General features: G+C 42.5%; 119 protein-coding genes, 2 tRNA genes and 1 pseudogene (2 of these 122 only partly in view). 92 read left to right on the top strand and 30 right to left on the bottom strand.

Annotated features, from left to right (window positions below; translation table 11 throughout):
- Positions 1–247, bottom strand: the start of a protein-coding gene (locus O2Q26_RS09490) for an alpha/beta fold hydrolase (protein WP_289215678.1). 563 nt of this gene lie to the left of the window's left edge; only the first 247 of its 810 coding nucleotides appear in the window; its start codon is at positions 245–247; the stop codon falls past the left edge of the window.
- Between the two features lie 90 nt (positions 248–337).
- Between O2Q26_RS09490 and O2Q26_RS09485 the strand changes: the two genes are divergently transcribed.
- Positions 338–835, top strand: coding sequence for a metallophosphoesterase family protein (locus tag O2Q26_RS09485; protein ID WP_289215677.1), 498 nt, complete (start codon positions 338–340; stop codon positions 833–835).
- Here the strand turns inward: O2Q26_RS09485 and nei are convergent.
- Positions 817–1644 carry an endonuclease VIII gene (nei, locus tag O2Q26_RS09480; protein WP_289215676.1) on the bottom strand — a complete coding sequence of 276 codons (828 nt, stop codon included), beginning with the start codon at positions 1642–1644 and terminating at the stop codon, positions 817–819. The two genes, O2Q26_RS09485 and nei, sit on opposite strands and share 19 nt — an antisense overlap.
- Positions 1645–2680: 1036 nt before the next feature.
- The gene (locus O2Q26_RS09475; RefSeq protein WP_289215675.1) at positions 2681–3550 is read right to left on the bottom strand and encodes an SDR family oxidoreductase; all 870 of its coding nucleotides are present in this window, start codon (positions 3548–3550) and stop codon (positions 2681–2683) included.
- A gap of 316 nt (positions 3551–3866) precedes the next feature.
- Here O2Q26_RS09475 and gvpQ point away from each other — a divergent pair, with 316 nt between their 5' ends.
- From gvpQ to O2Q26_RS09390, 17 genes are all read left to right on the top strand, one after another.
- Positions 3867–4463: a gas vesicle protein GvpQ gene (gene gvpQ / locus O2Q26_RS09470; RefSeq protein WP_289215674.1), complete on the top strand. Its 597-nt coding sequence runs from the start codon at positions 3867–3869 to the stop codon at positions 4461–4463.
- A gap of 21 nt (positions 4464–4484) precedes the next feature.
- The gene (gene gvpA, locus O2Q26_RS09465; protein ID WP_289215673.1) at positions 4485–4781 is read left to right on the top strand and encodes a gas vesicle structural protein GvpA; all 297 of its coding nucleotides are present in this window, start codon (positions 4485–4487) and stop codon (positions 4779–4781) included.
- Between the two features lie 70 nt (positions 4782–4851).
- Entirely contained in the window at positions 4852–5115 is a 264-nt protein-coding gene (gvpO, locus tag O2Q26_RS09460) for a gas vesicle protein GvpO (RefSeq protein ID WP_253936201.1), read from the top strand.
- Positions 5116–5132: 17 nt separating this feature from the next.
- Positions 5133–6044 carry a gas vesicle protein GvpN gene (gene gvpN / locus O2Q26_RS09455; protein WP_289215672.1) on the top strand — a complete coding sequence of 304 codons (912 nt, stop codon included), beginning with the start codon at positions 5133–5135 and terminating at the stop codon, positions 6042–6044.
- Positions 6029–6820, top strand: coding sequence for a GvpL/GvpF family gas vesicle protein (locus tag O2Q26_RS09450; protein WP_390216164.1), 792 nt, complete (start codon positions 6029–6031; stop codon positions 6818–6820). Before gvpN ends, O2Q26_RS09450 begins: the two co-directional genes overlap by 16 nt.
- Entirely contained in the window at positions 6817–7068 is a 252-nt protein-coding gene (locus O2Q26_RS09445; RefSeq protein WP_289215670.1) for a gas vesicle protein GvpG, read from the top strand. Before O2Q26_RS09450 ends, O2Q26_RS09445 begins: the two co-directional genes overlap by 4 nt.
- Positions 7069–7086: 18 nt before the next feature.
- Complete coding sequence (locus tag O2Q26_RS09440) at positions 7087–7890, top strand: GvpL/GvpF family gas vesicle protein (RefSeq protein WP_289215669.1); 804 nt, start codon at positions 7087–7089, stop codon at positions 7888–7890.
- A 15-nt stretch (positions 7891–7905) separates the two neighbouring features.
- Positions 7906–8163, top strand: coding sequence for a gas vesicle protein (locus O2Q26_RS09435; protein WP_253936196.1), 258 nt, complete (start codon positions 7906–7908; stop codon positions 8161–8163).
- Entirely contained in the window at positions 8144–8443 is a 300-nt protein-coding gene (locus O2Q26_RS09430; RefSeq protein WP_253936195.1) for a gas vesicle protein K, read from the top strand. The genes O2Q26_RS09435 and O2Q26_RS09430 overlap by 20 nt, the downstream gene beginning before the upstream one ends.
- Positions 8444–8461: 18 nt before the next feature.
- A complete protein-coding gene (locus tag O2Q26_RS09425) occupies positions 8462–8785 on the top strand; it encodes a gas vesicle protein (protein WP_253936194.1) in 324 nt (107 codons plus the stop codon).
- 20 nt (positions 8786–8805) lie between these two features.
- On the top strand, positions 8806–10026 hold the full coding sequence (locus tag O2Q26_RS09420; RefSeq protein WP_289215668.1) for a hypothetical protein: 1221 nt from the start codon (positions 8806–8808) through the stop codon (positions 10024–10026).
- A 60-nt stretch (positions 10027–10086) separates the two neighbouring features.
- Positions 10087–10455: a gas vesicle accessory protein GvpU gene (gene gvpU, locus O2Q26_RS09415; protein WP_289215667.1), complete on the top strand. Its 369-nt coding sequence runs from the start codon at positions 10087–10089 to the stop codon at positions 10453–10455.
- Between the two features lie 120 nt (positions 10456–10575).
- Positions 10576–11484 carry a DMT family transporter gene (locus O2Q26_RS09410; RefSeq protein WP_289215666.1) on the top strand — a complete coding sequence of 303 codons (909 nt, stop codon included), beginning with the start codon at positions 10576–10578 and terminating at the stop codon, positions 11482–11484.
- A gap of 71 nt (positions 11485–11555) precedes the next feature.
- Positions 11556–12002, top strand: coding sequence for a DUF948 domain-containing protein (locus tag O2Q26_RS09405; RefSeq protein ID WP_289215665.1), 447 nt, complete (start codon positions 11556–11558; stop codon positions 12000–12002).
- 29 nt (positions 12003–12031) lie between these two features.
- On the top strand, positions 12032–12481 hold the full coding sequence (locus O2Q26_RS09400) for a DUF948 domain-containing protein (protein ID WP_253936189.1): 450 nt from the start codon (positions 12032–12034) through the stop codon (positions 12479–12481).
- The gene (locus tag O2Q26_RS09395; RefSeq protein WP_289215664.1) at positions 12478–12750 is read left to right on the top strand and encodes a hypothetical protein; all 273 of its coding nucleotides are present in this window, start codon (positions 12478–12480) and stop codon (positions 12748–12750) included. The genes O2Q26_RS09400 and O2Q26_RS09395 overlap by 4 nt, the downstream gene beginning before the upstream one ends.
- A 43-nt stretch (positions 12751–12793) precedes the next feature.
- Complete coding sequence (locus tag O2Q26_RS09390; protein ID WP_289215663.1) at positions 12794–13333, top strand: YtxH domain-containing protein; 540 nt, start codon at positions 12794–12796, stop codon at positions 13331–13333.
- 45 nt (positions 13334–13378) lie between these two features.
- On the opposite strand, the gene splB is transcribed toward O2Q26_RS09390, so the two are convergent.
- Both splB and O2Q26_RS09380 read right to left on the bottom strand, forming a co-directional pair.
- On the bottom strand, positions 13379–14407 hold the full coding sequence (gene splB / locus O2Q26_RS09385) for a spore photoproduct lyase (RefSeq protein ID WP_253936186.1): 1029 nt from the start codon (positions 14405–14407) through the stop codon (positions 13379–13381).
- The gene (locus O2Q26_RS09380) at positions 14401–14661 is read right to left on the bottom strand and encodes a transcriptional regulator SplA domain-containing protein (protein WP_289215662.1); all 261 of its coding nucleotides are present in this window, start codon (positions 14659–14661) and stop codon (positions 14401–14403) included. Before O2Q26_RS09380 ends, splB begins: the two co-directional genes overlap by 7 nt.
- 144 nt (positions 14662–14805) lie before the next feature.
- Here O2Q26_RS09380 and O2Q26_RS09375 point away from each other — a divergent pair, with 144 nt between their 5' ends.
- From O2Q26_RS09375 to O2Q26_RS09325, 11 genes are all read left to right on the top strand, one after another.
- Positions 14806–15834 carry an ArsR/SmtB family transcription factor gene (locus tag O2Q26_RS09375; protein WP_289215661.1) on the top strand — a complete coding sequence of 343 codons (1029 nt, stop codon included), beginning with the start codon at positions 14806–14808 and terminating at the stop codon, positions 15832–15834.
- Positions 15831–17069, top strand: a complete 1239-nt coding sequence (locus O2Q26_RS09370; protein ID WP_289215660.1) for an MFS transporter — start codon at positions 15831–15833, stop codon at positions 17067–17069. Before O2Q26_RS09375 ends, O2Q26_RS09370 begins: the two co-directional genes overlap by 4 nt.
- Positions 17070–17163: 94 nt before the next feature.
- Positions 17164–17601 carry a GNAT family N-acetyltransferase gene (locus O2Q26_RS09365; RefSeq protein WP_289215659.1) on the top strand — a complete coding sequence of 146 codons (438 nt, stop codon included), beginning with the start codon at positions 17164–17166 and terminating at the stop codon, positions 17599–17601.
- Between the two features lie 32 nt (positions 17602–17633).
- Positions 17634–17819: a hypothetical protein gene (locus tag O2Q26_RS09360; RefSeq protein ID WP_289215658.1), complete on the top strand. Its 186-nt coding sequence runs from the start codon at positions 17634–17636 to the stop codon at positions 17817–17819.
- 14 nt (positions 17820–17833) lie between these two features.
- Positions 17834–18184, top strand: coding sequence for a VOC family protein (locus O2Q26_RS09355; RefSeq protein WP_289215657.1), 351 nt, complete (start codon positions 17834–17836; stop codon positions 18182–18184).
- A complete protein-coding gene (locus O2Q26_RS09350; RefSeq protein WP_289215656.1) occupies positions 18184–18660 on the top strand; it encodes a GyrI-like domain-containing protein in 477 nt (158 codons plus the stop codon). The genes O2Q26_RS09355 and O2Q26_RS09350 overlap by 1 nt, the downstream gene beginning before the upstream one ends.
- Before the next feature lie 56 nt (positions 18661–18716).
- Positions 18717–18977 (top strand): hypothetical protein, encoded by a 261-nt coding sequence (locus tag O2Q26_RS09345; RefSeq protein ID WP_289215655.1) that lies wholly within the window; start codon positions 18717–18719, stop codon positions 18975–18977.
- A gap of 487 nt (positions 18978–19464) precedes the next feature.
- Positions 19465–20340: a nucleoid occlusion protein gene (noc, locus tag O2Q26_RS09340; RefSeq protein WP_289215654.1), complete on the top strand. Its 876-nt coding sequence runs from the start codon at positions 19465–19467 to the stop codon at positions 20338–20340.
- A gap of 81 nt (positions 20341–20421) precedes the next feature.
- Entirely contained in the window at positions 20422–21195 is a 774-nt protein-coding gene (locus O2Q26_RS09335; protein ID WP_253936176.1) for a ParA family protein, read from the top strand.
- Positions 21176–22018, top strand: a complete 843-nt coding sequence (locus tag O2Q26_RS09330) for a ParB/RepB/Spo0J family partition protein (RefSeq protein ID WP_289215653.1) — start codon at positions 21176–21178, stop codon at positions 22016–22018. Before O2Q26_RS09335 ends, O2Q26_RS09330 begins: the two co-directional genes overlap by 20 nt.
- 68 nt (positions 22019–22086) lie before the next feature.
- Entirely contained in the window at positions 22087–22791 is a 705-nt protein-coding gene (locus tag O2Q26_RS09325; protein ID WP_289215652.1) for a DUF554 domain-containing protein, read from the top strand.
- A 34-nt stretch (positions 22792–22825) separates the two neighbouring features.
- On the opposite strand, the gene yyaC is transcribed toward O2Q26_RS09325, so the two are convergent.
- Positions 22826–23443 carry a spore protease YyaC gene (gene yyaC / locus O2Q26_RS09320; RefSeq protein ID WP_289215651.1) on the bottom strand — a complete coding sequence of 206 codons (618 nt, stop codon included), beginning with the start codon at positions 23441–23443 and terminating at the stop codon, positions 22826–22828.
- 111 nt (positions 23444–23554) lie between these two features.
- On the opposite strand from yyaC, the gene O2Q26_RS09315 reads away from it, so the two are divergent.
- The 7 genes from O2Q26_RS09315 to rpsR all read left to right on the top strand — a co-directional run bounded on the left by O2Q26_RS09315 (position 23555) and on the right by rpsR (position 28153).
- Positions 23555–24550, top strand: a complete 996-nt coding sequence (locus O2Q26_RS09315; protein ID WP_289215727.1) for a YkvI family membrane protein — start codon at positions 23555–23557, stop codon at positions 24548–24550.
- 50 nt (positions 24551–24600) lie between these two features.
- Positions 24601–25491 (top strand): mechanosensitive ion channel family protein, encoded by an 891-nt coding sequence (locus tag O2Q26_RS09310; RefSeq protein WP_390216156.1) that lies wholly within the window; start codon positions 24601–24603, stop codon positions 25489–25491.
- Positions 25492–25504: 13 nt separating this feature from the next.
- Entirely contained in the window at positions 25505–25702 is a 198-nt protein-coding gene (locus O2Q26_RS09305) for a DUF951 domain-containing protein (RefSeq protein WP_390216155.1), read from the top strand.
- Positions 25703–25880: 178 nt separating this feature from the next.
- Positions 25881–26978, top strand: coding sequence for a redox-regulated ATPase YchF (gene ychF / locus O2Q26_RS09300; RefSeq protein ID WP_289215650.1), 1098 nt, complete (start codon positions 25881–25883; stop codon positions 26976–26978).
- Positions 26979–27114: 136 nt separating this feature from the next.
- Complete coding sequence (gene rpsF, locus O2Q26_RS09295; RefSeq protein WP_289215649.1) at positions 27115–27405, top strand: 30S ribosomal protein S6; 291 nt, start codon at positions 27115–27117, stop codon at positions 27403–27405.
- 12 nt (positions 27406–27417) lie between these two features.
- Positions 27418–27903 carry a single-stranded DNA-binding protein gene (gene ssb, locus O2Q26_RS09290; protein WP_253936169.1) on the top strand — a complete coding sequence of 162 codons (486 nt, stop codon included), beginning with the start codon at positions 27418–27420 and terminating at the stop codon, positions 27901–27903.
- Between the two features lie 22 nt (positions 27904–27925).
- On the top strand, positions 27926–28153 hold the full coding sequence (gene rpsR, locus O2Q26_RS09285) for a 30S ribosomal protein S18 (protein ID WP_244755351.1): 228 nt from the start codon (positions 27926–27928) through the stop codon (positions 28151–28153).
- A gap of 48 nt (positions 28154–28201) precedes the next feature.
- Here the strand turns inward: rpsR and O2Q26_RS09280 are convergent, their stop codons facing one another.
- Complete coding sequence (locus tag O2Q26_RS09280) at positions 28202–28639, bottom strand: Rrf2 family transcriptional regulator (RefSeq protein WP_253936168.1); 438 nt, start codon at positions 28637–28639, stop codon at positions 28202–28204.
- A gap of 899 nt (positions 28640–29538) precedes the next feature.
- On the opposite strand from O2Q26_RS09280, the gene hmpA reads away from it, so the two are divergent.
- A complete protein-coding gene (gene hmpA, locus O2Q26_RS09275; protein ID WP_289215648.1) occupies positions 29539–30765 on the top strand; it encodes an NO-inducible flavohemoprotein in 1227 nt (408 codons plus the stop codon).
- A gap of 41 nt (positions 30766–30806) precedes the next feature.
- Here hmpA and O2Q26_RS09270 read toward each other — a convergent pair whose 3' ends face one another.
- Complete coding sequence (locus O2Q26_RS09270) at positions 30807–32456, bottom strand: peptide ABC transporter substrate-binding protein (protein ID WP_390216194.1); 1650 nt, start codon at positions 32454–32456, stop codon at positions 30807–30809.
- A 263-nt stretch (positions 32457–32719) separates the two neighbouring features.
- Here O2Q26_RS09270 and O2Q26_RS09265 point away from each other — a divergent pair, with 263 nt between their 5' ends.
- The 3 genes from O2Q26_RS09265 (at position 32720) to O2Q26_RS09255 (ending at position 37951) form a co-directional block, all read left to right on the top strand.
- Complete coding sequence (locus tag O2Q26_RS09265; RefSeq protein ID WP_289215646.1) at positions 32720–33883, top strand: pyridoxal-phosphate-dependent aminotransferase family protein; 1164 nt, start codon at positions 32720–32722, stop codon at positions 33881–33883.
- Positions 33884–35467 (top strand): phosphoglycerate dehydrogenase, encoded by a 1584-nt coding sequence (gene serA, locus O2Q26_RS09260; protein ID WP_289215645.1) that lies wholly within the window; start codon positions 33884–33886, stop codon positions 35465–35467.
- Positions 35468–36433: 966 nt separating this feature from the next.
- On the top strand, positions 36434–37951 hold the full coding sequence (locus O2Q26_RS09255) for an AbgT family transporter (RefSeq protein ID WP_289215644.1): 1518 nt from the start codon (positions 36434–36436) through the stop codon (positions 37949–37951).
- Positions 37952–38028: 77 nt separating this feature from the next.
- Here O2Q26_RS09255 and O2Q26_RS09250 read toward each other — a convergent pair whose 3' ends face one another.
- Positions 38029–38844, bottom strand: coding sequence for a histidinol-phosphatase (locus O2Q26_RS09250; RefSeq protein WP_289215643.1), 816 nt, complete (start codon positions 38842–38844; stop codon positions 38029–38031).
- A 154-nt stretch (positions 38845–38998) separates the two neighbouring features.
- Between O2Q26_RS09250 and O2Q26_RS09245 the strand changes: the two genes are divergently transcribed.
- Genes O2Q26_RS09245 through dnaB (O2Q26_RS09230) form a run of 4 tightly spaced genes read left to right on the top strand, consistent with a single transcriptional unit; the run spans position 38999 to position 43789 of the window.
- A complete protein-coding gene (locus tag O2Q26_RS09245) occupies positions 38999–39946 on the top strand; it encodes a YybS family protein (RefSeq protein WP_289215642.1) in 948 nt (315 codons plus the stop codon).
- 34 nt (positions 39947–39980) lie between these two features.
- Positions 39981–41954, top strand: a complete 1974-nt coding sequence (locus O2Q26_RS09240) for a DHH family phosphoesterase (RefSeq protein ID WP_289215641.1) — start codon at positions 39981–39983, stop codon at positions 41952–41954.
- Entirely contained in the window at positions 41951–42397 is a 447-nt protein-coding gene (gene rplI, locus O2Q26_RS09235; protein ID WP_253936160.1) for a 50S ribosomal protein L9, read from the top strand. The genes O2Q26_RS09240 and rplI overlap by 4 nt, the downstream gene beginning before the upstream one ends.
- A gap of 30 nt (positions 42398–42427) precedes the next feature.
- Positions 42428–43789, top strand: a complete 1362-nt coding sequence (gene dnaB / locus O2Q26_RS09230; RefSeq protein ID WP_289215640.1) for a replicative DNA helicase — start codon at positions 42428–42430, stop codon at positions 43787–43789.
- 840 nt (positions 43790–44629) lie between these two features.
- Here dnaB (O2Q26_RS09230) and O2Q26_RS09225 read toward each other — a convergent pair.
- Together O2Q26_RS09225 and O2Q26_RS09220 are read right to left on the bottom strand one after the other, a co-directional pair.
- Positions 44630–45484 carry a Cof-type HAD-IIB family hydrolase gene (locus O2Q26_RS09225; RefSeq protein WP_289215639.1) on the bottom strand — a complete coding sequence of 285 codons (855 nt, stop codon included), beginning with the start codon at positions 45482–45484 and terminating at the stop codon, positions 44630–44632.
- Between the two features lie 3 nt (positions 45485–45487).
- The gene (locus tag O2Q26_RS09220) at positions 45488–46252 is read right to left on the bottom strand and encodes a DeoR/GlpR family DNA-binding transcription regulator (protein ID WP_289215638.1); all 765 of its coding nucleotides are present in this window, start codon (positions 46250–46252) and stop codon (positions 45488–45490) included.
- Between the two features lie 257 nt (positions 46253–46509).
- Between O2Q26_RS09220 and O2Q26_RS09215 the strand changes: the two genes are divergently transcribed.
- From O2Q26_RS09215 to O2Q26_RS09160, 12 genes are all read left to right on the top strand, one after another.
- Positions 46510–47799, top strand: coding sequence for an adenylosuccinate synthase (locus O2Q26_RS09215; protein ID WP_289215637.1), 1290 nt, complete (start codon positions 46510–46512; stop codon positions 47797–47799).
- Positions 47800–47890: 91 nt separating this feature from the next.
- Positions 47891–48439: an LOG family protein gene (locus O2Q26_RS09210; RefSeq protein ID WP_289215636.1), complete on the top strand. Its 549-nt coding sequence runs from the start codon at positions 47891–47893 to the stop codon at positions 48437–48439.
- A 76-nt stretch (positions 48440–48515) separates the two neighbouring features.
- Positions 48516–48592 (top strand) — tRNA-Asp (locus O2Q26_RS09205).
- A gap of 223 nt (positions 48593–48815) precedes the next feature.
- Positions 48816–48888: transfer RNA gene (locus O2Q26_RS09200), tRNA-Phe, on the top strand.
- 289 nt (positions 48889–49177) lie between these two features.
- The gene (locus O2Q26_RS09195; RefSeq protein ID WP_289215635.1) at positions 49178–50572 is read left to right on the top strand and encodes a peptidoglycan DD-metalloendopeptidase family protein; all 1395 of its coding nucleotides are present in this window, start codon (positions 49178–49180) and stop codon (positions 50570–50572) included.
- A 113-nt stretch (positions 50573–50685) separates the two neighbouring features.
- Positions 50686–51390 carry a response regulator YycF gene (yycF, locus tag O2Q26_RS09190; RefSeq protein WP_289215634.1) on the top strand — a complete coding sequence of 235 codons (705 nt, stop codon included), beginning with the start codon at positions 50686–50688 and terminating at the stop codon, positions 51388–51390.
- Positions 51391–51399: 9 nt separating this feature from the next.
- Entirely contained in the window at positions 51400–53241 is a 1842-nt protein-coding gene (gene walK, locus O2Q26_RS09185) for a cell wall metabolism sensor histidine kinase WalK (protein ID WP_289215633.1), read from the top strand.
- Positions 53238–54578 (top strand): YycH family regulatory protein, encoded by a 1341-nt coding sequence (locus tag O2Q26_RS09180; RefSeq protein ID WP_289215632.1) that lies wholly within the window; start codon positions 53238–53240, stop codon positions 54576–54578. The genes walK and O2Q26_RS09180 overlap by 4 nt, the downstream gene beginning before the upstream one ends.
- On the top strand, positions 54559–55476 hold the full coding sequence (locus O2Q26_RS09175; protein WP_289215631.1) for a two-component system regulatory protein YycI: 918 nt from the start codon (positions 54559–54561) through the stop codon (positions 55474–55476). The genes O2Q26_RS09180 and O2Q26_RS09175 overlap by 20 nt, the downstream gene beginning before the upstream one ends.
- Positions 55477–55497: 21 nt before the next feature.
- Positions 55498–56292 (top strand): MBL fold metallo-hydrolase, encoded by a 795-nt coding sequence (locus O2Q26_RS09170; protein ID WP_289215630.1) that lies wholly within the window; start codon positions 55498–55500, stop codon positions 56290–56292.
- Positions 56293–56362: 70 nt separating this feature from the next.
- On the top strand, positions 56363–57574 hold the full coding sequence (locus O2Q26_RS09165; RefSeq protein WP_289215724.1) for a S1C family serine protease: 1212 nt from the start codon (positions 56363–56365) through the stop codon (positions 57572–57574).
- A gap of 442 nt (positions 57575–58016) precedes the next feature.
- Complete coding sequence (locus tag O2Q26_RS09160) at positions 58017–59048, top strand: threonine aldolase family protein (protein ID WP_289215629.1); 1032 nt, start codon at positions 58017–58019, stop codon at positions 59046–59048.
- A 65-nt stretch (positions 59049–59113) separates the two neighbouring features.
- Here O2Q26_RS09160 and O2Q26_RS09155 read toward each other — a convergent pair whose 3' ends face one another.
- Entirely contained in the window at positions 59114–60442 is a 1329-nt protein-coding gene (locus O2Q26_RS09155; RefSeq protein WP_289215723.1) for an FAD-dependent oxidoreductase, read from the bottom strand.
- A gap of 219 nt (positions 60443–60661) precedes the next feature.
- On the opposite strand from O2Q26_RS09155, the gene O2Q26_RS09150 reads away from it, so the two are divergent.
- Together O2Q26_RS09150 and asnB are read left to right on the top strand one after the other, a co-directional pair.
- Entirely contained in the window at positions 60662–61105 is a 444-nt protein-coding gene (locus O2Q26_RS09150) for a hypothetical protein (RefSeq protein WP_289215628.1), read from the top strand.
- 352 nt (positions 61106–61457) lie between these two features.
- Positions 61458–63371 (top strand): asparagine synthase (glutamine-hydrolyzing), encoded by a 1914-nt coding sequence (gene asnB / locus O2Q26_RS09145; protein ID WP_289215627.1) that lies wholly within the window; start codon positions 61458–61460, stop codon positions 63369–63371.
- 42 nt (positions 63372–63413) lie between these two features.
- On the opposite strand, the gene O2Q26_RS09140 is transcribed toward asnB, so the two are convergent.
- The 3 genes from O2Q26_RS09140 to O2Q26_RS09130 all read right to left on the bottom strand — a co-directional run bounded on the left by O2Q26_RS09140 (position 63414) and on the right by O2Q26_RS09130 (position 66143).
- Entirely contained in the window at positions 63414–63806 is a 393-nt protein-coding gene (locus O2Q26_RS09140) for an SRPBCC family protein (RefSeq protein WP_289215626.1), read from the bottom strand.
- 177 nt (positions 63807–63983) lie between these two features.
- Positions 63984–64394, bottom strand: coding sequence for a hypothetical protein (locus O2Q26_RS09135; protein WP_289215625.1), 411 nt, complete (start codon positions 64392–64394; stop codon positions 63984–63986).
- 675 nt (positions 64395–65069) lie between these two features.
- Positions 65070–66143, bottom strand: a complete 1074-nt coding sequence (locus O2Q26_RS09130) for a hypothetical protein (protein ID WP_289215624.1) — start codon at positions 66141–66143, stop codon at positions 65070–65072.
- Positions 66144–66336: 193 nt separating this feature from the next.
- Between O2Q26_RS09130 and rlmH the strand changes: the two genes are divergently transcribed.
- On the top strand, positions 66337–66816 hold the full coding sequence (gene rlmH / locus O2Q26_RS09125; protein ID WP_289215623.1) for a 23S rRNA (pseudouridine(1915)-N(3))-methyltransferase RlmH: 480 nt from the start codon (positions 66337–66339) through the stop codon (positions 66814–66816).
- A gap of 108 nt (positions 66817–66924) precedes the next feature.
- Here the strand turns inward: rlmH and O2Q26_RS09120 are convergent, their stop codons facing one another.
- Both O2Q26_RS09120 and O2Q26_RS09115 read right to left on the bottom strand, forming a co-directional pair.
- A complete protein-coding gene (locus O2Q26_RS09120; protein WP_289215622.1) occupies positions 66925–67290 on the bottom strand; it encodes a DUF1413 domain-containing protein in 366 nt (121 codons plus the stop codon).
- A gap of 642 nt (positions 67291–67932) precedes the next feature.
- Complete coding sequence (locus tag O2Q26_RS09115; protein ID WP_289215621.1) at positions 67933–68340, bottom strand: helix-turn-helix domain-containing protein; 408 nt, start codon at positions 68338–68340, stop codon at positions 67933–67935.
- 334 nt (positions 68341–68674) lie between these two features.
- On the opposite strand from O2Q26_RS09115, the gene O2Q26_RS09110 reads away from it, so the two are divergent.
- A complete protein-coding gene (locus O2Q26_RS09110) occupies positions 68675–71902 on the top strand; it encodes an Alw26I/Eco31I/Esp3I family type II restriction adenine-specific DNA-methyltransferase (protein WP_289215620.1) in 3228 nt (1075 codons plus the stop codon).
- 20 nt (positions 71903–71922) lie between these two features.
- Here the strand turns inward: O2Q26_RS09110 and O2Q26_RS09105 are convergent, their stop codons facing one another.
- Entirely contained in the window at positions 71923–73500 is a 1578-nt protein-coding gene (locus O2Q26_RS09105; RefSeq protein ID WP_289215619.1) for an Alw26I/Eco31I/Esp3I family type II restriction endonuclease, read from the bottom strand.
- Between the two features lie 235 nt (positions 73501–73735).
- Entirely contained in the window at positions 73736–74011 is a 276-nt protein-coding gene (locus O2Q26_RS09100; RefSeq protein WP_289215618.1) for a protein kinase family protein, read from the bottom strand.
- Between the two features lie 71 nt (positions 74012–74082).
- On the opposite strand from O2Q26_RS09100, the pseudogene O2Q26_RS19060 reads away from it, so the two are divergent.
- The 3 genes and pseudogenes from O2Q26_RS19060 to O2Q26_RS09090 form a co-directional block, all read left to right on the top strand.
- Positions 74083–74184 (top strand): annotated as a pseudogene (locus O2Q26_RS19060) (helix-turn-helix domain-containing protein); the annotation flags it as partial.
- Positions 74185–74514: 330 nt separating this feature from the next.
- A complete protein-coding gene (locus O2Q26_RS09095; RefSeq protein ID WP_289215617.1) occupies positions 74515–74838 on the top strand; it encodes a hypothetical protein in 324 nt (107 codons plus the stop codon).
- 3 nt (positions 74839–74841) lie between these two features.
- On the top strand, positions 74842–75381 hold the full coding sequence (locus tag O2Q26_RS09090) for a DUF3991 domain-containing protein (protein WP_289215616.1): 540 nt from the start codon (positions 74842–74844) through the stop codon (positions 75379–75381).
- Positions 75382–75751: 370 nt separating this feature from the next.
- On the opposite strand, the gene O2Q26_RS09085 is transcribed toward O2Q26_RS09090, so the two are convergent.
- Positions 75752–77518 (bottom strand): ImmA/IrrE family metallo-endopeptidase, encoded by a 1767-nt coding sequence (locus tag O2Q26_RS09085; RefSeq protein ID WP_289215615.1) that lies wholly within the window; start codon positions 77516–77518, stop codon positions 75752–75754.
- Positions 77519–78109: a hypothetical protein gene (locus O2Q26_RS09080; RefSeq protein ID WP_289215614.1), complete on the bottom strand. Its 591-nt coding sequence runs from the start codon at positions 78107–78109 to the stop codon at positions 77519–77521. It abuts the gene before it with no gap.
- A 332-nt stretch (positions 78110–78441) separates the two neighbouring features.
- Here O2Q26_RS09080 and O2Q26_RS09075 point away from each other — a divergent pair, with 332 nt between their 5' ends.
- Positions 78442–78648 (top strand): hypothetical protein, encoded by a 207-nt coding sequence (locus tag O2Q26_RS09075; RefSeq protein ID WP_289215613.1) that lies wholly within the window; start codon positions 78442–78444, stop codon positions 78646–78648.
- A gap of 561 nt (positions 78649–79209) precedes the next feature.
- Here the strand turns inward: O2Q26_RS09075 and O2Q26_RS09070 are convergent.
- The gene (locus tag O2Q26_RS09070; protein WP_289215612.1) at positions 79210–79974 is read right to left on the bottom strand and encodes an IclR family transcriptional regulator; all 765 of its coding nucleotides are present in this window, start codon (positions 79972–79974) and stop codon (positions 79210–79212) included.
- A gap of 285 nt (positions 79975–80259) precedes the next feature.
- On the opposite strand from O2Q26_RS09070, the gene O2Q26_RS09065 reads away from it, so the two are divergent.
- From O2Q26_RS09065 to O2Q26_RS09030, 8 genes are all read left to right on the top strand, one after another.
- Positions 80260–81435 (top strand): Zn-dependent alcohol dehydrogenase, encoded by a 1176-nt coding sequence (locus tag O2Q26_RS09065; protein ID WP_289215611.1) that lies wholly within the window; start codon positions 80260–80262, stop codon positions 81433–81435.
- Positions 81428–83020 carry a BCCT family transporter gene (locus tag O2Q26_RS09060; protein ID WP_289215610.1) on the top strand — a complete coding sequence of 531 codons (1593 nt, stop codon included), beginning with the start codon at positions 81428–81430 and terminating at the stop codon, positions 83018–83020. The genes O2Q26_RS09065 and O2Q26_RS09060 overlap by 8 nt, the downstream gene beginning before the upstream one ends.
- A gap of 43 nt (positions 83021–83063) precedes the next feature.
- Positions 83064–83591, top strand: coding sequence for a formaldehyde-activating enzyme (locus O2Q26_RS09055; RefSeq protein WP_289215609.1), 528 nt, complete (start codon positions 83064–83066; stop codon positions 83589–83591).
- Between the two features lie 22 nt (positions 83592–83613).
- A complete protein-coding gene (locus O2Q26_RS09050; RefSeq protein WP_289215608.1) occupies positions 83614–85065 on the top strand; it encodes an NAD-dependent succinate-semialdehyde dehydrogenase in 1452 nt (483 codons plus the stop codon).
- A 479-nt stretch (positions 85066–85544) separates the two neighbouring features.
- A complete protein-coding gene (locus tag O2Q26_RS09045; RefSeq protein ID WP_289215607.1) occupies positions 85545–88283 on the top strand; it encodes an AAA domain-containing protein in 2739 nt (912 codons plus the stop codon).
- Between the two features lie 357 nt (positions 88284–88640).
- Positions 88641–88763 (top strand): XtrA/YqaO family protein, encoded by a 123-nt coding sequence (locus O2Q26_RS09040; protein ID WP_289215606.1) that lies wholly within the window; start codon positions 88641–88643, stop codon positions 88761–88763.
- A 14-nt stretch (positions 88764–88777) separates the two neighbouring features.
- Positions 88778–89566, top strand: a complete 789-nt coding sequence (locus O2Q26_RS09035) for a hypothetical protein (protein WP_289215605.1) — start codon at positions 88778–88780, stop codon at positions 89564–89566.
- A 179-nt stretch (positions 89567–89745) separates the two neighbouring features.
- Positions 89746–90204, top strand: coding sequence for a helix-turn-helix domain-containing protein (locus O2Q26_RS09030; RefSeq protein WP_289215604.1), 459 nt, complete (start codon positions 89746–89748; stop codon positions 90202–90204).
- 50 nt (positions 90205–90254) lie between these two features.
- Here the strand turns inward: O2Q26_RS09030 and O2Q26_RS09025 are convergent, their stop codons facing one another.
- Positions 90255–91523, bottom strand: a complete 1269-nt coding sequence (locus O2Q26_RS09025) for a hypothetical protein (RefSeq protein ID WP_289215603.1) — start codon at positions 91521–91523, stop codon at positions 90255–90257.
- Between the two features lie 1125 nt (positions 91524–92648).
- Between O2Q26_RS09025 and O2Q26_RS09020 the strand changes: the two genes are divergently transcribed.
- The 15 genes from O2Q26_RS09020 (at position 92649) to O2Q26_RS08950 (ending at position 105002) form a co-directional block, all read left to right on the top strand.
- A complete protein-coding gene (locus O2Q26_RS09020) occupies positions 92649–93701 on the top strand; it encodes a LytTR family transcriptional regulator DNA-binding domain-containing protein (protein ID WP_289215602.1) in 1053 nt (350 codons plus the stop codon).
- A 207-nt stretch (positions 93702–93908) separates the two neighbouring features.
- Complete coding sequence (locus tag O2Q26_RS09015) at positions 93909–94757, top strand: ABC transporter ATP-binding protein (protein ID WP_289215601.1); 849 nt, start codon at positions 93909–93911, stop codon at positions 94755–94757.
- Entirely contained in the window at positions 94757–95455 is a 699-nt protein-coding gene (locus O2Q26_RS09010) for an ABC transporter permease (RefSeq protein ID WP_289215600.1), read from the top strand. The genes O2Q26_RS09015 and O2Q26_RS09010 overlap by 1 nt, the downstream gene beginning before the upstream one ends.
- A gap of 246 nt (positions 95456–95701) precedes the next feature.
- Positions 95702–97204 carry a malate:quinone oxidoreductase gene (locus tag O2Q26_RS09005; protein WP_289215599.1) on the top strand — a complete coding sequence of 501 codons (1503 nt, stop codon included), beginning with the start codon at positions 95702–95704 and terminating at the stop codon, positions 97202–97204.
- 209 nt (positions 97205–97413) lie between these two features.
- The gene (locus O2Q26_RS09000) at positions 97414–97638 is read left to right on the top strand and encodes a helix-turn-helix transcriptional regulator (protein ID WP_289215598.1); all 225 of its coding nucleotides are present in this window, start codon (positions 97414–97416) and stop codon (positions 97636–97638) included.
- A complete protein-coding gene (locus O2Q26_RS08995) occupies positions 97619–98050 on the top strand; it encodes a hypothetical protein (protein ID WP_289215597.1) in 432 nt (143 codons plus the stop codon). Before O2Q26_RS09000 ends, O2Q26_RS08995 begins: the two co-directional genes overlap by 20 nt.
- Before the next feature lie 271 nt (positions 98051–98321).
- Entirely contained in the window at positions 98322–99059 is a 738-nt protein-coding gene (locus tag O2Q26_RS08990) for a DnaD domain-containing protein (protein ID WP_289215596.1), read from the top strand.
- Entirely contained in the window at positions 99056–99385 is a 330-nt protein-coding gene (locus tag O2Q26_RS08985; protein ID WP_289215595.1) for a replicative helicase loader/inhibitor, read from the top strand. Before O2Q26_RS08990 ends, O2Q26_RS08985 begins: the two co-directional genes overlap by 4 nt.
- Positions 99382–100692: a replicative DNA helicase gene (dnaB, locus tag O2Q26_RS08980; RefSeq protein ID WP_289215594.1), complete on the top strand. Its 1311-nt coding sequence runs from the start codon at positions 99382–99384 to the stop codon at positions 100690–100692. Before O2Q26_RS08985 ends, dnaB (O2Q26_RS08980) begins: the two co-directional genes overlap by 4 nt.
- 58 nt (positions 100693–100750) lie before the next feature.
- Positions 100751–100909: a hypothetical protein gene (locus tag O2Q26_RS08975; protein ID WP_289215593.1), complete on the top strand. Its 159-nt coding sequence runs from the start codon at positions 100751–100753 to the stop codon at positions 100907–100909.
- 348 nt (positions 100910–101257) lie between these two features.
- Entirely contained in the window at positions 101258–101476 is a 219-nt protein-coding gene (locus tag O2Q26_RS08970; RefSeq protein WP_390216130.1) for a hypothetical protein, read from the top strand.
- Positions 101477–101654: 178 nt separating this feature from the next.
- Positions 101655–101909: a hypothetical protein gene (locus O2Q26_RS08965; protein WP_289215592.1), complete on the top strand. Its 255-nt coding sequence runs from the start codon at positions 101655–101657 to the stop codon at positions 101907–101909.
- 132 nt (positions 101910–102041) lie between these two features.
- The gene (locus O2Q26_RS08960) at positions 102042–103469 is read left to right on the top strand and encodes an SLC13 family permease (protein WP_289215591.1); all 1428 of its coding nucleotides are present in this window, start codon (positions 102042–102044) and stop codon (positions 103467–103469) included.
- A gap of 141 nt (positions 103470–103610) precedes the next feature.
- Entirely contained in the window at positions 103611–103847 is a 237-nt protein-coding gene (locus O2Q26_RS08955; protein WP_289215590.1) for a hypothetical protein, read from the top strand.
- Positions 103848–103970: 123 nt separating this feature from the next.
- Positions 103971–105002, top strand: coding sequence for a serine hydrolase domain-containing protein (locus O2Q26_RS08950; RefSeq protein ID WP_289215589.1), 1032 nt, complete (start codon positions 103971–103973; stop codon positions 105000–105002).
- A 143-nt stretch (positions 105003–105145) separates the two neighbouring features.
- Here the strand turns inward: O2Q26_RS08950 and O2Q26_RS08945 are convergent, their stop codons facing one another.
- Positions 105146–105781 (bottom strand): FMN-dependent NADH-azoreductase, encoded by a 636-nt coding sequence (locus O2Q26_RS08945; protein ID WP_289215588.1) that lies wholly within the window; start codon positions 105779–105781, stop codon positions 105146–105148.
- A 192-nt stretch (positions 105782–105973) separates the two neighbouring features.
- Here O2Q26_RS08945 and O2Q26_RS08940 point away from each other — a divergent pair, with 192 nt between their 5' ends.
- Entirely contained in the window at positions 105974–106531 is a 558-nt protein-coding gene (locus tag O2Q26_RS08940) for a histidine phosphatase family protein (protein WP_289215587.1), read from the top strand.
- A 41-nt stretch (positions 106532–106572) separates the two neighbouring features.
- Here O2Q26_RS08940 and O2Q26_RS08935 read toward each other — a convergent pair whose 3' ends face one another.
- Positions 106573–107481: a Gfo/Idh/MocA family protein gene (locus O2Q26_RS08935; protein ID WP_289215586.1), complete on the bottom strand. Its 909-nt coding sequence runs from the start codon at positions 107479–107481 to the stop codon at positions 106573–106575.
- Between the two features lie 94 nt (positions 107482–107575).
- Positions 107576–107941 carry a protein YmzB gene (gene ymzB, locus O2Q26_RS08930; RefSeq protein ID WP_289215585.1) on the bottom strand — a complete coding sequence of 122 codons (366 nt, stop codon included), beginning with the start codon at positions 107939–107941 and terminating at the stop codon, positions 107576–107578.
- 159 nt (positions 107942–108100) lie between these two features.
- Between ymzB and O2Q26_RS08925 the strand changes: the two genes are divergently transcribed.
- Positions 108101–108718, top strand: a complete 618-nt coding sequence (locus tag O2Q26_RS08925; RefSeq protein ID WP_289215584.1) for an NUDIX hydrolase — start codon at positions 108101–108103, stop codon at positions 108716–108718.
- A gap of 42 nt (positions 108719–108760) precedes the next feature.
- Here O2Q26_RS08925 and O2Q26_RS08920 read toward each other — a convergent pair whose 3' ends face one another.
- The 4 genes from O2Q26_RS08920 to O2Q26_RS08905 form a co-directional block, all read right to left on the bottom strand.
- Entirely contained in the window at positions 108761–110701 is a 1941-nt protein-coding gene (locus O2Q26_RS08920) for an ABC transporter permease (protein ID WP_289215583.1), read from the bottom strand.
- The gene (locus tag O2Q26_RS08915; RefSeq protein ID WP_289215582.1) at positions 110691–111452 is read right to left on the bottom strand and encodes an ABC transporter ATP-binding protein; all 762 of its coding nucleotides are present in this window, start codon (positions 111450–111452) and stop codon (positions 110691–110693) included. Before O2Q26_RS08915 ends, O2Q26_RS08920 begins: the two co-directional genes overlap by 11 nt.
- Before the next feature lie 100 nt (positions 111453–111552).
- Complete coding sequence (locus tag O2Q26_RS08910; RefSeq protein WP_289215581.1) at positions 111553–112560, bottom strand: sensor histidine kinase; 1008 nt, start codon at positions 112558–112560, stop codon at positions 111553–111555.
- Positions 112557–113246 (bottom strand): response regulator transcription factor, encoded by a 690-nt coding sequence (locus O2Q26_RS08905; RefSeq protein WP_289215580.1) that lies wholly within the window; start codon positions 113244–113246, stop codon positions 112557–112559. Before O2Q26_RS08905 ends, O2Q26_RS08910 begins: the two co-directional genes overlap by 4 nt.
- Before the next feature lie 181 nt (positions 113247–113427).
- Here O2Q26_RS08905 and O2Q26_RS08900 point away from each other — a divergent pair, with 181 nt between their 5' ends.
- The 3 genes from O2Q26_RS08900 to O2Q26_RS08890 form a co-directional block, all read left to right on the top strand.
- Positions 113428–114603, top strand: coding sequence for an iron-containing alcohol dehydrogenase (locus tag O2Q26_RS08900; protein ID WP_289215722.1), 1176 nt, complete (start codon positions 113428–113430; stop codon positions 114601–114603).
- A gap of 13 nt (positions 114604–114616) precedes the next feature.
- Positions 114617–115021 carry an acyl-CoA thioesterase gene (locus tag O2Q26_RS08895; protein WP_289215579.1) on the top strand — a complete coding sequence of 135 codons (405 nt, stop codon included), beginning with the start codon at positions 114617–114619 and terminating at the stop codon, positions 115019–115021.
- Positions 115022–115264: 243 nt separating this feature from the next.
- Positions 115265–115343 carry the 5' portion of a hypothetical protein gene (locus O2Q26_RS08890; protein ID WP_289215578.1) on the top strand. 53 nt of this gene lie beyond the right edge of the window, so only the first 79 of its 132 coding nucleotides appear in the window; its start codon is at positions 115265–115267; the stop codon falls past the right edge of the window.

Below are 115343 nucleotides of genomic sequence, written 5' to 3'. Positions count from 1 at the left end.
CCACGACGATTTTAATGTCATGAGCGAGTGTGTCGTAATCATATCCATAGGAAGGCTTGTCGGATTTTCCGAAACCTCGTAAGTCAATACCTATAAAACGATACCCTTTTTGAGGAAGTTCGTTCATTTGATATTCGAACATTTCGTGATTGAGCGGCCAGCCATGGATGAATACGATCGGCTGTCCTTCTCCTATATCTTGTACAAATAATTCGACATGATGGTCAACTTCAATATAATGGGACATAGATACAATCTCCTTTATTGAATAATATTCCATATTCTTGTTCCCTTTTGATCCCAAAATAAACGTCTTGAATCAAAGGAGGTCATGTAAATGAACATTATCGTGGTGTCGGATACCCATATGCCGAAAAAAGGAAAAAAGCTCCCTTTTCTTCTGCAGGAAGAAATGAAAAAGGCGGACTTAGTCATCCATGCGGGGGATTGGCAGACCCCTGATATATATGAGCATTTCCAGCAATTTGGTGATCTTTACGGAGTGTATGGGAATGTAGATGGGGAAGATATGAAGCGGTTAGTCCCGAGGAGACAATTGCTGAATGTAGAAGGGTATAAAATAGGTGTCGTTCATGGACATGGAGAAAAGAAAACGACAGAAAAACGTGCAGCAGCTGAATTTGAAGAGGAGGATGTGGACTTGATCATCTTTGGACATTCCCACCTCCCTCTTCTAAAATTTTCAAAAAAAACAATGCTGTTCAATCCTGGTTCAGCTACTGATAAACGCAGACTCCCTCATTATTCTTTTGGGAAAATCACGTTGAATAAAGGAATCACAGCTCAGCATATATTTTACGATTCATTAGACTGACAGTTTGGACAGTAATAGCAGCGACGCGATCCTGCTTTGAACTTCACGATTTCCGTTCCACATAATCGGCAGGGCAGTCCTTCCCGGTTGAACACCCAATGTCTGTATTGATATCGCTTGGCTCCTTCAGCTTTTAAGCGTTCAGCTAATGTAAGATCATTCGTAATGCCGTTGTTTTCATAAGATCTCCACATAAGATCGATACAAGCATGTGCGGCTTTGGCGAGTTTTTCCTTTGTACAATCGATCGGACGCAGGTCAGGATGAATGCCAGCGGAAAATAAAATTTCACTGCGCAGATAATTCCCGACCCCTGCGATAAACGTTTGATCGAGCAGCAAGGCTGTCCACTTTCTTCTGCGGAATTTGTCACTTTGGAAGCGGGAAATCAGATCCTCGGCAGTCACAGGTTCACTTAATAAATCAGGTCCCGCTTTTGCGATGAACGAATGGAAAGGGACTTCTTCATCGCGCATCACTTCAATATCGGAAGCACTGTATAATAAGGCCGACTTTTTCTCATTATGAAGAGCTAATCTCAGCTGCCGATTCGTCTTAGGATAGTTATAGGCGTTTCGAATGTACCATTTTCCGTACAGCTGATTGTGAGAATAAATAGTATAGCCGTTCGTAAAATGGATGAGCATCGCTTTCCCTTTAGTTTTAACTTTTTCTATGGATGTGCCCTTTAATATGCTTTCATAGTCTTTTAAATGATCGAAAGCGAAGTAAAGTTCGTTCACAGGTCGTCCTGCTAAGGCTTTTTCGACTTGATCGGCGGCGCGTTTAATCTCTGGACCTTCTGGCATAGTCATCGAACTCCTTCTCTTGTAGTACATTTCTAGTTAACCTGTATATTCCATTACCCCGTTATTGTGGTGGTTTATCATAATCGAGACGATCGGTTTAACTTATTTCCTTCTATATCGTTTCCAGCAATATCGAATGAATAGAGAAGCTGTTTAGTATGTACGGGGACGAAAAATTAACAATCTGCCGGGATCAAAGCAGATTGTTTTTTGATAGAGACTAGTTCTTTTTAATGAATGAACAGGAGATTTGAGTACTAACGCTTGCGAGAAATAATTGTTTTATGATCAAAGTAAGTGAATCAGGGGGTAAATTCAGAAATCTTTATATAGGATTGAAACCTTTTTCTTAGAAGATCGTTTTTACGGAAGCTGTTAATAAATATTCTTAAAAAATGATAATTAGAAAGGGGGAGAAATAATGGAAATATTCTTGTTTAGTATCTTTTCGGCTTTAATCATATACACCACGGTTCGTTCATTGATTAAGGTTTATAATACAGCCTTAAAAAGAGATGAGATATCAAAACGAAAACATAGATTTTTGATTACGATTTCAACTTTGGCTGGCTTTTTCATAGCAACACTATTACCTTTAGGATATCTTTCACTTTTTTGATCCTAACCATTTTAAGAATAGAGACCGTGTTTTTAGTTATGCATTTCTACTTTAGTATAAATCTATGTGATACGTCGTTGTTGATGATTTATAAGAGGATCATTCAATGATACCGCAGGATTGTTACAGACTTAGTTTCGAGCCTGACGGGATTCGTTGCCGAAATGAGAGTAAGGGGGGGTTGGGAAGCTAATCCATTCAAGAGAAGAGTGATAAGAACTCCTGAAATAGGAGCTCCTGCCGCTGTCGAACATAACGGAAACAGTCCGAACATTTAGAATTAGCGCCTTCAAGAAAAGGAAGCTTATATGAACAGAGCCTATAATAAAAAGAAAAGCACTCTCGCTATTAAGCGAGAGCGCCATATTTTTCAGGTATGAACCCTTTAATCAATATATCGGGTTCTTTTTATTCCAACTAGCTGTTCATAATCATTCCGCCATTAATGTGAATGAATTGGCCAGTAATATACGTGGAATCGTCAGAAGCTAACAGAACATAGCTGCCTACGTGCTCCACAGGCTGACCCGGACGGTTCATCGGCGTATCGGAACCGAACTGTTCCACTTTTTCTTCAGAGAAAGTGGACGGAATCAACGGTGTCCAAATCGGACCGGGTGCTACTCCATTGACGCGGATTCCTTTATCGACAAGCTGCTTAGCCATCGATCTTGTGAAAGCGACAACTGCCCCTTTCGTTGCCGTGTAATCCACAAGCTGTTCGTTTCCGGTATACGGGTTAACGGAAGCTGTATTGATGATGGCACTTCCTTTTTTTAAATGAGGAAGAGCGGCTTTCGTTAAGTGGAACATAGAGTAGATATTCGTTTTAAACGTGCTTTCCAACTGCTCCGTTGAGATGTTCATAATGTCATCTGTAGGGTGCTGTTCAGCTGCATTATTGACGAGAATGTCCAGCTTCCCTAGCTCATTGACGGTTTTCTCTACAGCATCACGACAAACTGATTCGTCCCCGACATCGCCAGGAATCAAAATCGCCTTGCGTCCTTCAGCTTCGATTTTCTCTTTCGTATATTCGGCGTCTTCATGCTCATCAAGATAGGATATCGCAACGTCTGCTCCTTCTTTTGCATACCCAATGGCTACGGAACGGCCGATGCCGCTATCGCCGCCTGTAATAAGTGCTACTTTTCCTTTTAATTTGTTTCCACTGCGGTAATCCTCATCCGCCTGTAGCGGAAGCGGATCCATTTTATCTTCAAAACCAGGCTGTCTTTCCTGTTCTTGACCTGGCTGGCCTTGTGTTTGTCGATCCATTCGATTCATCATAATTCCTCCTTAGGTTCGATAAATAATCTATTCCTCTCTAGAAAAAAATTCAAACACTTTCACGTTAAGGAGAATTATTATACTAGAAAAAATATAATAGTAATATTTGTAATAATAATTAAAAGAGTCATGAATAATCCCTTTGTTTATAAGGTGCTTTAGAACTAATGAAAACTCGATTTCTGTAATAATAAGAGAAATTATTACCATTTCAAAAAGAAACCTTTCTAATATAGGTTTTCAAGATCTCTCACATGGGAAGGAAGAATAAAAATAGCTTCTAAAAAAAGGTATTTTTTAAAAGGGTGATGGAATGAGCGAAGAAGAAAAGGAAAACACTCAATCCGAAGGTATGTTAGAGAAAATCGAAGGTGGTGTTAAGAAGTCAGCCAGAGCCGTAAAGAATCAATGGCCCCGAGTTTCTCGTGTAGTGAAGAAAGCAGACGATCCCGTTGAAGCAAAAGAACATGCGGAAGAAGAAGTAAAAGACGAAATGGGCGATCAGATTCGAGAGCAGTTTAAGAAACAACTGCAATCGGAAGCTAATCAATTAACTGAGAACCTGCAAGAAAAGAAAGAAGAAAATGCTGAAAAAGTCCATGCGAAAGCTGAAGAGGCTCAGGAAAAAATGCAGGATGGCATGCTGGAGCTTAGACAAAACCTCGCTTCTTTTAAAGAATCAGGTAAAGAGCTGCAGGAAAAGATAGACGAAAACAAACCCTCAACCATGCGCACAAGCCATAATACGCTTAGAGGCGCACAGGATATAAAGGGTGTGTCGAATATTAAGAGTTACAATCATGTGAAAGGTCCTAAAGATGTCAAAGGGACAGCGGACATCAGAAGTTACAGTGATGTGAAGGGTCCCAAAGACGTCAAAGGGATTGAAAATATTAAAAACTATTTTTAAAAATAGGAGAGGAGAATCATTATGGCTATTCAAAAATCGACAGATAGTTCAAGCTTGGCTGAAGTAATTGACCGTATTCTGGATAAAGGGATTGTAATTGATGCGTTTGTTCGAATTAACGTGGTAGGAATTGAACTTATTACCGTAGAAGCGAGAGTCGTAGTAGCAAGTGTAGACACATGGCTTCGTTACGCGGAAGCAGTAGGACTGCTTCGTGACGAAGTGGAAGAAGAAGGTCTGGGAGGACGTCTGGGAGAGCAGGAATCATCATCTCCATCCAATTCCCAGGAAAACGAACGTGCCCAATTTAACATCTAGTAGTTAAGAGAGGGCTGGAGAAAAAGTCTAGCCCTCTTCAATATGCAGTTAGGAAGGTGCTGAAAAAGTCATGAAGATTATGGATAACGTTACGCAGTTTTTTAAAGAACATATCGCTCCGCCACATAAGATCATTTCAGTGAAAAAGAAGGAAGAGAATGAAGGCTGGAGAGTTCTAGTAGAAGTGATTGAAGAACGGGAATATATGCGCAGGTACGCTCATGATGAAATGGTCGGCTTGTATGAAGTGACCGTTGATAACGATAAAGAAGTAACAGAATTCCACCGTATCAGTCTCAGGTTCAGAAGTGACCTTGAAGAGCAAGCCGAATAAAGTAGGGAGGGCAGAGAATGACGATTTTAAAGGACAGCACCAGTAACCAGACCCAGCAAGACGTATACAACGATCCCTATTTTAAAAGTTTGATCCAGCGGTCCTTACGATATTTAAAGACTGGATATCCTGTGCATTTCACCGGTCCCTCAGGAATAGGAAAAACCACACTTGCCCTCCACATTGCCAAACAGCGACAGCGGCCCGTATTGCTGATCAATGGAAATAAAGAGTTATCGAACGAAGATTTGATCGGGGCATATACAGGTTATAGGAGAAAGAAACTGAACGATAACTTCGTGCGCACCGTTCATAAAATCGAAGAAAATATCTCCGAAGAGTGGGTGCAAGGCCGTTTGTATGAAGCTGTAAAGGAAGGCTATACAGTGGTGTACGATGAGTTTACTCGTTCGCAGCCAGAAACGAATAACCTGTTTCTTTCGATTCTTGAGGAGAAAATCCTTCCTCTGTATGGAACGAAGCGAACAGCCTCTCATATAGATGTTCACCCCAATTTCTCAGTTATTTTCACGAGCAACCCGGCAGAATATGCGGGAGTCTATCAATCGCAGGATGCGTTACTGGATCGTATGGTAACTCTTCCAGTGGAGTATATGGACGAAGAAGCGGAAGTCGCTATCGTAATGAAAAAAACGAAACTAAGAAAATATAAAGCGGAAGCAATTGTTCAATTTGTCAATCGTGTCAGGAATCTATGTGATAACGACATAGCAAGTTTGAGTTTACGCTCATCTCTTATGATTGCTCAGGTTGTAGAAAAGTACGACATCAAGGTCGACGGCAATGACGAAGAATTTCAGGATTTATGTATGGATATCACGTTATTTCCATTACGGTCATGTTCTGATGAGTCCGAGTCGATCGATGATTTACGAGATAAAATTTTAGCGGAATGCAGAGAAGTATAGGGGGAAACAAAGTGGAACAAGAAACAGGAATATACATTTTTTGCAGTATCCAGACACAGGAGAAAAAGGAATTCGGCACTATCCATTTTGAAGGAGAAGATCGTGAAACGTTTACGGTTCATTATCAGGATGCAGCTATGGTCGCTGCAGAAGTCCCGATGAAAATTTATCACCCGAATAAAGAGAACCTCATGCTTCATCAGCAGGTCATTTCAAACGTTATGGATAAAGAGGATACTGTAGTTCCTATCAGCTTCGGAAACGTATTTCATTCAACAGAAGATATTGAGGTTTTACTGAAGAACTTATATCCACAATTATCGAAACTGTTCCCGCAGATCAAGAATAAAATCGAGGTCGGTCTAAAGGTCGTCGGAAAGAAAGAATGGCTGGAGAACCAGATTTCAAAGGATTCCAAAGTTATGCAGAAGAAAAGCGAAGTATCAAAGAAATCTGAGGATGCAGGATATTTCGACCGAATGAAGCTCGGAGAAATGGCCCAGAAGTTTTTCAAGTCCCTACAGCAGGAGATCGAACAAGATATACACGCGCCTTTAGTGAAGTATTCAGATTCGGCTAAAGCGAACGATCCAATCGGTGAAAAAATGCTGCTCAATGGATCTTATCTGATCGATCGCAGTAAGGAAGATCAGTTTGACGAGAAAGTGAACGAAATGCACGAGAAATGGAAAGATAAAGTCGACTTCAAATATACCGGGCCTTGGCCGGCATACAATTTCATTAATATTAAATTGAAAGTGGAGGAGAGCACATGATTCATAAATTATTCACTTTTCCCATCGACATGATTATAAATATTGGCGAGCACGTAAAGGAAGAAGTGGATAAAGAATTTTATGATCTCGAAACGATTCAAAAGAAACTCATTCATTTACAAATGATGTATGAATTGGATGAAGTCTCAGAAGAAGTCTATAAGAAGCAAGAAGAAGAACTGCTGGTCAGATATGAAACAGCTAAGAAGCTGGAAATGGAGCAGTGGGAAGAATTAACCAAGCGGTAAAAATAGGGGAGTCTTACGATGAGTCAATTATTTTATTTATACGGAATGATTCAAACACGAGAAAATCAAACGAATCCTTTCTCCGAGTTAAAAGGTATAGACGGTGAGCATCGTCTGGACCTTATGGAATACGGGGAACTATCAGCAGTATTCTGTCATGTTGATGAAGAAGAATTTGGTGAAGATGTACTGGAAGAGAAAACGAATCAAATGGAGTGGGTGAAAGATAAAGCCTTTCATCACCATGAAATGCTTATGAAAATCCATGAGCAGGCGACGATCATTCCCATGAAGTTTTGCACGATTTATAAAACGGAGCAAAATCTTCGCGCCATGATCGATTCCCACCAGCAGCAGATGGTGGACTTACTCAAACAATTAGACGGAAAAGAAGAATGGAATTTGAAAATATATTGTGACCGCGACAGACTTTCTGAACAAGTGAGCGAGCACAATTTAAATATAAAGAAGAAAAAAGAAGAAATCGCTCAAATGTCAAAAGGGCGGCAATATTTAGAATCCAGGAAAATCGATCAATATATCGATCAGGAAGTCGAAAAGGAACAAGAAGAATTCTCTTCTGAGTTCCATGACAAGCTTGCTGATTTCAGCGTCAACAGCACGGTGAAGAAGAATTGGAACCGTGATGTGACGGGGAAAGATGAAGAAATGTGTTGGAACAGTGCCTACCTTGTCCCTTTAGATAAGGTGGAGAATTTCCTCGAGTTGGTGACAGAGGCAGAAAAAGCTCACGGGCAATCCGGCTGGATATTTGAAGCGACAGGACCTTGGCCGGCTTACCATTTTGCAAATTTATCGTAAAGCGAGGCGTCACCGATGTCCCATAGAGAAACCTATCAAAACAAAGAAATAGGATTGATCGATATTCTCGATACGGTTCTTGATAAAGGGGTCGCCATTAAAGGGGATCTGATTATCTCGATTGCCGGAATCGATTTAGTCTATCTTGATTTGCGTGTGCTCATCTCGGCCGTTGAAACGCTCGTTCAGTCGAATATGGATTCGGACAGCCTGACATCCAAACGTTTCGATCAAGAAAAGGAGGATTTGACCCATGTCACAGAGCAATCTTAAACACCAGCCCCCGCAAAGCGGAAGGATCAACCTTGATCCTGAAGGCGCTGAACAAGGACTAGCCCAGCTCGTTTTGACAGTCATAGAGCTGCTGCGCCAACTGGTAGAACGCCATGCGATCCGCCGGGTAGACGGAGGGACTCTTACAGAAGAAGAAATCGAGAATCTCGGAGTGGCGCTCATGAACCTGGAAGTGAAAATGGACGAGCTTAAGGATATTTTCGACTTGAAAGACGAAGATCTCAATATAGATTTAGGACCTCTTGGGAATCTACTATAAGAAAGGGGAATGACGACCATGACCATTGAACATTCTACGCGTGGAAATAGTATCGTAGACGTTTTGGAAACCGTACTGGATAAAGGTGTTGTCATCGCCGGAGATATCCGAGTAGGAATTGCCGACGTAGAACTATTGACGATAAAAATCCGTTTGATTGTGGCTTCCGTTGATAAGGCGAAAGAAATCGGCATGGACTGGTGGGAAACAGATCCTTACCTGAACTCCAAAGCAGCGGAACAAAATACCGAGCAGTTAGAGAAAGAAAATAAAGAATTGCAAAAGCGTATCGAGCAATTAGAAAAAAATATGAATCCATCTAATAACAATAGATTCGTATAAAATAAAAAGGAGTGTTGACTATGGGAGATGAAAACAAAAGAAGTACACTGAACCGTGCAATAATTGGAGGACTTTTAGGGACGGCTGCAGGGATGATGATTCGTTCCAAAGATTCAGATTCAAGTAACGAAAAGAAAACGACGTTGAATTCAGATTCAGACACCACTCAGGAAACAGAAGGCTCCAGCTTAAAAGAAAGAGGAAAAGCGATTGGCAGTAAAGCGAGTGCTGGTGTGGCAAGTGTAAAAGATAAAACAAGAAGTGCTGCCAGCAAAACGAAGGAAACGACTTCAAATGCTGCTGGCAAGCTGAAAAGAAATAAAAGTCAGGATGAAGAAGAAGAGTACGACTACGAGGAAGAAGAAGAACAAGAACAAAGACCAAAAAGCAAAAGAGCCAGAATAAAGAACGCAGCCGGCAAGCTGAAAAGAAATAAGAATCAAGACGAAGAAGAAGAGTACGACGATGAGGAAGAAGAGCAAGAAGAACAACCGAAAAGCAAAAGAGCCAGAATAAAAAACGCAGCCGGCAAGCTGAGAAGAAATAAGAATCAAGACGAAGAAGAAGAAGAGTACGACGATGAGGAAGAAGAGCAGGAAGAACAACCGAAAAGCAAAAGAACAAAAGTAAAAAACGCAGCCGGCAAGCTGAAAAGAAATAAGAATCAAGACGAAGAAGAAGAAGAATACGACGATGAGGAAGAAGAGCAGGAAGAACAACCGAAAAGCAAAAGAACAAAAGTAAAAAACACAGCTGGCAAGCCTAAGAAAACTAAAAACCAAGTCGAAGAAGATGAGTCCGAAGAAGATGATGAAGCAGCACAGCAGGAAGCGGCGGCAACCGCGGAAGCTGAACCAGCAGTGGCAGAAGAAGATGTAGAATTAAAGGATCCTAAGGAACAAGAAGAAGCTGCTGATGATAGTGAAGAAGAGGAAACAGATGAGCAAGAGGAAGAACAAGAGGAAGAACAAGAACAACCACAGAAAAAAGCAGAGCAGCCAAAAGAAGAAAAGAAATCTTCAAAAGCACCAGCTTCTAAGTCGACAACAAGGAAGAAAAAATCTGCTTCTAAACCTAAAAGAAACAATGCCGATATTATCCCAATGGACAATCAGGGAAGTGGATCGGAGCAAGAAGACAATGAGCCTTCTGCCCGTTCATCTGAGTCTGATCAATCTAAGGAAAAAGGTTCATCTAAAGGTAAAACGACAATTGTTAATGATGATGATACTTCAAAATAATAAGCCGGCACGCTAGAAAAATATAATTTTGCAAGACCTTAAGAATAGGGAGGCTAGACTATGGATGATTTATTAATTTCTTTTATTAAAGCAGCAAATAACCATGATTTTTCATTGGATATCACTTTGAACGTCAATGGAGCACTGGTTACAGGCACGACTATATCAGCAGAAGAGTATTTGGATTCTCTATCCCAAAAGTTTGGAGACGGAAATGAGGTGTCTAAGGCCCTCGGCGAAAACCTTTCAGAAGCCAGCAAGTCGGCTAAAGACGCTTCTAATGGAGATGTATCCTATATTCATTTGAAGAACGCTCAAGTGTACAATGGCGATGAGGACCCTACTCCATCGGAAGGGAAATTCTATTGGCGGGGCAGCCTGGACAAGGTGGATGGCTTCTTCCTAGGAAAGATATCTGCAGAAGGATAAGAGCCAGTTTTAAAGATGCGGGGCAACCCGCTTCTTTTTTTGTGTTCTTTACACTTGAAAAGTGATAGGTTATAAGGAGTTGATTACTTACGACTCTCCTATTAAGAAGGGGGTGGCTCTATGTATCCTTATCTGCTGATGATTTGTGTCGTCTTTATGTATGCGGGGAACATCCTGGTCGGAAAGGCGCTGAATGACCTGCCGCCAATGACAATCACCTTTATCCGCTTAGCTGTGGCATTCATTGTTCTCTTTCCTATCGGCTATCGAAGTGTTTGGAGAAACAAAACGGTGTTCTTAGCTAACAAAATGCCGGTCTTCGTATTGGCCTTATCAGGCATCACTTTATTCAATACATCAATCTACGGGGCTCTGCAGTTTACAACCTCTGCGAACGTCGCCATCCTTGAGTCTGCCATCCCCGCTGTCACAGTAATCTTAAGCGTACTTATCTTAAAGGAAAAAGTCATGAAGGTGCAATGGATCGGAGTCGTCCTGTCACTTTTTGGAGCGGTATGGGTGATCATAGAAGGTAAACTTCTTCAGCTCGCTGCCTTAGAATGGAACATTGGTGATTTTATAATGATCAGCGCTATTCTATCCTGGGCAGTATATTCACTGTTCGTGAAGCTTCATATGTTTAAATTCCCTCCGTATGCCGTTGTACTCGTCATCACCGGGATAGGGTTAGTCCTGCTTTTTCCTGCCGTGGTTGCGGAATGGTGGATGACAGGTGTTCCGTCCTTCGATAAGCCCGGTCATTTCATTGGATTATTGTATTTAGGTGTTTTTCCTTCATTTATCGCTCTGATCTTATATAATAGGGCTGTAGGCCTTCTCGGCGCATCGAAAGCCTCCATTTTCCTCAACTTTCTCCCTGTAGTAACTATGGCAGGGGCAGCATTGTGGCTTGGAGAGCGTATCACCTGGATGCATATCTTTGGTACAATTATTGTGATATCAGGCGTTTTATTAACGACTCAGGGGGGTAAATCTATCGTAAGAAAGGAAAAAGTTATACCGGAATAATTCATTTTAAATTTGACGTTTGGCCGTACTGTATTAGGGTATCTTTTACATAACAAGGAGGAATGATGGGAATGTCCTTAACATCGATTAGTTTATTAATTATCGCCGTTTCTTTTGCACTCATAGCTATATTTGTAGTGAAAGTATTATTGGCGGCTTCCAGCACAATGAAAAATGTAGCTGGCACATTAGAAAGTGTAGAAAGCAAGATGGACGGAATTACAAAAGAATCGGAATTATTATTACAAAAATCGAACTCTTTAGCGGACGATGTCCAGCATAAGAGTGAATCATTAAATAGTCTCTTTAATTCGTTAAATAACGTTGGAGCATCCGTAGGCAACATGAGTGAGTCTATGAACCAATTGTCGGCCAGTGTCTCCAGGACTTCAGAAAAGCATTCAGATGACTTGGCGAAGTTCATGAAGTGGGGAGATACGGCAATCAATATGTATTCGAAATACAAATTAAGAAAACAGACTTTCGAGGGTCGCGCACCCAACCACGATACGAAGTAATCAATTTAAAAAGAAAAGAGGTTAAAACTATGGATTATCTAGGAATTGGTGTATTAATCATTGGCATCGTATTTGCCATTGTTTCAATTTTTCTTATAAAGACGCTTAACAATTTGGCTAATGTATTAAAAGGTGTGGATCGTACAGTTGAGAAGCTTCCAGATCAGCTGGACGGGGTCATGTCCCAAACCACAGATGTTCTTCATACGAGTAACGACACTTTAGCGGATGTGAACGAAAAGATCAAAGCGCTCAGTCCTCTATTTTACATGGTAGGAGATATAGGGGAGTCTTCACGTAAGCTGACGTCTTCTCTTGTTGATGTAACGAAATCAATGAAACAGAATACTTCAACAGGCGAAACGAAAGTGAAAGAAAGAGACGTTAGTGGTCTATACGGCGCAGTGGCTTTAGGATACTACCTCACGCAAAAACGTAAAGCCCTTAAAGAAGCTGCTGCTGCGGGCAAAACATCATGAGTGAAACGGTGAAAGAACGTAAACAGTCCCAGCCTCTCAGTACGGGAGTCGCTCTATTTTTGGGGTTTATAGGAGGTGCCCTGCTTCGTTCTAAAGCAGCACCGGACGATCCTTCCATACGTAAAACCTCTAAAGAGTATGTGAAGAATAAGTACCAGGAGAAAATGGATCATTTGAATGAAACAGGAAGACAAAGGTATGAAAAGATCCAAGTAAAAAAACAGGCGCTGAAATCAGAAGCCAGGAAAGATGCAGTTACGCGAAATTAAAATCTAATGATTCTTTACTAAAAGAATCGAAAGGGGAACCATCATGCCAAACGAACAACTGAACCAACGAAGTCAACAAACGGAATCACAAAAAGGAAAACTTTCTCTTGCCATTACAGTAGGAGCTCTAGTCGGAGGAATCCTTGTCCTGGCGAAGAATGATAATGCTCGTACTCGTTTGAAAGAAACCTCAGCTTCTACTAAAAACTCTGTGAGCCAATATGTTTCAGACGTGAAAGCTGATCCGTCAGGTGCAAAAAACGACCTTGTGGATCGTATTCAAAAAACAGCTTCCATTACGAAAGAGGCTCTTAATAAAATTCAGGAAATTTTGGATACTCAAGGAAAAGACATTGCAGAAAAGGCCCAGGAAGTAAAAGAAGAATCTCAAGATATTGTTTCTACGGCTAAAGACGCAGGAGAAGAATTGAAGGATGTTGGCGATAAAGTGAAAGAAGCGAAAGATGAGCTGACCGAATCTGCAGAGGATGAAGCAGCAGCCACTACTAGCCCGTCCACAACAAGTAAAGATGACGATGATGACATCAATGATCCTACCGTAGCTAAAGGACCGGTAAACTAAATATTATAAGCAAAAAGCAGCCAGAGGATCCCTTCTGGCTGCTTTTTATGTGAAATATTCTAATGTCGCTTCAGGAAAATGCTTTTCAATGTATCCGCCGAGAGTATCTTTCATATCCTGCTGCTCATCTTTTTTGTACACATACTTCCCTATTCCGTAACGTCCCCACTTGTACTGCCGTTTTTCTTCATCCATCTCAAGCTTTGTCATAGGATAGTTTTTTTGGATGGTACGCTTGGCCGGTTGTGTAAATCGATGTTGAATGAGTTCAAACGTCAAGTCTTTCGTCGCGTACGCAGGCAATTTGTCTTCCAGCTTTTCAAACAGAATTCTATATCCTTCCTTCCAATCTTCGTACAGATAAATCGGAGCGATGATGAAGCCAAGCGGGTATCCGGCTTCTGCGACTTTAGCGGCCGCTTCGATTCTTTCATCAAGACGGGACGTTCCCGGCTCGAGATATTTAATAACATAATCCGCGTTTAAACTGAATCGGAACCTCGTCCGCCCCTTATGTTCAGCATCCAGTAAGTGATCGACATGTGCGAATTTGGTAACGAAGCGAAGGCGTCCATGATCAGATTTGCCGAAGTATTCAATCGCATGTTTCAGCGTATGAGTTAAATGATCGACACCCACAATATCCGATGTACACGAAGCTTCAAAGCGGGTTTCTTCTGGCGCTCTCTCTTTCATGTACTGTTCAGCCGAATCAAAGATTTCATCGACATTGACGTACGTGCGGATATACGGTTTGCTCCCCATAGTCGTCTGCAAGTAACAGTAATGGCAGTGGCCCATACACCCAGTAGCAAAAGGAATCGCATATTCGGCAGAAGGCTTGGATGTATCGAATTTCAGCGTTTTCCGAATACCTACGACTAATGTCGATTTCGCCACACGATATTTTTGAAAGTCATTGTCTCCTGGTAAGTTTCTTACTTGGTTATGGGAGGTCGTTTCCCGTATTTCAATATTCATTTTTTCGAACTTGTTTTTTAATTCTTTTCCTAAAGGATATTCAAGTGCGCGTGGTTCAATATAAACGAGCTGGGGTACAAAGGGTTTTACCACTCCAGTCCCTCCTCATGAGTGGAACCGAAACTTTGCTCATAAGCCATTTCAGCTTCTGCTTGCGAAGTGTACACAGCAATATCGGAATCCAGTGGGAAATAAGTTTCGTATAAAAATAAAGCGAGTTGTCCTGCGTGTTCGGGATGGTGAACGACTGCCGCTTCTTGTATGTTCGCAACGTTGTATGTGTGGGGGTTTCGGTAGATGACGTATACGATATCCCCGGCTTGATAGCCTGAATAATTAGCTTCCATATGCTCCCGCCTCTTCTTTTGATTAGTGCTCTCATTGTTCCACTAGTCGTAGAAAATATGTATCGTTTAATTTGTTCTAATAAAATTGAATTTTACATTCTAATATTATAGAATATAAAGAAATACATGTGGAGGAGTGGTACTATGAACGTTATTCAGTCAAATTATAAGAGACGAGAAACGTATCATGTCACGATCGAGCATTCTATCCTATTCGAATGTGCGCTTGGCATCGCTGCCATAACGAATAAGCCCCTGCTTGACACCCTTGAGAAAAAGGACTGGCCGACAGGCAGTTTCAGCCCGGCATTAAGGCAGGAGCTCGCCACGGTAGAAAAAAATAATACGTGGAAATCCCTTCTTCAGCTCTTACACCAGGAATCCTTCCAAACCCTTCAGCAATTCACAGATTTTATTGACCATTTACCAGAGGAACAGCTTAAATTCATCTGTCTTCCTTACTTAGGAGAATCATTTCAAGAGAAGCGTGCGGAAGCCTCTAAAGGACAGGATCAGTCCATCCATTATTTAAAAAAAGAGGTAGAGGATCATCCCTTTTTCGCTGAATATATCAGCTTTATTTCAAGTACTGACCCGATAAAGCTTAAAACCCATCTACAGACGGTCATGAACGAATGGTATGAAGCGGTCATTCAGCCTGAGGAACAGACCGCTGTTTTAGAACGGGATCATCGTGCAAAAGAAAAAATGCTCGCTAATATGGAGCCGGAAGCTTTTATCGAATGGGCGACAGGCGGTATCCAGTACCCGGCGGAACCTAGTGTCTATCGAGTTTTGTTAATTCCTCACATGACGTACAGACCGTGGAACGTAGAAGCTGACTTAGAGGGAACGAAAGTATTTTATTATCCCGTCTCAAACGACAGCTTACATTCAAATGACCCTTATACCCCGGATCAATTTGTCGTACAGAAATACAAGGCACTGGGTGATGAAGTAAGATTGAAGATCATCAAATACTTATTTGAGCAGGAGAGGACGCTTCAAGAGCTTACCGGCCTTCTGGAAATGGGGAAATCGACGATCCATCACCACCTGAAAATGCTGAAGGCAGCGAGGATTGTAGAGTCGAGCCATTCCACGTATCGACTGAAAAAGCAGACGATCGATATGATGGGGGCAGAACTTGAACAGTTCTTAGGCCGGAAATGATAACAAACGCCCGGCACCAGGATGTTCAGCGCCCATCGGAATGGAAAAAGAATTACCCTGCTTTCCGTTTTATTGGAGGAAATGTGATTTCCTTTTTTGGAGACCAGATTTATTTACTTGCTTTACCTCTCATCGTTTTTGCATTAACCGGATCTCCCCTGGCCATGGGGGTTATCGCTTTTTTAGAGCGACTTCCGATTCTTTTGCAGCCTCTCCTTGGGGCAGCCGTAGACCGATTGGACCGTAAGCGGATCCTTCTTTATTGTGATGCTGTGCGAGGAGTTACCGCGGGGCTGGTCGGAGGACTGTTTATCATCGACCAATTGATGCTCTGGCAATTGTTCGGCTCGGCATTAGTGATGGGGTTTTTTACCCAGCTGTATAATACGTCGCAGTTCGCTTCGATTCCATCCTTAGTCCGGGAAATCGATTTAGAAAGAGCAAATTCCATAAATACTGGACTTTTCCAGACCGCCGTTATGCTAGGACCGGCGGCTGGCGGGCTGATCGTAAGCTTGTATCATCCTGGTTACGCATTATTGATCAACAGTTTAAGTTTTTTCCTGGCGTGGATAGCAGTGAAAACGTTACCATTAATACATACAAACATAAGAGAAAGCAAACAGAGATTATGGCAGGATGTGAAAGAGGGCTTCGTCTATGTCTATCAGATAAAACCAATTCTATATACGAATTTGGCTATGATGGTGTCGATATTTGGGACGACTCTTTTTCTGACGATGATGGTTTTTCATTTAAAGGGGACGGTCGAACTGACGGCATCAGAAATTGGCGTCCTGCTTTCTGTCGGAGGGGGAGCTGCTATAATCGGCGCACTGATCACCCCGGCTTTACGAAAAAGGTGGAGCTACCAGCGGATATTATTCACGGCTTCGTCATTCGGTGGATTATCAATTATCGGATTCAGCATGACTTCCTCTTTTTCAGGATTGATGATGATGAATGCGGCGGGAACGTTTGCCGCTTCCGTTCAAAGCCCTTGTATCGTAACGGTCCGGCAGAAGCTGACACCTCAAAGATTATTAGGGAGAGTCCAGGCGACGAGCCGTTTGATCAGCTGGGTGTCTATGCCGGCTGCCGCTCTGCTTGCTGGATTAATTGCCGAGTGGTTCAGCACGACTTATACGATCCTGCTCGGCGGAATCGTTGCGACAGCGGCCTCCGTCTTTTATTTACACCCCTCGTTGTCCCGTGTTTTTGTGAGGAAAATGTGAGGATTGTTTGATATTCCTTTTAAAAAAAGCGGAGAAATGTCTACAATGGGGAGTAGATAACAGCAGAGAAACTTTTACAAGGAGAAAATCGTCTATGAATATAACACACGCAACTTTGCAAGAAATTAAAGGAGTTCTTCCTCATATCGGGGAATCTTTACAAGAAGGCTCCCGCGGGTTCTATCAGATAGGGAGAGACCAGGCTTCGAAAATGATGCAGGACGTGCTAGATGAAGATGGTCAAATCCAGATCGCAAAAGATGGAGAGACCATTATCGGCTGGGTTCTATATGGCCAGCAAAAAGACAGTTTCACCGGAGAAGATATCGGTTTTATTTATGATTTGTTCGTCATGCAGGAGTACCGTGGCCGGGGTATCGCAAAGTCGCTCATGGAGAATGCGATGACCGAACTGAAGCTTCAAGGAATGAATTCTGTCAGGCTCGTCGTCTATGCGGGCAATTATGCGAAAGAATTATATGAAAAGCTGGGCTTTTCCGATAACCGTACGGTCATGAGTAAAAAGCTATAAAACCTTCCATTTTTTAAGGAGAGGAGGATTTCTTGGACTTTGTAATCATAATAGTAATCTACGTCCTCTTTTGGATCATCCTTCTCCTCTCCGGCTTTTTCATTATTAAACAGCGAGTATCTGACCGGAAAAAACGAGAGAAGGACCTCTCGGAAGAAGTGAATCGCCTGAGCGAACGAGTGAAGGTCCTAAAGCAAGGGCAGTCGGATGAAAAGTAAAGGGAGATGACACGATGCAACCCATTTTGAATCAGATCGGCACGACATTCATCCCGGTTAAAAACATTGAGCAGGCCCGGGATTGGTATTGTGATTTGCTTGGCGTTCCAAATGATGAAGAAATTACAGCGGGCCACCTTTATATTCTACCGATGCAAGGAACAGGGATTGTGTTAGACAGCAAAATTTTTAAAGAAGAAGCCATTTATAAAATTCCTGCTTTTCACTTTAATACGACTGATATTAAGGCAGCTTATGAGTATATGCAGCAAAAAGACGTCGATATCGTTTCTAAGATTGAAAATGATCATTGGTTTACCTTTAGAGACCCAGACGGCAATCTGCTTATGGTGTGTGAGTGCTGATGAAATATGAAAAACCTGGAATTAAACAATTAGCCGAAATGACAATCGTCGGGTTCAGAGTCCAATGCAAAGGCTCCCATTACATACACGAAATACCGAAGGCCTCTGCTGAACTTGACCGTCGGAAAAATGAAATTGGACATTTGGTTTCCCCTCTTGAGCAATTCGGGGCTTTTGTAGTTGATGAAGAGACCGCGGAGGAAGAGGGATATTGGGTAGGATTTCCTGTTCACACGTTGGAGAAAATCCCTGAAGGAATGGTTTCCCTTACAATTCCTGCTCAGACCTATGCATCTTTACCTATCGCAGGTAACAACGAGCAAATCGTCCCCGCCTACGAATTTTTACAGCAGTGGATGGAAAAGCATGACTATCCCCGCTTATTAAATAAATGGCACTTAGAGAAGTATACGAAGTGGGACAGCGCAGATTATGTGGAAGTCGACCTGCTGGATACGACTGAAAACAAGCATTAGACCAATTTGCTATCAAAAGCCATTGGATCATCTGAAATAAGTGGAGGAGGAAACGTATGAATATAGTAGCCATCAGCCTATTAGCTTTGATCGCTATATTCTTTATTGCAAAAACACAGGAGTTAGAGAAAAAAGTGAAGCGGCTGGACCAAACGGTGAGACAGTTAAGCGAGCAAGTAGACCTCCCAGAACCCCCCATAAACGAAGAGCTTCGAAGATTAGTCCGTGAAGGAAAAGATGTCCAGGCCGTAAAACGCGCCCGCCAGGAATTCGGCTATTCCTTATTAGAAGCCAAAGAATATGTAGATTCTTTATAGATTAGAAAGAAATTTGTCTCCGATCTGTTTAAGAATGTTATGAACGGAGGGAAGGATGGAGAGCTGAAGATGATTTCATTCCTCCCTTCGTGGCAATGGGGTCTTTGAAATGGCTTGCCGTCTTCCCTGCGGAAAGCGAGTCATTTCCAATACCCCATTTCTCCAAGTGGAAATAATGAAACCATCCTTTCAGGTCAGGGAGTTTAGACGTAAAGTCGAAACATGTCATAATATTTCCTACATGCATAATGAGCTATGAATTTCCTGCATAAATCAGCTGTTGAAGGAGCGATCTTTCAAATATTCGGTTCACTTAATACTTTTGATAGTCAAAATATGATAAAATAGATTTAGAGTTAAAAGGCATACGTACGCGCAGCAGCATGATAGCCTGCGGCGTTTTTTTCTATTGGATATAAAGATTATGTTTCACGTGGAACAAAATAATTCGTGTGCTTGATTGATCGTAAAAAGGTGGTGTGTGATCGTGTTACATCCTTTTAGCCGTTTGTTCGGTCTGGGGGACAAGTCGGATCCTGAAAATAATGATCATCCTGAAAAGGAGATCGAAGAAGAATATACGTCCGATGAGGTTATCCAGGTTCCTGTTGATAGCATTCAGCCGAACCGATATCAGCCAAGATCTATATTTAACGATGAAAAAATCAGTGAACTTGCCCAGACGCTACACACACATGGGATGATTCAACCGATTGTCTTACGTAGATTAAATGAAGAGCAATTTGAAATAATCGCAGGGGAACGCAGATGGCGTGCCGTCCAGACGCTCGGATGGGAGTACATTTCTGCGATCATCCGCGATATGGACGATGCCCAGACTGCATCTGTCGCTCTTATCGAAAATCTTCAGCGTGAAGAATTGACGGTGATTGAAGAAGCGACAGCTTATGCTAGATTGCTTGAGATTCACGAATTGACGCAGGAGGCGCTGGCTCAGCGTTTAGGGAAGAGTCAATCGACCGTGGCTAATAAATTACGGCTGCTCAAACTTCCTCAATCAGTCCAGCAGGCCGTGATGAACAAAGAAATTACCGAACGCCACGCAAGAGCTCTGATTGCTCTTCGAGATGCAGAGCGCCAGGAGAAGCTGCTTCACGAAATCATTGATAAACAGCTCAATGTGAAGCAGACGGAAGAACGAATCAATAAAATGAACGATTCGACACCTAAGAAGAAAAAGGCGACATTAAAAGGCGTAAACAAAGATATGAGAATCGCCATGAACACGATTCGTCAATCTCTTGATATGGTGACCGATACGGGTGTCGATTTAGAAACGAATGAAGAAGATCATGAAGATTATTATCAATTCACGATCAGAATACCGAAGAAAAAACAATAGCTTCAACTCGTTCACCCATCTTAAGACGACATGAGATGGGTGTTTTTAAAAATACAGGATGTTAAAAAGGCAGGTGACAGCATGGGTAAAGTGATTTCCATTGCCAACCAAAAAGGGGGTGTAGGGAAAACCACAACCGCTGTGAATTTAAGTGCATGCCTAGCTTACTTGAATCATAAAGTACTGCTCGTGGACATTGACCCGCAAGGTAATGCGACGAGTGGAGTAGGTGTAGAGAAAGGTTCCATCAACCAATGCATTTATGATGTATTAATAGATAGTGTAAGTGCTGAGGATGTGCGCACGTCCACATTGGTAGAGAACTTAGATGCCATCCCGGCAACCATCCAATTGGCCGGAGCCGAAATAGAGCTTGTTCCTACAATTTCAAGGGAAGTCCGGCTTAAGAAGGCAATTGATGAAGTGAAGGACAGCTATGATTATGTGATCATCGACTGCCCGCCTTCTCTTGGGTTATTGACCATCAACTCATTGACGGCCTCAGATTCTGTTTTGATCCCTGTTCAATGTGAGTACTATGCTTTAGAAGGTTTGAGTCAATTGTTGAATACGATTCGGATTGTGCAAAAGCATTTGAATAAGGAACTGATGATTGAAGGGGTGTTACTGACGATGCTGGACGCCCGGACGAACTTAGGGATGCAAGTCATCGAAGAGGTGAAAAAGTATTTTCAGGAGAGGGTCTATCAATCTATCATTCCTCGTAATGTCCGTTTAAGCGAAGCACCTAGTCATGGGAAGCCGATTATTTTATATGATGCGAAGTCACGAGGTGCAGAAGTTTATTTAGATCTAGCGAAGGAAGTGGTGACAAATGGCGAAAGGGTTAGGTAAAGGGCTCGATTCAATTTTTACCGACTCTCATGCAAGAGATGCCGAAGAGCTTGAAGAAGTGAAGGTGCAGGAATGCAGGCCCAATCCTTATCAACCTCGAAAACATTTTACGGCGTCCGCAATCGAAGAGCTGGCCCAGTCGATCAAAGAGCATGGGGTCCTGCAGCCGTTGATTGTTCGTAAAAGCATTAAAGGCTATGAAATCGTAGCAGGAGAACGACGGTTCCGTGCGGCATCCCAGGCAGGATTGGAGTACATCCCGGTCATTATCCGGCAGATGTCGGATAATGAAATGATGGAGGTCGCTTTGCTGGAAAACCTTCAGCGTGAAAACCTCACGCCTATAGAAGAAGCTCAAGCTTATCAGAACCTCATCAAGGAACTCGGAGTCACTCAGGAAGAGCTTTCTCAGCGTCTCGGAAAAAGCAGATCCCATATTGCGAACTTAGTGAGACTCCTCAATCTCTCACCGGAAGTGATGAGGAAGATCAATGAAGGAACGTTATCGATGGGTCATGGACGGGCGATCTTAGGTTTGAAGGATAAAGGTCAGCTCCCTGCAGTCCTGCAAATAATTGAAAGGGATCAATTAAATGTAAGACAAGTGGAAAAGCTGATATTGGATTATAATGAACGGAAACCGAAAAGGAAAAAACCTGCCGCGGAAAAAGATATCTTCCTCAAAGAAAGGGAAGCGACGCTTAAAGAACGGCTCGGGACAGACGTAACCATTCATAAAGGAAAGAAAAAAGGGAAAATCGAAATCGAATTTTTCGATGACGAAGACCTTGAACGGATTTTAGGCTGGATGGATCATAAATAAGACCTAAGAGACCTGGCAGGTGCTGACCGGGTCTTTTTACTGGAGTGGAAGGAATAGGAGAGGTCGTCATGGTTTTATTAGGTACAATTGTAAATGGCATCTGTATCGTAATTGGTACGTTGCTTGGACTGATTTTCACAAGAATTCCCGAGAGGTTCAAGGAAACCGTCATGAGCGGCGTAGGCCTCGCCGTGCTGCTGATAGGGATTCAAATGGCTTTAGAAACAGATAATATCGTCATTGTGCTGCTCAGTATTTTAAGTGGCGCCATCCTTGGCGAGCTCCTGCATTTAGAAGAAAGACTGGAATACATAGGACGCTGGATTGAAGGAAAGTTTGTTAAACCGGAACGAAATTCTACCATTGCCCAAGGGTTTATCACAGCATCTCTCATGTTTGTTATAGGCGCAATGTCTGTCATTGGAGCACTGGACGGCGGATTGAGGAACGATCATGAAATCCTGATTACTAAAGCTGTCATCGATGGGTTTGTGGCGCTGGTCCTCACTTCCACCTTAGGCATCGGCGTATTGTTTTCTGTTATTCCTGTCGTCCTTTATGAAGGTTCGATCGCTTTACTGGCGACTCAAATTAACCGCTGGGTTCCTCAAGACATGCTTGATTTTTTCATTGTAGAAATGACGGCTACAGGCGGTCTGTTAATTGTAGCTCTCGGGCTCAACTTGTTGAAGATTACGCGAATCCGTGTCGCTAACTTGCTTCCAGCATTACTGATGGTAGGGGTGGTCGTTTATGTTGCTCAATGGTTTTAAGAAAGGTTCAGGGAAACAAGAAACAGCAGCGATGTTATCGTTGCTGTTTTTTCGTGGCGGCTAAGAAATTTCTATAGGGCTCCTGGGCTTCACGCTCGTTCAACCTTTTTGTTTCTGTCAGGCGCAGGGCGGCTGCGATTTTGGCAGCCATGCTCATAACGATATGGAGTCTCGTATTCTGCAGGACGACATATTCCATAAAACCACCCACGTTCACCATTCCGCTAATATGATAATCCCCAACATCCGGGAGGTCCTTTTTTAAGGCTGCCCCGGGACTTAAAGATCCTTGGCCGAGAACGACTGATCCTATCGACGATTTTTTCCCAAGGCAAGCGTCAATAGCTAACACCAGGGGCTTTGGGTGCAGTCGGTTAATCGCTTTAATGGTATCGTGTAAATTCAGAGCGTGGACAGGTTCTTCTAATGTTCCGTATACGTGGATGGTTTTCAAGGGCTGGTCGCGCAGCATCGAACCGACTAATGGACCCAGCGCGTCCCCTGTTGAACGATCTGTACCTATACAAATGACAATGACATCTTTTTGGTTAGGGAGCCATTGGTTGAGACATTCGCTCAATTGTTCGCTCATAAGGGGATCATCCGTATGAAACCGCTGCTCATCTTTTGAAAACATGTCCTTCCTATTCATAGCTTCTCCTCCACATACATATTAGTAACAGTATATAAGAGTGGACGAGTTTCTATACGTGACAAATACATAGGGCGAGGAGCGATTCCCTTGGTTTCAGGGATAAAATGGATGTTCTTAATTGTAGGTACGATGATTGGTGCTGGCTACGCTTCAGGAAGAGAATTATGGCAGTTCTTTGGACATGACAGCAGTTTGGCGATCCTGTTATTTACGGTGATGTTTATCATATGCTGCTTATCGATCATGAGTATCAGCTTTAAGCAGCAGTCAGGGGATTATTTATCTGTCCTGCGCACGATAGTTGGCAAGCATTTGACGGGGGTCTATGATTGGATGATCATCATTTATCTATTTACGACTACGGTCGTTATGCTGGCCGGAAGCGGGGCGACGTGGGAGGCGTTCCACCTTTCTTACAGGCTCGGTGTATTGGCGATCGCCATCCCGCTCATTTTACTATTTGTCTGGGATATAAAAGGGATCGTTACGGTGAACAGCCTTGTTTTACCGTTGTTGATCACAGGGCTGCTGTTCATATTGATTGTGTTCATCTCCGATCAGAACCTTTCCTTGTTCAGTCACGTCACAGAAACGGATAATTGGAAGGCTGCCTTTCCATTTACAGCCTTGAATGTCCTGCCGCTGATCGCTGTGCTTGGAGCAATCGGGAACCGGATGACGAGCAGGAAAGAAGTGTGGGTCGCAAGCGTAGGAAGCGGCTTAATCTTAGGCGTGGTGTCCTTTTTATACAATAATAGTTTGATTCAAATATCTGATGAAATTCTTGTCTATGAAATTCCGTTATTTGCAATTCTCCAGCATTATCCTTATGGAATGATGGTGTTCATGTCCATAATGATGTGGATCGCCATTTTCACAACGGCGGCTTCAGGCACGTTAGGGCTCGTCACCCGTTTTCGCAGCTATTGGAAACAGCCGCTCTGGATTGTAGCTTTTGCCGTCGTCGCTCTCATGCTTCCCTTTACGTCTTTTGGTTTTTCTACATTAATTGAGTACTTGTATCCTCTATATGGATTACTCAACTTGTACGTTTTATCATCATTATTAATTTATCCTTTGACCCAGCGATTCAAAATCAGTTAAAAACCTGTTAAAATATATCTCATACTATGAGAGGCAGGCGAATAACTGTGGTGGAAGAAGTAACTGACCAGGTGGATGATGCAGTAAACTACGTCACAGGCCCTGATTTATGGATGAGTTTAGGGCACGGGGCTTTGAAAATTATACTAATCTTGATCATTTCTTTTATTATTATAAAAGTAGGGAAACGAGTTATCGGCCAGTTTTTTGTTCAGCGCAGGCAGGGTCCTTTTTCTATTACAGCACGCAGGGAAGCGACTCTTAAGAAGCTTGTAGCTAATGCACTGAGCTATATTGTTTATTTTACGGCATTCATTATGATACTTGAAACGTTCACTTTAGATATAGGCGCACTGCTGGCCGGGGCAGGGATCGCAGGACTGGCGATCGGCTTTGGTGCTCAAAACCTGGTACGTGATATTATCAGCGGATTTTTCATCATATTTGAGGATCAATTTTCCGTAGGTGATTTCATTCAGACCTCGGGGGTGGAAGGGATCGTTGAGGAAGTAGGCTTGCGTACGTGTAAAGTGAAAGGCTGGACAGGCGAAGTGCATATCCTGCCTAATGGGAACGTGACTCAAGTGACGAACTACTCCATTCACAACAGCTTTGCCATTGTTGACGTCAGTATTGCCTACGAAGAAAATATTGAAAAAGCCGAGCAAGTGATGGCCGATCTTCTTGAAGAGATGCCGGAACGCTATCCTGCAATGGCAGCCGTGCCTGAATTGTTAGGCGTCCAAAACCTGGCTGCTTCAGAAGTCGTCATCCGCATCATGGCGGAATGTGAACCGATGGAACATTATGCTATCTCACGGGCGATTCGAAAAGAAGTGAAAAACAGATTAGATGAAGTAGGAATTGAAATTCCATTCCCACGTTTGGTGATGTATTCTCGTCATGAAGAAGAGACGTCCCAGGAACCATCTCAAAAATAGGAGGGTGACTGTTATGATGGATAAAACGTATCAGTTAAACGATGTAGTGCAAATGAAAAAAGCTCATCCTTGTGGGGAAAACCGCTGGAAGATCATTCGGATGGGCGCCGATATCCGGATTAAATGTGAAGGCTGCGGACACAGCGTCATGATTCCGAGGAAAAAGTTCGAAACGAAGATGAAAAAAGTATTAGAAACGAATGAACAATAGGTATTTCAGAGAAACCGATTTAAGGAAATGGAATATTTAATGAATGAAAAGTTAGAAACAGGCTCTGTTTGGGGCTTGTTTTTTCATTTTCGCATAGGTTGTTATTTTCCTTTAGAGTATCTATAATTGGTATGACCAACATACATGTATGTAAATCCTTAAGGAGTGGAAGTTTTATATGGCATTAACAGCAGGAATCGTAGGGCTGCCTAACGTGGGCAAGTCTACATTATTTAACGCAATTACACAGGCAGGCGCTTTATCTGCGAACTATCCGTTTGCGACGATCGACCCGAACGTCGGGATCGTTGAAGTCCCGGATCCTCGTTTAGAGAAGCTGACTGAACTCGTGAATCCAAAGAAAACCGTCCCAACAGCATTTGAGTTTACCGATATCGCAGGCATTGTCAAAGGCGCAAGTAAAGGGGAAGGACTGGGCAATCAGTTCCTGTCTCATATTCGTCAAGTGGATGCGATTACCCACGTCGTGCGTGCATTCGAAGATGAAAACATCACCCACGTTTCAGGTGAAGTCGATCCGATTATGGATATTGAAACGATTAATTTAGAACTAATCTTAGCTGATCTTGAAACAGTTTCAAAACGCTTGGAACGTGTTGCGAAAATGGCTCGTCAAAAAGATAAGGACGCAGTCGCGGAATATGCCGTGCTTGAGAAGCTGAAAGAAGGATTGGAAGAAGAAACACCTGCCCGTGCCATGGAGTTCTCTTCCGATCAGCAGAAAATCGTCAAAGGTCTTCACCTTCTGACGGCCAAGCCGATTCTTTACGTAGCGAACGTAAGTGAAGATGAGATTGGAGAAGGCGATAATGATAAAGTTAAAAGCATTCGTGAATTTGCAGCAAAAGAGAATGCGGAAGTCATTGTCGTCTGTGCCAAAATTGAAGCTGAAATCGCCGAGCTTGAAGGGGATGAAAAGGCGGAATTCCTTGAAGATCTTGGAATTGCCGAATCCGGACTGGATCAGCTGATCAAAGCGACGTATAACCTTCTGGGACTGGCTACGTACTTTACGGCAGGTGAACAGGAAGTAAGAGCTTGGACATTTAAAGAAGGCATGACTGCCCCACAAGCAGCCGGAATTATTCATACAGACTTCGAACGAGGATTCATTCGTGCGGAGACGGTTTCCTATGGCGATCTAGTAGACGCCGGCACGATGGGTGCTGCGCGTGATCGCGGCCGTGTCCGTTTGGAAGGCAAAGAATATTTAGTGAAAGATGGCGACGTTATTCATTTCCGTTTTAACGTATAAGCGAGGATCTCTCCGTTAGCTGTTGTCAACTTAGTAGAATTTTGATATAATACAACATTGTGAGTAATGATAGTTAAATTACTCCTTGCTCCTTCATCGAGGAGGAGCCGTTAAGTCCATAAGGAGGTGAATACGGATGAGAAATTACGAAATCATGTACATCATCCGCCCAGATATCGAGGAAGAAGCTAAAACAGCTGTAGTTGAGCGTTTCAGCGGTATTCTTACGAACAACGGTGCGGAAATCGAGAACGTTAAAGAAATAGGTAAGCGTCGTCTTGCTTATGAAATTAACGACTATCGTGATGGCATTTATGTAACGATCAACTTCGCAGGTGACCGCGAAGCGATCAATGAATTCGACCGTCAAGCGAAGTTCTCGGATGATGTTATCCGCCACATCGCAGTACGTGAAGATGACAAATAAGGAGTGGTTCTGATGTTAAATCGTGTCGTTTTAGTCGGCAGATTAACGAGGGATCCGGATTTACGCTATACGCCAAACGGAGTAGCTGTTGCCAATTTCACTATTGCAGTGAATCGACCATTCTCGAATAACTCGGGAGATCGTGACGCAGATTTCATTAACTGTGTCGTTTGGAGACGAGCAGCTGAAAACCTCGCTAACTTTATGAATAAAGGCAGTCTTGTCGGTGTAGATGGACGTCTACAGTCCCGAAGCTTCGACAATCAAGAAGGCAAGCGTGTGTTTGTAACAGAAGTTGTTGCGGACAGCGTACAGTTCATGGAATCCAAAGGCGGTTCTTCACAGCAAGGTGGAGGCGGCAGTCAGCAAGGATACCAGCCAAATCAGAATCAACAACCAAACAATCCTAATCAGAACAATAATAATAATCGAAACGATGATCCATTCGCTGATAAAGGCGAACCGATCGATATTTCGGATGACGATTTACCATTTTAATTAAGGAAGGAGTGAATGCAACATGGCACGTCGTGGACGCGGTAAACGTAAAAAGGTGTGTTTTTTCACAGCAAATGGAATTACACACATCGATTTTAAAGATACGGACTTGCTAAGACGTTTCATTTCTGACCGTGGAAAAATTCTTCCTCGTCGAGTAACTGGAACTTCTGCTAAGTACCAACGTAAATTGACAAAAGCGATCAAACGCTCTCGTCAAATGGCTCTATTGCCTTACACTGCTGAATAATAGCAGAATAAAAAATCCGTGAAGTCTACTATGACTTCACGGATTTTTTTATGTGATATTCATCAAATCTCTTAGTTCATCTTTATTGGAAAGTAAATCCTCCAGCGTATATTCCTCGAGCACCTCTAAGAAAGCGCGAAGGGCATCATTTAGAATATGCTTGAGCTTGCAGGCAGGAGTAATGACACAGTAGTTCGTTTCACGGTCAAAGCACTCCAGCAGATGGAAGTCGTCTTCCATGGCTTGCACAACATATCCTACATTGATTTCAGATGGAGGCTTCGCTAAACGGATGCCACCGCTTCGCCCTCTGATCGTTTCAAGCAGTCCCAGTTTATTAAGCTTATGGATGATTTTCCCTAAGTGGTTTTCCGAGATATGAAAAACGTCGGAGATCTCTTTTTTATTGGCTAACTCCCCTTCAGGTTTCGAAGCAGTATAGATCATGACTCGTAAAGCGTAATCTGTATATTTCTTTAAACGCATAGGCTGATACCCTCATTTTGCTTAGTTAGTATTTTATATTTTATCACAGGGAGCGAAGTGTGTCCTTTTTTAGTGTTCTCTGCTCAAGACAACCCTCTTTCTACCTGCTTTTTAATAAGGCAATGTTAAAGGTAGGTGTTGATATTGATAAGTGAGTTATTCAACAATATGGCAGGTTTACAAAAGACTTGGTTTCGAGATATTTGGTGAGTGGATCAGAGCGGCGGGGAATGACTCGCTTTCCGTGGGAGCGCGGTGAGCTTCCTCGGACGTCCCGTCCTGCGGGATCTCACCAAGCACTCTCTTCCCACAGGAGTCTCCCCATTCCCCGCCGCCCCTCGCTATAGATGTGTTTCTCGAAATCGCTTAAAAAGAACCTTCTACGTAATGGTGTGATTAACTCCAGTGATATGGCTATAGCATTCTAGTTTTAAAACCTGCATTTTAAGGAAGTTTCAAGAATCTTTTCGCATACAACAGTCTCACTGGTTATCACTCAAAAGCATTTATTTTTTATGTGAAGCCCCTCATAAGGTATTTCCGTTATCCTCACAAAAGCAAGAAGGTCCGGGAAATTGCGAGACTCCTATGGGAGAACAGTACAGGGTGAGATCCCGGAGGGCGTCAGCCCGAGGAAGCTCACCGTACGCCCATGGAAAGCGAGTGATTTCCCGGACCTTCAAGGTCTATTCTTAGCAACGGAAACCTCATGAATATCTTAAAACTAAGTCTTCAACATAAGAGAGCCTATATGAATATTAACACGGAAATTTAATATAGCTTTTGATAAATTAAATAAACTGTCACAAAAGATGTATTTTGGATGTTGCTTTTAATAGTCATTCCTTTACAATAAAGGTGTATAGAAAATACATCTTAAAATAAAAGGAGTTTTTACGATGAGTACTAAAAGTCCTTATGAATTAAGTGAAAAAACGATTACAACTGTAAAATCTACTGTACCTGTACTAGCGGAGCATGGGGAAGCGATTACCACTCACTTCTATAAGCGGATGTTCGCGGACCATCCTGAATTGAAGAACATATTCAACATGACCAATCAAAAAGCGGGGCGTCAGCCAAGAGCGCTCGCCAATGCTGTGTATGCAGCTGCACAGCATATCGATGACTTATCCGCCATATTACCGACCGTCAATCAAATTGCTGAAAAACACCGAAGCTTACAAGTGAAGCCAGAACATTACCCGATCGTGGGAAAATACTTATTAATTGCCATAAAAGAAGTACTCGGGGATGCTGCAACGGATGATATTATGCAAGCCTGGGAGGAAGCTTATGGAGCGATCGCACATGCTTTTATCCAGGTAGAAGAAAAGAAATATGAGCAGGCGGTCGCCCAGGATGGAGGGTGGAGCGGTTATCGTAACTTTAAAATAGCTAAAAAAGTGAAAGAAAGCGCCGTGATTACCTCTTTCTACTTAGAGCCTGAAGATGGGAAGAAGATTACATCATACCACCCGGGTCAATATATTACGGTTCAAATCAATATGCCGCACAGTGAATATACCCATTTACGCCAGTATAGCTTATCCGATGCACCTGGTAAGGGATATTATCGAATCAGTGTGAAAAGAGAAGAAGGGGGTCCGGAACGACCTGATGGAGTAGTCTCCAGCTATTTGCATGATCAGTTGGAAGAAGGTGCTGTACTGCCGATCACAGCTCCTGCGGGTGATTTTTACTTGAATGAGGAGAATCATGAGCCGCTCGTATTGATTAGTGGAGGTGTCGGACTGACGCCGATGATGAGCATGCTGAATCGTATGGTTCACCAAAATCACGATCGTGACGTTTACTTTGTTCATGCTGCCCACAATCAGGAAGTCCACGCTTTTAAGGAAGAAGTAGCTGATTTTGTGAAAGAATCACCTTCTGTCCAGGCTAAGGTCGTATATAGTACGCCCGGCGCCGAAGATAGCGCATATGACAGGGAAGGGCGCATCGATCTGCCATGGCTGAAATCGGTCGTTCCTTACGATGCGGAATTCTATTTCTGCGGCCCTGAAGGCTTCATGCGGGAAGTCCATAGTTCCTTGAAAGAATGGGGAGTCCCTGACGAGCAAATCCATTATGAATTCTTCGGTCCAGAGTTAAGCTTGCAATAAAAAAGAACCAGCCGCGCCGCAGCGCTGCTGGTTCTTTTTGTTTATTCCTCTACATAAGCCCATTTGAATTCAAGTTCAGGACCAGTAGCTGTCGTAAATACGCCTTTGATCGAAGGTCTGAATAGCTGAGCCTTAGAGTCTTGATACATCGGAGCGACCGCTGCATCTTCTTCTAAAAGGATTCGCTCAGCTTCAAGGAACGCTTCGAAACGCTGATCAGGATCCTGAGCGTATTCGCCATTGGCTTGTTCAATAAGAGCGTCGTATTCTTCGTTCACATAGTTCATGTTATTGTTTTGTCCGCCTTCAAGATACATGTTCAAGTAAGTGTTCGGGTCCACGTAGTCTGGTCCCCATGTCGCGGCCTCAATCTCAAATTCTGAGTTTTGGTCACGCTCGACACGTTCGTTGAATGGAACCTCAAGCACGTTGATCGTCAGACCTTCCAGGTTTTCTTGGAGCTGGTTTTTGTAATAAGCCAGCACGTTACTGGATGTTCCTGTATCATCACCAAGAAGCTCTATTTCCACTGAATCTGTACCTAGTTCTTCTAGTGCAGCGTTCCAGTGCTCTTGAGCCTTCTCTACGTTATGTTCCACAAGCGGACCTTGAGCATCGCGGAAATCTTCGTCACTGTCCGGCATGTTGACGAAATTGGATGGGACATAACCTTCGGCAGCTACAGAACCATCATTTAAGATCACGTCTACAAGTCCTTGACGGTCAATCGCCATTGAAATGGCTTTACGTGCATCAACGTTAGCCAGAGCTTCATTTGCTTCCTGGTTAAATTTGAAGAAATACAAGTAAGGTTTTTCTGCGACGTTAAAGTCTTCAGTTGTTGAGTACTCGTCAACAAATTCAGCGTTCAATTCTGTTTGATCGAGCTCGCCAGATTCATATAGGTTGACCCCTGTTGAAATTTCTTTGATGACCTGGGCGTTTACTGCATCTAATTGTACAGTGTCTGCATCCCAGTACGTATCATTTTTCTCAACGGTCCAGCCTTCACTGTGATCCCATGAAGTCATTTCAAAAGGTCCGTTAGATAAGGTATATTCAGCTTCTGTACCGAATTTGTCCCCATGCTCTTCAACAAAGCTTTCGTTTAAAGGCATGAATGTAACAAATACCGTCATAGATTCAAAGTATGGTACGGGCTGCTCTAAATTCACTTCTAATGTATGATCATCCACTGCCGTTGCGCCAAGCTCGTCCAGTTCTGCTTCACCGTCAGCGATGGCCTGGGCATTTTCTATGATCCCGCCAAGGAAATAGGGACCGTATTCAGAACCAGTATCCGGATTCACTGCACGCTGCCACGCATAAACAAAATCATCAGCCGTTACAGGATCGCCGTTTGACCATTCGGCGTCTTCTCTCAGATTAAAGGTCCACGTCATTCCATCTTCACTTACGGAACTGTCTTCAGCGATACCTGGTGATAGATTCCCTTCTTCATCCAATCGATAGAGGCCTTCTAATGTCTCTCCAGCCCATTGGAAACCAACTGTATCTGTAATTAATGAAGGATCCATACTGGATATTTCACTTTTCGCCGTTACGGTGATTTCCTGTTCGGCACTGCTGTCAGATCCATCCCCTTCGCCGTCCGCTCCATCCGATTCGTCAGATGCGCTGTCGTCACCGCTGCACGCGGCAAGGAATAATGACAGCATCAAGACGAACATAAGCCAAAGGCTCTTGTGTTTCTTCAATACAATCTCCCCCAAATGTTTAAATTTTCAAAAAATAAATACCTTTCAAATTATACCGAAAATACTGTTAATTATCAGCATTTACCAAATAGAAAAAAAAGAAAAAAACGTTTTATTCAGAACCTTTCAATAAGATTGACAATGACAGTTCATTTGATAGGATAAAGGAATATCAATTCATTTCTACCGTATAAAATGATTTGTACGCGTAGCATGTACAGGAGGGACAGTTAGCGATGAATCGTGAGTGGGAGATATTGCAAATACCAGGACCGACGCCTATTCCGCCAAGTGTGGATCGGGCGATGAGTCAGCCGATGATCGGCCATAGAGGTCAGAAATGTAAAGCACTGATGGAGGATCTTGCTCCAAGATTGAAACCAATTTTTGGTACTACAGGGGATGTGCTGGTGCTTTCCAGCAGCGGAACCTCAGCATTGGAAGCGGCCGTAGTTAATACAACATCAGCCGGAGACGAAGTTATTGTAGTAGTTGCCGGAGCATTTGGAGAGCGTTTTGCAAAAATATGTAATACGTATGAACTCAATGTGCATCGTATAGATGTAGAGTGGGGAAATGCTGTCCAAGTGGCGGCAATTGAAGAGCAGCTCCAGGCCAACCCGAACGTAAAAGCTGTATTTGTCACTCATTGTGAAACATCAACCGGTGTCATGCATCCTGTAGAAGAAATTGCCGAGCGTGTACATGAAGTAAGCGAAGCTCTTGTCATCGTGGATGGAGTGTCCTCCATGGGCGGTGCTGCTCTGGACATGGATGGGTCTGGAATCGATCTCTTAATCTCAGGATCCCAAAAAGCGATGATGCTTCCTGCAGGATTGGCGTTTGCAGCTGTCAGTGAGCAGGCGTGGAGTGTGATCCACGAGAATACAAGACCGCGTTTTTATTTAGACCTGCGAACTTATAAGAAAAGTCTTGATTCCGGGCAAACTCCTTTCACACCGGCTTTATCCTTGTTATTCGGTCTTCAGGAAGTCCTGAGCCTTATAGAAGAGGAAGGGTTGGATAAGGTACATGAACGCCACCAGATCATGAAGGAGATGACTCGTGCAGCTTTTCGAGCGTTAAATGTTCCTTTACTCGTTTCCGAAGAAGATGCTTCTTCCACCGTCACATCGGTGCGCCCGCAAACATTTAAAGCGGAACAGTTCAGAAAAATCGCCAACGAAGAATTCGGCTTAATGACTGCCGGCGGGCAGGGGCATCTTAAAGGTGAAATTTTCCGTGTCGGTCATATGGGATACTCACGTCCAACAAACGTTTTACAATATATAAGCATTATTGAAGTCGTCTTAAAACGTCTCGGCCATGATTTCGAACAAGGTGCAGGGACGGCCGCTGCACAGGAAGCCTATTTACAAGCAACGAGGGAGTTGGACTAAATGTATCGTGTACTAATAAGTGATCCGTTAAGCGAAGATGGAATTCGTCCGTTATTGGAGGCTTCCGACATTGAAGCTGTCATGGAAAGCTCTTTATCCTATGACGAACTGTTAAAAGAAATCAGCACGAGCGAAGCACTGATCGTACGAAGCCAAACGCAAGTCACTCGTGAAGTGATCGAACACGCCCCGAATCTTAAAGTAATTGGACGCGCAGGTGTCGGTGTCGATAATATCGATTTAGATGCAGCTACCGATCATGGAATCGTCGTTGTGAATGCTCCGGACGGGAATACGATCTCCACGGCTGAGCACACGATGGCCATGCTCATGTCACTGGCTCGTAATATTCCACAAGCTTATCACCAGCTGAAACAGAATCGCTGGGAGCGAAAGAAGTTTGTCGGTGTCGAACTGAAGAATAAAACCCTCGGCATCGTCGGGTTCGGTCGTATCGGACGCGAGGTAGCCCACCGTGCGAAAGGACACCGGATGAACGTCATTGCTTTTGATCCATTTTTAACACAAGAAAAAGCAGATAAAGCGGGCGTTCAGTACGGCACGTTGGAAGAAGTTCTCCAGCAGGCGGACTTTCTTACCGTTCACACCCCATTAATGGAAAAAACGAAACATTTGATCAATAAAGATACTCTTCAATTGATGAAGCCCGGCGCACGTATCCTGAACTGCGCACGCGGAGGAATCATCGAAGAGGACGCTTTGTACGAAGCGATAGAAAAAGGGAAAATCGCAGGGGCCGCTCTTGATGTATTTGAAGAGGAGCCGGCGATCGATCACCCGTTACTTTCGCTTGAAGAAGTCATCGCGACTCCACATTTAGGCGCAAGTACGGTCGAGGCACAGGAAAATGTGGCCACGGACGTAAGCCTTGATGTCATGGATTTATTGCGTGGAGGATCTGTGAAGCATCCTGTGAACATGCCGTCCGTATCGGCGGAAATGATGGAAAAACTGGCTCCTTATTTTGTGCTTTCTGAGAAACTCGGAAGCTTCCTATCTAATGTGACAGAAGGAGCGCTTGAGAAGCTGACGGTCTATTATTCTGGCGATTTGCTGGACGTAGATACGACGCCTCTTACGCGAATCTCTGTTAAAGGGATTTTAAAGCGTTACATCGGTGACCGTGTCAATGACGTCAATGCTTATAAGACCGCTTCGGATAAAGGCATTGTTGTGAATGAGCAAAAGTCGACGTCGACTAAAGGGTTTACGAACCTTGTGACGATTGAAATTGAAACCGATAAGGAAAAACGCACGATTTCAGGTACGCTGCTCAATGGGCTGGGTGCGCGAATCGTGAAGCTCGATGACTATTCCATCGACGTTGTACCAGATGGTCATTTAATCGTCATTCACCATAAAGACCAGCCCGGTGCGATTGGACGAGTCGGAAGCCTGCTCGCTGAACATCACGTCAACATTGCGACCATGCAGGTGGGCCGTGCCATCCAGGGTGGAGACGCAGTTATGGTGCTGACGGTGGATAAGGCCGTGGATGAAGATTGTCAGGAGAAGCTTTCTGGAGTAACCGATATTAATCAAGTGCAATGTTTAACTTTATAATGAGAAGCGCCCGGCAGATGGTTTAACCATTTGCCGGGCTTTTTTTGAGGATAATTGTTTCTATTAATTGTTCTGGTATAGAGAATGTGTAAGTTTGTATTTAAACAAACTAGCAGGATAGAGGAAGACTTGGTTTCGAGATAGCCTGGGTTCGTTGCCGTATTGAGAGTCAGGGGTGGTTGGGAAGCTACTCGCTTTCCTGTGGGGGAACTGGCGAGCTTCCTCGGGCTAAAGCCCTGTGGGATCTCGCCTACCTCCTTCTCCCACGGGAGTCTCGCAGCTTCCCAACCACCCCATTGCGAAATAGAAAGAACGAACTTCTTGGCATTGGAATAGAAAAGACTTTCGAGCTTTCATCTAAAACTCGTATATCAGCTAGAGCGCTTAGTAACTAACGAGTTTTTTAAGTAGACATCGAACCACTCTCTTAACTAAAAATGATATTCTGCACAGTTCCCACTCAAAAAGAACTGTGCTTAGCTCAAAGTACTTTATCAGATGTTTCAGTGATCCTAACAAACGCAAGAAGGTCCGGGAAATTGCGAGACTCCTATGGGAGAACAGTACATGGTGAGATCCCGGAGGGCGTCAGCCCAAGGAAGCTCACCGTACGCCCATGGAAAGCGAGTGATTTCCCGGACCTTCAAGCTCTATTTTTGTGACGGAAACAGCTAGAACATCGTGAATCTGAGCTTTTAAGATAAGGGCGCATTTCTTGAACAAGGGTCGGAACCAGCTATGCGGTTATGAGTAGGCCTGCCTCTTTAGTTAATGAAAATGGGCTTAATCAACACAAGTCTCACCAGCACCAAAAAATCCTGCATCTCCAAATCAAAAGGAATAGAAGGCTAAGGCAGGAGGCTGAACCCTGTCTTTTTGTATGGCAAACGTAACCTTTGACATCCTACAGGAAGGCTGATAAGTTTAATTCTGATTAATCGTATCGACATTAAAAGGAGTGTGGAAATGGCACAGCATACAGAGAAAGTTTCTAAGCCTCGACGTTTATTATTTCGGGCGTTGGACGGAATTGAATGGTTGGGGAATAAACTTCCTTCCCCCTTATTACTTTTCGCATGTCTAGCTTTCATTATTATTATATTATCTGGAATATTCTCTGGCGTCTCCGTGACGAATCCGACAACGGATGAAGTGGTGGAGGTCAAGAACCTATTCAGTAAGAGCGGACTCGAATATATATTTACGAGTGCCGTAGATAATTTCATAGGATTCGCACCTTTAGGGGCTGTCCTAGTGACGATGCTTGGGATTGGATTAGCTGAGCAGACAGGATTGATCAATGCCTCATTAAAAAGCATCGTATTTTCCTTTCCAAATCGTCTTTTAACAGCAGCACTCGTGTTTGCAGGGGTAATGTCCAGTGTCGCTGTAAACGCAGGGTACGTCGTTCTGCCTCCGTTAGGAGCGGTGCTCTTTCTAGGGCTTGGACGCCACCCATTAGCTGGACTGGCCGCAGCTTTCGCCGGTGTCTCCGGCGGGTTTGGAGCCAATTTAGCTCTTACTTCCACGGATGCGATCTTGCAGGAGTTGACGGCTGAAGCGGCACGTACGATAGATTCAGGTTATGCAGATACTATAACGGTAACGATGAACTACTTCTTTGCTGCAGCCTCCGTTTTGCTTATTACGTTCATAGGCACATGGGTAACTGAGAAAATAGTCGAGCCGCGGTTAGGAAAATATGAAGGCGAAGAAGAAGGAGATATTGAAGAGTTGACCTCCCAGGAGAAAAAAGGGATGCGTCTTGCGGGAATCGGTTTCCTCCTCACTTTCGCTCTTATGGCCTATTTATCCTTTGGACCATTAAGAGGTGACGGTGCATATATTGAATCTCCGTTCTTCAATGCACTCGTATTCGTCATATTTATTTTATTCCTCGTTCCCGGTCTCATTTATGGAATCGTAGTGAATGAAATCAAAAACGATAAAGATTTGACCCGTCTGCTTGGAAAAACGATGGCAGCGATGGGAGGATACATTGCCCTCGCGTTTACCGCAGGACAGTTCATCGCTTACTTTGGCGAAACGAACCTCGGAACGGTGATCGCTTTTCGCGGAGCGGATTTCTTGAATAGTACAGGGTTTGACGGCATCAGTTTAATCCTGACGTTTTTAGGTTTGACGATGCTGATCAACTTCTTTATTGGCAGTTCTTCAGCTAAATGGACAATTTTAGCTCCGGTATTTGTACCAATTATGATGAACTTAGGGTACTCCCCTGAATTTACGACCTTGCTTTATCGGATCGGGGATTCTGTCACGAATATGATCACGCCATTACTTCTCTATTTTCCTGTCGTGATCGCCTTTGCGCAGCGTTATAATAAAAACTTGGGCATAGGTACACTGATTGCTATGATGATTCCATATGCGGCGGCCTTCTTAGTAGGCTGGCTGATTTTATTATCCATATGGAGTTTACTCGGACTTCCTGTAGGACCAGGAGCGCCGATCACGTATTAAAATGCCCCGCATAGAATGTGAAAAACCCGCGTCTCCATATGAAAAGGAGACGCGGGTTTTTAAAGTTTCAGCGAAGACTAGTCGATTTTCTCGACGTGCGCTTCTCGCTGCGTAAAGACATGAACTTCATCATATCCGACAGAACGCGCAAGTTCGATCGCTTCATCGTAGGCGTAGCCGATATGGTCAGGCTTATGTGCATCGGAACAAAGTACGATGCCGATGCCTTTTTCCTTACAAATACGTAACAATTCAGGGTCTGGATACATTTCTCCGACTGGTTTTCTCAGCCCTGCCGTACTGATTTCAATGCACGTGCCCGTTTTGGCTAAAGCGTCTGCCGCACGTTCGTATTGTTCACGTAGAAATTCACGATCATCCGGCTTGTAGCCGAAAACTTTAATGACATCGATATGGCCGACGAAATCAAAGAGTCCTGATTCAGCAAGTGTTACAATCCGATCAAAGTACTGACGGTACACTTCGTGAAGGTCACGATTTTCATATTCCTCGCGATAGATAGCTAAATCGATGCCCCAATCATTGATCCAGTGGACAGATCCGATAACATAGTCAAACGGATGAGCATCAATAAAGGCTTTCATTTCTGCTTCTCTGCCGGGGGTGTAGTCCATTTCAATGCCCATTTTAATCGGGAGGCCCGCTTCATTCGCTTCGTCAAACATGTTCTGATACGTTTTAAAATCCAGCGTTCGGCGGTTTTCCACCCATGGATTGGAAAGAATATCCTTCGTCTCCTGGAAAAAATAAGCGTGTTCTGAAATTCCTAGTTCCTGAATGCCTTCCTGCTTTGCTTTGTCGATGTAAGTACGTAGATAGTCGACGGATAAATCGCCGGTTTCTGCCATATGAACGTGATAATCTGTGCGCATGGTTGCCTCCTAGGTTCTAAGTGATGAACCCATCATACCAAACTAGCAACCTATTAACAAAAGGACACAATTTTGAAAAGCTGAGGAAGGAAGAGAGGTTGTTTCCTATGTTAGAATAGGGAAGCTAGCATAGAAAAATGAGGTGCACAACATTATGAATGATACAAGAAAAATTACTGAAGGGGCTTTAATGACAGGGGCTTATCTGCTATTGTTATTGATAATTCTATTCACACCAGGATTTATCGGGTCTTTCTTCCTATTTGTATTACCTATTCCATTTATTTTTTACAGTTACCGGCACGGGTGGAAGCCGGGGATCCTTGTGTTTACGGGGAGTCTTATTTTCACCCTTCTATTTGCGACGGTTTTTTCCTTGCCGATCACCTTACTTGCAGGGATTGGCGGATTGTTTGCAGGAGGGGCGATGCATAAGAAGCGCGACCCTTATGAAACGTGGGCTCAGGGCTCCATCGGTTTCATCATCGGCATCGTTTCCGTCTATTTGATCACACAGCTGTTCATGGGGCTGAACTGGGCGGAAGAAATCCGCAACGCTTCACAGGAAGCCTTTTCGATGACAGAAGGTTTGCTCGGTTCGTTCGGCGGAGGAGCAACGTCGGAAGAACAGTTAACCAGCCTTGAAGAACAAGTGCAGGCCCTGCCCGACTATATCCCAAGCATTCTTGCTATGATGGGAATTGTCTTTGCGTTTATCAGCCAGTGGCTCAGCTATAAAATTATCAATCGTGTGGAGGGAAAAAAGTTTTACTTTACTCCTTTTCGTAACTTTAACCTCCCGACTTCCGTATTATGGTATTACTTTTTTGCGATGATTTTTACGTTCGTGTTCGCGGAAAGTGATAATATTTGGTATTTAGCAGCGATTAACGTCTATACGTTAACGGGAACCTTTTTAGTGTTACAAGGGTTTGCTTTCATCTTTTACTATACGCATGTAAAAGAGAAATCCAAAGCACTGCCGATTTTGGCGATTGCAGGTTCTTTGCTTTTACCGACAATTCTAATGTATCTTGTGCGAATCTTAGGTATAATTGATTTAGGGTTCTCTCTAAGAAAACGATTAGAGACGAAGAAATAAAGTGCGCTGTACTTGATGGCAGGAGATGAATGACATGCCGAATTTTTTTAAAAAACCGACGATGAGCGGACATCTATGGGTCATCTATACAATTTCTCTTATTCTTCTTGGGTTCATTTGGTACTATCAATGGATGCTGGGCTTGATGATGACGCTCCTTCTGGCAGGTTCGATCTTTTATAGTGTTAGAACCGAGAAGCATATGATCAGCGAAACAGAAGAATATATATCGACTCTTTCCTATCGTGTTAAAAAAGTGGGAGAAGAGGCGCTATTAGAAATGCCTATCGGAATTGTCCTATACAGTGAGGATTATAAGGTAGAGTGGGCCAACCCTTATATGAACAAGTTCACAAGTGAGGGGACCATTGTAGGTGAATCCTTGAACGAACTGTCAGATGATTTGATTGCGAATATCAAGGAGGGTCACGGTGAAGCGTGGCTCGAGGTTGATGACTATAAATTGCAAACGTTAGTGAAAAGGGATGAACGTCTGCTTTACTTCTTTGATCGGACGAATCAGACGAAGATCCACAACCTGTACAAAAATGAACAAACCGTCCTTTCGGTTATTTTCCTCGACAACTATGAAGAAATTACGCAAGGCATGGAAGATACAGCTAAAAGTCAGATCAACTCTCAAGTGACTTCCATTTTGAATAAATGGGCCAGTGATTACGGGATTTATTTAAAGCGCACCTCTCAGGAGAGGTTCATGGCGGTCATGAACCAGGAAATACTGCGGACGCTTGAGCGGAACAAGTTTGAAATACTAGATGAAGTCAGGGAATTGATCACCGACCAAAATGTGCCTCTTACGCTCAGTTACGGCGTCGGAGTCGGGCCGGTTACTCTTCCGGAACTCGGTGAACTGGCGCAGTCAAGTCTTGACCTGGCGCTCGGACGCGGTGGTGACCAGGTAGCGATTAAAGACGACACAGGCAAAGTTCGTTTCTACGGGGGTAAAACTAACCCGATGGAGAAACGGACGCGTGTGCGTGCCCGAGTCATCTCTCACGCGATGAAGGAGCTCGTACAGGAAAGCGAGCGTGTGTTGATCATGGGCCATAAATCTCCGGACATGGATGCAATAGGAGCCTCCATCGGAATTTTGAAAATCGCTCAGGCTAACCAGAAGGAAGCTTTCATCGTACTTGATCCAGAAGATATCGATACAGGGGTCCAGCGTATGATTGAAGAAATCGAGAAGGATGATGAGCTGTGGTCGAATTTTATAACGCGTGAAGAAGCGCTTGATCTTGTGACGAATGAAACGCTTATAGTCGTAGTCGACACGCATAAACCATCTCTCGTCCTCGAAGAGAAGCTGCTGACAAGAACCGAGCACGTCGTCGTCATCGACCACCACCGCCGGGCGGAAGAATTCATTTCTGATCCAACACTCGTGTATATGGAACCCTACGCCTCTTCGACGGCTGAACTCGTTACCGAGCTGTTAGAGTATCAGCCGAAGAAGCTGAAGCTGTCGATGCTTGAGTCCACCGCCTTGCTGGCAGGGATCATCGTCGATACGAAGGCGTTTACGCTTCGAACAGGCTCCAGGACATTCGATGCGGCTTCTTACCTTCGATCTAAAGGGGCCGATACCGTCCTCGTCCAAAAATTCATGAAAGAGGATCTGGATGTGTACGTAAAACGAAGCCGCTTAATTGAAAAAGCGAAAATCTACCGTGATGGCATTGCGATTGCTGCCGGGGATCCTAAAGAAATCTTCGGACCTGTCGTCATTGCCCAGGCAGCAGATACGCTGCTTACGATGACTGGAATTGTATGTTCATTTGTCATATCCGAACGGAAAGACGGCCGGATCGGCATCAGTGCCCGGTCGCTCGGCGATGTCAACGTTCAGGTCATCATGGAACGTATGAATGGGGGCGGGCATCTGACAAACGCCGCCACCCAGCTTGAGGACACAAATATTGAAGATGCGAGAGCATTGCTGCAAGATATTATTGACGAGTATTTTGAAGGAGGAGACGAAGAATGAAAGTAATTTTCACATCAGATGTTAAAGGAAAAGGTAAAAAAGGAGAAATTAAAAACGTCTCTGACGGGTACGCCCGCAACTACCTATTGAAAAATAATCTGGCCGTTGAAGCGACAGGCGGAAACATGAAAGCTCAGCAGGCTAAAGATGCGAAAGAAGAACAAAAAGCTGAAGAAGTGAAGAAGGAAGCGGAACAGCTGAAGGAAACACTTGCTGACATGGAAGTGAAGCTTGTTGCGAAATCAGGAGACAGCGGCCGTTTATTTGGATCAATCACAAGTAAGCAGATCGCTGAAGAACTGAAAAAATCACACAATATTAAAATCGATAAACGTAAAATCGAACTGGACGAACCGATCCGTACACTAGGCTATACTAATGTGCCTGTGAAGCTTCACAACGAAGTGACAGGGACGATTCGCGTGCATATTGAAGGCAAGTAATTGTCCTTCATCTAGAGGAGGAAACAGCTTGTGAGTGAAGTATGGAATGACCGTACCCCGCCGCACAATATTGAAGCCGAGCAGGCGGTTCTTGGTGCTGTCTTTTTAGAACCTGAAGCGATGTCGACAGCAGCTGAATATTTGCTCCCGGAAGACTTTTACCGGGCGAGTCACCAGCGGATCTTTGAAGTCATGCTTAACCTGACGGATCGAGGCGATCCGATCGATTTAGTAACCGTGACGACAGCGTTATCCAACAACAAAGTATTAGAAGAAGTAGGCGGCGTTTCCTATTTGAGTGACATTGCAAACTCCGTTCCTACCGCAGCTAATATTTCGTACTATACGAAGATCGTAAGTGAAAAATCGACGCTGCGCGGCTTGATCCGTACAGCGACGAACATCGTAACGAGCGGCTTTGCCGAAGAAGAAAATATTGAAGATGTCTTGAATTCCGCGGAGAAAGAAATTCTAGAAGTCTCCCAGCGAAAAGATTCCAGCGCCTTCAAAAACATTAAAGACGTGCTGATCGATGTTTATGACAATATTGAAATGCTGCATAACAGTGATGGTAACGTCAATGGAATTCCGACAGGCTACCGTGATCTCGATCATATCACCTCGGGGTTCCAGCGTAACGACCTGATTATCATCGCGGCGCGTCCTTCGATGGGTAAAACAGCGTTCGCTTTGAATATCGCGCAGAATGTAGCGGTGAATTCCGATGAAAACGTAGCGATCTTCAGCCTGGAGATGGGCGCCGATCAGCTCGTTTCCCGTATGCTTTGCGCAGAAGGCAACATCGATGCACAGCGTCTGCGGACAGGCAGTATGGAAGCTGAGGACTGGAATAAGTTGACAATGGCGATGGGAAGCCTGTCTAATGCCGGCATTTTCATCGATGATACACCCGGTATCCGAGTCAGTGAAATCCGCTCTAAATGCCGACGTCTCAAGCAAGAACACGGACTTGGCATGATTCTTATCGACTACTTGCAGTTGATCCAGGGAAGCGCGAACTCCAAAGAGAACCGTCAGCAGGAGGTTTCTGAAATCTCGCGTTCCTTAAAAGGGCTGGCCCGTGAATTGAATGTTCCTCTAATCGCTCTATCCCAGCTTTCCCGTGGGGTAGAATCTAGACAGGACAAGCGTCCTATGATGTCGGATTTGCGTGAATCTGGATCGATCGAGCAGGATGCCGACATTGTAGGCTTCTTGTATCGTGATGATTATTATGACCAGGAATCTGAGAACCAGAATATTATTGAAATTATTATTTCCAAGCAGCGTAACGGCCCGGTCGGAAACGTCGAGCTTGCGTTTGTGAAAGAATACAACAAGTTCGTCGACTTGGATCGGCGCTATAGTGATGCTGATGTCCCGCCTGCGTAAAGGCGGGATTTTTTTGTGGAAGATGTGATTTCGAGACATTTGGTAAGTGGATCAGGGCGGCGGGGAATGGCTCGCTTTCCGTGGGAGCGCGGTGAGCTTCCTCGGACGTCCCGTCCTGCGGGATCTCACCAAGCACTCTCTTCCCACAGGAGTCTTCACCATTCCCCGCCGCCCCTCCCTATAGGTATGCTTCTCGAAATCGCTTTAATAAGTGCCTTTTGATTAAAGGAGAGGTAAATATACTCCCTTGTCGTGGTTAATCCGTCCACTCCATCCACTGTTGAACAAAGCGTTTCCGATTTATAAGCTAGGTAGTCTCATAGCATTCCAATCACTTCACTCGATGGAGGGGAGAACGGATCCCTTTACGCAGAAGGAGCTTCTTCTATATCTCTGTTCTGTGAGCGTATAGCGCTGTATAGCAAGTTTATTAACATGGGAGACTTGTTCTTAGAATCCGCATACTAATACCAATATTCGATTTTTCTTGTAGCGGTTTCGAGCCACTAATTAGGTAAAGGGTCGGAAGGAAACGGTGAGACTCCTGTGGGATGAGTGGGACAGGTGAGACCCCACAGAGCGTAGCTCGAGGAGGCTCACCGCCCGCCCCACGGAAAGCGAGCCGTTTCCTGCAGCCCTAAACTCTCACTGTGTCTCGAAACTCAGTCTTCAGTAAAAGGGAATTTATATGAACTTCAACGCTGAAGTTTAATAGAGCCATTCACAAAAAAAGACGACCGCCCCTCTTATCGCAAGAGGAACGGCCGCCTTCATCTATATTCATCACCTACCGTTACGCCTCCCGATCACGCGGAGTTACGCCGGATGAAGTGGATGAACCTATTTCAGCCACAAATCAATCGCATGAGCGACCCCATGCTCATCATTCGTTTTACTTACAAAATCGCTTGCTTCAATGACCACATCACGCGCATTGCCCATAGCGGCGCTTTGACCGGCCGCTTTCATCATCGATAAATCATTTGGACTGTCTCCAATCGCTGCCGTAGCGCTCATCGGAATCGAGAAGTGTGCAGCCAGCTTCTCTAAAGCTAAGCCTTTGGAAGCTTCTTTATGTTCCAGTTCAAAATTGTGCAGCGCAGAGCTGACGAGGGTCAAATCCACATAATTCTCGAATTGCTTCCAGCCTTGCTTCAGCTTCTCCTGATCAAACGAAAAAGCCAGTACGTTGTAAAGCGGCGACCCTGATTGCAAAATGTCTTCATATGATTCCACCTGCACGAACCCTGTTTGACCGAACTGCTTCAAAAGAGAGTGCTCAAGATCAGAAATATCAGCTTCCGGGTTAGCACTTCGTATCCGATCGAGCTCGATGTAAAGCAAGTCTCGCCCGTTTTCAGGAGTAAGTATCGATGTATCGCTGAACACTTCATAATAAAAGTTTTTCTGATCGAGCCATTTTAAAATTTGTGCCGCGTCATCGTGAGCGATGGGCACCGAATCGAAAAGCTCTCCTTCAGGGGTATGGATCGTCGCTCCATTCGCCCCGATCACCCATGTCTTAAGCCCGGTCTTTGAAAATACTTCACGCACGTCGAATTCCGCGCGGCCGGTAGCTACAACGACTTCCACTCCTTTAGCCCGGGCATGTTTAATCGCCTGTACATTTTCATCGCTGATCCGGCTGTCCCGGTTCAATAGCGTCCCATCTAAATCTATCGCAATCATTTTCATACCTTAGTCCTCCTCCGTTACTAACAGCTCTACGTCATGAGTTTTGAGCAATTGTTGGAACTCCAGGCTCGGCGTCCGGTCCGTGATCAATAAATCGATATCTTTCAGCCCGGCATATTGATAGAAATCGGTGACTCCAATTTTAGTATGGTCGGCGAGAACCGTCACCTGCCGGGCCTGCTCTGTCATTTTGCTTTTGACCATACCGTCCTCCTCATGAGCGAGTGTCAATCCGTGTTCTGAGATGCCCACCACGCCGATAAATGCATGATCGACGTTATATTTTGAAAGCCTGTCGGTAACAGACGTTCCATATAAAAAGCGGTGCTCCTTATTCAACTGGCCGCCTAATAAATGAATGTGAGTCTGCTTTTTATCCGATAATATATCAGCCAGGTTAATTGAATTCGTGACGACCGTAATATCCAAATCCTCAAGCTGGGTGGCGCACGACTGCACCGTCGTCGAAGCATCAAGAATCACTTTATCGCCGCTGCGCAGAAGGGAAGCAGCTTTGCGTCCGATCGCAAGCTTTTCTTCGGAAACGGTGCGCAGCCGGTTCGTGTAGTCCTTTAATTCGTGATGAGTCGTCGGAAGGATTGCCCCTCCGCGTGTGCGCACAACCGCCTGCTGCTCTTCAAGCTTGACGAGATCCCTTCGCGCGGTATCTCTTGAGACCTCGAAAAGCTCACATATCTTTTCAACGGAAATTCTGCGGGTATGCTGTAAGTAGTTCATGATTTCAATTAGACGTTCTTGTTGATACAAGGTAAGCCGCTCCTCTTATTAATCTATTATATAAGTTATTGTAAGTAATTATAATTAAAAATACAAGTGAAATAAGTTTTGGTAAGTTATAATAAGTATTAGTGCATTTTGTGGAAATCATATCCTGATATCTTGAAATCGAACATTTTAACTTGAATAAAATTAATTGTTCGGTTTTTACATTGACGTTCTTTCCTAAAATTGATAAACTGACGTTGGAATAAATGAAACAGTAAATTAACAGGCGGAGGTGCCTTATGTCTTCAGTAGTAGTTGTCGGAACCCAATGGGGCGACGAAGGTAAAGGTAAGATCACTGATTTTCTATCACAGAATGCCGAGGTTGTCGCTCGTTATCAAGGCGGAAATAATGCCGGGCATACCATTAAATTTGACGGTGTCACTTACAAATTGCACTTAATTCCCTCAGGAATATTTTTTGACGATAAAGTTTGTGTATTAGGCAACGGGATGGTCATCGATCCGAAAGCCTTATTAGAAGAATTAAAATACTTACATGATAAAGGCGTGTCTACAGATAATCTGCGCATCAGCAATCGTGCCCACGTCATTCTTCCATACCACTTGAAGCTGGATGAGCTGCAGGAAGAAGAAAAAGGCGCAAATAAAATCGGCACAACGAAAAAAGGAATCGGTCCTGCGTACATGGACAAAGCTGCACGGACGGGCATCCGAATTGCTGACCTTATGGATAAAGACGCGTTCCGTGAAAAATTAGAGCAGAACTTAGCCGAGAAGAATCGCTTATTTGAAAAAGTGTATGAATCGAAGCTGTTTACTGTTGAAGAAATTTTAGAAGAATATTACGAGTACGGTCAGGAAATCGCAAAGTATGTATGTGATACTTCTGTTGTTTTAAATGACAATTTAGATGATGGCCGCCGCGTTTTATTTGAAGGCGCGCAAGGTGTCATGCTTGATATCGACCAGGGTACGTATCCATTCGTGACGTCCTCTAACCCGATTGCTGGTGGAGTGACGATCGGTTCAGGTGTCGGCCCATCAAAAATCAAACACGTTGTCGGCGTATCTAAAGCGTACACGACCCGTGTCGGCGATGGACCTTTTCCAACTGAATTAGAAAATGAAACCGGCGATCAAATCCGCGAAGTCGGCCGTGAATACGGTACAACAACAGGGCGTCCGCGTCGTGTCGGCTGGTTCGACAGCGTCGTCGTCCGTCATGCCCGCCGTGTCAGCGGCATTACCGACTTGTCCCTGAATTCCATCGACGTTCTAACAGGTATCGAAACGCTGAAAATTTGTACAGCCTACAAATATAAAGGCGAAATTATGGAAGAGTTCCCAGCCAGCCTAAAAGTGTTAGCTGAATGTGAACCCGTCTATGAAGAAATGCCAGGCTGGACGGAAGATATTACTGGAGTGGAGACACTGCACGAACTGCCCGTCAACGCCCGTAACTATCTAGAGCGCGTGTCTCAGCTTACAGGCATTCCGCTTTCTATCTTTTCTGTCGGTCCGGATCGATCTCAAACAAACGTCGTCCGCAGCGTATACAGCGAATAGTTTTTAAAATGGCACGTCTTCCTTATAATAAAGGGAGGCGTGTTTTTGATAGGTAAAAGAACACATACTACCGACGAAGGAGGACGTACACATGAAACGAATCAGCGTATTTGCCGGCTCCAGTGCAGGAAACGACCCGGCATTCACAGAGCATACAAAAAAACTCGGAGCAGCTTTTGCAGAAAAAAACATAGAGCTCGTCTATGGCGGAGCGCAAAGTGGACTAATGGGAGTATTAGCTGATGCGATCCTTGAAGCAGGAGGAAAAGTGACAGGCATCATGCCGACCCCTTTATTTGAAAAGGAAATTGTCCATCAAGGGCTCACCCAATTTATCGAGGTAGATACGATGCACCAGCGTAAAGAAAAAATGAGTGAGCTTGCTGACGGATTTATCGCACTTCCTGGAGGGTTCGGAACATTTGAGGAACTGTTCGAAACGATCACGTGGGCGCAAATAGGTCTTCACGTAAAGCCGATTGGAGTGTTTAACATCGAAGGGTATTATACTCCTTTGATGGAGCTGCTGGATCATGCGATAGAAGCTGGATTTGTACCGGCTGCGAACCGAAGCCTGCTTATCGAATCTACTGAGTCCCGCGACTTGCTTTCGCTTCTTGAAAACAAGGCAGACGAATAGATTCATGAAAAAATGTATTGCGTAATAGGAAACCCATATGGTATGATATTCTTCGTTGCGGTAAAGAAGTCATACTGGTCCGGTAGTTCAGTTGGTTAGAATGCCTGCCTGTCACGCAGGAGGTCGCGGGTTCGAGTCCCGTCCGGACCGCCATTTTCTTTTAAAGTTTTTATTTATAAAAATTTCATCTATCACGGCTCGGTAGCTCAGTCGGTAGAGAAGCCGTCCAACATCCTTGTCTTTACTTCACCGCAGGCTTTGCGAGGAGCGCGGGCATCACCGAATCAGCTTGCAACGAGACGAGCACAGAACATCCTTGAATACCCATCGAAACCAGATGCGGATCGAGAGCATTTTTCAAAATTTCATCTATCACGGCTCGGTAGCTCAGTCGGTAGAGCAACGGACTGAAAATCCGTGTGTCGGCGGTTCGATTCCGTCCCGAGCCACTACTTTAAGCGTCAGCATACAATATGCTGGCGCTTTTTTATATAGGTCGTTACATAATCGTAATATAACATACATATTTTTCCTTTAAAAAGTGTAAAGTTACACAAAAAGAATAAATATCAAACAGATACATGAGATTTTTACCAGCTATATTATAAATTCATTACATCTTTTTCATTTTCACCACTAGTCTTTCTACCTATGGTAAATTGAGAAAGTGTCAAAAAATACGAGAATTTACAAATAAAAAGATAAATAGAGAGAAATTTGACATAGGGGGATTTGTACGTGAAAGAGACGACGGGTCTTTGGAAAAAGGCCTTGGCCATTGCTTTGCTTGCGATGACATTGAGCTTTGGGACGGTGTATGCCGAGGATAATCTAGAGAATATTTACCACGTCTACATAGACGGTAAACATCTAGGTCTTGTGGAAAATAAAACAGATGCCGAGGAATATGTGGACCAACGTTTAATGGAAGCGCAGGACAAGCATGAAGAGTTAGAGGTGGAGCTTTTAGAAAAAGTAACCTATGTACCTGAGAAACAGTTTTCTCCATCGGTCGAAACAGAGGAGACGCTCCGTGAACTTGAAGAAGAAATAGAAATAGCTGCATCAGCCGTTAGTTTAGTCGTAGAGGACGAAGCAGTCGCTCACCTCGCGAACGAAAAAGATGCAGATAAAGCTCTTCAGCGTTATAAAGAGAAATTCGTCGATGAAGAGGATCTTCAAGCACTAGAAGAGCGTTCCGATGAGGAGAAGCCGGACGTTGAAGATAAGACTATTATGGATGTCGAGCTGACGAAGCAGGTCAAACAGCAGGAGCAGCTTGTAGAACCTTCTGAAATCAAACAGGTGGACGACGCCATAGAGATTTTAGAAAAAGGCGTCCCTGAACAAACGGTACATGTGGCTGACGAAGGCGAAGATGTGGAAGATCTGACATCTGAGTACGATGTGTCGAAAGATGAATTGTTACAGGACAATCCTCATTTAGTTGAGAGTGATTCCTTATCGAAGGGTGAAGAAATCGATATTTCAGAAACCGAACCTGTAACAGAAGTTCTAGTTAGAGAAGAAGGTATAAAAAAAGAGAAAATCCCTTATGAAACCGAAATTGTCGAAACCGACGACTTAGAAAAAGGGAAAAAAGAGACGAAACAAAAAGGTCAAGACGGCGAGAAAGAAATACATTACTACAAAGACAAAAAGAATGATCGCACGATGGACGAAGGCACGATAAAAGAAAAAGAAATAAAAAAGCCTGAAAAAGAAATTATTCTTAAAGGCACAAAAGTGATCCCTTCGAAAGGGTCGGGCAATTTCTCATGGCCGGCCGTCGATGGATCGATCACAAGTAAACAGGGTGAACGCTGGGGTAAGTATCACAAGGGAATCGACATTGCAGGGGTGAAAGACAGAACAATTAAGGCTGCTGATCACGGGAAAGTCATCGAGGCCGGTAAGGATGGAGCTTACGGAAATAAAGTAGTCATTGATCATAACAATGGGTACGAGACGACGTATGCTCATCTGGAATCTATTGATGTAAATGAAGGTGACACTGTCGAAAAAGGTTCTTCTCTTGGAGACATGGGAACAACCGGACGCTCGACTGGCGTACACTTGCATTTCGAAATTCATAAGGATGGCTCATTGGAAAATCCATTGGACCATATATAAACGAAAGCTGCTATGAATTCATAGCAGCTTTTTTCTACTGGATAAGACATTTTCATCGAAATAAGTTAAAATGAGGGAAAGCACTGAAGTTGAAAAAAGGAAGTGACTGAATAATGGCACAGAAAATTTTAGTAGTAGATGACGAAAAGCCAATTGCTGATATATTGAAATTTAACTTGGAAAAGGAAGGCTATGAAGTGGTTTGCGCTTACGATGGCGATGAAGCGATCCGTAAGGCTGATGAGGAAAATCCTGAACTGATTTTACTCGACATCATGCTTCCTCATAAAGATGGAAATGAAGTGTGTCGTGAGGTTAGAAAAACGCATGCGATGCCTATTATTATGCTGACCGCTAAAGATGCAGAAATCGATAAAGTATTAGGTTTGGAAATGGGCGCGGATGATTACGTCACCAAACCGTTCAGTAACCGCGAATTGATTGCGCGTGTAAAGGCGAACTTACGCCGCCACCAGCAGGAACCTGAAGATTCTTCCCAGCAGTCTAAAGACATTACGATCGGGCGTCTGGTCATTCACCCGGATGCTTATACCGTGACGAGAGATGGTTCGTACATTGAACTGACGCATCGTGAATTTGAGCTGCTCCATTATCTGGCCCGTCACACTGGACAGGTTATGACGCGTGAACACTTGTTAGAAACGGTATGGGGCTATGATTATTATGGTGATGTTCGTACCGTGGACGTGACCGTTCGACGCTTACGCGAAAAAATTGAAGAAAGCCCCAGCAATCCAATGTGGATCGTAACACGACGAGGAGTCGGGTATTATTTAAGAAATCCAGAGCAGGAGTAGTGTTTGTGTATGAAGAAGGTAGGTTTTTTCCAGTCTGTTCGGCTGAAGCTGACGATCGTATATATTTTACTCCTCCTTCTAGCCATTCAGGTGATTGGGTCCTACTTTGTCGGGGAATTGGAGGATCGGCTCGTTGAAAACTTCGAAGAGTCGTTAGAGGGCAGGCTGAACTCTTTAAATTACAGCCTGCAGAACGCTTATGAAACGGAGCGGGACGATTCGGATACGACCCTCGAAACCGATGTGCAGCGGCTGATCGACGATTTTAATGAAAGTGATATTCATAAGCTGCAAGTGATCGACTATTCCAACCGCCGAGTCATTGCTACATATGATCCGGAAGATTTTAACCGATCAGACGTAGGTAAGAAATCAAATGACCCGAGGATTACTAGCGCCTTGCTGTATAGAAGTAACCAGGATCCGGAGATTCAGCTTGATCCTGATACGCAGAACCGTCTGCTCGTCGGGGCAAAACCGGTGGAAAGCAGTGATGGCGAAGAAGTCCATGCGGCGGTAAGTTATCAGGCGAATTTGACGAATGTATATGACCAGCTTCAGGATATCAACAACATCTTTGCGCGTGGGACGCTGTTAGCGATTACCGTCACGGCTTTATTAGGTATACTTGTCGCCAGGACGATCACTAAACCTTTATCCGAAATGAGAAGACAGGCTCAGATTATGGCAACAGGAGACTTTTCCCAAAAAGTGAGCGTGCACGGCAACGATGAAATCGGTCAGCTCGGCGTCACATTCAATGATTTGAATGACAAGCTGAAGCAATCTCAGGCCACGACAGAAGGCGAACGGCGGAAGTTAAGCTCCGTTCTTTCAAATATGTCCGATGGTGTTATCGCAACTGACCGTTTAGGTGCCATCACTTTAATGAACGCCCCTGCCTCCAAGCTGATCGGCCAATCCTTTGAAGAGGTGCAGGGTCAATCACTGATCGATATTCTTGATCTCAATGAACAGGTTGCCGATGTGAATGATATTGAGTCGATCGGATCGATTATCATCGATTTAAGCACGGAGGATCAGCCGCTGTTACTGAAAGCCAATTTCTCGGTCGTTCAAAATGAAAAGGAAGAAATGGACGGGTTCATTTCAGTAATCAGCGATGTAACCGAGCAGGAACGGATCGAACAGGAGCGGAGAGAGTTCGTTTCCAACGTATCGCATGAACTTCGCACCCCGCTCACAACGATGAGAAGCTATCTGGAAGCATTGACGGATGGAGCCTGGGAAGACAAGGAAATCGCCCCCCGCTTCCTCGACGTCACACAAAATGAGACCGACCGCATGATCCGTCTCGTGAATGATTTACTCCAGCTTTCCAAAATGGATCGCAAAGATACCGGGCTTTTTAAAGAAAAAGTGGAGTTTATCGAGTATTTCAGCCACGTGATTGACCGTTTTGAAATGCACAAAGATCAAAAGAATGAGTTTAAACGACTTTTAACGGAACAAAGCTTGTATGTTTGGATCGATAAAGACAAAATCACTCAAGTGCTCGACAATATCATTTCCAATTCGATCAAATATTCCCCTGAAGGCGGAACGATTACCCTTAAAGCAGAAACCATGAAGAAACAGCTGCTTGTAAGTATCACGGATCAGGGGATGGGGATGCCGTCTGACACGGTTGATAAAATATTCGATCGTTTTTATCGAGTGGATAAAGCTCGGTCCAGGGAAGTGGGCGGTACGGGACTCGGTCTCGCTATTGCCCGGGAAATAATTGAATCCCACCATGGTCAAATATGGGCGAATAGTCAAGAAGGTAAAGGTACGACCGTTTTCTTCACCCTTCCGCTCATTAACCAGAAGCGGAGGAAGCGCAAATGAAGGTAGAAACGTTGAAATCTATTATTCTCGTCATACTCATCGGTTTTAGTTTGTTGCTTACTGTCGGTTTGTGGTACTATCAGCCGGAATATGAAAGTGCGGAAGATGGAGACAGCCTCATTGACGAAACGAGCATTGAGGGCGAAGAAGTCGAGATCTCTTCTCTCATTGAGCCGGACCAGTTCATTCTTCATCTGGACGGGGCGCATTATTCCTTTAGAACCCCAGCCGACACGAGACTTACTTTCAATGATATGAGAAACTGGAAGCTGACAGGTTTAACCACTACAGAAAATCGAGAACCTCAATTCAATGAAGGCAATTGGGTGGAGCTTTCCTTTCCGACTCGTATTCCTTCTAAAATGATTCCTGAATTATTCAACGTGGAAAGTGATAATGAAGTGCCGTCCGGTCAATTCAACCGCATGTTCATTACGTTTAACACAAACGGCGCGGAGCTGATGTTTGCGTCGGATTCGGAAAGTTCAGCAGCATTCAGTGCGTCGATCGGCCCGGATGATGCGGACCAGTTAGTAGACAGTTACAGTGATGAAGAATTACTGGCCGAGCAGACTCTGTTTGCGGGAGATGAAGACAAGCGGATTTATATCCCCAAAGACCGTGTGACCGTCCAGGAGGATTCAGTAGAAACAGCACGAATTGATATTTTACCTTTAAAAAATGAATTATTTCCTGACTCACCCGTCGTCAACATTTCGGAAGGTTCGACGAACGAGCAGCGATTAACCGATAACAGCAGAAGACTAGAAACCCTTGCCAACGGAAATCGAATGGAATACACGAAGCTCACGCCGAATACTTCAGAGGTTCAAAGAGCTTTAAATTCGTATGACTTGTTAGAAAGAAGTGTGAATTTTATCAATACACATGAAGGCTGGACGGACACGTTCCGGTTATCGGAGCTGAACCCCTCCAATTCCTCTATTGTTTACAATATGTATTTCAACGACATTCCTTTGCTTTCCAGTGCAGATGACGTTCATAGAATCAGGCTGGAATACGATGGCGATGAAGAGCAGCGTTATGTACGCCCTCTTCGAGATTTCGACCCATCTTACCCGAACCCTAATGAAGTAGAATTACCTGGCGGGGAAGATGTAGCAGCCTTTTTGGTAGATTCCCGTCAATATAACGTGAACCTGATCGAAGATATTAAAATCGGCTATACGATTACTCCACAATCTCAAAATTACCAGCAGGTGTATGACCTCATTCCCGTCTGGTTCGTCAAAGAAAATGGCAATTGGAAAGAGATTAATGAGTTATCTTCATCGAGCGGAGAAGGAGGGGTAGCTCATGCAGTGGGGACAAATTAAAACGTTGTTCATCCTCAGCTTCCTGATTTTGGATCTCTTCTTGCTGCAGCAATTTTTGACGAAGCAGGAGGAAGCACAGGTAGGGACTTTGCAGGATTCGATGTTCGATGAAAGCCCTGCTGAGAACAACGTCGAGATTAGCGGAGACGTGCCGGAAGAAGCCCCCGAAGTCAGTTTTTTAATTGCTTCTCTCAGTGATTTTACTGAAAACCAGTTAGAAGCCATTCGTGATTTAACCGATCAGAATGCCCAAGTCTTTAATGAAAATCTCCTCGTCTCTACTTTGGCTGAACCTGTAGCCATCGAGGACGATGAAGAAGTCATCTCAGAGGTCGTCAGAGAATATGTTCCTTTCATTAGTCAGTACTCGTATTGGGGATGGAACGAACAGAGAAACAAAATTCTTTTCTTCCAAACGACCAACACCCGGACGGTATATTACAATTCGGGAGGCGTATTGATGGTGGACGTGGAAGACGGACAGATGACAGGGTATCAGCTGACCCAGTTAAGAGAAGATGAGGAAGACAGTGGAGATGAACGCGAACTGTTAGAGCCTGTTGACGTCATTGACATTTTATACGAAGACCAGGTCATCACGACGGGCGATGAAGTGACGGACATGAAAATAGGCTACTATTCGGCAGCGACCTTCGATCCTACTCAGGTGTTCGCACCGATTTGGAAAATTACCGTCAATGGTGAAGAAGACCTCTTCGTTAATGCGGTGACCGGCGAAGGACGCATGCTCGATATTGATGAAGACGAGTTTATTCAGGCTACTTCAGAGTACTTTATGGAGTTGATGAGTGAAAATAGTGAAGGTGTCATTTCTAATGAAGCAAATGAAAGAGAAGCCGATAACGATGAAAACAGCTCTGAAGAAGAAGAAGAATAGATCGACATGGGGTGTCATACAATGAGTTTACGATTCAGTGTGCTTGCCTCAGGCAGTACAGGCAATGCATTTTATATTGAGTCCGGCGACGAGAAAATTTTAGTCGATGCTGGACTAAGTGGAAAGAAAGTGGAGGGACTGCTTGATCAAATTGAAGTAGATCCGCACGACCTTTCAAGAATTCTAGTCACTCACGAACATAGTGACCACATTAAAGGACTAGGCATCATGGCCAGGCGCTACAACCTGCCGATTTACGCCAATGAGAAGACGTGGCAGGCGATGGAAGGACAGCTCGGGAAACTGACAACTGATCAGAAATTCCATTTCAATATGGAAGAAACGCGGACATTCGGCGGAATAGACATCGAATCATTCGCCGTTTCTCACGATGCCGCTGACCCTATGTTTTATACCTTTCGTAAGGACGGAAAAAAAGTATCGCTCGTCACCGATCTAGGCTACGTATCCGAACGCATTAAAAAAACGGTCGAAGGGTCCGATGCTCTCATTTTCGAATCAAATCATGATGTAAGCATGCTAAGGATGGGCCGCTACCCATGGAACGTGAAACGAAGAATATTAGGTGATTCCGGCCACGTATCCAACGAAGATTGTGCCCTTGCTCTGACGGATATTCTGGATGATCAGACAAAGCGCGTCTATTTGGCCCACCTCAGCCTGGATAATAATATGAAAGAGCTGGCCCGTATGTCCGTACAGGACGTGTTACAGGAACGCGGTTTTGAAATCGGCAGAAGAATCGAACTGCATGATACCGATCCCGCCTATGCAACGCCCATCTATGACTTATAGGGTTTTAAAACGCAAAGTTAAGGCAAGAATAAAGTAGAATAAGATGTGGAAGAAAGGAAAGGTGATAGCCGTGGGATACTACGACGATCATTCACCAGCCACACAGCAGAAGAAGAGCCGCCGATTCATAATGCCTGCCCTTATCGGGATTGTGCTCGGTGCTGTTCTCGTTTTGCTGGCGTTGCCTGCGCTGGTACAAACCAATTTACTCCCTTATGACATGACAGCACCGGACGAGGACCGTGAATCCATAGAAGATGAAGACACCAACTTAAACAGTGAACGGGTAGAGCTTGATGTTAATACCCAGATTACAGAAATCGTAGAAGAAGTCACTCCTTCGGTCGTCGGGGTCGTCAACAACCAGTCCCAATCCCAGTTCTGGGAGGAGCCAGGCTCTGAACAGGCAGGAGAAGGATCAGGGGTCATTTACAAGCAGGAAGACGGAAAAGCCTATGTCGTGACGAACAATCACGTCATTGAAGGAGCAAACGATATAGAAGTCGTCATGTCCGATGAAACGAGAGTCCCGGCTGAACTCGTCGGAGGAGACGTATTCTCCGATCTCGCCGTACTCGAAATGTCGGACGAAACGGTCACCAAAGTGGCGGAAATCGGAACTTCAGAAAGCCTGAAAGTCGGCGAACCGGCCATCGCCATCGGAAACCCATTAGGATTACGATTCGCAGGCTCCGTCACGAAAGGAATTATCAGCGGTACCCAGCGTGCGATCCCTCAGGATTTCAATAACGATGGACAGCCGGACTGGCAGGCCGAGGTCATTCAGACAGATGCTGCGATCAACCCCGGAAACAGCGGAGGAGCGTTGATTAACGTCAACGGTCAATTGATCGGCATCAATTCTATGAAAGTGGCTCAATCCTCCGTCGAAGGCATCGGATTCGCGATTCCTATTGATGCGGCCCTGCCATTGATCGAGCAGCTTGAGGAAAACGGACAGGTGGAACGTGCATTTATCGGCATTGAAGCCTACGGATTAAAGGAAGTGCCTTCTTCAGAACTGCAGAGCACGCTCAACCTGCCGGACGATGTATCAGATGGATTGTACATTCGTAGCATTACGCAAATGTCTCCAGCTTCAAAAGCAGGACTCGAGCCACTCGATGTCATTACAGAGCTTGATGGAGAGCCCGTAGCCGACATCATCGATTTACGGAAATACTTGTACGATAAAAAGAATCCAGGAGATACATTAGACGTCACCTATTATCGCAACGGTGAACAAAATTCAACAACCGTCACCCTTGGCACCCAGGAATAGACTCTTTTACAAGCGTGTGCTCCTCAAAAAGCACGCGCTTTTTTTATCCACACCATGTGAATAATGTTCTGGATAAAGAGCATATATGGTGGCGAACATACATACTAACACAATATAGACACATCAATTTGTGCATATGTGGATAGAACTGTGGATAAACTGTTCACACCGTGGGATAACTTGTGAATAGCTGAAAATTAACAAATTCTGTGCATAAGTCTGTGGATAATTGTGGGTAACTTAAATCGTTAGTCGTCTTATCCACATGTGCACAGGGAACAAAGCCTTAAGCTCTCCCTTTTTCAACAACATTCTACATAATCCTCTAATTTCCGCAAAAGTCTACTAACGGCTATCGAGAGTGGGTTATCCACATTTTTTCAAAAAGGTTGTCCATAACTCATCCAGTTTCGTACAATGAAGTGGATAAGGAGGATTACATATGATAGATGTTCGAAGCGATACCGTAACAAGACCCACCCCCGAGATGCGGAAGGCCGGCTATCACGTCGAGGTTGGGGATGACGTGTACGGCGAAGACATGAGCGTCATAAAATTAGAAGAAACCGCAGCGCGCATGCTCGGAAAAGAAGCAGCCCTGTTCGTAACGAGCGGAACGCAAGGCAATCAAATCGCAGCACTGACCCACTGTGACCGCGGGGACGAAGTACTTCTCGAAGCGGACGCTCACCTTTTCCTATATGAAGGAGCCGCGATGTCCGCCTTAGCAGGCGTCCAGCCCCGCACGATCCAGGGCGTGCGCGGAGTAATGAACCCGGAACATGTCCGGGCAGCCGTGCGGCCGGATAATATCCATTTTCCTGAAACAGGGATGATCTGCATAGAAAACTCCCACAACAAAGCCGGAGGTGCCATCGTTCCTCTCGAAAACATGCAGGCGATTCATGACATAGCGAGAGAACACGGCATTCCTGTCCATTTAGACGGCGCCCGATTATTCAATGCGTCGGTCGCTTCCGGCGTCTCCGTTAAGGATTATGCGGCCCAGACGGATACGGTGCAGTTCTGTTTATCAAAAGGACTCGGCGCCCCTGTCGGTTCGATCATCTCCGGCTCTGCTGAGTTCATTCGAAAAGCACGCAAATGGCGCAAACGACTTGGAGGCGGACTGCGCCAGGTCGGCGTCATTGCTGAACCCGGGTACGTCGCGTTGACGACGATGGTCGACCGACTGGCGGAAGATCATGAACATGCGGCATTAATGGCTGAAGCTTTTGAACAAATTCCCGGACTGAGCCTTGAAGGATCAATTGATACGAACATCGTCATCGTTAATGTAGCTGGTCTTTCCATGTCCAGCGATCATTTTGTTGAAGAATTGACAAAAGCAGGCGTACTTGCAGGCACGTTCGGACCGGACACCGTGCGTTTTGTTACGCATTATGACGTAAACCGTAACGATATTAAACAAGTGATTGATCGGGTGAACGAACTGGCCCGCGTAAGAAGCTGACATTCTATCCACACAAAAAAGCCCTCTTCCACCAGCGCCATAGCGGCGGGGAAGAGGGCTTTTATTTATTGGGCAGCGGCCAGACCTGCTTTATTCAGGAAATTCCACGGCTGGTTAAAGTGCGGCTGGAAGAAGAAATCAACAAAGCCGAGCTCATCGACGGTCATTCCGCTTTGAATACAGACGCTGAGCGTGTTGATCGACTGCGTAACGTCGGCTTTAGATAACACTTGCGCGCCTGCGACTTTACGAGAGTCAGGATCATAGCTTACCTTCAGCTGTACATTTTCAGCCGTCGGCATAAACTCCGGACGATGCTTTTCATTGATTGTGATACTTTTCACATGAACACCTAAAAGACGGGCTGAGGTTTCCGTCAATCCGGTAGAGGCCATGTTCCAATCATAAATGTGCAGACCGGACGTCCCCTGGGTACCGACATTTTTCAGAACAGGTCGCATCAAGTTGCGAGCCACGAGCGTACCCATACGTACGGCGTTGGTAGCCAGCGGGATATAAGCGTGGCCGCCGGTCGGATTATATTTAACTGCACAGCAGTCACCTGCCGCAAAAATAGCTGGATCACTTGTCTGCATATATTCGTTTACTTTAATTGCTCCGTTATCGAGCATATCGACTTTTCCACGCAGCAGATTCGTGTTGGGACGGAATCCTACACACATAATGACTAAGTCGGTTTCAATCCGGCCTTTGTTCGTCACGACCGCTTGGACCGAGCCTTTCCCTTCAAACTTTTCCACCGTCTCGCCTAAACGTAGGTCAATGCCGCGGTGGCGGAAGTCTTCTTCAACTTGATCGGTAAACTCCGCATCAAGATATTTATTTAAAATCCGATCGACGCCGTCAATCAACGTCACTCGTTTCCCGGACTTTTCAAAAGCTTCCACGAGCTCGACTCCGATATACCCTGCGCCAACAACGGTCACATGATCGGCATGCTCTGCTTTTTCAATAATCGTATTCGCCTGGTTGTAGTTTTTCGCAAGCAGGACGTTGTCGAGATCGATTCCTTCGATCGGCGGTGTTACCGGCCAGGAGCCTGTCGTCATGACGAGCTTATCATAGTAGTCCGTCACAAATTCTCCCGTCACTAGATTCACAGCTTCAATGCGCTGATTGATCGTATCGATGTCTTTCACGTCGTGCTGCATTCTCATAGAAATGCCCAGCTCTCTGAGCTGTTCAGGAGAAGAGTAAAATAATCCTTGAGGATCATCAACGACCCCGCCCACATACAGCGCTAAACCACAGGAAAGAAAGGATACGTTGTCATTGCGTTCATACACCGTGATGTCCGCTTCAGGATAAAGATGAGCCATATTCGTAACCGCGGCTGTTCCCGCGTGAGTGCTTCCGATAACTGCAATTTTCATCATGTTGTCCTCCTTGGATATTGAATTGTGAAATCATTCACATAATCAATGTAATTTTATTATAATCCCTCGCATCAAACATTTCAATCTTTTTGTTCAATATTTCACAAAGTATATTTCAATCGACATAATTTCAGTTTTTTTTCAAGAGACCGCCCATGTATATCTATTTTTTAGATATACTAATAGAAAGACAATTGACGTGAAGGGGGTTATATGATGAAAAAGAAAAGGTGGCTTATCATAACCGTACTTTTATTACTTATCAGTATTGGTGTAAACGTTTACCAGTACCAGACGTCCCAGGATGAGTTGACAGCTGCCAAAACGACAGATCTGACAGCGATGCGCGGCTTGCTGACGGAGCTTGCGGTTCGGATTGGAGACGAGGATGCGACAGATTCGGAAATCAAAGCGCTCGCCTTTTCATTCAATAGAGCGACCATCGACCTTTCGGACACGAAAGACCTGTACCCCGGCGGCCATGCGGAGTTCGATTTTTATCAAAAAACCGCCCGCACCCTGCTCACCTATGTAAATAATCAGAACATCACAGAGATGCCGATCCAGAAAAGGGATACCGTTTTCCAGATTATTATGAGCGGCCTCAGTTCAAGGGATGCAGATTTTATCGAACAGCAGATCGCTCAATTGGATCCGTAAGCGAACCCTTTCACTGATTGGAAAGCGGCCGTTTACATACTATACCCTGACCTGTATAGAAGTAGAAAAGGAAGAACTTACTGGTAAGAAAGTGCGTTGACATTAAATGACAACCTACTATAATTGAAAGTACAGCCGGTACAAGCTCGACTTGTGTCGGTTCATTTTTTAAATACAGATGGGTAATTTATACTCTTGAGTATTTAATTTTCATTTAAGGGTGTCTTTTGTCTATGGAACAATTAGGGACTTTCGCCTAAATAGATAGAATCGATCCGTAAACAGAGAGAAGGAAGGTTCTTTTTCAGCAGTCAGAGCTTCGGAAATACAAAAAAAGGGGTTATATTATTCTATGTGTGGATTTATTGGGATTTTGCATAATAGAGGGCAGTCGGTCACGGAAGAATATACAAAAGCATTCGAACAAAGCAATCATTTGATCAAGCACCGCGGGCCGGATGATGAGGGGTATTATCATGACGATCATATTTCTCTGGGCTTCCGCAGATTAAGCATCATCGATATCGAAAGCGGCCATCAGCCGTTTCATTTTGAAAACGAGCGCTACTGGATGGTCTTTAATGGAGAAATTTATAATTATGTCGAGCTGCGTGAACAGCTGATCGAGAAAGGGTACACCTTTCAAACCGAGTCAGACACCGAAGTCATTGCTGTGCTGTTCCAGGATCAAAAGGAAGGCGCCTTCAAGCAGCTGCGCGGCATGTTCAGCATTTTAATTTGGGATAAAAAAGAAAAAGATCTGTACGGCGCACGCGATCCGTTTGGCATCAAGCCGTTCTTTTACAGCGATTCAAACGACGTTCTCCGCTTTGCTTCAGAGAAGAAAAGCCTCGCGACACCAAATGACGATGTCTCAACGCTTGCCCTGCAGCATTATTTAAGCTATCAATACGTACCGGAACCGATGACGATGACAAGCGATGTACATAAGGTGGAACCCGGACATTATTTTATAAAAAAATCAGGCGGTTCCCTTCAGATGGAACGTTATTTCCACGCGACGTTCAATCCGGTCATTACGGAAGAGAAACGTCAAATGAAACAGATTCAGGATGTCCTGTTTGATTCTGTCGGCATTCACATGCGCAGTGACGTGCCGGTCGGTTCGTTCTTATCCGGCGGCATCGATTCGTCGCTGATTGTATCGATCGCCAGGCAGTACAACCCGAATATTAAAACGTTCTCCGTCGGCTTTGAACGTGAAGGCTACTCTGAAGTTGACGTAGCCAAAGAAACCGCAAACTCATTGAACGTGGAGAATCATGATTATTTAATTTCTGCTGAAGAATATGTGGAAAAGCTTCCGAAAATCATGTGGCACATGGACGATCCATTGGCTGATCCATCCTGTGTTCCGTTATATTTCGTCGCACGGGAAGCAAGGAAGCAGGTAACAGTCGTGTTGTCCGGGGAAGGGGCAGACGAGCTGTTCGGCGGCTACAACATTTACCGCGAACCGGAATCACTAAAAGCATTCAATTCGATGCCGGCCGTCTTGAAAAAAGCGTTGAACCAGGTCGCACGCGTCCTGCCTGAAGGTATGCGCGGCAAGAGCCTGCTTGAGCGCGGCACCACACCGCTAAAAGAGCGTTTCATCGGAAATGCGAAAATGTTTGAAGAAGCGGAAAAAGAGCGCCTGTTAACGCAGTACGCGAAAGAATATCCGTACCAGTCGCTGACGAAGAGTCTGTATCAGACAGCCGATGAATACCATCCGACCCACCAGATGCAGTACGTCGACATCCACACGTGGATGCGTGGAGACATCCTGCTGAAGGCGGATAAAATGACGATGGCGAACTCCCTCGAGCTGCGTGTTCCATTTTTAGATAAAGAAGTGTTCAACGTCGCCCGCGAACTTTCCGTTGACAGCACGATCGCCGACGGCACAACGAAATCGATCCTGCGTAAAGCTGCCCGAGGCATCGTGCCCGATCACGTCCTCGACCGCAAGAAGCTCGGCTTCCCGGTACCGATCCGCCACTGGCTGCGACATGAACTGTACGACTGGGCGAAAAAACTGATTGCAAGCAGCCCGACCGATCACCTGATCAGCAAAGCCGTCGTACTCGAGCTGCTTGAAGCCCACGTCCAGCAAAAAGGGGACTATTCCCGTAAGATCTGGACCGTCCTCATGTTCATGCTGTGGCATCAGATCTACATGGAAGACGTCTATTCCTTCGAAGAGCTGCAGAAAGTCGACGAAACGAAAAGTAAAGTACGCGAACAAATGTCACTCGTCTAACGACAGAAAAGGTCCACTCTCAACTCGAGAGTGGACCTTTTTTTATAATTCCAGCGTTTCTTTTAACAACTGCAAATCTGTGGCAATCATCGCCGCATCCAGCATGAAATTCTCTTCGGAGATCTCAGGAAGCCTGAATAACGTGAACATCACTTCACAGCCCGGCCCATTGTGAATCACCCGCATCGGATTCAAAAGCTCAGCACCCGCGCCCACGGTCACAAAATGATCCAGCACGCCGTGCGGATTATCCTCCACGAAACGGATCTTCGCCCGGCCGTCTTCCGTTTCCACAATCCAATCATCGCCTTTTTTGGCCACCGACAAACAGAAGGACTTCGCCCACGCCGGCAGATTCATCGGCTCGTGCACGAAGCGGTACACTTCCTGCATCGGTCTATTAATCGTTACGCTTACCGTTTTCGCCTCAAACATGTTCAGCACTCCTTCTCAACTAACCATACCCCTTTTACGCAGGAATATATACTGGAAAATAAAAAAATTTTGGCGGAGATTTTTTTGGACTTTAAAGAAGGAGCCATTCTGCATCAGCTGCGTAAGGTGTAAATGTAGAAACTCACAAAACCTCTCTGGATATAAAAAAGACCAGCTTTATAGCTGGCCCACCATCAGTTCCACTGTTTCCTTCAGCCGTCGTAAATCATTCACAAGCAAAGACCCATCCAGCAAAAAGTCCTCATCCGACACGTCAGAAGGGCGGAACAACGTAGCCACCACCTCACAGCGACGCTCCCCGTTTGCGATCACCCGCATCGGATGAACCATTTTCTCCCCTGTCGCAAGCGTCAACTCATAATCGGCGACCCGGTAAGGGTTATCCTCCGCAAACTGCACCCGCGCCTTCCCATGGCCGGTCTCTACGAACCATACGTCCTGCCTGCAGGCGACCGACAAGCAGAACGATTTTGCCCATGCTGCCAGATTCATCGGTTCACGCAGGAAATGGTAGGCTTCATCCGCACTGATATTCACCGTCACGCTGACTGTTCTCGTATCCAACATCCGATCCCCTCCGCATCCAACGTTTATCTACTTCATTATTTCGTTATGCCCTATGTATGAAATCTCCATCCGTAGTTTGGGTTAACTTATTGAAAAATATTTAACAGGGATTGGGATAACCGGGGTTCGTTGCAGAAATAAGAGACAGGGGTGGTTGGGAAGCTACTCGCTTTCCTGTGGGGGACCTGGCGAGCTTCATCGGGCTTGCAGCCCTGTGGGATCTCGCCTACATCCTTCTCCCACGGGAGTCTCGCAGCTTCCCAACCACCCCATTCGATTGAGGTGAAAATCGAACCCTTTATCCAGAAGGAGAATATCCTTGGCTTGTGAGAATTTAGAGTTCAATAGAATGATTTTTAACGTAGCACACATTTGATGTTAATCTGCACACTAGAATCAACGATTCCTATTTCTTGAGGAAATTTCGAGATGCTTATGTGGTAGAGGGGCGGAAGGAAACGGAGAGACTCCTGTGGGATTAGCGGGACAGATGAGACCCCGGAGAGCGAAGCTCGAGGAGGCTCAGCGCCCGCCCCACGGAAAGCGAACCGTTTCCTGCAGCCCCTAAACGCCCACTTTGTCTCGAAATTAACCTTCCAATAAAGGCAGCATATATTTACAGAGAAAGCATAAGAAAGAGCCTGGCCCCGAGTAATTAGGACCAGGCATTCACTCTTATTGATAATTGATAATCGCAGGGTTGGGATCGAGTTTTAAGACTTCCTCTGGATCCATGACGGGTTGATCTTTATCGTAAAAGATTTTAAATCCGCCGTACTGAATCGCTTGGTTACGGACAAAATTCCCGTAAAGCGACTGTTTCGCGTTGGCATCGCCCCAGCCGTCATAGTTGAGGGCAATTTCGACGTTGTCGGTCGGTTGAATCGCTTCTCTATTTGTCAGCACGTCATCCGTGAACTGGTGGACAAAAACGAATTTATCCGGCAAATTGTTTTCCTCCGTCAGCTGGGATACATATTCAACGGCTTCCTGCACTTCAGCGCCATCAACCTGTCCGAGGTCTTCTCCCGGCGTTTCTCCTTCATCGACTTGGAATTCGGTGTCAATCGCCAGGTGAACGTGAGGGTGCTTCAGCCATTTCTCAATCATCTTCACCTGATTCATGACGGAATCGGTGCCGAGCTGAATATCAAGCATCACAAGAGCGTCATGCTCCTCAGCAAGCTCGACATACTCATCAATGTTCTCTTCGTCCGTCATGCGCACGTAATTCCCATCAGGTCCAGGCTCATTCTGGGCCATCGTCGCAATCAGCTCAATCGTCGGCACCGCCGGACGCTCCGGATCGGCGTCCGAATACGCCTGCGTCTGTTCCTTCAGCCTTTCCATGTACTCCTCAGGTTCCAGTTCACCGAGAATCCCCATGTTTTCCGATTCCGGCGTACCATAGAACGCCACAAGTCGATGATCCTTCAACGGTCCATCAGACGGATCCTCCACCCCGTCAGCCAGCGTCTCTCCAACAGGAATCGAACGCTTCGAACCGCCTCCCTGTGCCTGAGCTTCAGGCATGTGCTGCTGTTCCTCTTCAGACAGACGTTCATCTATAGGCACAGCGTCTTCCGAAGGCTCCAAAGCTTTAAAAGGCGGATCAGGCTCTTCCTTTTTCTCTTCTTCAGGAGAAGCATCCTTACCTTCATGCTCCGAAGAAGTCGGAGACGATTCCGTACAAGCCGCCAGCAAAAACATAATAAACACCGCCAATAGCAGCAGATAGAACTTTTTCATCACATCACACTTCCTTCTCTAAAACAGTAAATCACTGGAATATTGAAGAAGCTTAACATATTTTTCTTGCGCTATGCCATATGTAAATAAATTGAAAGAAAACTTACATACTTCTGCTTTAAAGGAAGCGGACGAAAGCCAGCAGCTTTCATGATAAAATGGAAGCAGAACAACGAGCTGGAGGACGAAACCAATGAAAATAACCATCGTAACCGTCGGAAAACTAAAAGAAAAATACCTTAAACAAGGAATCGAAGAATACATCAAACGCCTCACCCCCTACGCCAAAGTCGAGGTCGTCGAAGTCCCCGACGAAAAAGCACCAGAGAACCTAAGCGAAGCGCAAATGCTCGAAGTGAAGCAGAAAGAAGGGGAGCGGATTCTATCAAAAATCCAGCCAGACACCCATGTCTTCACACTGGAAATCGAAGGCAAGCAGCTTACTTCAGAAAAACTCGCCAAACAATTGGACGACTTGGCGACGTATGGGAAGAGTAAGGTAGCGTTTGTGATTGGGGGGTCATTAGGATTGAGTGATGAAGTATTAAAGCGGAGTGATTATGGGTTGTCTTTTTCGAAGATGACGTTCCCTCATCAATTGATGCGGTTGATGTTGATGGAGCAGGTGTATCGGGCGTTTAAAATTATGAGGGGGGAACCTTATCATAAATAGTAGGTTGTTCCTTAGAAAGAGGAAGGGTGGGGTAAGCAAAAGTAAAACCTTTAGAAGTGCAATTAAACACTTGGAGAACGGGATATATTATATCCTTAAATTACATAATTACTTTTTTCTATACCATTGTACTCCTTGGGAGTCTTTTCTATCGGGAATAATATTTGTGAAATCCGTACCATTAAGTACTGATTGAATTACCATTCTGCCTAAGTTTTTTCTAACTGTAAGCGGGATTTCATTCCAATTTTGTTCTGTAATTAGTTCCCGTATCAAAAAGCGAGTACCGGCTTCCATGTTTCCAATTCCCACTGCTACTTGCCATAACAGATCTTCGTAGTCATAGCTTGGAGGTTCATTAAATAATAATAGGCGTAAGTATTCACGGATAGATGGACAGTGGGAACTGTACGCATCTAGCGTCACCTTTTCGTATTCTTCTTGAGACAATTCTAATTTAATGTTTGGGGTCAATATGATCACTCCTCTTTTTTAGGTTTAGGTTATTATACCATAACCTAATTAAATTGATTAGAGTTATTTATTAATTTATATTCTTTTAAATATTTTCTACAGAAACATTACTTTCGTATCAAATAAAGAAATATTTAACAAAGGAGTTGCAGGAATGCTTTTTGAAGCGGGCGAGTTTAAGTGAAAATAATCAGTTTGTGAGAGACGTGGGAAGTGAGTAATACACCTTAACTTCCAATAATGAAGAAATGGAAGCACTCATGAACATTAGTGAGGAAGTTGGGAATCATAGCGAAGACTAAACGAGCCTTAAAAAGAAATTACCGGAAAAGGCCAAAGAGGAGATCAATCGATTGACAGAGGGGATGGAAGAAAGTATTTCCATTGGTCTAGTTTAGTTGGCACATCACGGTCACGAATAATAAGCAAGGATAGAAATTTTTTTCATTGCATAGTTATATTCCATTTCTGTGTAACTACTCCTTTTATCTGAGACAGATACAAAGCGGTTTTTAAAAAGCGATAAAAGATTATCTTGAAATCAAGTATACAGGAAAAGGAAGCTTTTCTGGAGTGAAGAGTATATAGATTTATTTAGATAGGATTTTCAACAAATTAAATCTAACATAAAAGCAGATAATTTTAATTATCTGCTTTTTTCTTACTTTCGAGGTCTTTGGATTTTATTAGCAAATATTGGAAGTAACTTTCTAATTCTCGAATTTGCTCTGGTCCCATTGCCTTCCATTTTTCCAAGTCAAAAAATGCAGCATCTTCTATTCCGTACTTGTCCATGAGCTTATTTATTTCTTCAGTTGTGTCGTATTCATTTTCTTCTGGTTCTTTTGCATTACTTTTTGTCCTACCTAATAAATAATCGACGCTTACATCTAACGCATTAGCAAGACTAATAAGCATCTCATTTGATGGTGTACTATAACCGTTTTCGTAATTGCTGACTGTACCTTTTGTAGTTTTAATCTTATTTGCTAATTCACTCTGAGTAAGTCCTTTTGTTTTTCTGGAATATTTAAGTCTTTGTGAGAGCATTTTTATGATCCTTTCACTTTTTTATGTACAAGATTATTGTACCATCTTTCTGCTTATTTATTGATAATTTTAAATGATGTACAAGAAACTTGTTTTTAACCCTTGACATACAAGATACTTGTACATATACTTTAAGTACAAGTTATTCATACTAAGGGGGGTGAAAAAAATGAAGAATAAACGTTTAAAAGAGGAAAGGATTTCAAGCTAACATGAGTCAAACTCAACTTTCGGAATGCTTAGAATATAAAGGGAATGTTCTTATCTATACCTAATTCTTGTTACTTTTGTTAAAATGATTATAGTTAATGTACCTGATAAAGAAGGGATAATTATGAGACAAAACTTAATTACAATAGAAGAGGAAAAGGAACTAAGAAAATATGCTTTAGAATTAAGAAAAAACATTGCTGTTAAAGCTTGTAATTCTTTTCTATCAAACTTTAATAAAGAAAATGAAAAACAAAAAATAAAAAAAACATTTTTAAATAATGTTCTAGAAAGAAAACCGTTTGAAAGTTGTATTGAGTTAATTGCGTTTTCACTTTATTTAACAGAGAAGGCTATAGACCAAGTGCTAGAAAGTCAAAAAACTATTATTAATAAAGTAAGTCTTGTGGGTTATATAATGGAACTGTCAGCGAGGGAATTTATTTCACCCTTCGATACAACAGTTATAAAGAGACATCTCACCTCAGCTAAAAGCAAAGGCTATTTCTTTACCCCAGTGTCACTAGGGCAAGAAATGGTAAAGCTTTTATTTAAGCAAAGTAATTCGTACAAAAGTTTAATTGACCCAGCATGCGGTACTGGAACGTTAATGGCACTTGCGTTAATTAATAATCCAGAGTTGGAAAGAATAACAGGTGTAGAACTTGATTCATTTACTGCTAGAATTGCAACTAAATTACTTAGCGAAGTTTCAAATGACTTAAATATCTCCCCTGAAATTGAAGTAATACAAGGGGATTTCTTGGAATTTGTGAATAATAGAGATGTACTTGAAAATGATTATAAGAAATTTGATGCTTTAATAATGAATCCACCTTATGGACAAGTTAGGTTTCTTAAGTCCAACCTATCTGATTTAACAACAGTAAGTAACCTCCCATCAAGAGAAACAACTGAATTATCTAAAAAACTTAGAGTTGAAAGTATTAACTCAGCAGCTCAATTTAGGAAAAAATTTAATGAAGTTGGACTTGGTAAAGGTACACCCGAATATTCTAAATTGTTTTTAGGGGCTTCTACACAATTAGTAAATGATCATGGGAAAATTGTAGCGATCACCCCTTCATCTTGGTTGGGAGATGAAAATGGAAACGGGCTCAGAGAGTTCCTCCTAAAAAATCATAAGATTGAAGAGGTTTGGAACTTTAGAGAGGATTCCAAATTATTTAAAGGAGTAAACCAACAGACTACTGTAACTTCTATTGTATTAGGAAAAGAAGTTAGGGATATAAGAATTGAACCCAATCTATCTTCTATTGAAGATATTGGGAAATCCACTCAAATTTTGAATGGTAAACTAATTAAATTCATAAGCCCTCGATATTTAAGGCTCCCCCAGTATGGAGGAGAGAGAATTGATATATTAGTAAAAATCCATGCATTTAATACAATCTATAATAATGATGACATTATAAATATGCGAGGAGAATTTGATTTAACTGTACACAAGGACCTATTACGTAAAGAGAATAAATATCCTAGACTTGTACGCGGTGACCACGTGGAACCATTCAGACTTAAAGATACAGATGAATCTGAAAAAATAGGTTTTGTGGATGCTACTACTTTCAAAAAGAAATTAAAGAAAAGTAAAAAGTTAGCACACCTCCAAAAAAAGAGAATTGTTTTACCTCAGTGTTCTTATATGCAACAGAAAAAAAGAATTGAAGCATGCCTAATTCAAAGTGATTCCATAGTTGCAAATTCTTGTAACTATGTTTTGCTAAATAGCGATAGTGAAGATGATCTGAAAATTCTCAACACTATAATGAATAGTGCAGTTATAGAGTGGAGATTTAGGCTGTTTAATAGTAATAATCATATATCTAACTTTGAAATTGATGAATTCCCTATTATTGACCTTAATATAATTGATCCAAATTTAAAAAGTGAAATACTATCTGTATACGATGATTTAGAAGATGAAAAGAAAAAGATTATTCAATTAAACGCTCTTATTTTCCTAGCTTATAACCTGCCTGAAGAACACATTAAGGTAATATTAAATGATTTAAATTACGACACAGAAACAATCAATCAGACAATAATAACCTATTTAGAAATAAGTAAAGTTATCCAAATGCCCATATCTAGTGCTAAAAATCACGAGGTTCCAACTCTTTCTGAACTTGACATCCAAATGATAAAACACGTACCTCCAGGTGGTAATTGGATGAATATACCTGAATATGTACCATCAGAAAGGTTAAAACAAATTCGAGAAATGAGTAAAACTAGAGGTGTTGTAAGAACCACTTATTATGGTAGATTGAAGCCTAATCAACCAGCTTATACTATTTCTACTTATTTCAATAGGCCTGGAAATGGAACTAATATACACCCATGGGAAAATAGGACACTGACAAGCAGGGAAGCTGCTAGACTTCAATCATTCCCTGATTCATTTGAGTTCTACGGTAATGGAGGGTCCATAAGAAAACAAATAGGTAATGCGGTCCCACCTCTATTATCATATGCAATTGGTAAAAGCTTAGGGAAACAGACGTTCGTTGATTTGTTTTCAGGTGCGGGTGGTTTAAGTTTTGGATTTGAAATGGCTGGTCTTGAATGTATTGCTGCATTAGAAAAGAATAAAAGTGCAGCAAAGACATTTGAAAGTAATCATTCTTCAAATGCTGAAATTTTCCAAGGTGATATAAAAAGGACAGAAATACAGAACAAGTTAATTAAAACTATTAAGAAAAAACTTAATGGGGAAAAACTTGGCGTGTTGGCTGGTGGACCACCTTGCCAAGGGTTCTCAACAGCTGGATGGAGGAAAGGTGACGATGAAAGAAATGCATTAGTTACTTATTTCCTTAAAATTGCTAAAGAGTTAAAACCAAAAAATATACTGATTGAAAACGTAGAAGGACTTTTAAATTTTGATAAAGGAAACGTTTTAAGAAGTATACAAGAAGTCTTAGATGAACTAGGGTACACTTTCTATGAAAATCCTTGGGTAGTAAATGCTGAGGAATTTGGAGTACCACAAATGAGGAGAAGGGTAATAATTGTAGCAACACTTAAAGAAAATAAAACATTACCTTTGGCCCCATTAACTTATTTTGATAAGTGTAAAGGAAGGCGAGAAAAAGAAGAGGATAGAGAAACTCCTAAATTAAATTATCCAATCACTGTTTCTGAGGCACTTTTACAGTTGCCAAATCTAACTCCTATCGTAAATGAGTATTTTTATTCTAATATAATTGATGAAACGTATAGTAAATGGTGTACAGGGAGTATTGATGTGGAATCCTTCTTAAATCTAAGGGGCTTATCGGAAAAAAGGATAGGAAAGCGGTTCTCCCAGATAGAATTTGCCTTATAGCATGTAAAGAAATAAGCACCTTATAGAAGGACGCTTATTTCTTTACCAATATTATCAAAATGAGACTTCAATACTTCCTGCAACTCATAAAAATCACTTTGTAAATATTCATAATTTTCACTACTAATCAACTCAAGTATTTGCTGTTCCCTATCATCTGTGTTAAGTTGTTTTAGCCTAATAACTCTGTCCCATTTTTTAATTTCTTCATTTTCCTTAAATTTATTTGCCATCTCTAGTATTTTATTTACATCTTCATTCCAGTGTTTTTCTTCAATTTTTCTAATTTTTCTATCTGTTTCTTTACTGTTATAATTCACCAATTCTTCAAAAGCAATTCTAACAATACGTCCAGAGAGACTTTCTCTATTTTTGGTTTTATTTTCTATTTTAAGGATAGATTCAAATGTTAATCTACTAGGGTCCAAACCTTTAAATTCTACTGAATAATAGGCGTTTTTGGGCGATAAAAAATATGAAAGGAATAATGACATTCCCTCTTCATAGAGCCTATGCAGCACGACTAAATAATAATCCTGTAAACTTCTCATTAAATTACTAAGCTCTTTGGCTGTTCTATCATCATGGATGTGATTTTTACAATTATCCCACAAAGCACGGACCTGCCAAGATGCTACTGATTCATGGTTTTTATATTCGTAATCTAAAAGTTTATCAACATCTTCTTTTGTAAATCTTCGATTCTTTGCTGAATTATGCTCAACACACATTGGCATAAAAAAAGGTATCTGCTTAAAACCACAAGAAAGAGGACCAATATGGTCAGGACTTACTTTTTCTAGTGTTGTATCACAATTTTCTACATAACATTCCCCTGGTCCAGCACTATTGTAAAGTGCGTCTGCAACTATCCAATCCCCTTCTGTCCACCACTTGAAAGCTCTTCTATCATGATTATAAGACCTCATATTTTTATCAGAACGACCAGGGTCATTACTTCTACGGCAACAAACACTTCCGTAGTCATGAAAACCATCTAATCTATCTGGCGGATTCCCCATAAATCCAGGACTTAAATATTTGCTTTTTATATGTTGAGTTCTTTGAAATAATGTCTGGTAGTTGGGTAGTAAATTAAAATAGCTTTCTCTCTCGGGGAATATGTTCTTAATCTCATCTATAAATGCCTGTCCACCGATTATATTAATTAGCAAAGAAGAAGCTTCTAAAACGTCCATGCCTTTTTCGAATTTTCTGGTTTGGCTAAGTTTATTCCATCTATTAGTTAAGAAAAAATTCAAGTACATATATCCTATGAACCTGTCTTTTCCACATAGCCTGCATGGCCTTTTACCAGTGGGATGAATTAATCGAGCAGCTATTGTAAACCTGTCATCGGAATTTCCTGTTCCTGATAAACCAATAGCGTTTGCTTTTTCTACCCACCAATCAAATCTAGCCAAATAATACTCATAAAATGAGGTTGTTTTACCAGAACTGACCTGCCAGTTAATTCTTCCGTTTTCTCCCCGGGCATTTGGGAGATCTTTATAAGCATCATTTTCAACAATCATTTTCATATAATCGATATAATTTTGATGTGCTTTAAATTTGCCTCTTCCATACTTTATGGACATAGCTCCATCCCCATTCTCATTTATTTGTAGTTAACTCTCTTTATATTACCAAAAATAAACAAATGCTCATAGTAAAATATTTACAAAATTGCGAAATTAATTTAAGTTAATTACCGTGCAAATTTGTAGGAAAATGTATAAAAAGTCATTTAATCTAGATAATGTGACAAAAAAGCTGAAGATATATATGGTAATCTTCAGCTTTTTTATACACGAGAGAATAATACGAGTAAATCTACCTTATCCGGTTGTGCTCTCGGGTTATATTTTTAAGAACCCTTGTAACTTTTTTTGATAAATCGTAATATTTTATAGCTTCTGAGTATGTTATGTTTTCATCAGGAATTTGCCCATGCACAACCTTGTTGTTCCTAAGCTCTCTTAACTCCTTTAATGAATTTAGGGTATCGAGGTCAATAGTTCCTGTATCATTTAGCAATATAATATTTTTTAAAGATGAATTATATGGTGGATATTCTGGAGAAAAATAAGTTCTTTTAACAGTATTCATTATTTCTTTCTCTACCATTGACCATGAAATTTTACTGGAGGTTAGGATTTTGGAGGAGAAATTAGTGTTGTATTATTAAGGACCTGCGTAAACGGAAGTTTAAAGTAGCACAAATCGCTAAGGATATTAAGTTTTCGCGACCCACTGTCTATAAATATTTGGAGATGATTTTTGGGTTTTGGGGTCTGACCCCACTGTTCTAAAGCATTAGCGTAGTGGGAGTCAGGCACCTTCATTCAAGAGACTCACAGTAGAGAAGAGGTGTATCAGCTTAAAAAAGAATCTCTTCAAGAATTAAAAGAACTACCATTAACCGATCAGTGGACCGAGAGTTCCATGAAGAGAAAGAATAAGAAAGCACCACTTCCGAAATGCAGAATGGCAAGGGGGATAGGGTGGCTTTTTAGCAAAAGGAAAAGCAAAAAAAGATAGAGGTTGAACGCTACCCAGGGAGTTTTCTCCTGGCTTTTTTATATCTAAATTTAGAAAGGAGGCAGTGCTGTATGGCCAAACATGTAAACGCGGATCAAGTGGAGGTTGCTCGGAATGTGGATCTATTAGACTATCTTAAGCGGGACAGGGCCCCATTGAAGAAAGAGAGAAGATATTACCGACATCAAGTGCATTACAGTTTCGTGATTAAAGACCAAATGTATGCCTGGAACTCCAGAAACGAAAAAGGAGTAGGAGTCATTAACTTTGCAAAAATGTTTTATGGCATGAGCTTTCCTGAGGCAATCCTCGACTTGAATTCGCAAGGTTATAAAGTAAAAGACTATTACCAAGAGAAAAAGCCTAAGGAACATTATCAGTATCCTTTTCAGTAAGAAGTGAACGATAGAATAAGGGCTGAGGAGTATCTTACGTATGAAAGGAAAATTCCTCCTGAAATTTTTAATTGGCTTGATAAAAAGGACTTAATCGCACAGGATAAGCTCGGAAATGTAATATTTAAGTGGAAACAGCAGGGAGAGATCGTTGGTGCAGATCGACAAGGTACTTCTCCAATGAAAGATGGACGAATGTTTAAAGAAATTGATAAGAACAGCCGTGGATCCCCGGGGTTCTCGGTAGATATTGGCAAGCCGAATTCGATATACCTATTTGAGACTCCGATTGAGGCACTTTCTTATTGGGGTATTAAGAAAGAAAAGTTGCAGAACACTCGACTAGTTTCCATGACTGGACTTAAGCGGCAAACGATGATTGATGAGATTAAAAGAATGGGAAGGAAAGGTCACAAGGTAAAGCAAATAACTTTTTGTACGGATAATGATAAGGCAGGGCGGGAGTTTGCTAATAAATATCAAAGGCTAATGAATAAGGAAGTATTTAAAATCGATTTACCTGCAAATAAGACTGGAATATAGAGATTGGGAAAGAGAAGGAAATTGAAAGATAATTGGCGGGCATTTTTAGTGTTCATTATAAACAATGTTTTTAATTAACACATATGTACGCAGTTACGAGCTTGAAGCGATTACTTGTTTGTTAACGAATTAAAGGAGCAGATGACTAGAAACTCCACGCAACATCCTATTGTGCGTTATAATAAGAGTAGAGGAGTCTAAAAGACTCCCATACCTGCTTTTAGGCCAGCATTTGTGACTGCTAAACATAATATAAATACCGGTGGAGATGCTGTAAGAAATAAGAAATGCTCCGTTTCATTCTTAGAAATGGAACACACCTTACTCTAATTAATCAATTAAAGAAAAACAGCCCCGCAAGGGCTGTTTTTTAATCCTCAATAATTTGTAATAGTGTTAGTATCTTATTTTCAAAAATAATTATAGATTCTTCTAGAATAGTCTTCTCGAACGGTGTTTCAAACCAATTAGATGAATTGGACTTGTGAATTATACTGTCCCTACTGTGCATGTCCATTACTTTATGCACAGAAGAATTGGAAGGTATATTATCAATCCACCCGAAAGGAAAAGTATCTGATTTTATAGCCCAATCGACTTTTCCATTAGTGGAGAACACCATAGCAATTTCTAAATTAGATTCTTCTACCCATTTTTTAGCAACTAATACAATAGACGTTTTATATCTCCGGCTAATATCAATTATGTTGTAGAAATTATAATTCAATGTCGATATTACTTTTTTGAACTCTCTGTTAGGTAAAAGTATGTTGGATGCAAAGGAATTTGCTTCTTTCTCTAAGTGTTTATCCATTTTTACTTTGTTTTCTTCATTAACGTCATCAATAAAGCAAAAGAAAGACTTGTTGCTATGGTGAGGAATTATTGCATGAGCTAATTCATGAGCAATAGAAAAATTTATTCTTCCTTCAGATTTCATATTTGTGTTTACGAATATTATTGGTGACAATAGAGAGCTGTCTCTAACAAGACAGGCATCGAATTGTTCTGTTTCAAACCTATTAACTACTAATGTGAAATTAAGATCGTTAACCAATTTCCTTATATCTATAGTTTCATCACCGGGATACTTATTATAGTAATTGTGAACTAAAGCATTGGCATAATCATACCATTCCCAAGCATCATTAGCATTACTTAAAAATTCGCGAGGAGCGGCTAGTTTCTCGATATTAAGTGAAGAAACCCTCTCTATTGTAGCCACAATAAATTCTTTATCTTGTTCTGCTAACCTATTTATTTCGTGTCTAGCAGCTAAATAGAAATTAGCTGGAAGCTCTGCCCTTAATCTATTTATTTTTTTTATAGCTCTTATTTCAAACGAACTATCTAAATCTTTTGCGCTCTCTGAAAGATAATTATACAACTTCTCAGTAAATTTAAGGCTCCAATTACTTAAAAGAAATTTACGAATTGAAGACAATTCTAGTGCATCAAAAATAAATTCGATTTCTAATTCATTTTTATTGCTTAGAAACTTGTTTATTAACCACTCTAATCCTTCAAGTTCTTCTGAATTATTATCCCTGATCATTTTTTGTATAGTTTGGTTAATATGAAATTGGATTTTATCATCAGAGAGCATATGGGATAACACCTTATAATATTGCTGGGAATTGCTTATGATATCTCTCAGTGGTACCCTGTTTGCTTCTACAATATGGCTGAAATTTTTTTCAACATAATCACGGTCAATACTTAGGGCATAATTCAAGTCCCAAGAAGCAAGAAAGGAATGAAGAAGAAAATAAGAATCCTTATTATAAATCTCTTTATCACCTAATTGTTTAAGAATGCCTTTATCTAGTTGTTTTATTGAAATTTTGTTGTTTGAAATAAGAAAAGTAAGTAGGTATGTATATTGCGGTAGTATATCCACTCTTTTATTGAGCACCAATGTTTTAAAATGGCTTAACACAGTTTTTTGTAGTTCTTGTCTTTCACAGAGTGATTTTATTATTGTTTTCCAGTCGTAACTATTGTCAAAAAATATCCGCTTAGCTAATTCCTCGGTAGCAGCATAGGGGGCATGTGAAAAGTTAACATTGAACTTTTGGGCTGCTTCCTCAATATTAGGCTCATTATATGGATCAAATTTTATACCGTTAAAGTTCATCTAACACACCCCTTTCAAATCCTCTAAAAGAATGTCCTCCCATCCATTCCCAGTCCATTTTTGAAAACCAATTATTTTAATGGAATCTTCATCAGTAAAAACTAAGTCTTCCACCATTAATTCTTTCCCTTCTGGGACGCTTTTAATCACTCCTGCGGTACGGTCTATCTTCTTAAATAAGTTTGAGTCTTTTATCTTAATAATAGCCCTATAGTCCATTGCTCTAATATCGATACCGTGAGAATGCATAATCCTTGGATGTTCAGTCTTTAAATAATTATTATGAGTGCAATACGCTCCATCCCCGTAATGAGGTACAAAAGAAAGGGAGTATTTCAAACATTCCCTACACATACACATAGCTCTTGAAGCGAGTAATTGACTTGAGTTAATCAAACTTAAGTCATTTTCATGCAGTAAATATCTATACACAATTGATCCATCTTCTAGTTCTTCTAGTTCCGTGTCTTTAGTTAGGTCACTTCTTTTAATATCAAGGTTCTCAAGAAGACCTTCAATTTCCTCTTCCTGATGAATGTGCAGAGTTTCAGTACCCCATTCTTTACATACATCACATCTCTCCATCATCATACCCCTCTAATATATAAATTTGGATAACAGACCATATTGTACCATAAATTGAAAGTCATATATCAATAGAAAGCCATATCTCAGAATGAGAAATGGGCTTATACAGCGGGGGTTTACAGTTTCTTTAAACTACATTTATTTAGAAGGGCTATAACACTACTCTCTCTAGTCTAGTAACCATTGGAACGAACGAGATTTTTATTTTCACTCCCAGTAAATTTATATGGACTATTGAATAAATAGAAAAATTTTTTTGTAAATACTTATACCTTGAAGGAGTAAGTGTTTTTTTGTGGAATTAATGTAAATAAAAGGTGTGGGAGGTGAAAACTTTGGACCAAGCAACATATGAGTTTAATGGCTATACAATAAAAGCACCAAGAGGTGGATCGATATTTAAAGCTGTTGAAGGTGACCGTACAGTAATGATTTTAAAAGAATCTGGAGTGTATGCAACACTTCAGTATGTTAACGGTGGATTGAACGTTGTTGCAGAGCATGGGGTTAGGATTGAAGGAAACAATATAAATGTTTTATAATACAGTAAAAAGCTAATAAGCTAATAAAACGTAACTTTTATTAGAAATTTCAAATTAATTATTTAATTCTGTATTTTTCTATGCTATAGCATTTAGCTAAGAAATTACTTAGCGGCATGTAAGAGCTAGCAGTTTTGTTCAAGGGGTTATCCCTAACAACAACTGATGGCTCTTTTTTATTGGATTAGACCAAATACTATTACGAAGCATTGATGTTACAACGTTTTAGTTTCATGTTGGTTTTGGGGACAGTCCCCCAGTACGTTAGAGCCATAAAGGAAAGCGTATCACCAATAGTTTAATTGGTGATACGCTTTTTTACGCGATCATAGAGTGGAATCAGGTTAGTTTCATTTATCTATTGATAATATAATTTTTTAAACATCTTCTTGCAAAGTGTGAACGTTAAGTGGAATTTTACACTTTTTAATCGTTTCCTTTTTACACTTCTGTTGAATTTTGGGGTCTGACCCCCGCTCCGTTAAAGCGATAAATCGGTGGGGCAGGCATTTTAAAAAGGTTACCTGATGTTTTATAACCATCTGGTAACCTTTTTTATTTCTAGCTTAATTTTTCAGCGATTTCTTTAGCAGTGGATTTAATTTTCGGAGCTAGTGTAAGCATTTTATCTTTGGATAACCTCTGATAAGGTCCTAGTAAACTAATAAAGCCTATTAGTTCATTTCGGTTATCCGTAATCTCGACAGACATCCCATTCTCACTTTCATCCCATTCTCTTAAAGACAAGCTAAAACCATGGTCACGTACCCAATTTAATTCTTCCTGTAAGAGCGTTGGATCAGTAATGGTAAACCGTGTAATGGGCTCTAACTCCCTATCCAGGATTAAGTTGAATTCTTCAATTGATAGGCGACTCAGTAACAGCTTGCCATTAGAAGTACAATGGGAAGGCAATAAACGGTTGACTAAATTGATAGGGCGAATGCTATGCGGAGCGTCAATTTGGTCTATGGTTAAAGTACCATTATGTTTAGGTACACTAAGGAGTACAGTTTCGTTAATTTCATCTCTAAGTTTTTCTAGCAGTGGGCGTGCTTTTCGAATTAATGATAAATACATGTTATTTTTTGAAAACAAACGGTATGGGGCATACCCGAGTTGGTACCCTTTAGTGGGTAAATCACGTTCTACATAATGAAGGAACTCCAGTGTCTCTAACAATCTCCAAACAGTAGTTCTATTAAGATTTGTTTCTTCTGATAGTTGGTTAATAGTAATAGGATGGTCGCTATTTGCCACTAGTTGAAGGATATGAGCTGCTCTGACTACAGATTGTACGTGATTTTCTTCTTTATTGATATTCATATTTAAAATTATATCTTACTAATTATATTTTGTCATTAAAGGTCTTTTTTTGTAAATATAAGAATTTTTGTAAATAAAATACAAAAAACCATTGACCTACCTAAAATATAGGTTATATAATTCACTCAAAGTTCATTAAAAGAACGGTTTGTTCATAATGCGAACATATCGTTTAATTTTTAAACTGTTATGAAAGCGCTTTATTTTAAAGGGAGGAATGTAGTGTAAGAAAATTAATAAGGGCTGGGCAGGTTCGCTTTAGTATTAACTAGGGGGTAAGCAAAAATGAAAATGAAAGCAGCTGTAATGGAGTCTGTGGGTGGTCCGCTCCAAGTCCAAGAGGTTGAATTAGATAACCCAAAAGTAAATGAGGTGTTAGTGAAAATAGAGGCAACAAGTATTTGTCACAGTGATCTTAATGCTTTTAATGATCCAACTACTCCTACTCCTACTATTCTAGGCCATGAAGGTGCAGGAATTGTGCAAGAGATAGGCCCACATGTGAAGAATGTAAAAGTCGGGGATAGGGTTGCTTTAAACTGGGTTCCGTACTGTGGCAAATGTGAGTATTGTACATCTGGTGATTTTCATTTATGTGAAGAAGCTTTTGGACCTATGTTTAACGGAACACTGCTGGATGGAACAACTAGGCTCACAAGAAACGGTAAACGTATGTACCATCATTCACTTCTTTCAACATTTGCTGAATACACAGTAGTTCCAGAAATGTCATGTGTGAAATTGCCTGATGAAATGCCACTCGCTCAAGCATCATTAATTGGTTGTGGAGTCGCTACAGGTTATGGTGCCGCAATTAATGCGGCACAAGTAAGACCAGGAACTTCAGTCGCAGTGTTTGGTATTGGGGGAGTAGGAATAAATGCTATTCAGGGTGCTCGAATCGCGGGGGCACAAAAAATTATTGCTTGTGATGTAAAAAAGGCTAATTTAGAAATGGCAAAACAGTTTGGTGCCACACACACTATCCAAGTAGGAGAAGAGAACGTTGAGGAAGCATTAAAGTCACTCACAGGAGGATTGGGTGTCCATTACGCTATTGATTGTTCAGGAAATACTAAAGCTACGGAAAGTGCATGGAATGGAGTAAGAAAGAAAGGGGTTGTGGTTGTTGTTGGAGCTTTCCATGCTTCCATGATCGTCAATCTACCGGCTGGAGGATTCCATCGTGTAGGGAAAATATTAAAAGGAAGCTTCTATGGGGACACTCAACCTTTTAGGGACTTTGTCAATATTGCAAATCTTTATTTAGAAGGGCGTTATAAACTGGATGAGCTAATATTAAGTCGGATACAACTGGAAGATATCAACCGAGTCTTTGATTCCTTTCAAGACCATACATGCGCAAACGTGGGACGTTCGCTAATAGAGTTCAAATCTCAGGTGTTAACTCCCCCGAAAGATGTAAGTGAAACGTGGAAAGTGAATAGTTATTATGCTTAAGTTGCGGCATGCAGTATTCTGGCCCCCTTTCTTACTATTAATTGGTGCCGCGATCCTAAGTCTCGTGAATAAAGATGTTTTTGTTCAAATGACCACCAATGCTAATAATTGGGTGATCAATGAATTGGGATGGTTATTCAGTGTGGCAGGGTTATTAATGGTAGCTGGATGTATTGGTGCATATTTTTCCCCCTTAGGTAATGTACGAATTGGAGGAAGGGAGGCAAAACCGTCTTTGGGGATGGTAACTTGGTTTGCTATTGCTCTTACTACGACCATAGCGACGCTTACTTTTTGGTCCTTAGTAGAACCAATTTATCATGTATCTCAACCACCAGCATCTTTAGGTATAGAACCTCATTCGCCGGAAGCTGCTATGTTTTCACTTTCTACAATGTATTTACATTGGACAATAACACCTTATGCAATTTATACAGTACCAACAGTTGTTTTTGCTTTTGTTTATTACAATATGCGGTTGCCATATAGTTTAAGTTCTCCCTTAGTGCCTTTGTTCGGTGAAAGAATGATTAATGGAAAAGTAGGGAGTGTGGTAGACGCTGTATCCTTATATACTTTGGCTACGGGTATGGCGGCCTCCATGGGAACTAGTATATTGAACCTTTCTGGAGGAATTAACTATGTTTCCGGTATAGAAAGCACTCCTCTTTTGTGGGCCATTGTAGCGGCGGTAGTCATGTTTACCTTCGTTATCTCGTCTTCCACAGGTTTGATGAAAGGCATTAGATACCTTTCGAATATAAATATAAGAGTTTTTGTTGTTCTCACTATATTCGTATTTATAGTAGGACCGACTAGTTTTATTTTAAATGCTGGAACTGAGTCTTTTGGAAATTTTTTAACTAATTTTTTTGAAAAAAGCTTATTTACAGGTGAATTATCTAACGATCCATGGCCAGGCGGTTGGACCACTTTTTATTGGGCGAGTTGGTTTGCTTGGGCAATGATCATTTCTTTATTTCTTGGAAGAGTAGCTTATGGTTATAAAGTAAAAACGGTTATCCTCGTTAATTTCGTTTTTCCAGCAATATTTGGTGCCATCTGGATTAGTGTTTTTGGAGGAACCGCTTTGTTTTCGGATTTGAATGGAGGAGGACTTACAGACCTGTTGGCTAGCAGTGGTCCAGAGACCGTACTTTATGGAGTTTTTGCAGCTCTTCCGTGGTCTCAACTGATTATACCTTTCTTCATTTTTATTGTATTCGTTACCTTTGTCACTGCATGTGATTCTAATAATGCCGCGATGAGTGGTATTAGCTCTCACGGGATTTCCCCTGAAAATCCAGAGCCATCTACAGTAATAAAGGTAGTTTGGGGTGTTACCGTTAGTGTTATTTCTTGGACAATGATTAGTTTTGCCAACATTGATGGCGTAAAAATGTTAAATAACTTAGGTGGCGTACCTGCATTGTTTTTGGAATTAGTGGTTTTTGGTTCATTAATGAAAATCGCAAAGAATCCATGGAGGTACGATAAAACTAGTTCTCGATATGAAGAAGAGAATTCCATGAAGAGTAGCGATTACCAAGAGCAAGACCAAGAATACACGGACGCTTCAATGTAAGAGTTTTACTTTTTATTAATTAATAAAAGAAAGGATGAGGTTTATGAATAGTACTATTAAAGGTTACGATGGGAGATTTGGTGAAGCATACGGTGGAGATTTGCCGAACGGTGTTCATATTAATGTAGTATTAGCAGAAAGAGGTAGTGCTACCTATGCTGAAGCTGTTAGGTCTATGGCGAGTCCATCTAAAGGACATGTTCCTTTTCTAGCTTGTTTGGGTGCTAATAATCTTGTAAGGCCTACGACCGTAGTAGTAAACAAAGTAACGTTGGAAGATGAAGAATATAGTCGGCTATTTTCTGGAGCAACTCAAATTGGTCTGAGTCAAGGAGTTCTTGATGCGATTAAAGAAAATTATATTGATGAACAAACTATTGAAGACCTTGCTTTGCTTGTGGCCTGCTGGCTTGATCCGGATGCAAAAGAGGAAACAACTATTCGTTTAAATGCTAGGAAAGCGATGTACGAAGCAATTGTAAAAGCCACCCAACCGGTCACTGAGAATTACATCCAAGATCAATTAAATTTTTACGAAAATGCCCGCAATAATTTTTATAAGGGAAATTGATTATAAGATAGGGAGGAAAACCATGAAAACAAATGTAGAGCAACTAAATCTATTAAACTATATTGCTGGTGAATGGCAAGGCTTCTCTTCAGAAGCGTTCGAAGTCACCAACCCCGCTACTAATGAAGTAGTAGGGACGATGCCAATCGGTACAAAAGAGGATGTCCTAGCAGCTATTGAAGAAGCACAAACAGCGTTTCAAGAGTGGAAAGATCTATCGGCAGAAAAAAGATCAAACTATTTAGAAACATTTTATCAAAAAATTATAGAACGAAAAGATGAAATTGCCCGGATCATTACTCTGGAGAATGGAAAACCTCTGAAAGAAGCAACAGGTGAAGTCTTATATGCTGCATCTTTTGTAAAGTGGTATGCCGAGGAAGGGAAACGTGTTTACGGAAAAACGATTCCTTCTAAAGGTGCCGACCAACGAATCCAAGTCATTAAGCAGCCCGTGGGAGTAGTGGCAGCTATTACTCCATGGAATTTCCCTGCTGCTATGATTACTCGAAAATTAGCACCTGCACTTGCAGCGGGATGTACATTTATTGTTAAACCACCTAAGGAAACACCACTTACAGCAGCAAAATTAATGGAATGCGCAGCAGATGCTGGCATACCTCCGGGTGTAGTAAATATGGTGGTTACTCAGGACAAAGATTTTAGTGACACCATAAAAAACAGCGAGGAAGTACGTAAATTGACATTTACTGGTTCTACTGAAGTTGGAAGGTTGCTCATGAAGCAGAGTGCAGAACAGATTAAAAACATTTCTCTTGAACTTGGTGGACAAGCGCCGCTTATAGTCCTAGATGACGCCGATTTAGAAAAAGCTGTAGAAGGTACAATGGCTTCCAAATTTAGAAATGCAGGGCAAACGTGTATTTGTGCCAATAGACTTTATGTTCAATCTGGAATTTACGGTGAATTTGTTAGTAAGCTGAGGGAAAGAATTGAAGAATTAAAAGTGGGTAATGGTTTAATTGAAGATGTGGATATCGGACCACTTATTAATCAGCAAGGTTATAACAAAGTGGTTCGCCATGTAGAAGACGCCGTAGAAAAAGGAGCAGAGACGGTAGTCGGAGGAAAAGGTTATCAAGTCAATGATCAAGACTCTCTCTTTTATGAGCCAACGCTGCTCCTTGGAGCAAAAGAAAACATGTTATGTATGAAAGAAGAAACCTTTGGGCCGGTAGTCCCAATACAAATGATTGAATCTGAAGAGGAAGCCATTCGATTGGCCAATGATACTCCTTTTGGGTTAGCTGCTTATTATTTCACTGAAAATATGAGTCGCGGAACGAAAATTGCGGAAAGTCTAGACTACGGAATTATTGGTTGGAATCATGGGGCACCTTCCGCAGCTCAAGCTCCTTTTGGGGGAATGAAACAAAGTGGGTTAGGCAGAGAAGGTGGAGAAGAAGGGATAGAAGCCTTCTTAGAGACAAAATATTTATCAATTGGGATGTAAGGATATCCATAGTTCTTTATTAAAAGTGTAGCTTTTTCAATCTTGTGAACCCCTAATTAAGTTATAGGGGTTCTTTTACTGAAGTCCATCTTTGAAAAATAGCGGAAGTCAGCACTTGTCCTTATTGGTTCTTTGCTTGGTGGTTATATTACTATTCACATAACCTTTTTTGATTCAGATATTACTGTGTTATCTCTTTTAACCTATCCCCCACCGTAAAAGTGCCTGCCCACTTCGCTCTAAAGCTTTTCGGTTGGCAGTTTTTATTTTTGTTTTTCTCATAAATCACCCTCATTAGATGGTTACCCTTATCCATTATACAAGAGCCAATCCTCTTAAAGAAAATAATCCAATGGTTTTAATAATACTTGTAAACAGAAGATCCATGCACTGAAGAACTTACGTATATCTTTTGAATGAGTCTTATTGTGTTAAAATTCTATATAAGCATTTGGATGTGGTTAAAAAGAAAGGGGAGAATGAGTGGGTTGGATGTAAATAAATACATGGTCTTAGTAAAAGAAAAGGATAAGACTGAGCAAATTGATTTATTTGAAAAAGACAATGAACACTGGAAAATAAGATATTTTAATAATTCTAAAGTATATAGCTACAAGGAAGAGAATATAAAGTTTTTTTGTGACCCCATTTTAAAGGACCTAAAAAATATTATGGTGTACGAGAACAATAATCCTCTTACGGGTATAAACCAAATTTTAGATTTTGATACATATGTAAGGGTTATATTTAACAATGGTTTTAAAAAAACCTATTCAAAGGATGAAATAAGGTTTGAAAAGAATTGTTTATCTAATCAAAATGCACATAACTGTTTTGAATACTTTAAAGAAATAGCCAACTATAATCCAAATGAAGAGGACAAAACTTTCTTAAGTAAACAGTATGAGAAGCTAGGCACCGTAAGTTCTAGTAGTGTTTTGGCGAAGTACTTGCAGAGGCAACCATTTGCTAGTCGAGAAAATGAGAGAGAAATCGTATTTCCTTTTGGATTTAATTCTAGTCAAAAATCTGCTGTTGAAAAAGCTATGTCGGATCAGTTAAGTGTTATAGAAGGTCCACCTGGAACAGGGAAAACTCAAACCATATTAAACATTATTGCAAATGCCATTATGAATGGAAAAACAGTTGCCGTAGTATCGAATAATAATTCTGCTACAAATAATGTTTTAGAAAAGCTAGAGAAATATAATCTTGATTTTATAGCCGCATTTCTTGGCAATAAGCTAAATCAGGAAACCTTCTTCACAAATCAAACTTCTGATTATCCTGATATGAGCAACTGGCTTATAGATGATAATGATTATGACGAACTAAAAACGCAGTTGAACGAATCACAACATAAATTAGATGAAATGCTTCACAAGAAGAACAAACAAGCGTTACTAAAACAAGAGTTAAGAGCTCTTCAAACCGAATATAAATATTTTGCCGACTATTCTTTGAAATATAATTCTTCTGACCTTACGCTGAAGAGTCTATATCGTCTAAATGCTGACAGAATTTTAAACTTATTAATTGATTACAAATATAAATTAAGAAACAGAAACTTCAAGTTTATTGGGAAGATTCATAATTTCTTTAAGTATGGAATTTATGATTTTGGATTCTACAAATCCTCACCTGAAAAGGTCGTTTCTTACTTGCAGGATACATATTATAAAACAAGAATGGAAGAAGTAAAGAAAAAGATAAAGCTATTAACTAAGGAATTAGAGCGGTTTGATTTTGAACATGAGATGCAGGATTATAGCGAGAAATCCATGAAATTACTAAAAAGTTACTTAGCACAAAAGTACGCTTTAAGCCAAAATAGAAGGGTCTTTCAGAAAGAAGATCTATGGAAAAATTTCAATTCTTTTATAAAAGAATATCCTGTAATTTTAAGTACGACTCATTCGTTACTCAGCAGTGCTAAAAGTAATTACCTATTTGATTATGTTTTAATAGATGAAGCTTCTCAGGTAGATTTGGTAACAGGGGCACTTGCTTTGTCTTGTGCTAAAAACGCAGTAATAGTCGGAGACTCTAAACAATTACCTAACGTGATATCTAAAGAGGAAAAGAAGTTAACAGGTGAAATATATAAAAAATATAATCTTGACCATGAATATAATTACGCGGAACATAGTTTATTGTCATCAATTGTAAGCTTGTACAACGACATCCCGAGAACTTTGTTAAAGGAGCACTATCGCTGCCATCCTAAGATAATAAATTTCTGTAATCAAAAGTTTTACAATAATGAATTAATTATTTTAACTGAAGAGGAAGAAAGTGACGAACCGTTAACCTTATTTCAAACCGTTAAAGGTAACCATGCACGGGGCATGATAAATCACCGACAGATTGATGTTATTTATAATGAAGTAGTAGAGAGCCTGGATTTAAATACAGGTGATCAATCAGTTGGAATAACAGCTCCTTATCGATTACAAGTAAAGGGGATTCAAGATAGGGCCATCTCCTTAAATAGTGAAGTGGATACCGTTCATAAATACCAAGGTAGAGAAAAAGATGTGATTATACTCTCCACAGTCTCTAATGAGGTTAATGTTAATGACTTTGTCGATGATCCAAACCTTATCAATGTTGCCGTTTCAAGAGCGGTAAAAAAACTAATTATAGTGGCTGCCAAAGACAGCGAGGAGTGGCGGGGAACTAATATTGGAGGTTTAGTTAATTATATAAAATACAATAACTTCGAGATCATCAACAGTAACATTCGTTCAATATTCGATCTTTTATACAGTAGTTATTCCGATAAGTTACTGGAAGTAATGGCTAAAAGTAAAAAAGTATCTGAACATACGTCTGAGAACCTCATGAATATTGTGATAGAAAATGTATTAGACTGCGATGAATTTAGAAAATTAGGCCGCGTGCTCCACCAGCCTTTAAAGATGCTAATAAACGATACGGAGTTGCTTACACCTGAAGAACGAAAATACGCCATGAATGAATTGACTCACACCGACTTTGTTATATTCAATAAACTGGACAAGATGCCTCTATTAGTAGTTGAAGTAGATGGATACGAGTTTCATGAGAATAATCCAAAGCAGTTAAATAGAGACAAGATGAAAGATGAAATACTGAAGAAATATAACATCCCTATTAAGCGCTTCAAAACAACAGGCAGTGGGGAAGAAAAGGCTCTTCGTAAGAAGCTGCATGAATTGTTAAATATAAAAGAATAGTAATTTCCAAAGGGTTTTGACGGCGAGTTGTCTCTTGCCTCTGTGGAAGCCAGGCACTTCTTCAAAGGTGTGGGTTGTTTTATAGCCGGTTTGAGTTGGTTCTTCCGACTGGATATTGACTGGATTTTTGATATCTAAGTCTCAATCTAAAAGCCTCTCAGAAGTCTAATATACTTTGAGAGGCTTTTTACTTCTTTATATGAATTTTGTTATGGGATAATATAAATCTAATTTTATTTATGGGAGGATAATTTTTATCGAATACAAATTTAACCTTACAGAAATAATATATTCAGAATTCTATTTTTTACACTTAGTTTAGCAGTTACACTAGTGCACCCTTCATAAGATCACTGTGTGCTTGATGGGATACAAGGAAAAGCAAAAGTATCTGTTGCAATAGAGCATGAATTTACCATAATTGAGACATCTAAGGGAAAAACTGCTAAAATCAAATTTGAAGAAGGTGAATTGTTTTAGGAAGGTGTGCTCACATGAATGAAATAAAAGATATATTGGAAATTATACCTATCCCCTCGTATGTTTTAATGGTCATAGTGATTATATTTAAATCTGCATCAATTTCTACTTTAACGGCTGATCCTCTAGAAGAAAAACTGTATTCGAAAGAGAAAAGGTCTGTCTTAAGTATACTTAAACACTCTTTCTTCACATTTATATGGTTTATGTTATTTTACGGTTTAGCTAGTAGTATTAAAATCTATCTTTGGATAGCGATAATTAGTGTGGTTCTGATATTAGGTTTAGTTATTTATCTTTTTTCTACGGAATTAAAACCAGCACTAAAAGATAGATACAGGCTTAACGTTTTTTTAGTAGCGTTATCAGTACTATCATTAGCAGTGTTTTTCCTTTCTCTAATTCCTCCAATAGATATCGAGAATGATAGTAACTTAAGTATTTTGAATTCCCTGGCTTATTGTCTGACATTTGGTTTAGTTATGCCTGTTTTGTTGAAACCAGGAGCTCGCTTAATTAAATGGTCAACAATTAAAGCTTTTTATTTTAAAGAAGAATGCCCTGAAACAGAAAAGGAATGGGTTTGGTATATACATTACCCAATTAATAAAGAGTTTGTTCTGATTGGTAATGAAAAATATCCGATAAGTTCTGAAATTAAAAAAATTATCTCCAAAGAGAAATTAATGGACCAAATCATTTATTCAATAGATATTGATCCAAATGACAATAGTGCAAAAGATACTGACTCATCGGAAAAACAAGAGTTGTCCGAGATAGTGAAGCCTGAGGACACAAATTGAGAGCTTTACGTTCTTGATTTGTGTCCTCATTTTATTTGTCTCAGAAGGAAATAAGGAAAATTATATTATTAAGTGGAAATGTAATATATAGAAAGGATGAATGGTCAGGAGCGAGGAATTTACTCACTCGGAGAAGATATATGGTGAGGTGAGCTTAATGTGAAGGGGCGAGATTAAAGATGAACAAAAAGCAGGTTGAGAATGTATTGCGTGATTACAACTGGATGATCAACGAGATTAAGAGACAAAGAAATTTGCTTGAGGGTGCAGGTACCAATATTGTAGCTCAGTCTGGGGTCGAATCGACTCTTCCAAAAGCTAAAGGGGAGATAGGAGATCCAGTAGCTCGTGAGGTAAACCGTCGAGATAAGAAACATACTTGGATTTATAATCTTGAGAGAAAAGTTCTATACATCCAGGAGCGAATGTCTATTATTGAAGAGGAAAGAGAGAAGGCTGTCCTGGAGTGTTTGTTAGACGGTATGAGTATGGTTGCGGTTTGTCGACATATGGGGTTATCGAGGAGTCATATCTACAAAATTAAAGATAGCATTGTGGATAAATTTGCACAGAATGATCATTTTGGACACTCTGGACATAAAAAACAAAAATTGCGGCATAATAAACAATCCGTGTAAACTGTTTCCATAAAATTTTCCATAAATAAAGAGAGGATCCCCCTCTTTATTCATAGAAAATCGCATAAATAATTTATAAAGTCATCATATTTCTCTTGCGTAGGTTTTTTATGCTCTGCGTTTTCATAGCTTGATCTTTGTAATAAGCGAATGTTCGCGGTATCAATAGAGAATTCCAAATTTGCTACCACAAAACCAGTCTCCATGCTTTTTATAATCTTTAAGAATTCAACCATTTTACGATTTTGAAGAACAGGCAAGTTCAACCAATATAGATTGTTTGTAGAAATACAATTAAATCCTTTATCTGATATGGTTATTTCCGCATACTTTCTATCACTTTCATCTTCCTGATTGTTTCTGAACTTTATTCCAACCACATCACCAACAGTACTATCATTCAACGTGGTAGCTATCACAGAAAGAACACCATTTGATATATATTTTTTCACGGAAATATCCATATCACTTGGAGGGTTGAACTTTTGAGTGACACTTTCAGAGAATTCATTAATTTCGTTATCAAATTCTTTTAATTTTTTAAATGCTAGGTCACGTTTTTCTTGTAAAAGGTTCTCTTCAAGTTTGAAGAGGGAAGACCTAAACCTTTCAAATTTAGAATAAATTATATGAGGAGTAAAGGAATCTATGTAACGTAATGTATTTTCAATACGCCCAGACATAGTTCTAATTTTATCCTCAGCGTTAATAATATTATCCACGTCTTTTAATCTAATATGGAGTAATCTTCTAGAAAAATCTACTTCAATAATTGTTGGGTATACTGACTCTTTTGATTCACCATTTTTATCGCTTAACTCCACAGTTGCTTTATCAAATACTAAAATTCTAATTGATTCAATATTGTTTTTGTCTTGTGTGTTACTCTGCAATCTATAACCACAAATTATAAAGTCTTTAGAGTAACCCTCTCTATTTATATTATTTAGTAGTTCATTATTTTCCGGTAAATCCCAGGAATTAAAAAGACTATTTACCTTTTCTGGGCTAGATGTGTCTAAGTTATCTGGTTCTAAAGCAAATATATAGGAGTTAAATAACGAGTCTTCTAACAGAAGAAATAATAGATCATCTAATTCTTCGATACTTAGTTTTTTTTCATTCAAACCTTGATTTAACGTTTTTGCAACTAACTGAGATGTTTCATCATCTTCGTTTTCTTCCCTAATTTTTGAATAAAACTCATTAAAATCAGAAAACCTTTGCATAAAGGTTAATTTATCGGCGACTTCTCCTTTTTTTAGATATGGATAAAATAACATTAAATTCTCGAGTTGATCATTAGTTTCAGTACTCATTTTCATCTCTCCTTATAAGGTGGTGAAGAAATATTATGACATGTGAAGTTTACAGTAATGTAAGTTTTATTGGGGAGTTCAAGCTGTTTAAAATTTTAGGTAGTGAAAACATCCTTTCCACAGGAAGTATTATCGAATTAGATAAAGTAACTTATTGTATAGGTGGTGTGTATGTTAGAAGAGACGGGACTTTAGTATTTGAGGTTTCTTGATATGAGAAATATCAGTGACTTTTTTACCTGTAAAGTATATAATTCATCAAATAATGTAAAAATCCTTCAAATAATAATGAAATTTACTAAAATATGGGTTTTTCGTATTTAGACTTTTGAAGGAGATGAGGTGTAATGAGTATTGATCCTGTTGGGGGGCTTGTATTTATATTAAAAAGTATAATTTTTGATATAATAAATCTGTGAAAATAAGGAAATTTTGTAATTAACTCGTTTTCAAGAAAGGTAAAACACAAAATAAAAACCAAATGCGTAAGAATACTTTAAGCAAATAAGAATAATCAAAAATGTATAAGTGAATTTTTTTACATAGAAAGCCCTGTGATAAGGGCTTTTTTTTGGTTGAAATGAATAACTTGTATAGTATAAATACCCCACCCTCAATTGTTGTAAAATTTTTCAAATAGCCTTCAGTATTACATTCTCATAAACTTCCCTAAGCAGTTACCTACTTTGTATCAGAATGGAGGTCGTTTTAGGTCGCGATTTAATGAAAGTATGGTCGTACTTCTGACTGGATATTGACTGGATTCTTTTTATTAATACATATATGCTATTTTATTTCATACTAATAACATAAAGTTGGAACATTGGTTACATAAGGGTTTTTACGTATTATTTTCTATTATTTATTTAATACAGTGAATGGGCGGCATGATGTAAGCGGCCGTCGTGGCGTAATCATGAAGGAGAGTAATAGTGTATAATCATCAAAAGATAAACCATAATATTTTCTTTCAAGATTAAAGAATTATCATAGTAATTTTCAGGGTTAAAGCCTTACACAGGTTTTAACCCTTCTTTTAATGAAATTTTTAATTCCCCTGTATATAATAACAATGAAAGTTGTTAACGATATTCGGTAACCCAAATCAAAAAGGAGTGACCGCCCATGTCCCAGAAACCCGTTCTCAAAATAGAAAACGTAGGAAAAGTCGAAGGTGATAAAGTATGGTTTCGTCCCTTTCACTTCCAGCTAAACCAGGTGGCTGCCGTCCAATGCGATCACATAGTGGGTAGGGTATTGTTTCATGTTCTAACGGGGGAAGAAGCGGGATCTGGCAGGATATCTTACTTTGATCAGTCTCACCCTAAAGACTGGAAGCGGTACAGCCATCGTATTGGGCTGGTGAGTCATGAGGAGGGTGTATATGAGCGCTTGACTCCTTATGAGTACTTACAGTTTTTCCAGCAGCTTTACGGCAGGAAAGCCGATATTAATGGGTTATTACATAAAGTGAATCTACCGGGCGGGAAGTCTCGGCGTATTAAGCAGCTCAATTATTCGGAGCGGAGGCGGTTGTCTTTTGTGAAGGCGCTTGTTCATCAGCCGGAGCTTGTGATTTTGGAGGAGCCTGATCAGAATATTGATTTGGAGAGTAAGGTCCTCTTGCGGGAGTTGATCAATGAGCATACGGCTGAAGGCGGGGCGGCTTTGGTGATTACGAGCAATATGGAGAGTGCGGTCATTTTGACGAATGAGGTGTACCGTTTGAATGAAGAGGGTTTGAAGAAGATGGATGTGCAGGAGCCGGACGAGGGAGCGGGGGGCGATCAGCCCGATCAGGAAGGGGACAGCCTGCCGGATCCTGAATCTAGTGCGCAGGTTCAATTGGAGCGGATTCCGGCGAAGGTGAAGGAGAAGATGATTCTTTTTGATCCTACGGAGATTGATTATGTGGAAAGTGTGGATGGGACGGTGCAGCTGCATGTGAAGGGCGGGGTGTTTCCGTGTGCGATTACGTTGCAGCAGTTGGAGGAGCGGCTGGAGCCGTTTGGGTTCTTTCGCTGCCATCGTTCGTATATTGTGAACCTGCAGAAGGTGCGAGAGGTGATGACGTGGACGAGAAACAGCTACAGTTTAATCCTTGATGATCATCATAAGAGTAATATTCCTTTATCGAAAGGCAAGCTTCAGGATTTAAAGCAAGTATTGCGCATGTAAGTGAATATTTCCCGGGAAATTGTCGGGACAAGTCGTTTGATTCACAGCTCTATTTACTCCATTGGTCGATTTGGACGTTCTATTCATAGTTTCATAGCTCCATTCACCCGGTGAAACACTCCTTTCATGCTGCTTTTAATGTAGTGATGACGAGACCGTTATAAGCTTAAGTCATCCAGTTGCGAAAGCAGAAAAGGGGAAATGATGATGAGTAACATTATTGACGTCACGAATGTTCGTAAGGAATATGAGGGGAAAAAAGCGTTGGACGATTTGTCGTTCTCGATTCAACCTGGAGAAACATTTGGTTTCTTAGGGCCGAGCGGGTCGGGTAAAACGACGACGCTTAAGCTGCTGACGGCACAGGAGGGGTATCAGTCGGGAAATATTCACGTGTTTGGGGCTTCTGTTGAAAAGTTAAAAGATCCGAAGCAGATGAAGCGGATTGGCGTATTAACGGATAATACCGGGTTGTATGAGCGGCTAACGGTTGAAGCGAATTTGCGGTTGTATTGTAAATTGTACGATGTGTCCTATCAACGTATTGACGAGGTGCTGCATGAAGTGGGATTAACAGGGGAAGAATCTAAGGTTGTCAGCAAATTGTCTAAAGGGATGAGGCAGCGTGTGACGTTAGCTCGGACGATTTTGCATAAGCCGGAATTGTTATTTCTTGATGAACCGACGTCTGCCCTGGATCCTGTCAGTACCGAGCGGATTCACAGCATTTTACGTACGTTAAATGAAGAAGGCACGACGATTTTCTTAACGACTCATGATATGTATGAAGCGGAAAGGATCTGCGATCGTGTCGCTTTTTTAAATAAAGGACACATTCAGCTGCAGGGGCCACCGCGGGATTTGCGGGTGAGTCATTCGGATTCTTCGATCACTCTTTTGTTGAAGGATGGAAGAGAGCAGCTCGTCGGCAACGATCATGAAGGAGCGGAACGTATTGGGGCAGCGATCGCCAGTCAGCAGCTGGCGTCTGTGCATTCCAATGAGCCGACTTTAGGTGATATTTTCGCACGTGTTACAGGAAAGGAGCTGTTCTAATGATATCCGTCAAACGAATTCAAGCGGTTGTGATTAAGGATTATCGGGATCTTCTGAAAAATGCGTATATGCTGTCTACGGCTGTCATTCCGCTGTTCTTTGCGCTTTTATTAAATCAGGAGGGAGAAGTTCAGACAGCGGCCGTCTTTATGCCGATCACGCTGACGATGGTCATCGTTGGTTCTTTTATCCAGGCGGCGGTCATTGCGGAAGAAAAGGAGAAAAACACGTTAAGAGGACTGCTCCTGTCTCCGCTCAATACAGCAGAGATTTTCATTGGGAAAAGCGTGATTTCTGCTGTTTCAAGCCTCATTATGATTGTGGCGGTCGTCCTGATCGGGAACATACCGCTGCCCGATCAGATGCTGCTCACCGCGGCAGCCATGCTTATCAGTCTCATTATATTTATCAGTATCGGGACGATTCTTGGACTGGTTTCTCGTACGGTCATGGAAACATCGGTCATCGTCATTCCTGTCTTGTTCATTTTTGGCATGGGCGACATTTTTAAAACGATGATTGAAGCCGAGTGGCTTATTGATGCAATGAGCTATTTGCCTGATCAGCAAATCGGCCAGCTGCTTCTGCAGTTGAATAACGGTGAGGCAGTCGGTGACCACTTCCTCGTTTTATCGATATGGGCCGTTGCCAGTGTGTTCGTCACGATTTATATTTATAAAAAGCGACGGTTTGATTGATCGCGTGTTCCCTGCTCATTACTTTTCAAAGTAATGGGCTTTTTTTATGGATAGAGCGGGCTTTCCTCTATGAATGTTCAGGCTCTCACTTTTAACCTAACTGGAAATAGTTTATAATTTAATTATCAGACAAGAGTGATTTTTAAATCTATAAAACGCTATCATAGGAATTATTCACAGAAAAGGTGTACTTACGCGAACGTCTGCATCTTTTCACCAAATATTTGGATGTAAGGATGGTTAATGATGAGCAACAGAGAAGCTAATACAGATGTGATTTTAATTGGTGCAGGAATTATGAGTGCTACATTGGGGTCACTGCTGAAGGAATTAGTGCCGGACTGGAATGTGAAAGTGTTTGAAAAGCTGGGAAGTGCGGGGGAGGAGAGCTCCAACGTATGGAATAATGCAGGGACGGGACATGCTGCATTGTGCGAGCTGAACTACACGCATGAACATCCGGACGGTTCGATTGATATTACGAAAGCGATTAAAGTGAACGAACAGTTCCAGGTGTCTAAACAGTTCTGGTCTTACCTCGTGAACAGTCATATGATTCGCAACCCACAGGAGTTTATCCTGTCACTGCCTCATATGAGTTTTGTGCAAGGGAAGAAGAACGTCGAGTTTTTAAGAAAGCGCTATGAAAAGATGGGAGCCAACCCATTGTTTGAGACTATGGAATTCTCCGATGACCCGGAACAGCTTAAAGAGTGGATTCCGCTTATGATGGAAAATCGTAAAGTGACAGAGCCGATTGCCGCTACTAAAATTGATGCGGGCACGGATGTGAACTTTGGAGACTTAACACACAAGCTGTTCGACCACTTAGAGAGTAATGATCTTGATGTTAATTACAAGCATAGTGTGGAGGATATTACGCGCACGAGTGACGGCCGGTGGGAAGTCAAAGTGCATGACCATAAGAATGGAAGAATTGCCTACCATACGGCGAATTTCGTCTTTATCGGCGGCGGGGGCGGCAGTCTGCACCTGCTTCAGAAAACCGGTATCCCTGAATCGAAGAATATCGGCGGCTTCCCGGTCAGCGGACAGTTTATGGTGTGTAAAAATCCTGAAGTGATTGAACAGCACCATGCCAAAGTTTATGGTAAAGCGAAGGTAGGGGCTCCCCCTATGTCTGTGCCGCACCTGGATACACGCCTGATCGACAATAAAACGTCGCTGTTATTCGGTCCATTCGCCGGATTCTCACCGAAGTTTTTAAAAACAGGATCTCTATCCGATTTATTAACTTCTGTGAAAAAAGATAACCTCTTCACGATGATGGCGGCAGGGGTCAAAAACGTGTCCCTGACGAAATACTTGATTGAACAAGTCATTCAATCTAAAGAACAGCGCATGGAAGAGCTGCGTGAATTCATCCCGAACGCCAAAAGCGAAGATTGGGAGTTAGTCACGGCCGGACAGCGTGTTCAAGTAATTAAAGATACAAAAGCCGGAAAAGGAACCCTTCAATTCGGAACAGAAGTGGTCACCGGCGCTGATGGTACCGTCGCTGCCTTGCTGGGTGCTTCACCTGGCGCGTCAACGGCAGTATCCGTCATGCTTGAAGTATTAGAACGATGCTTCCCGCAGCATATCAAAGAGTGGGAGCCGAAGATCAAGGAGATGATCCCTTCTTACGGAGTGTCATTATCAGAAAATCCTGATCTGATCCGTGAAATTCATGCGTCAACGGATCGGGCGCTTAAGCTGGAAGGCGAGAAGTACGCAGAATCAATGTAAATATAGGAAAACCTCATTTGCGGTGAATGCAAATGAGGTTTTTTTTGTGGGATTGTACTCCTAAAAGATGTATGGTTTTTACTTCAATTTGTCTCGCTGACATTTATTACATATCTCTTTTTTAAGTTGAAAAAACGGTTTTAATGTAACATATATCTTCCTTTATGTAATTTATATGTTACACTAATAAAAAGAAGGGAGTACACTAGTTGAATAATCATGTAAAGATCGCTCGTGTTCAAGTAGATTTAACACAGAAGCAGTTAGCAGATAAAGTTGGTGTTACGCGACAAACCATTAGTTTAATAGAAAAAGGAAATTATAACCCCAGTTTAAAGCTATGCTTGGAAATCTGTTATGCCGTAAATAAAACTTTGGATGAAGTCTTTTGGATAGAAAGGGAGAGTGGGCATCATGAAAAAAATAAAAGATGAGCGTTTGATTTTACAGAATTTGAAGAACATTCGTATTGCCTATATTATTCAAACGCTTGGGATCCTTGGTATACTGGGCTATGACTTAGTTACAAAAGGATTAGACGTAATGACGGAAAACCCTTTATGGATTGTATTCATGGTCACTGTGGTGGTTTCCGCTTTTCTATCCATGAATGTCAGTGTCGACCATGAAAATCAAGAAAAATCATCTAAAAATGGTTTGGTTCTCTCTTTACTTATCATAATTTTCATATCCATAGTGGTTGGAACCCTGACCTCCTTAAGTGAGGGATACTCAATAATAAACGGGGTGATCATCGGCGGGGTATTATTAATTTGTGGTCTTCTGCCAGTTACGTATGTTTACTATTTGCGCACAAAACAACAATCTGAAAATGCAGATGAATGAGAGTACAGTGACTTTTCTTCACCATTTAAATTTCAAGCAAGTGATCCAAAAAGGGAAGAACTCCGTTTGCAGCAGCAAATGACCACCTTATAAATTAAACAATCGTGAACGCGGGATGTTCCAAGTTTTCACCGGAAAAATTCTTAGCTGAACCTTCCTGAAAAACTTTTTTAAAAAAACTTTCTCAAAAAATGACACCACCCCTGAACTTCTTTCGATTATAGAAGTGCAGGGGATTTTTTATGCTCTAAATACAAGGAGGAATATAAAAATGAATTACATTAAAGAATTGAATGCGTTTCATGATCAAACGGATGTGGACAAACTTTCCTCGTCGGCTGTCGCTCTTTGGATTACGATGATGCAGCTCAACAACAAAACGGGCTGGAAGAAGGAATTCGCGGTGCCGTGCTCCGTTATTTTAGGTAAGGCGGGACTGGCGGAAACATCCTTCAAGCGGGCGCGAGCTGAGCTGAAGAAAAAGGGATACATTAAGCATCGGTCGGCTGGTCGGAATCATGCGCCTTATTATGAAATGATTTCTCGCGTGATTGAACCGTGGGTGAACGTAGGTGAGGCCCCTGGGAAGGACGACCCTAGGGACGTACAGGAGGGCGCTGGTGAAGCCTCTTTATTTAAAAGAAAAGAAATAAAAAGAAAAGAGAAAGAAGGAGTAGGCGTGTACGCGTCCGCTTATGAATTCTACCAGGAGAACATCGGATTCCTCAGCCCTTATATTGCGGAGCGGATCACACTCTGGTGTGATGAGATGTCGGAAGAGCTCGTGATTGAGGCGATGAAGCGGGCGATTAATAACAATAAGCGGTTCTTCCAGTATTGTGAAGGGATTTTGCAAAAGTGGCAGTCGCTCGGGGTGAGGTCGCTTGCGGACGTCAAGGCGATAGAGATGGAAAGCAGATCGAAAGCCAAGAAAGGTTTCTCAGCGGGATCGCAGACTTCGTGTGAGGTGGATATTTTTGAAGAGTTAAGAAGGGGGATTGAAGCATGACGTACGAGGAAGCGGTAGAAGTATTGCAGATGATGAGTAGTTTATATCCAGGGAAAGTGGAGATGACGAAAAAGAAAGCAGAGTTCCTCATTCCACAGCTTAAACCAATGTGTTACGGATCGGTGATGGGGAAACTGGCTCTTCATGTATCTAAATCCCCCTATCCGCCAACGATTGCGGACATCGCCGTTTATCCCCCGGTGGATGAGAATCCTCACCTGGATATGCTGAAGCAGTGGGATCGCGAGGCGGCAGAGGTAAGTGAAGAGAAGAAGCGGCTTTTTCAAGAAAAGCTGAATGAACTGATAGAGAAGGTGACGAGATGATTAAAAACTTGGAAGCTGAACAGTCTGTGCTTGGAATGATGTTATTGGAAGGCGAGCTCATCAAGGATGTGACGCTTCATGCGGAACATTTTGCAGAAAAAAAGCATGAACTCATTTTTAAAGCGATGAAAAATATTGAGCGGGCGGATGCGCCGATTAATCTTGTGACTGTGACGACCGAACTGGAGGATAAGATCAGCTTTGTTGGCGGGGTCAGCTACTTAAGGGATCTGGCCGGCTCCATCCCCACGACGACTACCCTCAAACACCACCAGCGCCTTATCTTCGATGCCTACCGCTATAGAAAAACGAAGGAAGTGACCGACTTTTTTAATGATAACCCGAACGGTCAGAGGTTTGATGTACTGGATGCGCATATGGAAACTTTTCGCGGAATCGGTATGCCAAGTGAAGAGGCGAGTGTTTATGAAACGTTGATGGAAATTGCCCGTGATATGGCATCCCCTCATGAAAACGGAATAACGGGCTATACGACGGGCTATCAGGATCTTGATGGCATGACAGGAGGCGCACAGCGCGGCGACTTGATTGTTCTCGCAGGCCGGCCGTCGATGGGGAAAACCGCTTTTGCGCTAAATTTGGCAGCCAACCACTGTAAGCAGGGAGGCAGTGTTCAGTTGTTCAGTCTTGAAATGGCTATAAAACCGCTGCTGCATCGGTTCATTTCCTGTGAAGGCTCTATTAACGGGCAGAAATGGCGTACGATGCAATTCTCCAATCAGGATTATGATCAAGCGATGGAAGCGATCGGCCAAATCGCCAGCTGGCAGATGAAGATCCGCGAGACGGACCGGACCGTTAGTGACATCCGGGCCAATGTAAGAAAAGTTGTAAAAGCCGACAAAAACGCCCGCCATATGATCATCATCGATTACCTTCAGCTGATGAGCTCCGGCAGCCGCTTCGAACGCCGAGACCTCGAAATCGGCGCGATCACAAGAGAACTGAAGCTGCTGGCGCGTGAGCTTAATATTCCTATCATTCTACTATCACAGCTTTCCCGCAGTGTCGAGCAGCGCAAGGACAAGCGTCCCGTCATGTCGGACTTGAGGGAGTCGGGCAACATCGAGCAGGACGCGGACGTGATCGGATTTTTGCATCGGGAGGATTATTATAACTGGCAGAAGGACGAAGGAGAAATGGAGCTTCTGCTCAGTAAGCAGCGGAATGGTCCGGTAGGGGATGTGAAGTTTCAGTTTAAGAAAGAGTTCGGGCAGTTTGTGGACAGGGGAGTCGAAGGGAAAGTGCAGGAAGCGGAATTCAACTTTTCTGAAACGATAGCGTGAAGAATTCGTATCAATAGTAAATACAAATTTGATTCATCTAAGAGGAAGGGGGATGAAAATGAGTCAGCTTGAGGCTTCCGCAAGCAGTACGACGAATGGAAAAGCCGTGGCTTCCCTTGTGCTTGGTATTCTATCGATTGTCACCATGATCCTTATGGTTGTCGGGCTGATCATGGGCGTCGTTGGTTTAGTACTCGGCATAATCGGTTTAAAGTAGATTAAGAAGCAGGATCAAGAAGGTAAAAAGATGGCGGTTGCCGGGATTATTTGCAGCAGCTTAGGCATTGTGCTGCCGATCTTGTTATCAGTCGTTGCATTTGTCGCTTTTATGGTGGTCTGAGTAAATAGATCACCTTGCGCAATTCCACTCATTGGGATTGCGTTTTATTTGTTATAGTTGAGGGAGAAAAAGGAGGGTGCAGCATGAAGGGTCAAGTAGATGAAATGACCTTAATGGGCTTTTAAAGAGGAGTTTGCTGGAGAAGATTGGGATAACTAAGTTCAACAATCAAATCATTTTGTAGAAGGTTATAAGGAAATCCATTCAACAGTGGAGGTACTAAAGATGGACGTATTGCTTTGGATAACTATTGGTTTCATCCTGATCGGATTCGTTGTACTCGTGTCTATGAAAAGAAGTATGGAAAGTAAGCTTGCTTTTATAAAAGAAAATCCGGAAAGTGCTGATAGTTCTATAAAATCGAAAGCCATAATTTGGTGGATCGTCAGTACCACTGCCTGGGGAGTAGTGAGTATTTTTCTTGTTGTTTTGGTATTTTCATAATCACTTTCGTCTGAGCAAGTCCTACATTAACTAAGCGAGAGCTGGAACAACGGGACCGCACTTCGCTCCCATGTATTGCTCCTAGCTTATCTAAATAGGCTAGGATAGTGTACAACCATACTTAAGTCATTTTCAAGAGCGTTTACCTTTGAAGTATCCTTAGGAGGTGTTGCCAGTTATGCTTTTTACCGGTTTGTTTTTGTTTAATGTAATAGTCGTTGCTTTATTTTTAGTTTTGTTCAAGTCATTCGGTAGAGAAAGCAAGATAAAAGGGACCTTAATGGCAGTTGTATTCATGGCTCTTTCAATTAATTCCACGTTCGCAGCCTTCGGTTATTCTACAGCGTTAGGGTATACATACATCTTTACTTACGTCATTGCGGGAATCATTGCTGTTTCCTTAACAAAAAAGGGAGCGTTAACCAACCAATGAGTGATATGAACCACAACTATTTCCTTACATGGAGGATATTTACTTTTGTCGGTTGGCGTGCTAAAGTTGAAATTGTTGTATTTTTCTATCAATTTATGAAAACGATTTCAACTGCCAGAGGAGGAACTTCATGTGGAACGCAGACAAAAAATTGGGCTGATTCTTGGTCCATTGCTTTTTGCTATCTTTTATTTTATTCCGTCCATCACCGGACTTGGAGACGAACCGCGGGCTGTTCTTGCAGTCACGGCCTGGGTGGCGACATGGTGGATTACGGAAGCACTGCCGATTCCGGCGACATCGCTCTTGCCGATCTTTCTGCTGCCGATTACGGGCGGAGCGGATCAAGAGACGGCGTCGATGGCGTACGCGGATCCGATTGTATTCATGTATATGGGTGGTTTTACGATCGCTCTAGCTATTCAGAAGTGGGACTTACATAAACGAATTGCCATGACGATTCTCTCGTTTGTCGGAACGGGGAGTCAGCGCATTGTCATGGGTGTCATTATTGCGACGGCCGGTCTTTCGATGTGGATTTCAAACGCGGCGACGGCGCTTATGATGCTTCCGATCGCGCTTGCATTGATTACGGAAATTAAGGAAAAGAACTTTTTTGATGAAGCTTCGTTGAATCGCTTCGCTAAAGGGCTGCTTCTTGCTGTGGCGTATTCCGCTTCAATCGGCGGGCTGGCGACGATCATTGGTTCTGTACCAAACGCAGCGTTTGTCGCTGTAGCGTCAAGCAGTCTCGATCGAACGGTATCTTTTTTCGACTGGTTTTTATTCGGATTCCCGCTTACTCTAATTTTACTATTTGGTCTGTACTTCTACCTGACGAGAATCCAATTCAAAATTACGAGTCAGAAAGATGTATCGTCTGATTTTGCGAAAAATCAGCTGAGAGAGCTGGGGCCGATGTCGTATGAAGAAAAAGCGGTCCTGACCGTTTTCACGGTTGTCGGTGCACTCTGGATGTCGAGTGGTTTCATACCAGAAGCCTATACTCTATCTGATACATCGATTTCAATGATCGGTGCGACTTCGATGTTCCTTTTCCCAGCGAAGAAGTCTAAAGGCGGATTGATGGTGTGGAAGGATATGAAAGAGCTGCCCTGGGGTTTGCTGCTTCTATTTGGGGGCGGACTTTCGCTTGCGGCCGCATTCGAAACCTCCAATTTAACTGGGTGGTTCGGTGAGCTGCTGCAGGGTCTTGAAGTATTGCCGTTCCTGCTTATCCTCATTGCACTGGCAACGATCGTGCTTTTCATGACGGAAATCATGTCTAACACGGCCGTGTCGAACATGCTGATTCCAATCAGTATCGGGCTTGCGCTCGGTATTGGTGCTGATCCTTACGCGATCATGGGTGTTGTCGCTCTAACGGCTTCTTGTGCCTTTATGCTGCCAATTTCAACCCCGCCGAACGCGGCTGTGTTCAGCTCAGACTATTTAACGATCGACGATATGGTGAAAGCAGGATTCTGGATGAACATCGTTGCGATCATTGTCATCGTGCTGTTCGTCTATTTCTGGCAGCCTATCGTTTTAAACTATTAGTATGAAAGCTCTCCTGTGAAAAGGGGAGCTTTTATATTTTTATTGGTAAATCTCGTATATATGAGGATAGTTTCGGAATATCAGGAAAGATTTGAAACTTATAGTGGAGTCCACCGTAACATTACAAGAAAGGACGGTATAATGAATATCGTTCTTGGTGTACTACTCACCCTATGGGGAAGTTTGATCCTATACTCTTCACTATTTAGAAAGAATCGATCGGACAACTATAAAGATAACAGCAAGATCGGTGCAAGCGGATATATAGAATGGGAGTTTTTATTTAAACTATTTAATAAGTTGCCTTATGGCATGGCTAAGAGTCTAGTAGTGATGATTGGTGCTTCCTTCATTGCGGCAGGAGCCTGGATTGTCTAAGGGTTTAAACGGGATCATACCGTAAAGAGGTGATCACTTTTTTTACTTGTAAGTGTAAACTTAAAAGTGATGGAACGGATGGAATGTCAGAAAGTATTTCGGTTGAGTGGAAGGAGAACCAATATGAAAGAAAATAGAGAATTAAACCATGTCATTACGAACGAGGTTGAAACCATAGGCTTTTCTGGAGTGGTATACGTGAAACAAGACGAGAACATAATATCAAACCTTGCCTTCGGCTACGCAGACAGGGCGGAAAAAAGGAAAAACAACTTACATACCCGTTTTGGAATAGCCTCTGGATGCAAGTTATTTACTGCTATTGGGATTAGTAAATTAATTGAAGACGGTTTGTTAAAATATGATACTTATTTAGCCGACTGTTTAGATATACACTTTCCTAACTTTGATAAAGAAATTACGATTCATCATTTGTTAACGCACACTTCCGGCATCCCTGATTACTTTGATGAAGAGAAAATGAGTGATTATGAAGATTTGTGGAAGGACTACCCTGTCTATCAAATCAATTCTCTCAAAGATTTTTTACCGTTATTTCAAAAAGAACCCATGAAGTTCGAGCCTGGACATAGGTTCCATTATAACAACGCGGGTTATATTGTCTTAGGTCTTATTCTGGAAGAACAAACGGGAAGGTCATTTAATGAATACATAGAAACTGAAATATTTCGTAAGAGCAATATGATGGATTCAGGCTATTTTGCTTTGGATCAACTCCCTGAAAATACAGCGGTAGGATACATTGATGATCATGAAGAAAATACGTGGAGAACTAATATTTATTCTATTCCTAAAAAAGGCGGGTCAGATGGGGGTGCTTTTACTACAGCAGCTGACATGATGAAGTTGTGGGAGTCCCTATTTAACTTTAAACTATTAAATGAAGAGACGACTATGAGATTGCTCAGGCCTCATGTTCATGTAAATGGAGAAATATCCTATGGTTATGGGATATGGATGAACCAAAGAGACAATCAAATTTATAAATATCATGTGATGGGATATGATCCCGGAGTCAGCTTTAGAGCTTCTGTATACCCTGATTCTAATCTGAAGATGGTTATCCCTTCCAATATCGAGTCTGGTCCTTTTGAGGTTACTAAAGTGATTGAGGGTGCTCTATTAAAAGAATAGATTCAACTTAAATTGTTAATTTTTTATGGAGCCTATCCAGCTCTACCCGCTGTTAAACAAAACGGAAACAGTTCGAACACCTCACTAACCAAAAAAAACCCCCGCCTGCACCCAGGCGGGGGTTTCGTATAATGGTTTACTTTTTACGCATTTTGATAAGAAAGCTCAGAAGCTACCTTAGCAACCTTCTCAAGACCTGCTTCAATAATCTCAACAGCCTGATCAGGAGCTGCTGCGTGACCTTCGATAACTACTTCGTCTGCAACCTTCATGCCGAAATGTCCGCCGAAGATATTACGCATGTAATTGAGTGACATTTCGATTGGAGCCATGCTCGGATCGGAATAATTTCCGCCGCGTGCGTTTAGGAAGATGACGCGCTTATCCGTCAGTAACGGTTGAAGTGCACCTTCCGCTGTATATTTAAAGCTGAAGCCAGCTTCTGCTAAATAATCGATGAACGTTTGGAGCTTGGCAGGAATGGTGAAGTTCCATAGTGGGAACGCCACAACAACGACGTCTGCTTCGCTGATTACGTCTTTTGCTTTCTGTTTAGCATCCAGCAGGCGCTGCTCGGTATCGTTCAGCTCCAGGCCTTCGTGCTGCTTTCCTAGTCCTGTGAAGACTTCCTGACCGAAGTAAGGCGTGTCTTCTTCGAACACGTCATACGTGCTGACGTTTACTTCTTTATTATCTTTTATATTTTCCAGAAACGTATCATACATTCTTGTAGATATTCCATCTGGACGGTTATTAGCTTTAATGACTAATACATTCATGGGTGAAATCCTCCTGTTTACATCTTATTTTTTCATAGTACTCAGTATAATGGCTCGAATTCGAGATATCAAATATTATACTCATTCCTGATAAAGGTGAGGACTACACTAGAATGATACTTGCTGGAAAATCAGACTTAAAAAGCTCTTGTGAGGAGGCACGGAAAAATCAACATTCATAAATGGAAGCCGATGGCAGTACGTCACACGAAGCATCGATCGCTTTTATCTATGCTGCGGGGAGGCGGGTATATTTTGTATGCCCGGCACGCGGAAGCTACCGTAGGAGAAGATGGGGTGAATTTTACCTTCATGGATTGTGCGACACAGAGAAATTTATCAGAGGCGGGCAGGGGTCAAGCGGCAGCCTATGGGGAGGCCCTGCGGCGTTTACGTATTCCTTTGGTCGCTCCGGTTCTCGCCAGTCCTTTTTGCAGAAATAGAGAAACTGCCGAGCTGGCGTTTGGAAGAGTGGCAGTTCAAGTCGATCCTTTCTGGGTGGAAGTGTATCGGTTGAGCAGGAATGTGTCGCAGGCAGAGGAGGCTGACATTCTGCGCTCTTTGCAGTCACGTTTAGAATTTCCTCCGCCTGCTGGGACGAATCGAGTGATTATTGCGCACAGCTTCCCTGAATCTGTGGGATTAGGTGCCATACCTAATATGGGGACTGTGATCGTGAAGCCTCTTGGGCGGGGGAAAGGTTATGAAGTGGCCGGTCGTGTCTCTTTAGAGGAGTTGAGTCGTTATTAAACATTGAGAAAACCCCACGAATCCGTGAGGTTTTTTTAAGCTTACGCCTTTTCGTCAATCGTTTTGACAATTTTTTCGCAGATGTGATGTGTGAGAAGTGAATCCTCGATAGACGGGTCAGGCTTCTCGTTATTTCGTACGCAATCGATAAAATGGTCGGCTATTTGATAGAAGCCGCGTTTATACAAAGTCGGTTCCCAGTCCCCGAATGTGGATAGATTGATTTCTTTATTATGGTAGTGGGTCGTTTCCACGAGACTCTTCACTACATATTTATCATGACCGGTCGAGTATTCGATGATTTCTTCTGTGACTCCGCCATTTCTGTTCATGACGCCCATAGCGGTGCAGTCGTCACCGATCAGCTGGATGATCAAATGATCCATTATTTCTCCATTTTTCAGGCACTGCACGTTTACATCCTTGACGTCGGTGTTCATTAAAAAGCGGAGAGTATCAACGACGTGGATGAAGTCTTCGACAACAAACCTACGCACATAGTCAGGAGAAGCGAATCTGTTTTTTTGAATAAGAATCAGGCTGGGTTTTCCTTTTTCTCTAAGCTCATTCACTTTTGGGATGAACCTTCTGTTAAATCCGACCATGGCGACTTTGCCGCTTTCTTTTGCAAGCTGAACGATTCTTTCCGTTTCGTCCAAATTCATGGAAATCGGTTTGTCTATGTATACATGAATGCCGTTTAGGAGCAGCTTTTCGGCGAGTTCAAAGTGAGCTTCGGTCGCGGCACTGATGAACGCTGCATCTACTCCTTTGTCGATGAGTTCGTCTACGGTCTGGACCTTATTCTCGATCTTATATTTGGCAGCTGATTTGTTCAGTGTTTCTTCATTTCTCGTGCAAAGGACAAGCTCGATTCCTTCTTTTTCGGAAAGAACGGGCAGGTAGGCTTTCTTCGCAATATCTCCCAATCCAACAATTCCGATTTTCATCCTCATTCCTCCCATATTTTTGCATTATCTTCATTGTACCTTACCTCAAGTGAAGGGCAATCAAAAACCACCTGAGAGCTCAGGTGGTTTTTGACTAGGGCAGATAATTTTCTGAAGCGACTTCTATGGTATACGTTCCTCTGTCGGTAAGCAGGGAAAAGCGCTGATTGTCGAATTGGTACAACGTCGAGTCTTCAAGCGGTATTTCATACGTCGAATCGGGAAGCGGCTGCGTGTTGGAAGCGACGGTTTCCGTTACCCCTGTCCCATTGAGCAGTAACGTATGCATCGCTTCATATTGATCGGATCGTCTCGTATTCGTTGAATAGGAGATGTCCTTTAATTCCATGACCACCCTGTCGAGATCATCCAGCTCGTGTTTTATGATTCTAATCGTTTGACCGCTCCACTTCTGCAGCAGTTCATTGAATTCCTCTACGGATAAAGATCGCTCATTCATCGTCATCCCTCCTGATTTTATAATTTCCAAGAAGTGTCGATTCATACAGAACCGCTGTGGAATTTAGGTTTTGCTGGCAGGAAGAAGCGATATTCTGTAAACCCCCGGCTCATCAGCGTATAATGAACCTATGACTATTTCGTAAAAAGGGTGGAAATTATGGAACGAAAAACGATTACACATACATTAAAAAATCACACACCCTCCGTAATCGGACAGAAGGAATTGAACCACTTTTCTATTCTTGTTCCTCTCATTGAAAAGGACGGAGAGCTTCACTTATTGTTTGAAGTGCGTTCGCTTGAGATGAGAAGGCAGCCAGGCGAGATTTGTTTTCCCGGGGGGAAAGTGGACAGGAGGGAATCGCCACAGGAGGCTGCGGTAAGGGAAGCGAAAGAGGAGCTTGGGATTGAGGATGGAGATTTTGGCGAGGTTTATCCATTCGACTATATGCTTTCCCCTTTTGGCCGAATGATGGTGGATACGTATGTTGGCTTTCTAGACTGTACAGAGGAGAGCATACAGTCTAATCCTGCTGAGGTGGAAGAGGTATTCACTGTGCCGCTTTCCTTTTTCAAACGTACAAAGCCGAAGGTTCACTATGTAAATTTTGAAGTGAAGCCGGAAGATGGTTTTCCTTTTGATTTGATTGCGAACGGTGAGGATTATGAGTGGCAGACTCGGAAAATGGAAGAGTATTTTTATCAGTATGAAGGCAGAGTGATCTGGGGACTGACGGCGAGGATACTTGCGGCTTTTGTGGACTCTATTGAATAAATGTAAAAGGATCCAGAGCGACGACAGCTCTGGATCCTTCTTTTATAGGGATTCTCTAATGACTTTCTTATAATACAACACGGACAACAGTCCAAAAATCGAATACAGTCCCGTGTACACGCCCATCACAAGCAGCATCGGAGTCCAGAGCTCGGTTCCGAAGAAGAACCAGCCGGATTGAACGGCAAAATAGCTGTGCAGCAGTCCGATGAGCAGAGGGATTCCAAAGTTGAACACCTGCTTGCCCTGGATCCCTTTTAACAAGTCATGGCGGGTATAGCCGAGCTTTCTTAAGATCGTGTAGTTCGGCTGTTCTTCTTCACTTTCTTCCATTTGCTTAAAGTAAAGGACGCAGCCCGAGGTGATCAGAAACGCGAGTCCGAGAAATCCGACGATAAACATCACGAGCCCCATGTTCTGCTTCTGCGTGCGTTCAGTGGCATACTGAGAGTCATTGCCGTATTCTTCACTGATGGCCAGGTTTTGAAAAAGCTCATCCGCTTCTGCTCTGTTTTCGCCTTCCTCTAATTGAAGTCCGATATACAGGGACGAATCACGCTGAATGTCCTCGTCGATGTCATTGGAAATGATGTCGAACGTTTTTTCATCCACCACGGCTGTAGGAAATCCGCCAGTAAAGTAAATAGGAAGCAGGTCTTCTTCGGCAAGGCCGATATATTGCTGTTCTAATTTTTCATTAGCTGTATGGATGACGATGTCCCCGGAATCCTCCAGGCTCATCAATTGCTGTAAGGCATCATTGTACCCGGTTAACAGCGTTTCCGTCTCCTGGATGTCCATGTCAGCGGCTTTCTCACTGATGAAGGCAATATCCGTAATGCCGTCATTTAAGCTGATTTCCTGTAAGTTGGCTCCAACGATATTAGTGATATCCGCCTCTGCGATAACGACTTCGATCCTCTCTTCGCTATACTCAATGCCGTTTTCAGAAAAGATCTGTCCGAGCTCATCGGCTGCTTCTTCCGTGACTACCGTGAAATCAGCAGGGGTGCTGGCTTCGGCCGTTTTTTCAGCGGAATAGTAAGAAATATAACTTAACGACAGCAGTCCGATCGCCAAAGCGGAAATCGTCGTAATGATCGTAAGCAGCATTGCATTTGATTTCATGCGGAACATGATCGAGGAAAGGGAAAGTACCTCATTGATGTTCAAATAGCCGCTTTTATTTTTCCGGATGAGATTGGCGACAAACCGCACCGATCCTTTGTAGAAAAAGTACGTCCCGATAATGACGGAGGCGAGGATGAAGATCATCACCATGAACAGCGTGTTCATCGAGGTGAAGTCTCCTTCAAATAGTTTGGACGACACGTAATAGCCTGTCGCGATCAGTCCAATGCCAAGGATCCCCATTAGAATTTCCAGAACCGAGATGTTTTTCACCCGGCCTTCGGTTTTGGATTTCACCTGAAACAAGGAGAGGATACTCTGGCGTTTAATAAACCAATAATTCATCAGCATGATCACGGCATAAATGGCGGCGAACACGAGAATCGTCTGCAGAAAAGCTGGAAACGAGAAGCTGAGGGTCGCCACATCATCCACTTCCATAATTTTAAACAGCGTCATGGTGACGAGTTTGGATATGGAAAAGCCGAGGAGCGTCCCGAGAAGCAGCGATCCGAAATAGATCATCAGATTTTCGATGCTTAATATGCTGAAAATGCGGTTTTTCGTCATTCCGATCAGCTGGAACAAGCCGATTTCCTGACTGCGGCGTTTAATGAATAAATTATTTGCGTAAAAAAGGAAAATCGCCACGATCGCCACGAGTAAAATAGAAGCGGCTCTTACGGCGGCAGCTCCTCTAATCGAGCCGGTCGCTTCATCCATCGAAGGGTCGTACTGCAGGGTGACGAATGAAAAGTAAAGCGCCACGCTGAATGTTAAAGCAAACACGTACAGGTAATAGTTCTTCAGGTTCTTTTTCAAATTGCGGAAAATGAGTTGATTAATGCTCATAGTGCACCCCGCCGAGCACGCCCTGCGTCTTAATAATATCCTTCAGGAATGTCTGGCGCGTCTGGTCGCCTTTGTTCAATTGAGTATAGATGCTGCCATCCTTAATAAAAACCACGCGGCTGCTGTAGCTGGCGGCAACGGGATCGTGTGACACCATCACAATTGTAGCCTGCCGCTTGGCATTTAAGCTGCTCATTTTATCTAACAGATCAGAGGCAGATTTAGAATCGAGCGCGCCGGTCGGTTCATCGGCAAAAATAATGCTCGGCTCATGAATGAAGGCCCGTGCGGCGGACGTCCGCTGCTTCTGTCCGCCGGAAATTTCATTCGGGTATTTGTGCTCGATATCTTCTATACCGAGCTCAGCTGCCGCTGCCTGGAACTTTTCATTGGCCGCTTTCTTCGATACTTTCGATATCGATAACGGCAGCAGGATGTTTTCTTTGACCGTTAATGTATTGAGCAGGTTATATTCTTGAAAAATGAATCCGAGATGATGCTTTCTGAATTCCGCCAGCTGTTTTTCTTTTTGGGCGGTCAGTTCCTTGCCTTCGATTTTAATCGTCCCATGGCTGACACGGTCGATGGTAGATAAAACATTGAGCAGCGTCGTCTTTCCGGATCCGGATGCGCCCATGATCGTGACGAATTCGCCTTTCTCAATACTAAGATCAATGCCTTTTAATACTTCCTGCTTCGTGAATTTATTTCCGTAGCTTTTATGGATTTTTTGAGCTTCTAGAATGTTCATGTGTGTACCCCCGGTTTTCGTGATACCCCTATTGTATAAGTTCCGGCAGGGGGAGTCCTTTCATTCACCGAACAAAAAAGAAAAGCGAGTGACACTTTTGTCACACGCCCTGGATTTCAATGAATTCGTTCGCTTTCGGGAAGGTGAGCGTAAAGGAGGCGCCAGATCCGGGCGTCGATTGAACATCGATTTCGATGTGCAGCGGCGCTGCGGATTTTTTCGCTAAATAAAGACCCATGCCGGTAGCTGCGGTATCGTGGTGCCGGCTTGTTGATGTGAAGCCTTTCTCGAAGATGCGAGCCAGGTCACGTGCTTCGATGCCGCGCCCGCGATCGATGACTTGCAGGTTTGTTTGCCCTTTATGCTCGCGGCTTATGACGGTAATGTCAGAGCCTTCCTCACTGTATTTCACGGCATTCGTCAGCAGCTGGCGGAGGATAAAGCCGAGCCATTTGGCGTCGCTGAGTACGGTCGGAATGGAAAGATCAACATCGAATCCGATTCCTTTCTGCATACACCATGAACGCAGCGTATTGATTTCACTGTGCAGGAGCGGCTCGAGCTCCACTTTTTCTACATATAAGTCATTTTCGATGAAAGGCATACGCTTCTGGTGCAGCTGTTGATCCAGCAACAAGTGCACTCGCAGCCATTCGTGTGTCAGCTGCGCCTTCAGCTCGCGGTCTTCCACTCGATCGATGATTAAGTGCATCGCCGTCAAAGGCGTTTTCACTTCATGGATCCAGGAGAGAAGCTCATCTTTCTCCTGTTCAAGCCGTAAGTGATGAGCTGATGATTTCTCCTGCAGCTCCATGATCGGCTCAGTGATGTTGTGATCGATCAAATATTCAAGCGGCCGCCCGGGCTCAGGCAGGCTGGTAAGATCAAGGTCATGCTTCCGTTCCTCAAGCTCTTTGAAAAACTTCGTTTCACGCGGATAGCGAACAATTACAAATATCGTAAACAGCACCGTCGACAGAAACACATAGTACAACATAGCGCTATAAGGAATGGCGGAATCAAGGTAGGCAATCAGCAAGGCAAGCAGCTGCAGCAGCACAAAAACAAGCAGCCAGCTCCGGCGCTCCTTTAAGAATGTACGAATCATCCGCTCACCTGATCGATCGCCATATACCCCTGGCCGACCTTCGTTTCAATCGCATCACCAAGATCGAGCTCCGCTAACTTTTTCCGAAGCCGGTTCACATTGACCGTCAGCGTATTGTCACTGACAAAACGCTGATCATCCCACAATCGATTCATGATCTCGTCCCGGCTGACAATCTGATTCTTGCGTTCCATCAGCAGCTTTAATATGAGCATCTCGTTTTTCGTCAGCTCCATCATTCCCTGCTCATTCGTAACCCGGTTCCGTTGAAAATCGACCGTCGCTCCGAGCCACGTCTTAAGCTCCGGCGATTCACTGCTGTAGTTATAGACACGTCGCAAGATAGCCTGGATCTTCGCAATCAGCACGTCAAAGTGAAACGGCTTCTGCACGAAATCATCCGCTCCGAGGTTCATCGACATGACCATGTCGGTCGGGTGGTCCCGGGACGATAAGAAAATGATCGGCACATTCGAATGCTCGCGAATCATCCGGCACCAGTGGAAGCCGTCAAACTTCGGCAGTTGGATATCGATAATCACTAAATCAGGCTGGACGCTCGTAAACACGCCCATAATGTCATGAAAGTTTTCAATTCCGTAAACGTTATATTCCCACTGAGCCAGCCGCTCCTGGATTTCTTTAAAAAGGGAAGCATCATCTTCAATCAGTAAAATCTTAAACAACGAACTCACCACGCTTTCTATGGAAATTATATCAAACTTTATCGGAGCCAGGGAGAGGCGGGAAGGCAGGGGTGCTTTGAATCTCCGTACCTCACCTCCTTCATAATAGTTGACGAGTACACTTCCCCATCTTAAAATCAATATATTGGAAGCGTTACCTAAATCATGAAGGAGTGATCGTATCTATCCATTCATATCACCGAAACACATTTACTACGGAGAAGAGTCCTTACATAGGCTGACCGACATCATCGAAACCCTCGACGTCAAGAACGCCCTGATCATCACGGACCCGATGCTCGAAGAACTTAAAATTATAGAACCCGTTATTGAATTATTACGTAAGAAGGAGATAGAATGGAACGTCATCTCAGACGTCGTAGCCGAGCTGCCGATTGAAACGGCGGATCAAGCCGTCGAACAAGCCCGCCACTACCAGCCGGAACTCGTCATCGGCATAGGCGGAGGGAGTGCGCTCGACCTTGCGAAGGCCGTGTCCGTCCTGCTAGAGAACCCAGGGGAGATCCATGAGTACTTGAACCTAAACGGAGAGAAGGTATTAAAACGCCAGGGAGTCCCTAAAGTACTCATCCCTACGACTGCAGGCACGGGCTCGGAGGTGACTGATATTTCCGTATTCTCTCTGAAAGATACGAAGGATGTCATCACCCACGATTATCTGCTTGCTGACTATGCGATTGTCGATCCGTTATTAACTTACACGCTGCCGCAAAAAGTAACCGCCGCGAGTGGGATTGACGCGCTTGTCCATGCATTAGAAGCCTATACATCGACGCAGTCGACGCCGCTGACCGATTCGCTGGCGTTAGAAGCGATCGGCAAAATCACGGCTAATATTAGAACAGCCGTCTGGAATGGAGCGGACAGAGAGGCCCGCGAGCAAATGGCGTCAGGCAGCTTGATCGCCGGCCTGAGCTTTTTCAATGCAGGCGTAGCTGGCGTCCATGCGTTAGCCTATCCCCTAGGCGGCCAATTCAAGATCCCCCACGGTGAATCCAATGCGGTATTGCTGCCTTATGTTTATGACAGCATATGGCTGGCGTGTCTCGATAAACTCGTGAAAGTCGCTGACGTGATGGGTGTGCCGACCAAAGGCAAAGACCGGCGGACGATCGCCCAGGACACGGTCCAGGCTTTATTTTATCTTGTCGAGGATGTGGGCTTACCTACGAAGCTTATCGCCTATAACATCCAAAGAGACGACGTTGAATCTCTAACGGAAAACGCTCTTAAACAAGCGAGACTGCTGAAAAGAAGCCCGAAACAATTGGATGAAAAAAGCATAAAAGAGATTTACTATAATGCCTTTCAAGGTACGTTCACTCACAATCGGTAAAGGGAGGATCGCCATGTTTAAAATGACTATCGAACCTCGCGTGTCCGAAACCGATGGAGTCGGACATATCAATAACACCGTCGTGCCCGTCTGGCTCGAAGCCGGGCGCAACCCGCTGTTCAAGCTCTTTACACCTGACGACAATTTTGACCATTGGAAAATGATCATCATTAATATGAACATCGATTACGTCAGCCAGATTTATTTCGGCATCGACGTCGACATCTGCACATGGGTAAAAAAGGTCGGCAATACGAGTTTGCAGTTGTATGAAGAAGTCTGGCAAAAGGATACGCTGTGTGCAAAAGGGCATACGACGTACGTGAACTACAATTTGGAGAAGCAAACACCGGAACGAATCCCGGACGATATTCGGAAAGAATTGCTTGGTCATTTGTATAATGAGGAATCTTTATAGAGAAACGCCTGGTCCTTATGGGGACGGGCGTTTTTTGTAGTGAGTGAATTTGAAGGGATAGATGGGGAGGTATCTCGGAACTGAGTTTTATAGATAAGGGCAGGTTAGTGGAAGACTCAGTTTCGAGATAAAATGAATTTTTGGAAAGTATTGCGGAGATTGAAGAATTTTGAAATGATTAAACTAACAAATTCTTTTTCCAAAGGTAATGCGAATATAACTGTAATAGTTAGGAGTGAAAAGATGCTAGAACTAATTTTAATCGGAATATTAGTGGTTCTAATAGCTATTGCGCGCAATATTAAGTTGCTCGGGGAAAAAC

It is taken from the genome of Halobacillus campisalis (genome assembly GCF_030345335.1).
GTDB lineage: Bacteria > Bacillota > Bacilli > Bacillales > Halobacillaceae > Halobacillus_A > Halobacillus_A campisalis.
The sequence above is the reverse complement of the archived record's forward strand: the minus strand, read 5'-3'. Positions and strand labels throughout refer to the sequence as shown.

What these genes read in the sequence shown, in the direction of transcription:
- O2Q26_RS09485 (WP_289215677.1), top strand. Translation starts at nt 338, where the DNA reads ATGAACATTATCGTGGTGTCGGATACCCATATGCCGAAAAAAGGAAAA.
- nei (WP_289215676.1), bottom strand. Translation starts at nt 1,644, where the DNA reads ATGCCAGAAGGTCCAGAGATTAAACGCGCCGCCGATCAAGTCGAAAAA.
- O2Q26_RS09475 (WP_289215675.1), bottom strand. Translation starts at nt 3,550, where the DNA reads ATGAATCGAATGGATCGACAAACACAAGGCCAGCCAGGTCAAGAACAG.
- gvpQ (WP_289215674.1), top strand. Translation starts at nt 3,867, where the DNA reads ATGAGCGAAGAAGAAAAGGAAAACACTCAATCCGAAGGTATGTTAGAG.
- gvpA (WP_289215673.1), top strand. Translation starts at nt 4,485, where the DNA reads ATGGCTATTCAAAAATCGACAGATAGTTCAAGCTTGGCTGAAGTAATT.
- gvpO (WP_253936201.1), top strand. Translation starts at nt 4,852, where the DNA reads ATGAAGATTATGGATAACGTTACGCAGTTTTTTAAAGAACATATCGCT.
- gvpN (WP_289215672.1), top strand. Translation starts at nt 5,133, where the DNA reads ATGACGATTTTAAAGGACAGCACCAGTAACCAGACCCAGCAAGACGTA.
- O2Q26_RS09450 (WP_390216164.1), top strand. Translation starts at nt 6,029, where the DNA reads ATGCAGAGAAGTATAGGGGGAAACAAAGTGGAACAAGAAACAGGAATA.
- O2Q26_RS09445 (WP_289215670.1), top strand. Translation starts at nt 6,817, where the DNA reads ATGATTCATAAATTATTCACTTTTCCCATCGACATGATTATAAATATT.
- O2Q26_RS09440 (WP_289215669.1), top strand. Translation starts at nt 7,087, where the DNA reads ATGAGTCAATTATTTTATTTATACGGAATGATTCAAACACGAGAAAAT.
- O2Q26_RS09435 (WP_253936196.1), top strand. Translation starts at nt 7,906, where the DNA reads ATGTCCCATAGAGAAACCTATCAAAACAAAGAAATAGGATTGATCGAT.
- O2Q26_RS09430 (WP_253936195.1), top strand. Translation starts at nt 8,144, where the DNA reads ATGTCACAGAGCAATCTTAAACACCAGCCCCCGCAAAGCGGAAGGATC.
- O2Q26_RS09425 (WP_253936194.1), top strand. Translation starts at nt 8,462, where the DNA reads ATGACCATTGAACATTCTACGCGTGGAAATAGTATCGTAGACGTTTTG.
- O2Q26_RS09420 (WP_289215668.1), top strand. Translation starts at nt 8,806, where the DNA reads ATGGGAGATGAAAACAAAAGAAGTACACTGAACCGTGCAATAATTGGA.
- gvpU (WP_289215667.1), top strand. Translation starts at nt 10,087, where the DNA reads ATGGATGATTTATTAATTTCTTTTATTAAAGCAGCAAATAACCATGAT.
- O2Q26_RS09410 (WP_289215666.1), top strand. Translation starts at nt 10,576, where the DNA reads ATGTATCCTTATCTGCTGATGATTTGTGTCGTCTTTATGTATGCGGGG.
- O2Q26_RS09405 (WP_289215665.1), top strand. Translation starts at nt 11,556, where the DNA reads ATGTCCTTAACATCGATTAGTTTATTAATTATCGCCGTTTCTTTTGCA.
- O2Q26_RS09400 (WP_253936189.1), top strand. Translation starts at nt 12,032, where the DNA reads ATGGATTATCTAGGAATTGGTGTATTAATCATTGGCATCGTATTTGCC.
- O2Q26_RS09395 (WP_289215664.1), top strand. Translation starts at nt 12,478, where the DNA reads ATGAGTGAAACGGTGAAAGAACGTAAACAGTCCCAGCCTCTCAGTACG.
- O2Q26_RS09390 (WP_289215663.1), top strand. Translation starts at nt 12,794, where the DNA reads ATGCCAAACGAACAACTGAACCAACGAAGTCAACAAACGGAATCACAA.
- O2Q26_RS09380 (WP_289215662.1), bottom strand. Translation starts at nt 14,661, where the DNA reads ATGGAAGCTAATTATTCAGGCTATCAAGCCGGGGATATCGTATACGTC.
- O2Q26_RS09375 (WP_289215661.1), top strand. Translation starts at nt 14,806, where the DNA reads ATGAACGTTATTCAGTCAAATTATAAGAGACGAGAAACGTATCATGTC.
- O2Q26_RS09370 (WP_289215660.1), top strand. Translation starts at nt 15,831, where the DNA reads ATGATAACAAACGCCCGGCACCAGGATGTTCAGCGCCCATCGGAATGG.
- O2Q26_RS09365 (WP_289215659.1), top strand. Translation starts at nt 17,164, where the DNA reads ATGAATATAACACACGCAACTTTGCAAGAAATTAAAGGAGTTCTTCCT.
- O2Q26_RS09355 (WP_289215657.1), top strand. Translation starts at nt 17,834, where the DNA reads ATGCAACCCATTTTGAATCAGATCGGCACGACATTCATCCCGGTTAAA.
- O2Q26_RS09350 (WP_289215656.1), top strand. Translation starts at nt 18,184, where the DNA reads ATGAAATATGAAAAACCTGGAATTAAACAATTAGCCGAAATGACAATC.
- O2Q26_RS09345 (WP_289215655.1), top strand. Translation starts at nt 18,717, where the DNA reads ATGAATATAGTAGCCATCAGCCTATTAGCTTTGATCGCTATATTCTTT.
- O2Q26_RS09335 (WP_253936176.1), top strand. Translation starts at nt 20,422, where the DNA reads ATGGGTAAAGTGATTTCCATTGCCAACCAAAAAGGGGGTGTAGGGAAA.
- O2Q26_RS09330 (WP_289215653.1), top strand. Translation starts at nt 21,176, where the DNA reads ATGGCGAAAGGGTTAGGTAAAGGGCTCGATTCAATTTTTACCGACTCT.
- O2Q26_RS09325 (WP_289215652.1), top strand. Translation starts at nt 22,087, where the DNA reads ATGGTTTTATTAGGTACAATTGTAAATGGCATCTGTATCGTAATTGGT.
- yyaC (WP_289215651.1), bottom strand. Translation starts at nt 23,443, where the DNA reads ATGAATAGGAAGGACATGTTTTCAAAAGATGAGCAGCGGTTTCATACG.
- O2Q26_RS09315 (WP_289215727.1), top strand. Translation starts at nt 23,555, where the DNA reads ATGTTCTTAATTGTAGGTACGATGATTGGTGCTGGCTACGCTTCAGGA.
- O2Q26_RS09305 (WP_390216155.1), top strand. Translation starts at nt 25,505, where the DNA reads ATGATGGATAAAACGTATCAGTTAAACGATGTAGTGCAAATGAAAAAA.
- ychF (WP_289215650.1), top strand. Translation starts at nt 25,881, where the DNA reads ATGGCATTAACAGCAGGAATCGTAGGGCTGCCTAACGTGGGCAAGTCT.
- rpsF (WP_289215649.1), top strand. Translation starts at nt 27,115, where the DNA reads ATGAGAAATTACGAAATCATGTACATCATCCGCCCAGATATCGAGGAA.
- ssb (WP_253936169.1), top strand. Translation starts at nt 27,418, where the DNA reads ATGTTAAATCGTGTCGTTTTAGTCGGCAGATTAACGAGGGATCCGGAT.
- rpsR (WP_244755351.1), top strand. Translation starts at nt 27,926, where the DNA reads ATGGCACGTCGTGGACGCGGTAAACGTAAAAAGGTGTGTTTTTTCACA.
- O2Q26_RS09280 (WP_253936168.1), bottom strand. Translation starts at nt 28,639, where the DNA reads ATGCGTTTAAAGAAATATACAGATTACGCTTTACGAGTCATGATCTAT.
- hmpA (WP_289215648.1), top strand. Translation starts at nt 29,539, where the DNA reads ATGAGTACTAAAAGTCCTTATGAATTAAGTGAAAAAACGATTACAACT.
- O2Q26_RS09270 (WP_390216194.1), bottom strand. Translation starts at nt 32,456, where the DNA reads ATGTTCGTCTTGATGCTGTCATTATTCCTTGCCGCGTGCAGCGGTGAC.
- O2Q26_RS09265 (WP_289215646.1), top strand. Translation starts at nt 32,720, where the DNA reads ATGAATCGTGAGTGGGAGATATTGCAAATACCAGGACCGACGCCTATT.
- serA (WP_289215645.1), top strand. Translation starts at nt 33,884, where the DNA reads ATGTATCGTGTACTAATAAGTGATCCGTTAAGCGAAGATGGAATTCGT.
- O2Q26_RS09255 (WP_289215644.1), top strand. Translation starts at nt 36,434, where the DNA reads ATGGCACAGCATACAGAGAAAGTTTCTAAGCCTCGACGTTTATTATTT.
- O2Q26_RS09250 (WP_289215643.1), bottom strand. Translation starts at nt 38,844, where the DNA reads ATGCGCACAGATTATCACGTTCATATGGCAGAAACCGGCGATTTATCC.
- O2Q26_RS09245 (WP_289215642.1), top strand. Translation starts at nt 38,999, where the DNA reads ATGAATGATACAAGAAAAATTACTGAAGGGGCTTTAATGACAGGGGCT.
- O2Q26_RS09240 (WP_289215641.1), top strand. Translation starts at nt 39,981, where the DNA reads ATGCCGAATTTTTTTAAAAAACCGACGATGAGCGGACATCTATGGGTC.
- rplI (WP_253936160.1), top strand. Translation starts at nt 41,951, where the DNA reads ATGAAAGTAATTTTCACATCAGATGTTAAAGGAAAAGGTAAAAAAGGA.
- O2Q26_RS09225 (WP_289215639.1), bottom strand. Translation starts at nt 45,484, where the DNA reads ATGAAAATGATTGCGATAGATTTAGATGGGACGCTATTGAACCGGGAC.
- O2Q26_RS09215 (WP_289215637.1), top strand. Translation starts at nt 46,510, where the DNA reads ATGTCTTCAGTAGTAGTTGTCGGAACCCAATGGGGCGACGAAGGTAAA.
- O2Q26_RS09210 (WP_289215636.1), top strand. Translation starts at nt 47,891, where the DNA reads ATGAAACGAATCAGCGTATTTGCCGGCTCCAGTGCAGGAAACGACCCG.
- yycF (WP_289215634.1), top strand. Translation starts at nt 50,686, where the DNA reads ATGGCACAGAAAATTTTAGTAGTAGATGACGAAAAGCCAATTGCTGAT.
- walK (WP_289215633.1), top strand. Translation starts at nt 51,400, where the DNA reads ATGAAGAAGGTAGGTTTTTTCCAGTCTGTTCGGCTGAAGCTGACGATC.
- O2Q26_RS09180 (WP_289215632.1), top strand. Translation starts at nt 53,238, where the DNA reads ATGAAGGTAGAAACGTTGAAATCTATTATTCTCGTCATACTCATCGGT.
- O2Q26_RS09175 (WP_289215631.1), top strand. Translation starts at nt 54,559, where the DNA reads ATGCAGTGGGGACAAATTAAAACGTTGTTCATCCTCAGCTTCCTGATT.
- O2Q26_RS09170 (WP_289215630.1), top strand. Translation starts at nt 55,498, where the DNA reads ATGAGTTTACGATTCAGTGTGCTTGCCTCAGGCAGTACAGGCAATGCA.
- O2Q26_RS09160 (WP_289215629.1), top strand. Translation starts at nt 58,017, where the DNA reads ATGATAGATGTTCGAAGCGATACCGTAACAAGACCCACCCCCGAGATG.
- O2Q26_RS09155 (WP_289215723.1), bottom strand. Translation starts at nt 60,442, where the DNA reads ATGAAAATTGCAGTTATCGGAAGCACTCACGCGGGAACAGCCGCGGTT.
- O2Q26_RS09150 (WP_289215628.1), top strand. Translation starts at nt 60,662, where the DNA reads ATGAAAAAGAAAAGGTGGCTTATCATAACCGTACTTTTATTACTTATC.
- asnB (WP_289215627.1), top strand. Translation starts at nt 61,458, where the DNA reads ATGTGTGGATTTATTGGGATTTTGCATAATAGAGGGCAGTCGGTCACG.
- O2Q26_RS09140 (WP_289215626.1), bottom strand. Translation starts at nt 63,806, where the DNA reads ATGTTTGAGGCGAAAACGGTAAGCGTAACGATTAATAGACCGATGCAG.
- O2Q26_RS09135 (WP_289215625.1), bottom strand. Translation starts at nt 64,394, where the DNA reads ATGTTGGATACGAGAACAGTCAGCGTGACGGTGAATATCAGTGCGGAT.
- O2Q26_RS09130 (WP_289215624.1), bottom strand. Translation starts at nt 66,143, where the DNA reads ATGAAAAAGTTCTATCTGCTGCTATTGGCGGTGTTTATTATGTTTTTG.
- rlmH (WP_289215623.1), top strand. Translation starts at nt 66,337, where the DNA reads ATGAAAATAACCATCGTAACCGTCGGAAAACTAAAAGAAAAATACCTT.
- O2Q26_RS09115 (WP_289215621.1), bottom strand. Translation starts at nt 68,340, where the DNA reads ATGCTCTCACAAAGACTTAAATATTCCAGAAAAACAAAAGGACTTACT.
- O2Q26_RS09110 (WP_289215620.1), top strand. Translation starts at nt 68,675, where the DNA reads ATGAGACAAAACTTAATTACAATAGAAGAGGAAAAGGAACTAAGAAAA.
- O2Q26_RS09105 (WP_289215619.1), bottom strand. Translation starts at nt 73,500, where the DNA reads ATGTCCATAAAGTATGGAAGAGGCAAATTTAAAGCACATCAAAATTAT.
- O2Q26_RS09100 (WP_289215618.1), bottom strand. Translation starts at nt 74,011, where the DNA reads ATGAATACTGTTAAAAGAACTTATTTTTCTCCAGAATATCCACCATAT.
- O2Q26_RS09095 (WP_289215617.1), top strand. Translation starts at nt 74,515, where the DNA reads ATGGCCAAACATGTAAACGCGGATCAAGTGGAGGTTGCTCGGAATGTG.
- O2Q26_RS09085 (WP_289215615.1), bottom strand. Translation starts at nt 77,518, where the DNA reads ATGAACTTTAACGGTATAAAATTTGATCCATATAATGAGCCTAATATT.
- O2Q26_RS09080 (WP_289215614.1), bottom strand. Translation starts at nt 78,109, where the DNA reads ATGATGATGGAGAGATGTGATGTATGTAAAGAATGGGGTACTGAAACT.
- O2Q26_RS09070 (WP_289215612.1), bottom strand. Translation starts at nt 79,974, where the DNA reads ATGAATATCAATAAAGAAGAAAATCACGTACAATCTGTAGTCAGAGCA.
- O2Q26_RS09065 (WP_289215611.1), top strand. Translation starts at nt 80,260, where the DNA reads ATGAAAATGAAAGCAGCTGTAATGGAGTCTGTGGGTGGTCCGCTCCAA.
- O2Q26_RS09060 (WP_289215610.1), top strand. Translation starts at nt 81,428, where the DNA reads ATGCTTAAGTTGCGGCATGCAGTATTCTGGCCCCCTTTCTTACTATTA.
- O2Q26_RS09055 (WP_289215609.1), top strand. Translation starts at nt 83,064, where the DNA reads ATGAATAGTACTATTAAAGGTTACGATGGGAGATTTGGTGAAGCATAC.
- O2Q26_RS09050 (WP_289215608.1), top strand. Translation starts at nt 83,614, where the DNA reads ATGAAAACAAATGTAGAGCAACTAAATCTATTAAACTATATTGCTGGT.
- O2Q26_RS09045 (WP_289215607.1), top strand. Translation starts at nt 85,545, where the DNA reads ATGAGTGGGTTGGATGTAAATAAATACATGGTCTTAGTAAAAGAAAAG.
- O2Q26_RS09035 (WP_289215605.1), top strand. Translation starts at nt 88,778, where the DNA reads ATGAATGAAATAAAAGATATATTGGAAATTATACCTATCCCCTCGTAT.
- O2Q26_RS09030 (WP_289215604.1), top strand. Translation starts at nt 89,746, where the DNA reads ATGAACAAAAAGCAGGTTGAGAATGTATTGCGTGATTACAACTGGATG.
- O2Q26_RS09025 (WP_289215603.1), bottom strand. Translation starts at nt 91,523, where the DNA reads ATGAGTACTGAAACTAATGATCAACTCGAGAATTTAATGTTATTTTAT.
- O2Q26_RS09020 (WP_289215602.1), top strand. Translation starts at nt 92,649, where the DNA reads ATGTCCCAGAAACCCGTTCTCAAAATAGAAAACGTAGGAAAAGTCGAA.
- O2Q26_RS09015 (WP_289215601.1), top strand. Translation starts at nt 93,909, where the DNA reads ATGAGTAACATTATTGACGTCACGAATGTTCGTAAGGAATATGAGGGG.
- O2Q26_RS09010 (WP_289215600.1), top strand. Translation starts at nt 94,757, where the DNA reads ATGATATCCGTCAAACGAATTCAAGCGGTTGTGATTAAGGATTATCGG.
- O2Q26_RS09005 (WP_289215599.1), top strand. Translation starts at nt 95,702, where the DNA reads ATGAGCAACAGAGAAGCTAATACAGATGTGATTTTAATTGGTGCAGGA.
- O2Q26_RS08995 (WP_289215597.1), top strand. Translation starts at nt 97,619, where the DNA reads ATGAAAAAAATAAAAGATGAGCGTTTGATTTTACAGAATTTGAAGAAC.
- O2Q26_RS08990 (WP_289215596.1), top strand. Translation starts at nt 98,322, where the DNA reads ATGAATTACATTAAAGAATTGAATGCGTTTCATGATCAAACGGATGTG.
- O2Q26_RS08985 (WP_289215595.1), top strand. Translation starts at nt 99,056, where the DNA reads ATGACGTACGAGGAAGCGGTAGAAGTATTGCAGATGATGAGTAGTTTA.
- dnaB (WP_289215594.1), top strand. Translation starts at nt 99,382, where the DNA reads ATGATTAAAAACTTGGAAGCTGAACAGTCTGTGCTTGGAATGATGTTA.
- O2Q26_RS08975 (WP_289215593.1), top strand. Translation starts at nt 100,751, where the DNA reads ATGAGTCAGCTTGAGGCTTCCGCAAGCAGTACGACGAATGGAAAAGCC.
- O2Q26_RS08970 (WP_390216130.1), top strand. Translation starts at nt 101,258, where the DNA reads ATGGACGTATTGCTTTGGATAACTATTGGTTTCATCCTGATCGGATTC.
- O2Q26_RS08965 (WP_289215592.1), top strand. Translation starts at nt 101,655, where the DNA reads ATGCTTTTTACCGGTTTGTTTTTGTTTAATGTAATAGTCGTTGCTTTA.
- O2Q26_RS08955 (WP_289215590.1), top strand. Translation starts at nt 103,611, where the DNA reads ATGAATATCGTTCTTGGTGTACTACTCACCCTATGGGGAAGTTTGATC.
- O2Q26_RS08950 (WP_289215589.1), top strand. Translation starts at nt 103,971, where the DNA reads ATGAAAGAAAATAGAGAATTAAACCATGTCATTACGAACGAGGTTGAA.
- O2Q26_RS08945 (WP_289215588.1), bottom strand. Translation starts at nt 105,781, where the DNA reads ATGAATGTATTAGTCATTAAAGCTAATAACCGTCCAGATGGAATATCT.
- O2Q26_RS08940 (WP_289215587.1), top strand. Translation starts at nt 105,974, where the DNA reads ATGGCAGTACGTCACACGAAGCATCGATCGCTTTTATCTATGCTGCGG.
- O2Q26_RS08935 (WP_289215586.1), bottom strand. Translation starts at nt 107,481, where the DNA reads ATGAAAATCGGAATTGTTGGATTGGGAGATATTGCGAAGAAAGCCTAC.
- ymzB (WP_289215585.1), bottom strand. Translation starts at nt 107,941, where the DNA reads ATGAATGAGCGATCTTTATCCGTAGAGGAATTCAATGAACTGCTGCAG.
- O2Q26_RS08925 (WP_289215584.1), top strand. Translation starts at nt 108,101, where the DNA reads ATGGAACGAAAAACGATTACACATACATTAAAAAATCACACACCCTCC.
- O2Q26_RS08920 (WP_289215583.1), bottom strand. Translation starts at nt 110,701, where the DNA reads ATGAGCATTAATCAACTCATTTTCCGCAATTTGAAAAAGAACCTGAAG.
- O2Q26_RS08915 (WP_289215582.1), bottom strand. Translation starts at nt 111,452, where the DNA reads ATGAACATTCTAGAAGCTCAAAAAATCCATAAAAGCTACGGAAATAAA.
- O2Q26_RS08910 (WP_289215581.1), bottom strand. Translation starts at nt 112,560, where the DNA reads ATGATTCGTACATTCTTAAAGGAGCGCCGGAGCTGGCTGCTTGTTTTT.
- O2Q26_RS08895 (WP_289215579.1), top strand. Translation starts at nt 114,617, where the DNA reads ATGTTTAAAATGACTATCGAACCTCGCGTGTCCGAAACCGATGGAGTC.